This is a genomic window from Microbacterium sp. LMC-P-041 (assembly GCF_030209555.1).
Classification (GTDB): domain Bacteria; phylum Actinomycetota; class Actinomycetes; order Actinomycetales; family Microbacteriaceae; genus Microbacterium.
In genome coordinates, this window is the sequence record NZ_JARVRV010000001.1 from 1 (window position 1) to 111821 (window position 111821).

A 111821-nucleotide genomic window follows, 5' to 3' on the forward strand; every position below is an offset into this window, starting at 1 on the left:
CCACATCACGGCCACCCTCCCGCCGACTCCCCCTGCCTGACCGGCAAGTGACCAGATGGGGCCACTTCGCGGCCACCCCTGCCCTCAGAAATTTCAGCTCGGACTACCGGCTCAGTAGCTCGGACACAAGGTTCCCGCATCCTCATATTGATGGGAGAGACAGAGCCGTCAGCGAGCCCAGCGAACGTCCATGTCTTCGCTGTCTCCCCGGTGCAACGTGCGTTCCCTTGCATCGTGAGCGCTTGAACTCGGCCAGGACGTACGAGGAAGCGATAGCGCTAGCGCCGCGGGCAGGTGGAGACCGTGCGCAATAGGTGAGGGTCCATTCGCAAAGGTGTAGCCCCATACACTTTGCACACGATCAAGCGACACTGTCTGGATTCCTCGACGCGGTCAACAGCTCGACACCGGACTCACGCGATGACGCCCGCAGGGTCGCGGTTGATTCTCGGAGGTCCGTGTCATCTCCTTCTGTCCCATGCCGCGTCTACTCTGTGGCCATGACTGATTCTTCCGCGACACCTCATGGACGACCATGGCAAGCGCGCCCCTCGGATGACGCTGTTGCTCACCTCGTTGACGCGATCACCAGACTCAACGCGGATGGGGATTTCATGGCACGCGCAATCACTGACTCTCTCCTCGCCGAAAGGCCCGTCTCGGATGAGTCACGGCTGTCGACAGAGGAAGTCGACTTCCTGATCAGATCTGGAAGCTTCACGGAGGAGAAGCTTCAAGAGACGGCCGCTCGCTTGGCACGAGGCGAGCTGCAGTCGAATGTCGTGAGGACGCTTTTGTCGAGCCTGTACGACAGCTTGTCGGCGGACGATGTCGAGGGATTCCTGGATCTGAGCGCAACGGAGCTCGACGAACTCATCGCCGCTGGCGGGATTTACGCGGTTGAAGTTGCTGGCAGGCGACGATTCCCGTCGTGGCAGTTCAGCCTGTCTTCGCAGGGGAAGCTCCTCCCCCACCTCGCCGAAATCATCGGTCTGGTCGAAGACGATCACTGGATCTCTGTCTCGGGCATGATGCACACACCGCAAGCCAACATGGTGACTCGTGGAAGGCAGACACCGGTCGAGTGGTTCCGCAGCGGCGGTGGCATCGAGGCGCTGAGACAGATCAAAGAAGGCCAGAAATGGCGGTGAGGAACCCCACCCGGATCTACTATCGACACTCGGATGTGCGCGAGAAGACGCCTTCCGGACGAGGCACGTAGCGCCGATCGACCGCCGAGGTGTCTAGAGGTTGTCAAGACCCAATTTTTACTCCTTTCCTGCGTGAGAACGTTCGTTTCAGCAGTGCCCACGGCGAATGACCCACATATCTTGGTCTTCGTGATGATCAACAACTTGGCGGAGCCCCCTGGCGACGGCTCACATAAGACACGCCCGAGCACCCCTGGGTCGGCGCAGTTCTTTGTGTCCGTTGAAGCGACGGCGCCGAGCAACGAACAGTGAGCGCCTCCATGACCTTCGGCACGGAAGACGCGTTGGAGGACTTCCTCACGCAGCGGTGGAGTGCGGTCTGCACGTTTCTGGGGATCGATCTGCTACTGATCGGCCGACAGGTTCGCTTTGTGCCCGATCGCCAACTTGACCTGCTCGCCATTGATATCGCGGGACGGCTCTACATCATCGAACTGAAACTCGGCGAGACGCCGGATCGGACCGCCGCCCAGATCCTCGAGTACCGCCAACGCATCAAGCGGCAGACGCTGCACGAGCTCATGAAGACCCTGCGGCCGGGGACGCTTCGAGTTAACCTTGCAGCCGCGTTCGAGCAGCACTTCAACCGCGCACTCCCGCAGAGCATGGCGACTCCCCCAGCCGTCGTGGTGATCGCACGTGCGATTACGCCGCGGATCGCCAACAGCGTTCTGGAACTCTTGGATCTCGGATACCCGATATCCGTTTACACGTATGTCGTTATTGATCGGACTCTGCAACTCAAGCAAATCGGGCAGGAGGGCTTGATACAGCTAGGGCAATCGCCAAAGTGCGACCGCCGCGCGGTCGACACATCACCGGCCCAAACTCCGCACCGATCCGGCCTAGCGATCGAGTGGTTCTGGGCTATGCAGTCGCAACAGTTCCGCGCATCGATCGTGACGTTCCGAACGGTATGGGCGCTGTATGAGGAGTGGCACTATAAGCAAGTCTCTACGGGGGTGAACCTAACCCTCTGCAACCAAGGCGAACTCGGTTCCAAACTTAAGTCGATTGTGGAGAACAGCGGGGACTGGAAACACGTATACATCGCTTCAGGCGTTTCACCCGACCCGTTCATGCCGACCGCTGAGATCCCCCCGTACGTACGCAAGTATCACGCCAGACACACCACTGTGGCGTACCTGCGCACAACCGCCCCCGCCGAAGGTCTGTCTTCGACGAAGCAAGGCGGTCGGATTTGGCGATTGCTCAGCCGCAACCGCTTCTACTCGGCTGTGATCGCGTTCGTTCGCCTCAAACAGATTGGAGACGCATGATGTCACCGAGTGACGCCGAACACACTCCCATCACGCAGATCAGAGTAGGCGATACGGTGCGACTGACCGGAACTGCATGGGACGAAATCGAATCGATCTCACCCATAAAGTTCGACCGCGTGCCCCGGGTTGGCGAAGAGCACCGAATCGTCGGCGGGTCAGTTCTGGGTCCGTTCTTCTTTTTAGCGGGCACGCCCTGGGCCGTTAACGACACCTACACCGCCGTGGTGCTACGCGACAGTATGAACATCCACGACATCGTGCGTGAGCTCAATGCGGCCCTCGGCCCGACGCTCGTGGCGGGAATCGCTGGATCCAAGGATCGCAAGCTCCCGAGCCGCTGGGGCAAAGCTGACGGACCCGAGCCACGCTCGGAAGCCTCGAAACGGCTGACCTTTGCACACCAGAAGTGGCTGCTGCTGGCCACGGTCGAAGGTGACGACATCGCGCGGCAGTGGTTCATCGGCGGGAACCCGCGCCTACGGGAGGACACTCCGATCACGGCGATCCGAGAGGGGCGTTACGGCGAGGTCACCGACGCCGTCGAGTCCTTCATCGCCGGAACAGCCAACGCCTGACGCAGCTGCGCATGTGTTCATCGTTCGCAGCACCACCTGTAGCCAACCTTGCTCTCGCCCTCCTGCCGCCCCTCACAGGGCGCTTCATTGCCGCGAGCGGCTCCTGAAGGCCCCGGCAATCGGCTCTCGAGAGCGCCCGCCTCGCGCGCCTTGGGCCCTGACTTACGCTTCTCCTGTGGACGATCTCCAGAAACAGCGAGAGCTACATCAGCTCCGCGACGACGCACTCAGCACGCCCAATTGCGCCAAGTGTCTGCACCCGATGGAGCCCGCTGAGCGAGACGGAACTCCCGTCTGGTCGTGCCCCGACTGCGGAGCTGATCAAGCCTTGGTCTGAGGCGTATCCTCGGTTCCATGTGCGGCCGATTCGCGAACGACGCCAAGACAGACGAGCTGATCCGAGAGTACGTCGCCGGCGGCGGCAAGCCCGACGACTGGTGGAAGTCGTGGGCCGGTGCCTACTCGGTGGCACCGACGGAGGACGCACCGATCGTCCGCAATCGCGGCGAGGGGCGGATCCTCGAGCTGGTGCGCTGGGATTGGCAGAAGCCGGCGAACCGCCCCAAGGGGGGGCCGGTCATAAACGCTCGGATCGAGAAGCTCGCTCAGGGCTTCTGGGCGCCCGCCTTCTCAGCGGCAAGATGCATCGTTCCCATGCGCGGCTACTTCGAGTGGACGGGCGAGAAGCCCCCTAAGACCCCGCACTTCCTTCACGGCGACGGACTGCTCTCGGCGGCCGGTCTCACTTGGTCGATGGAGCTGCCGAACGGCGAGAAGTCGCGCTGCTTCGTCGTCATCACCCGCGAAGCGCGCGACGCCAGCGGTGAGGTGCACGACCGGATGCCCGCGTTCCTGACTCCCGACACCTGGGATGCCTGGCTCACGCCGGAGAAGCTCACCGGTGACCGGAAGACGGAGACCTTGGCGATGCTCGAGCACACCTCGAGCGACATCGCCTCCACCATCCGCGAACACATCGTCGACCCCACTGACCCGACTCTGCTGGAGCCGGTCGCCTGAACGGAGACACCGTGACCGACCCAGAAGACCAGGCGCGTCTCGCGCGTCTCCAGGAGATCCGAGAGGGCATGGAGGCACTTCAGATCGAGGCTCTCGCCGAACGCGGAGGAAAGACCTTCACGACCGAAGAGACGCTCGAGTTGATCCGGCGACATGATGATGCCGCAGACACGGTGGGGAGACTGGGTCCCGGGTGACTGGAGCCGGATCCGGCAGTCCTGGGGAGTGCCCAGTCATACGTCGACGCAGACGTGACGATCGACGAGTTGATCGAGCACGCGAAACATCGCGCCAGCACGGGGATCCCACTTCCGCGGAATCTCAAGGATTTCGTGCGCTCCGGTGCTCTCGGTTGCTGGGGCACTCCGATCAGAGACCCCCAGCAACCGAACGCACCTGAGCGGCTCGCGGCTCTCGTGTTTACTGCGCTGGCTTCCAGTACACGCTCGGTGAGAGCTGCTCGAATCCATCGGGTGTCGTTCCCGTGTCACCCGTGAACCAGAACGAGGGTCCATCCAGAACGTTCACCCGAACGGGGAGCGAGTCCCCGCACAGGCCCTGACTCTCGTCGTCTTCCGGGACGGCCACGACGCAATACGAGGTCACATCATCGACCTCAACGGACCGACCGATGAACACTCGCCAGCCCTCGTCCTCGCCCGCGAAGCGAACGGTGGACTCGTCCAGCTGCAAACCGCCGACCTCGTCCACCTCCGCAGGCAGGGCGTCTTCCGCGTTCGCGGTTTCGCTCAATTCCGGGGTGCGGTCCGGTTGCGCGACGCAGCCGGCGAGCAACCCGATCATCAGCACTGACGCTCCGAACAGCACAGGTCTCTTCATGCGATCCATCAAAGCCGATATCGGCACTGAATACCCCAGGTTGTCCCTGGTGTCGGGGAACTGTACTTCCACTGACAGTACGACTGGGTGGTCATCGTGGCGTGAGTGACCTCCGCATGCCTGTATGCCTGCTGTGATCCGACGCCGACCTGCGTGATGCGAACTTCGGGGAGAACGACCGGAGTCGTGACATCTCCGCCGTTCATGGACCGGTTGGAGGTCGAGATCGTCTGGTTCTGCGACGTCTGTCCGTTGAAGTACGTGTTCCAGGATGCTGCAGATGCAGAGAGCGGGATACCCAGAACGAGCAGCACCGTCAACGCTGCAGCGCCGGCCGCGACGCCGGCGCTGCTACGGCGGTTCACTCCGGCGCCTTCGTGTAGTCGCCAGGCTCACCAAAGCCCGGGAGATTGATCGTCGCGCCGTCGTCGGCCACGAGCTTCTCCGCGGTCTGGCCGACGGCGAAGGGGTCACCGACGAGGAGGTTCGGGTGCAGAGCGCTGAGATCCTGGTTCGTCTTCGCTCCGACGAGCGAGTCAGGCAGGAGGTAGGCGACAGTCGCACCGTCGACCGTGTTCGCCTGGATCGGAACCCCGTGCTCCATGAAGTCCTTCTCAGGTATGCACGACGTCATCGCGATGTCCATCGATCCTTCGAATGTGACAGTCAGGCAGATGTCGCCTTTTGAATCGACGGCCGTCCAGTACGACGCCGTTCCTTCGCTGCCCAAGAGCTGAGACGTCGCCCGGATGCTGGAATCCACGTCGAAGTTCGACGGGATCTCATCAGCGCTGGTGCGCTTGTCATCGATGAGACTGACACTGTTGCCCCAGTCGCCCGTGTCCGCTGCCGCATTCGCAGATGGTGTGTTCATCGCCAGGGAGATCACCCCTGCCGCGACGATCGCAGTGGCTGCGGCCGCTGCCACGGAGATCGTTATTGATCGACCCGTTGCCTTGTCCATGAGTGCTCCTTAGTACGTGTACTTGCAGTTGAGGGTGAGGCGGGTGCCCGCAGGGGTGTTCCAGGGCGGCGGACTATCATTTCGCCACTGGCAATACACCTGAGTCGTGACCCGCTCGTGAACATAGTTCGTGGTCGTCGAGCCGAGACCGTTGAAGTTACCCACGCCCACCACCGTTGCCCGCGTCTGCTCCCACTGGCTCCCAGGCGTGGCAGCCACAGAGCCACCATTCATCGCGTGCGTCGAGCTGGTGATGGTCTGGTTGCGGACTGTTGAGGTGTTCGCATAGGTGGTGGTTGCGGCTTCGGCAGGGATACTTACCCCCAGCACGAACAGGGCCGACAGAATCGACGCAGCAGATGCCTTTCCCAGCCCGCGCTTTCGCCGTTTGGGCCGTTGTCGATTCATCCCACCAGTTGACACCGGATTGTTGGAAATAAGAGATTGCACCATTGCCTCCTTTTCGCCTGAACCGTACCCTTGGAAATTCGAATACACAAGGAAAACCCCAGTTAAGACCCTATTTGTCCCCCAGATGGGGGACAGAGTAGCGGGCCTGTGTCCGCCATCTGGGGGACACATAATCACTGGTCGATGCGTCGCCGCGACCTGGGGTGCGGAACGCGCGTGCACCGACGCTGGCAATACGCGAGCACGCCTCAGATGACGCCATCTCCACAATTCGCGAGTACATTCGCGACCGGAAACTCGGCAGTTTGCGCACCGCCTTTGGGCAGTCGAGCATCCCCTGTCGGTCTCCTCCTCGTCCCCTGATCGTCAGAGGCGACTGACCAGGATGTCCCACCCCGTACCTACACTGATACTTCGGCGGTCTGGACCGCCACGCTCCGAGTCTGACTCCCCACGCGGGTCAGACGCAGAGGACAACCGAGGCGGATCCAGAGCTGCAGTACCTGTCGAATCACCTTCTCTCTCATGAGGGCGTCGCAGGCGTGGGGGTCGACGTCCAGAAATGAGATCGAGTTGCCTGATTCCACCAACCGCGATCCCGCCATCACGCGCGACGCGAAGGCCTGGCGCGATGCCGCCGGCATGAAGTACACCGAGGCGCTGCGCCTCGTCGCGGAGCCGCTCCACCAGGGCATCCTCGGCGATCGCATCGTCATTCGGGACCTGCTCCGCGTGCTCGAGGAGGATCCGCTCCTCGGTCGGAATGGCTACGCCGGCAGGTTCGGCCGCACCGGTCTGCGCGCCGAAGTAGCCATGCGGGACGAGCTCTCAGCCGGGGTACTTCGCGAGGTGCTCCTGTCGGTCGAGGCACTGCGGGTGTTCTCTCACTCGAAGACCCTCGCTCCAGGCGGCACTCCCCCGATCACCGCGTCGGGGATCCCCTTCGACACCAGCCTGATCGACATGTACTCCCGCGAGTGGGTGAGCAGCTACGAGCTGAAGCACACGGTGGAGCGTCTACTCGCTCCGATGGGTCTCTACGTCTCGAACGGTGCTGTGATCCTCGCGGCCACCATGATCGGGCTGCCCATCGTGCGGTTCGATGAGAGCAACCCGAACATGAGCATCGGGGTTCGCAGGGAGGAGCACGACAGCCTGCGTCGGATGCTCGACGGCGACGGCGTGCGAAGCGACCACAACCACCTGCCCGGATACGCACGGCTACGCGCCGTGCTCGAGCGCGCAGCCGGCGAGCCGTTCGAGCAGGAGCTCGCTACCGCTCGAGGCTAGCCGCGCGCCAGCGCGGGGTCATAAGCCCGGGCCGGTCGGCACTGCTTATGACCCCCGACCCTACTTCCGCAGGATCTCGCGGATTTCGTGCGCTCCCGTGCGCTGAGTTGCTGGGGCACTTCGACAGAGACCCCCAGCAACCGAGCGCATCCGAGCGCGCATTGCCTCTGAACGAGGTCTAACCCGGGTCCGGACCTGCGGCTGCACTTCCCTCGAGCTCGCGAAGCCGCTTCAGCTGTGCCCACGGCCAGAACGCGATCCACCCGATCGAAACGATCGAGCCGCCCATGATCATCGAAGCGATATCCATGCGCTTCACGCTACGGACTCGGCGTGCCCGCGGTCATCCCCCGCGCGACGGATCCGGTCAGCCGGCCACTGCGGCTGGCGACCGCAACCTCAGAAACCTCACTATGCGGCGTCCACGTCGATCCGCGTGATTCCGGGAATTTCGTGTTTTCAACCTCAAAAACCTCAGTTGCTCAGCGAGCCTCGACCCCGCTCGTCACGACCGCCTCCTGGCCTGCGCTCGACGCTCACCCCACACACGACCTCGAGGAGAACGCCGATGGCTCTCATCTACAGCACGACCCCGCACGACACCGACGAGCTGGTTGCTCTGCGTCAGGTCATCAACGACAACGAGCGCGCGTTCTCGGATCTCAGGACCATCCACAGCCTCGACCAGCGGCGTCTCTCCGATGAGTACGACGCCCTCATGGCCGCAGCGACCGACGTACCCGACGCCGGAGCACCTGCAGGGCCTGGACATGGTCGCCGAGATGATGCGCGCCGGCACCGAGTACGGCGACCACCACGGTTCGCCCAGGCAGGTCGATCATGAAGCCGGGCGAGCTCTCCCCCGCAGCGTCGACTTCTCATCGTTCGTCTGCAGGATCAACATCCGCGCCCTCGCCCCGTACCGTGCCCGCTCGTCGCAGCACGCGTGGGCCTTCACGAAAGACGACATCGAGGCTTTCCGGGATGAGCTGACGAAGCGCTCGCTCGGCATCGCCTCCCACTGGCAACACGAGGATGGCGTGGCGTTTCAGGTGTTCAACGCCCGAGTCTGAGTCGCCGGCGCCCGACTACCGAGACGCCGGATCAGCGCCAGCTCGCGCGTCTGAGCGCTCAATACGCGGCACCAGTCGGACCAAGATCACCATGGCGATCAACTCCACCAATGTCTGAGTGACCACGGCCAGCGGCGCGATGCTCAAGGACGGAGGCAGTGCCAGAGCGAGCGGCAGAACGACAAGCGAGTTGCGAGTCGCGGCGGAGAACATCACCGCTCTCGTGGACGGCACATCTAGACGCGCTGCTCGACCGGCGGCGAGTCCCACCGCGACCGCGATGACGACGAACGCGACGTAGAGCGGCACCACCCGTAGGAGGGTCAGTGCTTGTGATCCGACGGCACTGATCTGGGATCCGACCACGACGGCGAGGGTCGCCATCATCAGGGGCACCATCGCTCCCGCCATCACCTCTTCGATCACCCGGCCAGCCCTCCACTTTCGGGCGATCGCCTGCACGACCGCCGCCGCCGCCAGAGGGACGACGATGAGGAGGAGGAACGCCTTCACGAAGGGCTCGACGTCGATGACGGCGAGCACATCTCCGCCTGCGAACATCAACAGGAACACCGGAAGCAGCAGGATCTGAACGAGCATCAACAGCGGGGCCGCGGCGAGCAGACGGGCGCGAGCTCCCCCGGCAAGCCCGGCGAACACGATCACGTAGTCGATGCACGGGGTCAGCAGAACAAGCAGCACCCCGAGCAGCAGCCCTCTGTCGTCAGCGACGAACCGGGAGAGCGCCCACGCGATCAGGGGCACGACGACGAAGTTCGCCACGAGCACGGTGCAGAGGAACCTCACATCCCGAAAAGCCCGTCCCACCTCGATCAGAGGCACGCCGAGGAACGTGGCGAACAACAACAGCATGAGGACCGGCTCGATCGAGTGCTCGAGCGTCGGCGCGAGCTGCGGCGCCGACAGGCCCACGGCAACACCGATGAGGATCGCAGCGACGTACAGGGCGATCTGGTGGCGATCCCACCACTCGACGAGAGCATCGGTTCTCATGTCGGAGCCTCGACCGTGGACGCCGTGTCCGCGCACGCCGACGCGCCGGCTCTCGCGAGCACACACTCCGTCCGGCACCGGTCACCACTATCCGGGCACGCAGAGACATGCTCGGCAGCGTCGACCAGGCGTTCGCGCAGCCGGGTGAGCACATGCAGGCGCTCATCCACGTCACGCAGCCTCTCCTCGAGCTTGGGCCGCCAGGTGTCTCTCACCTGGGTGCAGCTCTCGCTCTCCACCACCTCGAGCAGCTCGGCGATCTCGGGCAGAGACATGTCGAGCTGCTTCGCGCCGTGGATGAAGGACAGGCGATCGATCGCGCTGTCGTCGTAGTCGCGATATCCGTTCGCGCCACGGGCTGATCTCAGCAGGCCGACGGTCTCGTAGAACCGCAGCGCGGTCGCCGGGATGCCGGACCTGCGGGAGAGCTCGGAGATGCGCACGACTCGACACTAAACGTTCGAGTGGAGTCGAAGGTCAAACGGTGCCGCCCCACGCCCATCGGCATCGCCACCGAGCGCTTACCCAGGTTCGGCATCAAGTCCGCGTGTCGCCGACTGTGCCGCGCCAGCACTGGAAACGCGCTCTCATCTGCTCAGCCCCTTCTTACTTCCCTGTCTGGCCGTTTACCGACGATAAGACCACTCATCGCAACTATCCAAGGCGTAGTCGCCACGGAAGGGGACGGCCGCGATCTCTACCAGCGACCCACTGTTTCACACCGCCCCCAAGCGGATTCCGCCCGGGGCACCGTGGCGTGGCCCGGGTCCGCCAGCGCCAGGCCGCGGCGACCGAGCGCTCCCCTCGGCGACCGAGACGCGACCGATAGGGCACGCGCAAGAGGGGTCTCCGCCTATGCAGGCGATCCGCGCTCAAGCAGATCCAATGAGGTGTCGGGCGGCCACCGCCGACAGCGACGTTGTCGGTGACGACCGAGATGTCCTCTGGATATGTGCTGAGTAAATGGGAGCAAACGACAGGCGCGGAACGTCTTCCAAGCGTTTCTCTCACTTTGGTGGAGTCGCCGCGAACGATGAAGCCGTCCCCGCGCCGAATCAGAAGAACTTACAGGTGGCCCTCGCCATATATTCGCGGTTTTTGTGCCGACGGCACCCCAACTCACGATCGATAAGATTAGACACCAGTCGCGAGTTTCGAATGGGAGAGGCACGAACCATGGCGGAAAAGACCAAACCGAGGCTGATCGAGCACATCGGGGTCCTCGTCGATGACCTCGAAACGGCGATCGCGCGCTGGGAGTCGGTGATGGGATACACATTCGGCCCCATCTGCCGCTATCGTACCGACTCCTGGATCGACAGCAGCCAGGCGGGACCCCACCATCACGACGCGCGACTCGCTTTCTCCAACGAGGGCCCACCGCGAATCGAACTCATGGAAGTGACCGGCAGCGGCACCCACGGACCCTCGCAGCGAGGAATCCACCACTTCGGAATCGTCCAGATCGATGAGGCTGACGAGCTACGCCGATCTTTCATCGAGCGCGGTATCGCCGTCGATGGCGCGTCGCTCGACGAGGCAGGCCGAGCGATCCTGTGGTTTACGGATCCAGAAGCACTCGACGGGATCCGTCTGGAGTTCGTCGGCGTCGAGCCACAGCCTGCGTTCTCCGACGACGGCGACCCGCTGGTAATAGGGCCGGACGGCGAACCTGTCTTCGACTGATCGCCACTGCTGTGGGATCGAAGAACAGGTCGAACCGACGCTCGTCGGCCTCCCGGTCAGCAAAGCTTCAGTCCCTGTGCGCGATCGCAGCAGCTTCGTCAAGAACCGAGGTGAACGCGTCGGGATCGTGAGCGAACCTCCCGAGGAATACTCCGTCGACCGCATCGCCGAGTCTGGTGAGCAAGCCGGGACCCGCCGAGCCTCCGTAGATGACGACGCTGCCTTCTCGATCGCGATGGGCGTTTAGTTCGGCCCGTAGCGCGCGGGTGACAGTTGAGATGTGCTCGTCTTGGGCCGGGCGGTCCGCCCCAATCGCCCACACCGGCTCGTAGGCGATGATGACGGCGCCCGGGGGGACCCCCTCGAGATTCGCGGCCATCTGCTGGACGTTCAGGAGCGCCGCCGCTCGAGCGCCGAGATCCGCGGCTTCTCCCACGCAGACCAGAGGCGTGATCCGGTGGCGGAGAGCGGCGGTGGCCTTCGCAGCGATCAGCGCGTCCGTCTCGGAGAACAGGCGTCGACGCTCGGCATGGCCGACCTCGGCCACGCCGACGCCGACCTCAGCGAGCTCATCGGCACTCACCTCGCCGGTGAAGGCGCCAGGTGGCTCGGCCGAGACGTCCTGCGCACCGATCAATACAGGTATTCCACGAAAGGCGCGGAGGGCGGACGGGATCTGCAGGTACGTGGGGATGACAACCACCCGCACCGACTCATCGATCACGGCGGGAACCTTGCGGACGCGCTCGGCGATCAGGGTGAACCACGCTGTCGCCTCAGCGTTGCTGAAGTACGTCTTCAGACTCACCGCCACCGTGACTTGCCCCATCAGCAGGATCCGAAGCTCTCGTACTCGACGATCACGGCGACCTTCTCGGCAGAAGCGGAAGTGGTGTCGAAGCGGTAAGTGAGCCATTCCCGGACGAGGCGACGCGCAAGTTCGATACCGACTACGCGTTGTCCCATGGTGAGGATCTGAGCGTCGTTTGAGAGCACACCGCGTTCGACAGAGAAAGAATCGTGCGCGGTGACGGCGCGGACCCCGGCGACCTTATTGGCTGCTATCGCGACTCCTAGGCCGGTACCGCAGATGAGCAGCGCGCGATCGGCTTCGCCCCTCGCGACCATCTCTGCGGCGGCAATCGCGACGCGCGGGTATGCAGTATGTCCCTCCGCATCGACGCCGACATCGACGACCGATGCCACGTCGGCGTTGGATTCGAGGTCTCTTTTGAGAATCTCTTTGTAGTCGAAACCGGCGTCGTCGGCGCCGACCACGAGACGAAGGGGCTGAGTCATGGGGTGTCCTCTCCTGATGCTGCGAGCGTCGAGCCCACTGCGGCGACGATCAGGGCGAGCGAATGCGCGCCAGGGTCCGGGGTTCCCACGCTGTTCTGTCCATGCGTGCGCGCACGGCCCATGCGGGGAAGGAGGTCTGCGGTCGCAGCAGCGGAACTGACGGCGGCGTCCGCTGCAACGGCCCACGCGTTGCCCAGAGAAGCGCCCATGTCGACGGCGCGGGTCAGGGCTCCGGAGAATGGGACGAGCGCATCGACAAGCGTCTTGTCGCCGACCTCTGCCTTGCCGTAGTCCATTACGTTCCTCGCTCCGGCTGCGACGCCGGCGGCGATAGCCGACGCGTCTGGCGCACCAGCGTCTCCCAGCTTGGATGCGAGGGCCGACAGAATGACGCCCCATAGGGCTCCTGACGTTCCGCCTGCCTTATCAGACCATGCGTCGGCGGCACGTTCGAGCACCGTCCCCGCTCCCGCGCCGCCGGCGGCGGCGGCCTTCGCGGCTGCCAGTGCTGCGTGGGATCCGCGCTGCATCCCGATGCCGTGATCGCCGTCGCCGGCGACCGAATCGAGGCGCCCGAGTTCGTCCACATGCGCATCGACCGTTTCGACGATCGCCTGCACCGCAGCAAGTACCGTGACCGCGACGCCCTGCGACACGGCGTCGCCGAGCATGACGACCTCGGCTGTGTCGGCCATCGCGGAGGCATCCGACCTCTGCCGCGCGACGACAGAACCGCGACGGTAGGCGGGGGTATCAACTGGCGTGTCCCACAGGGTTGCCAGTTCGTCGTCGAGCCAGAAAAGAGTCAGCGAGGTTCCGGCCATGTCGAACGACGTGCAGTATTCCCCCACGTGAGGGTCGATCACCTCAAGCCCGTGGGCATCCAGAAGACGGGCGATACGGCGGTAGATGACGAACATCTCTTCGTACTTCAAGGATCCGAGCCCGTTGAGTAGTGGTATGACTCTGCCGTCCGCTCCCTCGGGACGCTCGTCGAGCAGACGCGACACCAGAAGTTCGGCGAGCTCGTCGGCGGTAGGGATGTCTGCTTCCGAGATTCCTGGCTCACCGTGGATCCCGAGCCCGACGGCCATCCGCCCTGGGGGAACCGCGAACAACGGCGCCCGCGCGCCGGGGAGCGTGCAGCCCGAGAACGCCACCCCGAAAGATCGGGTGCGGTCGTTCGCCTTGGCTGCCACCGCAGTCACAGCGGCGAGGTCGTACCCGGCCTCTGCTGCGGCCCCCGCGGCGCGGAACACCGTGAGATCTCCCGCGATGCCCCGGCGTCTGTGTCTCTCGGAGAGCGGCGCAGATGCGACATCATCCGTCACCGTGACCGTCGCCGAGTCCACCCCATCTGCACGCAGCCGCTCCTCCGCGACATCGAAGTTGAGGACGTCTCCGGCATAGTTGCCGTAGGAGAAGAACACGCCGCCGCCCTGATCGGCGGCCTTCGCGACCGCGTATACCTGCTGCGTTGACGGCGATGCGAAGAGATTCCCCATCGCCGCGCCATGCGCGAGACCCTGACCGACCAGGCCTCCGAACGCGGGATAATGACCAGACCCCCCGCCGATCACGACAGCGACCTGGCCCGCCGCCGAGCTCGTCGACCGCACCACGCCGCCGGTCACCCGACGCACATAGCGGCCGTTGGCCGCCACGAAGCCTTCGATCATCTCATCCGCGAAATCAGCCGGATCGTTCCACAGACGTGTCATTGTTCTCCTCGCTGAGCCTGCGCACACTTGCGTGTGCAGGTGAGACACCGATCGTGTCTGTCTCCCAGACTGGTCGAGCGTCTCCCGATGAGCTTGCTCGAAAGGGTCATCTTCTTGAGAACGCGCGCCAGCGATCAGTGCCTGTTCACGTTGGGCTCTTCGCCCTCCCCCTCGCCCTCATCCCGATGACCATAGTGACCAACGACCCGGTGACCAGCAGGGAGAGGAGGTTTGGCACCGCCACGAAGGCATCGCCGCCGAGCACGCCGTAGGCGACCCACAATGCGAACCCGGGCATCAGTATCGCGAAGTATCCGAGCGAGACATCATCGGAGGACCGCGTCCGCGCGAGCCTCACCATCTGCAGGATCGGGGCGACAGACATGATCACTCCCCACGCGGATGCGGTGAAACCCACGATGTTCAGCAGTTCCATCGTCTGCGTCCTCTCCAGGAACACAGGCGGCACACCTCATGCCGGATCATCGAGGGAGATCGTATGCAGAAGCACATCGCGAACGAGCGCGCCCAGACTCTCGGCCCCCGTCTTGGCACGGATATTGGCTCGGTGCACGTCGACAGTCTTCACACTCACGCCGAGCGTGGTCGCGATGACCTGAGAGGGAAGACCAGCTATTACTCCGGCGAGCACTTCCCGCTCTCGCGGCGTCAGCCGAGCTACCTTCTGCGCCACTTCAGCCCGGCTCCGTTCGGCGGCGAAGGCTGCTCCTGCGATGTTCACCTGCCGCTGAACCGCGTCCAACAGGTCCTGCGGGTCGTAGGGCTTCATCAGAAAGTCGACGGCACCGTGCTGCATCGCTCGCACAGACATGCCCACATCCCCGTGCGCGGAGCAGAAGATGACGGGCCCCGGATAGCGGCGGCGCTCCAACTCCTCCTGGAGCTCGAATCCGCTCATCCCCGGCATTCGCACATCCACGATCACCACCGCCGGCTCCTCCGGGTCGAACTCCGCGAGGAACGAGCGCGCGTCCGGATAGTGCAGACCGACGATGCCCACCGTCTGCAACAAGAACACCAACGAGGATCGCAGTGCGTCATCGTCGTCGACGATGTGGACGACAGGCGAGGGCTCCGGTTCGCCTGGCTCGGTCATCCGCTCTCCTCCGTGACGAGGGGGAGAGCGAAGCCGAACTCCGAGCCGTGATCGGGCAGACGCTTGGCCCAGATGCTCCCCTGCTGGCGCGTCACGATCCGTTGGCTGAGGACAAGGCCGATGCCTGATCCTCTCGGCCTCGACACGAAGCTCTGTTGGAAGGGATCGAACGCGATGCCACTGCCGTTGTCGGTCACTGTCACGACGCCGACGCCCGCGCCCGCCCCCACCTGGACCCGCAATCGCCGGGCGCCTTTCTCCAGGCCCGTTAGCTCCTCGATCGCGTTGAAACAGAGGTTCAAGATCACCTGACCGATGAGCACACGCTCACAGCAGACCATGATCGGATCATCTCCGAGGTCGACCTCGACCTCGACCTCGACGGGCTTCGCGCGCAGACGGACGAAGTAGCTGGACTCCTCGACTATCGTTCGCAGGTCGGCGGCTTGGGCGTCCTGCTCCTGGTGTCCGACGTACGACCGCACACTTGTAACGACGGAAGCCGCCCGATCGATCTGACGTCGTGCGAGCCCGACCGCCGAGCGCACCTCCTCCGTCACCGGTGTCTCATTCGACACCCCGTCGAGATGGGCGGTCACTCCGCGCAGATAGTTGCTCGCCGCGGACAGCGGTTGGCCGAGCTCATGGGCGATCGTCATCGCCATGTCGCCCATCGCCGTATACCTCGCCAGATAGTTCTCGCGATACCCCTCCCGCGCACGGTGGGCATCCGCGTGGACACGATCCGAGACGTCCTGGAGGACCACCAGATAGCCGTCGCCGGCGTGCTCCTCGAGCCGCTCCACTGTCCCTTCCAACCACACGTCCTCGCCCTCACTTCGACGGACGAGCAGCCGCACTCTCGAGACCGGCTGGGCGCTCTGACGGAGCTCGTCCCACGTAATCCGCGTATCACCCTGATGAATCTCGGCGCGATCCTCGAGACGGCCGGGCTCTTGTCCGGGGGCGATGCACAAGCTCGCCAACGCCGCATCCGTCGCGTACTCGACGGCACCGTCGGCATCCAGTACCAGGATGTTCACGCTCGCGTGGTGACCGATCGCGCTGACGTAGGAGTTGGTGATGTCTAGCTGACGCTGGACTGAGAGCTCGCGCTGTATGTCACGGAACTGCACCATGACGGCCAATCCGCGCGACAGCCTCACGCGCGTCGCGATCGCCTCTGTGGGGATCACCCGACCTGACCGGGAACGATAGTGCCACTCGATGGAGCTGTGCCCGCTCTCCACTGCGGCCTGCAACCAGGCGAGACCGATCGCGCGATCGTACTGATGTGCCGGGCTCGACATGTCCGGTGCCTTCAGCGGCTTCAGCTCCGTGATGCTGAACTCCAGCATCCGGGATGCTGCCGCATTCGCCCAGAGGATCTCCTTCGTCTCCGCGTCGTGAAGAAGTACGCACATAGGAGTGGCATCCCACAGGAAGAAGAAGTCGCTCGAGACGAGGCCGTCCGATTCGAGAGGAGTCGGATGCTGTGCGGGTTTTTGCTCGGACATCGGACTCCCTGGCGTCGGTGTGGTTACCCCTTCATCATCCGCAACAGCAGCTGTCGACACATGCGCACAGGCGACGTCGCCTTGGAGGTGAGCGACAGCCTGGCGGAACGCGGCCGCTCAGTAGAGTTCGATCAGCAGCTTCCGTCCGAGCGAACGCGAGACGCACAGGGCGATCTTGTCGCCCTCCTTCTTCTCCGCGGCGGAGAGGCAGTTGTCCCGGTGGTCGGGGACCCCCTCGAGCACTCCGGATATGCAGGATCCGCAGATCCCCTCCTCGCACGACTTGAAGACCTCGATGCCGTTCTCCTCGAGGACGGAAAGGATCGACTTGTCCGCGGGGATCTCGAATTCCTCACCGGTGTCGAGTTCCACTTCGAAAGCGCTGTCGTCGCTCTTGTCGACCTCAGCTGCCTCGAAATGCTCGATGTGGAAGTTGTCTTCGCCGATCACATCGAGCACACCGTTGCGGACCGCATTCATGAACCCGACGGGGCCGCACGTGTAGACGTGGCTGTTGCTCGTCAGGATCGGACCCAGTCCAGCGAAGATCGCCGTCTGCTCGTCACGCGGAACGCCGATGTAAACACGAACGCTTCCCCCGAAGGATGCCGTGCCTTCGAGGAGCGTGAGGAACGCGGCCTCCTCCCGCGCTCGAGCGAAATAGTGCACTTCGAATCGCTCGCCCCGATCGTGGAGCTCGTATGCCATCGCAAGCAGCGGCGTGATTCCGATTCCTCCGCCGATGAGCATGTGCAGGTCGGCGTCATCTGCGAGAGCCAGCAGATTGCGCGGCTCCGCGATCGACAAGGCGTCCCCCTCCTGCACCTCGTGCAGCGCCTGAGAGCCACCGCGCGAGTCCGCTTCGCGTTTCACCGCGATCATCAGCGACCCCCGTTCGGAGGGAGGACTGCAGAGGGAGTACTGGCGCATGATGCCCGTCGGCCCCACGACGTCGATGTGCGCTCCACCACGGAAAGGCGGGAAGAGCTCGCCATCCGCCCGGACGAGACGGAGCGACTTGACGTTCTCAGCCTCCTGCGCTGTCTCGACGACGAGGACCTCGATCATCACGGCAGGAACCCGGCTGCAGAGACCACGTCGTCGCCGTCGATGAGGCGGATCACCTTGCGCACGATGCGATCGTCCGCTGCCGATGCGCCGAGCCTCACCGAGAAATCGATCTCCCCCACCCATACCTCGTGCACGCCGCGCTTGTAGCTGAAAAGGCTCTGCACGGCGCGGAACCTCACATCAATCCAGTTGCTGCCCTCGGTGATCGAGGCCGGAACTACACGCCCGAGTGTGCGCGCCGTCGCCGCTGCGTCCACAGCAGCGATGGCGTATCCCTCGGTCATTCGCGTCACACGCATCGCTCGCATCGTCGCGTCGTCGTACACCATGTTGAGTGTGTTCTCGAAGTCGTCCCGTTCCTGCTCGATCGGGATGATGTACAGAGCGTCCTTGGAGTACAGCTCTTGCCACTTCTCGTATTCCCGGTGGTCGAGGAGCTCCGCTTCGCGGTTGACCAGGTCCATGGCTCGCACCATGCGCCAGTCGTCCGAACGCACATCCGCCACCGGAAGCTGCCTGATGTGCTCTCCGCGCCCGGTCACCCAAGCGCCCGCCTTGGTCGTCTTGGTCGATTCAGTCATCGCCCATCATCTCCTTCCACTTCCCGTAGGCACCGCGCATACCGGTCTCATCCGTGACATGGGATGTCTTCCAGCCGTCTGCATCCACTCCTTCACGCCCTAGGCCCCGGTTCACCATGATCGGAAGCTCTGGCCCTCCGATGGCACCGCGCTGGACGCGGTCCCAGCCCTCGGCGTCGTCCGGTGTTCCGAAGCCGAAAGGACCCTGGAAGTGCTCGTGGGCACGTAGTCGCTCGCGGTTGACCGCGTCGACGATGTCGGCAGGGCCATCGGCCCCGAGTGCGACGTGTTCGATCCAAGTCTCATTCACAGCGACCGGGCGCAGCACCCGGAAGAAGGAGATCGACATCGAGACGTTGGGAAACAGGTTGAGGTTGAACCCCGTGCCGTGAATGTTGTGGACGAGTTTACGTATCTCCTCCTCAGCCACGCCGGCTTCGGCGAGCTCTGCCACGAGAGGGGCGAATCGAGCCTGCAGCGGCTCGCTGCCGTCATCCGCCTCCAGATCGGACCGCTCGGGCACCATTCGCATCACGGCGTGCCCGTTACCGAGGTCGTGGGTGACCGCCGCGGGATCGGTCATGAAGCTCATCATGTCGGCGGTCTCCGCATCGACCGACGCCATCCAGGAGCGGTGCACGATCGGGAAGTGATAGCCGTCTGTCGTGTTCTCGAGCTGGATCTTCCAGTTTCCCCGGTACTTGAACCGATGCGTGCCGAGCACCTTCACGGGATAGCCGCCGCCCTGCGCCATGAACCGGTCGATCCACACGCGTGCGTCGCCGAGAAAGTCCTCCAACGGCTCGATCTCATCGTTGAATGTGGCGAAGATCATCCCGCCGTACGTTTCGGTGCGCAGCTTCTTGAGTCCCATCCCTTCCTTGGACATGATGTTCTCGTAGCCGTCCGGGTAGGGGATGCCCCGCAAACTCCCATCCAGTCCATAGGACCACGCGTGGTACGGGCAGGTGAACCCGTTGACGTTTCCGGTGCGCTGCTCGCAGACACTCGCTCCACGGTGCCGGCAGCGATTGAGCATCGTGTGGATGTTGCCGCGCCGGTCCCGCGTTACGATCACCGGCTGTTCGCCGACGTGGGTCGATTTGAAGCTCCCTGCCTTCGGCAGCTCACTCTCATGGGCGACCCAGATCCACGTCTTCTCGAAGATCTTCCGCATCTCGAGGTCGAAGATCTGGGGATCTGTGTACATTCTCCCCGCGACCCGGTCCTCGAGGACGAGGTCCTGAGGGGGAAGGTCGCGGATCACGCGTGCGTCGAACGAACTGGTCATCGGCAGCCCTTCAATCTTTCGGAGTCCTGTGCACCGGTATCTCCGCCTGCGTAGACGACGACGCTCGGTACTAACCTGGCCAAACTTACGGAGCACCGCCCGCACCGCCAATCGGGGATGGCGCGCCCTCGGGTAAGTGATTTCCCTATATGAGGCAAGCGGCGGCATCAAGAGAATCGAAGTAGCCGCTCCCGGCATTCCCCGGGTTGCGGCACGCGCGAGGAGGTCACCGTGTCGAGAGCAGAACAGAGCCAGCCGCCCCGGGTCGGTGTCAAAAGCCGAACCGGTCCCACGGACCGGCGCATGATGCTTACCTGCTACAACGACACGTTCGGCTACGGCTGGAAACACGTCGACCTCTTCACCTTCGACGGCAGCGGTCAGGAGACCAATTGGGTGCATTGGAGCGTTGAACACGACGGCCCACTGCCCGCCGACCTGGTGACCACGAAGGTCGAACCGACTCTGCTCCGAGTCTCAGATTGGCGACACCACGTGAGCGAAGCCGGTATGGACTATTGGGAGGCCGACGCCGAATGGGCGTAGAGGTCGCATCCCCCTGGTCGCTGCGCGATCTGCTCGCAGAGTGTTCGCCAGCGAACGCGGTCGAGAAGGCCGCGAGCCGGATCGATGCCACAGATGCCGATATCTCGGCGTGGGAGTGGAGACCCACCACACTCCCCACGCCGCACACCCCAGGCCCGCTCGCTGGAGTACCGTTCGGGGTCAAAGACATCATCGACCTCGCTGGGGCCCCCACCCGATGCGGGAGCGTCCTCAACCGGGACGCACCACCGGCCGCCGAGGATGCCGCGATCGTGCAGGTATGGAAAGCGCTGGGCGCAGAGCCGATCGGCAAGACGGTGACCACCGAGTACGCATACTTCGGACCGGGCGCCACGCGGAATCCCCGCGCCCCCGACCATACGCCTGGCGGATCCTCCAGCGGCTCAGCCGCCGCAGTCGCCGCGGGCCATGTCCCCTTTGCGATCGGCACCCAGACGGCGGGCTCCGTGACGCGTCCTGCGTCATTCTGCGGGGTGGCCGCCCTGGTGCTCACCCGCGACAGCTTCCCGATGAGCGGCGTGGCGGGACTGAGCGACTCTCTCGACACCCACGGCGTGTTCGCGGCAACGGTCGATGATGTCGCCGCTGCATACGACGCGCTGGTCTCCTCGACGACCGGGATGCTTCGACGAGCGCCCCGCATCGCGGTCTGGGACCCATCTGGAATCGCATCGGTGGAGGCGTCGATGGTCTCAGCCGTTGCGCGCACTCGCCGGGCTCTGGCATCGGCTGGTGCAGACATCCACGAACTCGATCCGCATGCACCAGCATCCGCGACTCGCGCCCACCCGATCGTCATGGGCTTCGAGGCGGCCAGGGAGCGCTCGGAGTTGCTGCCTCGCATAGAACGACTGAGCCCGCCGCTTGCCGCCCTCCTCACGACTGGCGCTGCGATCGCCAAAGCTGACTACGACACGGCTCGCGGGAGGCTCGCCGACGCCGGCGATGTGATCGCCGAAACTCTCGCCGAGTTCGACGCGATTCTCGCTCCTGCCGCGCTCGGCCCGGCACCGAGCGGTCTCGGCGCCACCGGCGACCCTGTGCTCAGTCGAGCGTGGCAGGGTCTCGGATTGCCGGTAGTGGTCGTCCCCGGAATGCTCGACTCCACCGGGTTGCCCCTTGGTCTCCAGCTGGTCGGGGCTCGAAACGATGAATCCGCACTTCTCGCGACAGCGTGCTGGGTCGAACAGGTACTGCGGGAAGCGACTGCAAGATGACGGCGGACCGCGCTCACCCAGGGATGAGTGCGGTCTCGGTGACGAACGAACGGAATGCATCAGGCGCCAGATCGACGATGAAGACGTTCTCCGTCCGAGTCCGGGTGATGACCCACCGGCCGTTCACATACCGGAAGCCGTTGTACAGACGACTGGAACGCACCTGTCCGCGTCCGTCATCGAAGACCCAGGGCTGAACGTGCAGCCACTGCCCCGTCGCGACATCGCCGTCGACGTGGATCTGCTCCGAGGTGAGATAGTGAACGTTCAGAACGAGCCCGACCTGGTCATGCTCCCAGAATCTACGGAAATGTCCCTCGATGCCAGCATGACCCTCGACTCGTCCGAACTGCCCGCTATACGCACCGCCGACTCCCTCCCAGATCGCATCGGGGGCGTAGAGATCGAGGATCGCTGCGAGGCGGGCATCAAGCGAGTCGATTCCCGGAATAGGGCAGGGGGAATCGCATAGTGCGGCATACCGCGCCTGCAGGCCGCGAATCTCCACCTGAGCCTCTAGTGCTGCAACGCGGGCGGCCAGTCTGGCGTCGGTATTCTCATCGCACATAGAGTCCACCGTTCACGTCCCAGGTCGCGCCGGTGACGAAACCCGCGCCCCTATCCACGAGCAACGCGACGATCCGTCCGATAAACGCGGGGTCCCCGACCTGGCCGACAGGAATGCGCGAGACGAACTCATCGAACCGCTCTGCTCCGACGAGGTCCATGACGGAAGCGGTGGCATGAGGCCCTGGTGCAATCGCATTGACTGTCACGTTCCGTACGGCGAGTTCACGTGCGAACACCTTCGTGATCGCGATCATCGCGCCCTTGGATGCGGCATAGTGTCCACCGGTCGCCGTACCCCCGTTCTGGCCCGCCAGAGAAGCGATGTTGACGATCCGCCCGTACCCGTGATCCGCGAAGTACGCACCGAACATCTGAGTCGCTGAGAACGTGCCGCCGGCGTTGATCTGCATAACCCGATCGAACTCGGCGGAGGTGATCTCCATCAGTGGTCGCGCCTGGGTGATGGCTGCGCAGTTGACGAGAGCTTCGAGATGACCGAACTCGTCGACGGCCTTGGCGAGCACCCAGGCGACGGATGCACGATCCGCCACGTCTACGTGCACTCCGATAGCCCGAGCCCCAGTGACCGCGAGATCCGTAGCGACAGTCTGCGCAGCAACTTCATCGAGGTCGGCTATGACGACGTCGTAGCCGGACGCGTGCAGTTCACGCGCGATGGCCTTTCCGACGCCGCCGGCAGCTCCAGTGATGACGACGACGTCGCTCATGCGGGAAGCTTCACATCCTCGCGCACGGTGAGGGGTCGCCCCATGCGCGCCTCGATCTTGGCGTACTTCCACAGTTTGTAGGTGCCATCACCGACGTCGGTCGTCCTCAGCAGATTGCAGACAGCTCTCACCATCGGCTGATCGGCGACATCGGCCAGAACAAAGGCCGTCCACGGCCATCCTTCGGAAGGGCCGACCTGGTGCGCGTCGTCATCCATGTCGCCGAGCACCTCGACGCCCGGCATCTCACGCATCTCTGTGAGGAAACCGGAGAAGGCCACCCACACTTCGCCGGTACGATCGGAGGGCAGATCGAAGAAATTCTGGTTGATCCCGAGCGCGAAGAGCACTCGAAGTGTTGATGCAGTCATTGTTCTCTCTCTGTCGGTCACGGCTCAACGGAATCCGGGAACGGTCGGAGCCGATCCGAGAAGGACCGATCCGGCCGCATCCAGCATCGACGGCCCAAGGAACGCGTGCTGCTGCGGCACGAAGGCGTCGGCGCCGAGCCTGTGCAACGGGTGGCGGGTGTAGATGGACCCCGTTCCTGTGATGTGCGACACGTCGTTCACTACCTTCGCCGACACACTCGCGAGATTGCTCGAAGCGAGGCGGAGACGGGCGTTCTGCGCATCGCTCACGGGGTCGCCCGCGAGCACGGTCTCCCAGGCACCCTTCGTTACGTCGTAGAACCACGATCGAGCAGACTCCAGGGCTGCCGTGGCACCGGCGAACCCCGTGCGGAAGTACGCGCGATCGCCCAGCTTCGGCGCCCCGGTCACTCCTGTCGCGCCTGACCCTTGACTTTCTGCGAAATCGAGCGCGGCGCGTGCGACGCCCGCACCGACGATGGCGAGCACCTGCGCGGCGTAGGCGATCGCCGGGTACCGGTAGAGCGGTTCATCCACGGTCGACGCACCGCCGCGGATGAACGTCCACTCACGCAGGACCTCGACGTCGCGCACGACGATGTCGAAGGAGCCGGTCCCCCGCATCCCGGATACATCCCACTCCTGAATGATCTCCGCCGACTCGGGACGAAGAAGCGCGGTACGGGGCTTGTTGTCACTCGCGGCATCCCCGGGCAGGCCCACGCCGAGGATGTCTGCGCCCATGCAGCCCGATGCGAACTTCCAGCGGCCGTTGACGAGGAACCCATTGTCGGTGGGCGCCGCGGGCTGGACGGGGAAGAGGCCGCCCGCGAACACCACGTCGGGACCCTCCGCGTAGAGCTCGGCCTGTGTCTCCAACGGCAGGGCAGCAAGGTAAACGAGCGCAGAGCCGAAACTCGCAACCCATCCCGTCGAACCATCGACCCGTGAGATGCGCTCGACGATGTCGAGGAAATCGGCCGGATGCAGCGGGTCTCCTCCGAATCGGGCCGGCGTGGACGCGCGATAGACGCCAGCAGGCTTCAGAGCGTCGATGAAGTCGCGCGAGACATAACGCTGGGTCTGGAACTCCTCCCGACGCTCGCGCAGCTGTTCGAGCACGGGCTCGAGCGCGGCCAATCGATCGGCCTGTGTCATCCGCAGGGCGTCTGCGTGGATCGTCATGTTCACTCCGGTTCCGTGGTGGGATGCAGCCGTCGACGACGGTCAGCAGAGATGAGGCGTACGCGCCGATCAGGCAACGCTGAGGGCATGGAAGTTGCGCTGGAAGTAGGCCAGGCCGCCGCGGTCGTCACGGGATTCGGCCGCATCGACCTCGACGAAGAACACCGAGTGCGAGCCCCGGCTCGTCTCGTCGACGATCGTGCCGGAGACCCGCGCTGCGGCCTCCTTAAGAAGTGGAACACCGTTGTGATCGCGGTCCCATATGGGCAGGGCGAACCTCTCCTCGAACGAGAGACCGGTGCGTCCCGCAAAATGCCACGCGATCTCCTCCTGATCGGAAGCGAGCACGTTGATGGCGACGTGACGATTGTGCTGAAAGACGTCGTGCGTGTAGCTGGACCGATTGACACAGACCAGCAGCGTCGGTGGCGAATCTGTGACGGAGCTCACGGCGCTCACTGTCACACCCGCCTCCCCTCGAGGACCATTCGTCGTTACGATGTTGACGGCGGCCGAAAGGCTGGCCATCGCCGCGCGGAAGCTATGTTGTGCGGGAGTGAGTTCGCTGACCATGGCTCGAAGGTATGCGAGACAAGGGCCTCGGAGACATCGTTACTTACCCGCGAGCATGGTGGGAAAATCCTTAGTCCGCGGACAGATCCTGACGACATCGCACCGTTCTTCATCGTCACGCGTACCTCCCTTAGGGTGGGCTCAAGTATCGCGAACAACGAGATCGACCAGTATCCGACCTCTGGAGGAGAGCCGAATGACACCCGCCGTCCCTATCGCCGGATCCGGCGGATCACGACGGGCGACGTCAGCCGACGTGGCCCGCGCGATCGGTGTGTCCCGGGCGACAGTGAGCTACGTCCTCAACAACAGGACCGATAAAGCGATAAGCGAGCAGACGCGCCAGCGCGTGCTCGCGAAAGCCGCGGAGCTCGGCCATGTTCCCGATGCGTCAGCCCGCGCGTTGCGTAAGGGGCGCAGCACCGTCGTTCTCGGGCTCGTGCCCGGCTTCACTGTCGGAACGATCTTCGACGAGATGCTGGAGCACATGAGCCGCCACGTCGCGGATGCCGGCTACGCGCTTCTGCTGTTCCCCATGCCCGCTGCACCGGATGCAGTGCAGGCGCTGCAAGAGCTGTCCCAGCACCTCCATCCGGCAGTGGTCGCCGTCCTCGGAGGCGCGTTCGACGCGGAGACGATCCGTGATCTGGGGGATGTGGTGAACTCGAGCATCGTCAGTGACGCCGACATCATCGACCACGTGGCCATCGGCCGACTTCAGGGAGAGTATCTGATCGAACGTGGTCACACCCGCATCGCTTTCGCATCGACGGCCTCCGTGCTTCTGCATCCGATCGCAGCTCAGCGGGCAGCCGGTGTCGCGTCAGCATGCGCATCGGCAGGTCTGGCGCACGTCGATGGCGCCACCGTGTCAGACGATGTCGCATCCACCACGGCGCTTATCCACCGCTGGCTGGCAGACGACGTGACCGCCATCGCGTGCTACAACGATGACATCGCCATTCGAGTGATGCTCGCCATGCACGAGCTAGGGCTCACGGATGGCAAGGATCTGTCACTCATCGGCGTCGACAACTCCCCGCTGTCACAACTGGGGATCACGACGGTAGCGGCGGATCCCAGCGAAGTGGGGCGGCTGGTCGCAGACCGTGTGTTGCGAAAGCTGGGTGACCGCGTCGAAATCCCCTTCACGGGGGATGTCATGCAAGTCGTTCCGAGGCGCTCCGCGTGATATGCAGGCGCGCCTCGGATGCGAGTCAGAGGTCCCGCTTAGCGCGAGCCTCGAAATAGACCGCTGAGCTTGTGGGGCTGCCGATCTGCATGCCACCGTCCACGAGCAGATACTCCCCCGTGATCCCCGAAGCGAGGTCGGACGAGAGGAAGAGCATCGCGTTGGCTATCTCCTGCTGGGTGGTCATCCTTCCCAGCGGGATGGATGCTTCCGCCTGTCGGGTGGCATCCGGATTCGCTATGCGCATGGCCGGACCATCGACGATGCCAGGGAGAACTGCATTGACTCGGACCTCGTCGCGCGCGAACTCGAAGGCCGAGTGACGAGTGAGGCCGAGGACGCCGCTCTTGGCCGCCGTGTAGGCGACGCCGCCGTGCGTTGACATCCGGATGGCGGCCAGCGACGCGACGTTCACGATCGCTCCGCCGCCGGCGTCGCGGATCAGCGGGTGGAGAGCTTTGCTCATGTAGAAGCTCGACGAGAGATTGAGACCCAGTGATCTGTCCCACTCCGAGGCCTCAAGCAGCTCGATCGGTTGGCTCCCTCCTGACCCGGTAGACCCACCGGCGACGTTCGCCAAGACGTGGATCGGCCCGATCTCTGAGCGGATCCGTGCGGCAGCAGTTTCAACCGCATCCCAGTCAGTGACATCGATCTCGATCGAGGTCGCGCTCCCTCCTGCGGCACGGATCTCGTCCTGCACTGCCTGCAGATTCGCGCCTGAGCGATCAGTGAGTACCACTGACGCACCGTTCGCGGCGAAGGTCTTGGCGACGACGGAACCAATCCCACCCGCCGCGCCCGTCACAACGGCTGTCTTTCCCGTAAGCAATTGCATAGTCATCGATTCTTCCTCGTGGTGAGGGGCGCGGATCGGAGGTGTCGATCCGCGCCCCAGCTATCGAAAGGGGGGCGTCAGTCTGCGGGTCCACCCTGGTCGTACGCCTGCTGCATGGCGTTCAGCACATCCTCGACGGAGCGCTTGCCCTGGATCGCTTCCTGCATGCCGGACTGCAGTGCGAGCTGAACCTCGGGGTTCGGCCACGTCGCGTCCGGGAACTGGAATGTCCTCTCCTCGTCGAGGTACTTCAGCATCATGTCGTTCACTTGCGTCTGCGACGGGTCCTGTGTGAGGTAACTGGCGGGAAGAAGACCACCCGTCGGCGCGAGGGTGTCCGCATACAGCTGGGTCATCTCGGGCTGAGCAAGGAACGACAGAAACTCCTGAGCGAGCTCGACATTCTTAGCCTTCGCATTGATCGCGAAAGGCTGCGCGGGCGCAACGAGGAGTCGGCTGTCTTCCGGGTCGTCTGATGCGGGAAGCGGGTAGATCGAGAATGTCGCACCCGATCCGCTGGCGTAAGGCAGGTAGGACGAGTAACCGACCATGCCGAGACCCTTACCCGTCGCGAGTGAGTCGAGCACGGCTGTCATGTCGTTGCCCTCGAAGCCGTCGGGGAAGCACTCCCCGTCCACCATCTCCAGGGTGCGGTCCAAGACCTTCACCCAGTTGGAGTCGGGGAAGCGGACTTTGCCGTCTGCCATCTGCGCGTCGAAATCGGGATCGGGTTCGAACACCAGCTCTCCGGACAGGGCGTACGGCGTGGTCTGGTTCTCATGCAGCGACACTGGACCCTGGGCGTAGGCATACGTACCCAGAGCACGCGCGTCCGCGCAGAATGTCAGAACGTCGTCCCACGTCTCAGGCACGGACAGACCCGATGCGGTGAGCGCCTCGTCGTTGAAGACCTGGCCGAGCGACTGCAGCACGGGCGCGAAGCCGTAGAGCTCGTTCTCATAGGTCATCGTCGCGGTGATCGACTCGGGCAGTTCCAGCCCTTCGATCTCGATGGGCGCCAGATACCCGCGAGCAGCCAGGATCTGTGTGGCCGTCGTCGTTCCCGACCCAGCTTCGGTGCGGAACAGGTCCGGCGCGGTGCCCGCGGCGAGCCGTGTGGGAACCTGGGTCTTGATCACCTGTCCGTCAAGGTACTCCACGGTGACCTTGACGTCGGGATTGACTGCCTTGAACTCCTTGATGACGAGGTCGAGAGCCTCCTTGCCACCAGATTCCCACATGATGGTGAGTTCCTGCGGGGCGTCAGCGCCTGCGTCGCCTCCGCCCGTGCCGCCAGCACACCCGGCGGTCATCAGAGCCGCTGTGACGATCACGGCGGCTGCCGGCAGAGCTCGCTTCCTTGCATTGCTGTGCATTATGACTCCTTATATTCGATGGGTCGCCCTGACAGGACGGCGTAGGGACGATTGGTGGTGCTGTCAGCCTTTGAGGCCCGACGCATACCCTCGGAAAACGGCCTTCTGCATGACCAGGAAGGCGGCGAGAACAGGGATGGCGGCGATGATCATCCCGGAGAAGATCAGTTCCCAACGGGACCCGAACTCTCCGGTGAACTGGTAGATCGCCAGCGGGAGCGTCTTCACGTCAGAACCGCTTAGGTACAGCAACGGAGCATAGAAGTCATTCCAGATGTTGACGGCGTTGAGGACAACGACCGTTCCGGTGATGGGTTTCACCATCGGCAGCACCACCTTCATGAATATCTGTCCGCGATGTGCACCGTCGAGTTGCGCGGCTTCGTCATATTCCACCGGCACGCTTCGGATGAACTCCGTGTACAGGAAGAGAGAGAACGGCGCTTGGAGTCCGGCGTAGAGCAGCACCAGCGAGATCGGATTGCCGAGCAGGCCCAGGTCGCGGAACGTGACGTACAGCGGAATGAGCGCAAGCTGGAACGGAAGCAGGAATCCCACCATGAAGGCGTAATAGACGAGCTTGGACCAGGTGGCGGTGATACGAGCGAGTGGGTACGCCGCTGCTGAAGTCAGAAAGACGACGAGCGTGATCGATGACGCAGTGATCAAGAAGCTCGCGATCATCGCCCCGGGGAGACCGGCCTCATTCCAGGCGATTACGAAATTCTCAAGAGTGGGGCTCTGCGGTGGGAGCAGCCGATTGTCGAAATCGCCAGCCGGCCTGATGGCACCCATCACCATGATGTAGACGGGGAAGAGAATCACGAGGGCGATGAGACCCAGCGCGCCCTCGACGACTCCCTCGCGCCATGTGTGCCTACGACGCATCGCTTGCTCCTCTTCTTGCTACTGCCTGCTGAAGCAGAGCGGCGACGACTGCGAGCACCGAGAGCGCGACTGCAAAGGCCGCACCGTATGCGAAGTTCCCGATAAGGAAGGTCACCTGGTACTGAGCGGTCGACAGCGTCGCCGTCGATGAGCCCGGGCCGCCCTGGGTGGTCACCCAGACCTGGTCGAAGATCTTCAGACCGGCGATGATGGTGAGCATCGAAACGATCACTAGGGCAGGACGAAGCTGCGGAAGGATGACGAACCAGAAGCGTTGAACGGGTCCCGCGCCATCGAGCTGTGCCGCTTCCAGTAGCTCCGTAGGCACGTTCTGGAGTCCGGCGAGGTAGATCACCATCGCGATGCCGGTGAACTGCCAGATGACGATCACTGCGATCGCGCCGAGTGCGGTGTCGCTGTTCCCCAGCCACGACGTGGCCAACCCGTCGAGACCGACTGCACGCAGAAACTCGTTGAGCGGGCCGTCCGGGAGGTAGATGTACTTCCAGAGGTTCGCGACGATCACGGGTGTGACCACCACCGGTGCGAAGAAGATCACACGCAGCAAGGTCTTCGCCTTGATCTTGGAGTTCAGTCCGAGTGCGAACAGGATTCCGAGGACATTCATGACGATCGTCGTGATGACGGTGAGCACCAGCGTATGCCACAGGGCATCACGAGCGAGTTGGTCTGTGAGCATCCGTTCGAAGTTCGCCCAGCCGACCCACTCCCAGTCCGGGCCACCGTTCCAATCGGTGAAGGCGTACGCGATACCCATGACGCTCGGGATCAGGATGATCGCAAAGACGAAAGCACCGGCAGGGATGAGGAACGGGAGCGCCCACGCGTTGCCATAATGCCGGCGGCTCCTAGACTTTCGCTGGGTCATATGCTTCCTCCTCTCGTTGTCACGAGGCTCATTGTCGCGAGGCTCGATCAGGTGCTTAATCGTGTCACCACGGAGTTCGCGTGGCTTGTGCTCCAGCGACATTCACTTGCCTGGATTCGACACCGTCGCAGCATCCCGCTGTTCACGGTCACGGAGGACGGCTTCAAGGTGGGTTCGTGCGTTCTCGGCGAACCACAGAACGTCGCCTCCGTAGTGCTCGACGACAATGACGCCGTCGAAACCTGCTTCGGCGAGAAGGCCGAGGCCGAGTCGGTAGTCGATGGTTCCCTCGGCCAGACCGGAAGGAGTGCTGACGGCACGTCCGTTCTCCAGCTCGATGCGATGACAATTCTTGACATGCCAGTACTCGACGTGAGGCGCCACGTTCTGGAGGGTCGTCTTCCAGCTCTCCTGCAACGGCCAGGGAGCCCGAACCATGTTCGCCAGATCCGGGTTGATGCCGACGTTACTGCGCCCGGCCAGGTCGCGTACCCGCACGCAACTCGCGCCAGTGTCGAGCACAGAGCTCTCCGCCATCTCCAGATGCACGGACTGACCATGCCTCGCTGCAACGTCAGCCACCTCGGCGACAACGCCGGCAGCGGCCTCCAGAGCTGCATCCGAATGCTCGGGTGCGGACCCCTGAGTGAGCCAGGGCGGTCGCGCACCACCGGCGATGCCCCCAGGAGGTGCCCCATGCAAGCCGACGCTGACCAACGAGACGCCCAGGGACGCAGCATTGTCGAACGCGCGCGAGACCCGCTCCCTGAACGCCTGCGCATCTGCGGCTCGCGATGCCGGCGTCAACCCGATAACCGATGCTCCGGCGATCTGCAGGCCGGCGTCACGCACAAGTGCCCCCATTCGTGCGACGTCCGCTTCACTCAACTCCGACATCGCCAGGAAGATGTCCGAAAGATCGATCCAGTCGAACCCCATGCGCTTCATGCGGTCGAACGTGGCGGGGGCGAGGATCGCCGGCAGTCCGGCCGCCGTCAACACGCCGGTGGAAACTGCGATGCGGATGCTCACTGCTCTGGTCTTCTAACTGTCGGGTAGCGCAGCGGCATGCCTGCCACGCCCGGGTCCACGGCCAGGAGCTTGTGGCCGGCGAAGTTCGTGATCGCCAGAGACGTGAGCCCAGGGCCGAAGTGGGAGATGTTCGTCGGCATCCGCAAGGTCGTCCCCACTGTGTCGTCGAGGAGCGTCGTCACGTCTCCACTCGCGGAATCGGCGCGGAGGATCTTGAACGGGTAGTAGCAGGAGACGAGAAGACCGCCGTCTGCTTCGGCCGCGATGCCGTCGGGCGTCACACCTTCCAGACGGGCGACCGGACGCACCTTCCCATCGATGAGCTCGCTCACACCGTGGCCGAAGCTGTCGACGTAGTAGATCTGGCCCTTCGGGCCGATGCACAGCCCGTTGGGGAAGGGCAGGTTCTCCGGCGACATGACCTCCGCGTCGCCGCCCCCGGGCGGAATGCGAACGATTCGACCACCGGGATTGTCGGGGTCTTCCTCACCCGAGTCCGTCAGCCACAGCCATCCGTCATCGTCGAAAGCGACATAGTTGGGAATCGTGTACTCACTTCCACCAGCCGATCGCGAGTAGACCACGTTCGGTTCACCGCGGCGAACCCGCACGACCAGACGGTTGATCACGTCGCAGAGGTACACCGTTCCCTCAGCATCGACCGCGAGGCCGAGCACCACTCCATCGACCTGACCGATCTGCTCGACGACCCCTGTTTCGGGGGCGATGGCGTACACCTGGCCATGCCAACCCCCAGCGAACAGAGTGCCGTCAGGGCCTGTCGTGACACTTTCAGAATGGTCGAGACCTTGCGCGATCTCGCGCACCTGACTAATCGCAAGCACGGATGTGCTCCTTTCATGCTGACCGAACAGCGTCATCGTGTCACGTGGCCAGCTGTATCGCTTGCGCCACGAAGACACGCCCTTGCGTGTTCGCTTCACCCTGCCGCATGCGGGTAGATCACGCCCTTCGTCAGGATGAGGCAGCTGGCCGGCAACGGTTCAAGCACATGGATGATCGCTGCTGCCTGCATCGCCTCCTCATAGAAGACTTCGCGCGGAGGCGTGCGGAAGCGAGTCCCTTCTCCGGCATGGCAACGCAGCACGCCCAGGCAGTCCTGAAGTGCCGGACTCAGCGCCTCCGGATCCGCCGGATCGACCATGCGGGTGACGGCACCGTCTACAGGCTCATCGAGCGGAAAAACCGAGAGAACAGCGTCCAGGGTCCGACTCATCCGGACCTCACCGAGGCGCACGACCGGACACGTGGCGCGGATGAGGGGGAAGTTCGCATCCGCCAGCAGCAGCCGATCGGTGTGCCCCATGTCGTCGAGCAGATGCAGCAGTTCGCCGCGGAGCAGGGGATCTATCCCACGAAGCATGACGTCTCCTTCAAGATGTGACCTTCGCATCATCGCGTGCACGTGCGCCTCATCGAGAGCTCGCGTCGCGGACTCGCAAGTACACGTCCGCCGGTCACAAGAGGTTCCGTCGGGCTATGGCGAGGCTAGGCCGAAGGAAAGATATTGATCGTGAAGGGGAAGTCCGTGAAAGAATTCAAGGTTGCGCTCATCGGCGGAGGTGGCTTCATGGGCCACACGCACAGCATGGCCCTCTCGCTCGCTCCGCTGATCGCGGACGCCGGCTTCACCGTGACGAAGCAGACGCTCGTCGACGCGACGGATGAGGTCGCCTCCGCGGCAGCGGCCAAGCTGGGATGGAACTCGAGTTCCACCGACTGGCGATCCGTCATCGCGGATCCAGACATCGACGCGATTGACATCGTGACGCCGCCCCCGCTACACGAAGAGATCGCTGTCGCCGCGCTCGCCGCGGGAAAGCACGTGTTCTGCGAGAAGCCGCTGGCCAACGACCTGGCGTCAGCGCAGCGCATGGCCGCCGCCGCTGCCTCGTCCGCCGGCGTCTCGACTCAGGTGGGCTTCAACTACCGCCATATCTCGGCGGTCCAGCACATCAAGGCCCTCGTGGAGCGTGGCGACCTCGGTGACGTGCTGCAGTTCCGCGGCACCTACCTCCAGGATCCGTTGTTCTTCTTCGACTCGTTCGGATGGCGCGGCTCGAAGAAGACGGGCGGCTCGGGCGCAGTCGGCGACATCGGCTCCCACGTCCTTGACCTCGCCGAGTACATCTGCGGGCCGATCGTCCGAGTGAGCGCGTCGACCCGCTCTCTGACCCGTCGCGTCGACGCTCGACGAACGTGGGCCGACGCCGATGAGGTGCGCGAAGACGAGCGCCTCGACGACAGCGGCGTGTGGGTGGCCGAGTTCGCTTCTGGTGCGATGGGCACGTTCGCGGTGAGCTTCGTTTCGTATGGGCGCAAGAACCGTCTCACCTTCGAGATCGACGGTGAACGAGGATCAGTCGACTTCGACTGGAACCGCCCCGGTGAATTCCAGTTGGGCCTGGAAAGCGATGCTCCTGACGCGTCGGGGATGAAGTCCGTCATCGTGAGTGGCGCTCACCCCGATGTCTGGTATCCCGTCGCCGGTCTCGCTCAAGGCTATCTGGACGCCTCCGCAGCGCAGTTCGCCCACTTCTTCGGTGCGATCGCTGCAGGGACTCCGACCGCGCCGGACTTCGCCGTCGCCGCGCACACCCAGGCCATCGTCGCAGCGGTGACGCTGTCGGCAGAGCGCGGCGGATGGGTGGACGTCGGAGAGGTCAGCGCATCATGACCGAGGCGAACATCCGACTCGGCACCGACCTGATCACGTTCTACGACGCGGAGTTGTGGGGCCTGCCTGCCAACACCTCGTATGAGGAGCTCATGGCGGCGGTTGCCGCCGAACCGAAGCGCTATATCGAGGGCATGCTCGATCTGAGCGTCGAGGCGGGTCTCGACGGCATCGAGCTCGCTCCCCCACCTGTCGGCTGGGAAACTGCGATCGAGGTGTACGGCGGCCCAGACGGTCTACGTGCAGCGCTCGCAGACCGGGGGCTGCAGCTCGCGTCGAGTTACCACGTCGGTGGCGCGCTGATCGCGAATGCGCTGGAGGATCCGTCCACGATCGGTGCCGCCAAGGCGGAGCTGATCCGTCATGCGGAGCTGCTTTCGGCGCTCGGATGCCGCACCATGGTCTCCGGGACCGTGCCCCGCGCACCTTTCTCAGACGGTTCATTCACCGCGGACGTACCGACGGATGTCTTCGGACGCATCGCGGAACTCGTCGACACGTTCGGTGAGACGGTGGGTCGGTACGGTGTGACCCTCGCGCTGCACACCGATGCGTACTCCGTGTGCTCTCGAGTGGATGACGTCTCGCGGATGATGGATCTCACCTCACCCGATCACGTCGGCCTGTGCATCGACGCCGGGCATTGCACACTGGACTCGAGCGATCCGGTGGAGATTCTCCGCCGTCACGTCACCCGCACCCCGGTCATGCACTGGAAGGACTGCGCCGCCCCGCTCGACGGCGCCACGCTGACCGGGCCGTTCTTCGATCGCCACGCCGAGATGCTCACCTACTTCAGGGTCCTCGGGAGCGGAATCGTCGACTGGCCCGCATGGCAGGAGATTCTGCGCGAGGCAGACTGGCAGGGCTGGGCCCATGCGGAGGTGGACCTGTCCCCCGATCCGCTCGGCGACATCCGATCGGGTATCGACTACTTCCGATGCACTCTGGCCCCGATTCATGAGTGAGTCATTGACGGTGCGTGGGAGCGCGGAAGGCTCATTCGCCCCGATCGCTGATGTCCTGGGGCGGAGCGCCGCCGGCGTCGGCCTGATTCATGGCGGCGCCGCGCTGTCGGTTCGCCACCATGGCAAGCCGGTGGTGGATCTCGTGCTCGGGGACTACGACTCCTCACGGCGCCAGGTGCTTTTCTCCGTCACGAAGATCGTCACCGCCATGTCGGTTTTCGCAGCCAGGGATGCCGGGATAGTCGATCTCGACCAGCCGATGTCCGAACGGTGGTCGTCCATGGATCACCCTGGCGCCCGTGAAGTCACTCTCCGTCACGTTCTGTCTCACCGTTCGGGGATCAACGGCGTCGACGGGACCTTCTCCGCTTCATCGTTCGCGCAGGGCGACGACGTGCTCGCCGCCGCCGCACAGACGCCCCGGTGGCGTCCGGGAACCCGCCACGGCTATCACACAGTGACTTTCGGCTCACTGATCCGCGGATACCTTGAACACGTCGGTGACGCTGCGTTCAGCGATCTGTTCAACTCTCTCGTCAGCCCGGTCGCGGGCGATCGGCTGAGCATCGCGGGGACCGCCACCGGGTTCGACGACGTCCAGTCGATACTCTTCTCACCGCCGCGTGATATCCGGACCCCCGCGGATCAGTCGCCGGCCTTCGCTCGGGATGCGCTCATCGAGAGCCTTCTCGCGGACGTCTCGGTGTTCAACTCGATCCCGTTCCTGTCGGCGACCATCCCCGGGCTGAACGCCGTGGGAACCGCGCCAGCTCTGGCAGATCTCTTGGCGTCCGCAGGCCGCGGGCAGATCATCTCGGACAAGTCGCTTGAGGAGATGGTGAGCCTGGAGTCTCACGGCACTGATGCGACGCTCGGCGTGCCTAGCGCCTTCGGCGCAGGCGTTCAGCGCCCATTCCCACGCTTCCCGATGACCTCTGCGAACGCATGGGGACATGAGGGCGCTGGCGGATGCGCGGCCTTCTACGACCCGGATCGGGACCTCGCGGTGGGTTTCACCACGAACGCGTTTCCGCCCTACACCGGACACAGCCCGATGCTCTCAGCCGTTCTGCCAAGCATCATTCTCGCGGCCGACAGCGACATCTGACGCCCGTCTCCGTGGCGAGGAGCCCCGATCCGATCCCAGGGCTCCTCATCCGGCTTTCATGTCCTGGTCTCACCGGCTACGGACTCCGTTCACGCGGTGACTCTACTGCGCTCCATCGTGGAGAACTGGTCGCGCAGTGCTCGGGGCGACAGACCGAAGCGAGCCTTGAACATGTGGCTGAAGTGTGAGGGATCAGGCAGGCCCCATCGGGCACCAATGCGGCTCACCGCGAGGCTGAGCATCCGCTCGTCGATCAGCTCTGCATAACACCGATCCAGTCGGTCCTCGCGAATGCAGGCGGAGACTGTTGTGCCGTGCTCTCTGAAGGCGCGGGCAAGAGTCCTGGTGGATACGTTGAGTGCGCCAGCGACTCGATCTTGGCCGAGGCTGGTGTCGCCCAGATTGAGTTCCATATAGGCGCGAGCCTCGTCGAAGAGCGATACGCCCGCCCGGCTGCCGGAGAGAACGAAATGCTCGGCGATCGTCAACGCGAGCAAGCCCGAGATGTGGGATGCGGCGCGCTCGGAGATGCCAGACCCGGCACCGTCCGACACGAGACCTCGCAGCACGTGACCGACCAGGCCGGGCATAGCACCGCCCACCGCGGGGACCAACACATCGCTGCCCGCCATACGGCTGAGCTCGCTTCCGGCGCAGTCACGGGTCATCCGCAACACGATCATTCGGGACCCCTTGGGCACGAGCGCTGAAGCCCAACGTCCCGACCTGCTCACGTGAAGCTCGCGTTCGCTCAGCCGGACCGGCCCCGAATCCGAGACGAGCTCGATCTGGCCCCGGTCCGCGAAGACGAACATCACCTGAGGCGTCGAGTCAGGACCGGTCAGCGGCCAGAGACCCTCGGTGTGCACACGCGCAATGACATGCGCGTTCTCGCCGGCCCGAACTCGCAGGCTGTCTTTCTGGTGCATGGCCTCGCCCTTCATCGACGTCCTCGTCTGGAGTAGACGTTACTCGTGTAACTCATTTTGTCAAGACACGTGTAACCATCGTGTTTCAGAGTCATTGCCGATCGTTAAGTTTCGGTTCCTTGCTCGACGCCGGGCACGCCGACCGTCGACCGTTGTTGCGCCGACGCGCCACGCGCTTGTGCGCAGCTGACGTTGCCCCCTGCACGCCTGTGGGCGGCGACGCCCACGTCGTACGCTCGATCCAACGCACCGCATCGGCGCGACGTCGGAAGGGTGAGCAGTGGCTAACCGACACTCGGAACGCGCAGTCACTTCCGGCGATGTCGCCAGGGCCTCGGGCGTATCTCGCGCCACCGTCAGCTATGTGCTCAACGATCGCGCCGACAAGCGAGTGAGCGCGACCACTCGGCAGCTCGTGCTGGAGACAGCGAAAACCCTCGGGCATGTGCCGAATCCCAGCGCACGAGCGCTACGCACGGGAAACAGCACGGTCATCCTCGCTCTCGTTCCGAGCTTCAGCGTCGGTGCCGTTTTCGAGGAGATGCTCGAGCACCTGGGAGCGCTCGTCTCCAGACGGGGATACGCATTGCTGCTTCATCGGCTGAGGTCTGAGAGCGACACCGCGGCCGCCCTCCGCGAGTTATGGTCCCACGTGAACCCGACCGCCATCGCGGTGCTCGGCGGAGGACACCCCCCGGCTCTCCTGACAGCATTGGAGAAGATCTCCATCGCACGGGTGACGACGGATATACGCGTCGTCGACCACCGGCAGATCGGCCAGCTGCAGGCGCGCTATCTCCTGGAGGCCGGCCATCGACGGCTCGCTTTCGTGGCACCCAACTCTGAGGATCTGGCCCCGATCGCCCGTCAGCGCTTCGAGGGAGTGCTTGCCGCATGCGCCGAACACGGTGCGCCTACTCCGAAGTACCGCTCAGTGGGCCCCGATATCGCCCACTCAACCCGAGCGGTCAACAGCCTGGTCGCAACGCAGACCCCCGTGACGGCCTTCTGCTGTTACAACGACGAGGTCGCTGTCCGAGTGCTGCTCGGCACACGGGAACTCGGGCTACGCGAAGGCGAGGACCTGTCGATCATCGGTGTCGACAACACCTCATCGGCATTGTTCGACGTGTCAACCGTCACCATCGACACTTTGACGATCGCGCAGATGCTCGCCTCAGACCTGCTGGACCAGCGATCCGTCGGCGCCGATCAGGTCGGTGACCGATCCTTCGCCACCGTCATCTCGAGAGGTTCCGGCTGACCCGCCGATCATCGTGAGCCATCGCACTGTCACCGTTCGAGGACGATCGCGAGGCCCTGCCCGACCCCGATGCACAGCGCAGCAACGGCGACGCGGCCACCACTGCGACGGAGTTCGTGTGCCGCGTGACCGATGATCCGCCCACCGGACGCTCCCAGCGGGTGACCGACAGCGATCGCACCACCGTGGACATTCACCTTTGCTGGGTCCAGATCGGGCCAACCCTGCAGGCATGCGAGCGACTGCGACGCGAACGCCTCGTTCAATTCCACCAGATCGACGTCGGACCACGTGCGGCCAGCACGGGCCAGCGCCCGGTTCGCGGCCTCGACTGGCGCAACTCCGAACACGTCCGGGTCGTTCCCAGCCACGCCCCGGCCTGTGATGCGAGCGAGGGGCTCGAGGCCAGCCACCCCCTCAGCCCCGAGCAGAACAGCAGAGGCTCCGTCGTTGATCGGCGAGGAGTTGCCGGCTGTCACCGATCCTCCATCCGCGAACAACGCGCGCAGATCCCCGAGTCGCCTGAGGCTCGTGTCATCGCGAACACCCTCGTCTCGAGCGATCTCGCTACCGGGGACCTGTGCGATCTCGGCGTCATACGCACCCACTGCCCACGCCTCCCCCGCCAGTCGATGGCTACGCAGTGCGAACTGATCCTGCGCCTCACGTGAGATCCCATGCAGAGCTGCCAGTCTCTCGGCGGACTCGCCGTTCGAGATCACCCACTCGCGGGGGAGCCTCGGGTTGGTCATGCGCCAACCGATCGCGGTGTTCCACATCATCTGATTTCCGACGGCGGGGAAAGCCTTCGGGGATTTCTCCACTACATAAGGAGCGCGACTCATCGACTCGACGCCCCCGGCCAGGATGAGTTCGGCATCACCTGCTTCAATCGCCCGCGACCCCTGGATGACCGCTTCCATCGACGACCCGCACAGCCTGTTGACCGTCACCCCCGGCACCGACGTGGGAAAGCCGGCCAACAGCGCTCCGAATCGAGCGACATTGCGATTGTCCTCCCCCGCTTGATTGGCGTCCCCGAAGATGACGTCGTCAATCCTCGACGGATCCACATCGGTCCGCTGCACGATCGCGCGCATGACGACGGCGGCCAGATCATCGGGGCGCACGGACGCGAAAGCGCCCCCGACGCGGCCGAACGGCGTACGAGCGGCGTCATAGATGTAGCTGCCTGACATATCAGAGGTCTCCCCTGGTTGATGTTGCGTCCGTGCCGTCCGTCAGCTCAAGGCCCGTGAGCGCACGCAGCGACGTGATGGTGCTCTCTCCGAATGTCTCACGCACGATGAATCGGCCTCGTCCAACCTCGAAGATCGCCCGGTCGGTATAGACCCGCGTGACACAGCGCGCTCCCGTGAGCGGGTAGGAACACTGCTCGACGAGTTTGGAAGAGCCGTCCTTCGCGAGCAGGTCGGTCATCACGTAGACGTTCTTCGCGCCGATCGCGAGGTCCATCGCCCCACCGACCGCGGGGATCGCGCCGGGAGCTCCGGTCGACCAGTTCGCCAGATCGCCGTGTTGCGATACTTGGAACGCTCCGAGCACGCACACGTCGAGGTGCCCACCACGCATCATGGCGAAGGAATCAGCGTGGTGGAAGTAGGCGCCCCCCGGTACGGCGGTCACAGGCTGCTTTCCCGCATTGATGAGATCGGGGTCTATCCGGGTCGCCGCCGGGGCAGGCCCCATCCCCAGCATGCCGTTCTCGGTGTGGAGGATGATCTCGAGGTCCGGAGGCAGGAAGTTCGCGATGAGTGTAGGTGCGCCGATGCCGAGGTTGACGAAGGCGCCTTCTGGAATGTCGGCGGCGATACGGGCGGCCAGCGCGTCGCGCGAGAGTCGCGCGCCGGCCTTGTCGCTCATCGGCCGACCTCCGCAAACCCGTCAGAGAATGCGAGCGGGCGGCCCTCTATGTCTACGCCGCCGATGAACTCTCCGCCCCGGAGCCAGCCCCGCTCTCCGACGGCTACGACGCGCTGGACGAAGATCCCGGGCGTCACGACCGTCTCCGCGTCCAACCGCCCCAGCGGAACGATCTCATCGACCTGCACGATCGTCGTCTCGGCAGCGGTAGCCATCACCGGACCGAAATTGCGCGCGGTCGAACGGTAGACCACATTGCCCCACCGATCTGCTCGGAAGCCCGCCACCAACGCATAGTCAGCGCGGATCGGATGCTCCAACACGTAGGTTCGGCCGTCGATCACACGTTCTTCTTTACCGTCGGCGAGTCGCGTTCCCACACCGGTCGGCGTGAAGAACGCACCGATTCCCGCGCCGCCGGCCCGGATACGCTCCGCGAGATTCCCTTGCGGCACGAGCTCGAGCTCGACCTTGCCCGCGCGATACAACTTGTCGAAAACCCAGGAGTCGGACTGCCGGGGGAAGGAGCACACGATCTTGCGGACCCGCCCCTTGTCCAGCAACGCGGCGAGCCCCTTCTCGCCGTTGCCGGCATTGTTGTTCACGACGGTGAGCTCAGTCGCTCCCTGCTCAATCAATGCGTCGATCAGCTCCACCGGCTGTCCCGCGCGACCGAATCCGCCGATCATGATCGTCGCCCCGTTCGGGATATCTGCCACGGCCGCCGCGGTGTCGGTCAGCGTCTTGTCAATCATTCGTGGGCCTTTCGTCGCCCCGGGCGATCGTAGGCACCATCGACAGCCATCAAGAAGCTTCCGATCTCCTGGGCAGTCGCTGTCGGATCCTCTACCGGAGGGAGGTGTCCGGCACCCAGGAGACACACCACTCGCCCGTCCGCGAGACCCTCGTTCAGCTCATCAGCAGTGTTCTGGGGAGCGATCTGGTCGTGTTCTCCCCAAAGGATCAGTACCGGGCAGGCGATCTCGTGAAGCCTGTCTCGCACGTCGTAGGCAGCTAGCGCTTCGCAGCACAGACTGTAGCTCTCCCGATCAACGACGCCCAGCTCGCTGAGTAGCCGCCGCGGAAGTGAGAGTTCGCGAGCCAGCGTGTGTGGCGCGAACCATCTCTCCGCCGAAGGCTCACGCATCGCAGCCGTCGAGTTCGCCCGCACGAACGCCGCTCGACTATGCCACGCGTCCGGCCGCCCCAGCTTCGCGCCAGACGCGACGACGGCGAGGGCGTTGACGAAACCCGACTGCTCGAGCGCCAGTTGCACACCGACTGCGCCTCCGAGCGACACTCCGGCGTAGTAAACGGACGCTGCCCCGCGCTCGCGCAACCCCGCCGCGACGCTCCGGGCCAGATCAGCGATCGAGAACGCTACCTCAGCGGCAGCGGATCCACCGTGGCCGGGGAGATCCCAGGCGATCACGTGATAGCGATCGCTCAGCAAGGGGGTCACGCCCTCCCACACGGAACTACTCGTTCCCAACGACGGCCCGAGGACGAGCCACGGTGCGTTCTCGGGACCGACCGGCTCGGAGAAACAGAGTTCGGGGTCAGTCATCGACGTACCTCCTTCTTGAGGAACGATGGCCGAGCGAATGTCCGCCCGGCCACTTCGAACTCATACGGGGTCGAGCTCGAAGTCGTAGGTGGCCACGTAGCCGTCCTCGCTCGCGCGGGGCCGGGGGTCGAGGAGCAACTCCGGCTTGACCGCGCCGGCGATGTCATCGTCGTTGTGAGGGTCGCCGGGGAAGTAGAGCTGCGTGGTCAGAAGCTCGTAGCCTTCGTGAGAGACCTTCAGGTGCAGGTGCGCCGGCCGCCACGCGTGCCAGCCGGCCGCGGCAATCAGTTGCCCGCAGGCACCATCGGTGGGAATCTGGTACGGCGCCGGCTGGATCGTGTGGACTTCGAAGCGGCCGTCATCTCCGGCAAGAAACGTACCGCGCAGATTCCACTCGGCGATCCCAGGAGCGAACTGCGAGTAGAAGCCATCGCTGTCGGCGTGCCACATCTCGATCTTCGCCCCGGGAAGGGGTGTTCCGTCGATGCCGCGCACCTGCCCCTGGAAGACAAGGGGACGACCTGACTCGTCTGCGCGCATCGGAATCTCTCCGTTCCATGGGCCCTCGGGCGCGCCCGGCACATAGTACGGGCCCTCGATCGTCCCTTTACTCCCCGAACGGTGTTCGTTCGCGACCTGCTCGATGGAATGCTCGAGGAACACGTCGAGGAAGAGCGGCCACTCCCCGTCTTCTCCGACGCGGATCAACCACGTCTTCAGGGCGTTGTACTCGTCGTATGTCACGCGCTCGTCGATCACGACGGCGTTGATTGCCTGGATGGCTCGCGAAGCGAGGCGGCTGACTCGCACGGAGTCCGTTTCGCTGCCTGCGCTCTCGCGCTGGCGGAACCTATCGGTCGCATTCTTCCCCGACTCTGCGGCGCGAGCGACGAACTCGTCGATGTCGTTGGTAGTGCTCATGGTCAACTCCTTTGTTGGTGGTGATCTTCAGGGAAAGTCATCAAGGCGCGCGGAGCCTGGACGGATGCTCTACAAGAGGCGTGACACGAATCTTCATGTAGGGGTAGAGCGGCAGCGAGCTCAAGACGTCGTGTAGTTCGTCGTTTCCCTGAACATCGAAGATCGAGATATTCGCGTACTCGCCGACGATGCGCCAGAGCTCGCGCCAACGACCATCCCGTTGAAGTCCCAGCGCGTAGGTGCGCTCGGCCTCTTTCAATGCGTCCGCCGCCTGCGGGTCTATATCGTGGGGGAAATCGACATCCATCCGCACGTGAAACAGCATCATTTCGCCTTGCCGTCGAGACGGAAGTGCGCGAGCTTTGCCTCGTCGATTCGCACACCGGTTCCGGCGCCAGAGGGCACCGCGATTCGGCCATCGCAGATCTGCAGACTTTCTGCTATCAGGTCATCTCCCATATTCAGGAAGTTGGACACCTCGGCTGCGCGGCGAGAAGAGTGCATGAAGGCAGCGCCGAAGACCACCGTGGCCGCACTGCCGATTTGAGAATCGATCTGATTGCCCATAAGCACTTCGACGCCGAGCCCCTCGGCAAGCGACAGCACCTTCTGAGAAAGAGTGAACCCGGTGCGCGCGGTCTTGATACTCAGGGCAGTGGCACCACCCGTGGTCAATTCACGAGCCGCATCTCCGAGGGTCGACGCGCTCTCATCCGCGACGATAGGCAGAGCGGATTGTGCCACCAGCCTTCGTCGACCGAGGATCTCTGCCGCGTCGCACGGCTCTTCGAAGAAGGTGAGGCCGAGATCACGTGTCTCACGAAGAACCTGGGCGGCTTCGACAGCAGTCCAACCGCGGTTCGCGTCCAGGTAGAGCTCGGTATCCGGTCCGAGTGCATCACGAAGATCGCGGCACGCGCCGATGTCCAGATGCAGAGGCCGACGCCCTACCTTCACCTTGAACACATCGATCCCGAATCGATCCCTGTACTCGACAGCCTCCGCCACCATCTCAGCCCCCGAGGCGAAGCCGACCATGTGCGAAACGCGAAGCGAGTCGGTGAACCCGCCTAGCAGCCGATGCACGGAGAGACCGAGCGCCTTACCGATGATGTCCCACAGCGCAATATCGATTCCGCCCTTGGCCGCGACATTCCCGACCGTGCGATGAAGCGCTATATGTATCCTGCTGCGGTCCAATGCGGACGCGCCTCTGAGAGCTGGAGCGAAGACGTCGTTGATGATCGTGACCACGGAGGCCTGCGTCTCGCCGTAGGTGTAGGGACGTGGCGGGATGTCAGCCACGCCGACCACCCCGTCGGCCGTGGTCAGACGAAGCAGAACGTGCTCCAACTCGTCTACCTGTCCGCTGGCGAAATGCAGAGGCTTGCGCATGGGGATCCGGTAGGGAATCGCTTCGATGCGATCGATGATCATGACACTCTCCTCAGAAGCGATGAAGGTAGCTGGCCTGGTGTTTTCGGGCACGACGGACGGCCCCCTTGACCGGTTGCGCGTGGGTGAAGAGTGGCGCTCAGCGCAGTAGCCGGCCAGCCTCGACGACGGCGTCCGCATCCCCAGTGATGACGACGGTCAGGTGATGACCTTGAACCTCTGTCGTCCACAGAACCCGCGAATCGGGTGACCGTTCGCCCGAGACTAGAGACTGCAGTCTTGTGACGGCGTCATCAACGCAGGCGAATATCACCTCGAGTCGACCGGTGCTCGCGATCCGCTCGATCAGATAGTCGTCGTTGAACGCCATCCACTCGGCCGCTGCCGCAGCCTGAGCCTCAGGTGAGCGCGCGAGCGTGATCATCACAGGCCCAATTCGCCGGGGGCCTCTTTGGCCGTCGCGCGCAGATACTTCGGATGCTCGTCCAGCTGGGTGATGAAGACGAGGCTGTCTGCCACAGCGGTCTCTGTGTGCGAATCACCAGGCTCGAGCACGTAGACGCCTCCGTCTCGCACATGAACCGCGTCGCGACCGACAGGCTCCACCTTCATCTCGCCCTCGATGACCATGACCTGCACCCATTCGTCGTGCTGATGCTGCTGGGTAACCATCCCGGCAGGCATGCGATATAGGGCGGAGCGGATGTCGAAGCCACCCTCCCAGAGAACTCGCTTGTCCATGACAGTTCCACGGACATCGAAGGGAATCCATTCGGCCGTTTCAGCCAGGAAGTACCGCGCCATCTCAATCTCCTCTCCGGGGTCCCCGTGCGCCGGCGAATCCGTGGGAACTGTTAGTCATAGAACCAGATGCGCATTAGATGCACAGTTGGGAGAACTACCTAGATTCGTACGAACTCACGGCGGCGAAGGGCAGTCTCAGAGCATCCTCTGGCCTACCTGAGACGGCAACCCGGGCGACTTTGCGTGCGCAATGCTGGGAGCTGAGGCTGATCGAGCGAGCGAGCGAGCCACACCGGTTCAGGCGTCGTCACCCCAGAGCGGACACAGCAACACCGACTGGATCCATGTCTCCAACGGCTCCGCGATCGACGCATGCTCGGGATGCATCAGCCATTGCAATTGCAGGCCCTCCTGCAGGGCGATGAGATCCCGCGCGAAGCTCTCAGGCTCGACATCAGCCCGCAACAGTCCGACGCCTCGCACCTGAGTGAGCGCCCGCGCCGTGCCGGCGACGATCCGGGAGAAATGCTCACGGAAGTACTGGTGCGAAGGGTGGGACGTCTCGGTGGCCTCAGCACTGAGCACGACGAAGAGCCTCACCATTGCCGGCCGGCCCTCATTCAGTCGAGCCAACCGGACCATCCCACGAAGAACGCCCAAACCTCCAGGCTCTTGCGATCCACTCTCCACGAACACGACCCTGTCGATGCGCTCCCGTTCAGCCAGAACTGCGAGAAGCAGCTCCTCCTTCGAGCGGAAGTGGTGCAGCAGGCCGGCGCGGGAGATTCCGACGTCTCCGGCGATCTCAAGGATGGAAGTGCCGTCGAAGCCCGCGCGGGAGAAGCTCCGGGTCGCGGCAGCCACGATCTCGGCGCGCCGCGCCACGCCCTTCGGATAGGTGCCTGTACTCAGTGTCATCACTCCCATTCTGCACGGTAAATAGCGATCTCGATTCTAAAACCAACACTAGTGTAGGTTTTGTGCTAGCGTGGCGCTCACCGCCGATGACCCGAAGTCCGGCGTCTGCAGTTCACTTTGACGAAGGAGTCTCCGTGTCCACCGAATCCGCTGTCCCTCCGGCTACTTTGGCCCCCGAATCCCGCTCCAACTCAGGACCCCTGGGACCTCGGGAACCGCGCGGCTACGCCGCGACTTTCACCCTCGCGTACATCGGACTGTTCTTCGCGATACTCACGCCTATCCTGGGCGGCCTCTCGGTGAAGCTGCAGTCACTTGTCGGCCTGGAGGATGCGCCTCTGCAGCTCGGCCTCGTCACGGGAATCGGCGCACTGTTCGCGCTTGTGGCGCAGCCGATCGCCGGGCGACTCTCCGATGCGACGATCTCGCGCTGGGGCATGCGCCGGCCATGGATCGTGATCGGCGTTGTCGGCACCTTCGTGAGCCTCGTCGGCGTCGGACTCGCTCCGAATGTGGTCGTGCTGACGATCGCCTGGTGTGCGGCCCAGACCTTCACCAACTTCGCTCAGGCTGCGGAGGCAGCATCGCTCGCCGACCAGGTCCCGGTGCGTCGACGCGGCTACATCTCGGGGCTCGCCGGAGCGGCGGTTCCCATCGCGATCCTGGCGGGAGCGGCCAGCCTGAACTTCCTTCCGAACGACTTCTGGCGCGCCGCAGCTCCCGCAGCGGTGGGGCTCATCTTCGGACTGTTGTTCGCCCTGACGCTCAAAGACAAGGTGCTCAACAAGCGCCCCGACGCGCCGATGACCTTCTTCAACTTCATCAGCACGTTCCTTTTCAACCCTCGACGCATGCCGGATCTGGGATGGGCATGGTTGACCAAGGCGATGATCATGCTCGGGTACGGCGCCGTGGGGACCTATCTGACACTGTTCCTCGCGACAAGCTACGACATGGACATCCCTGAGCAACTGCAGTTCAACCTGACAGCCACCTTCGTCTCGGTTGCCTTCATGATCGCGGTGAGCATCATCGGCGGGAAGCTGTCGGATGTGGCCGGGCGGCGGCGCGTGTTCGTCTCGATCGGCGGCGTCCTCGCAGGAGCAGGAATTCTCCTCCTTGCTGTCTCACCGAGTTTCGGCGCCGGCGGTCTCACTGTGATCCTTGTTGCTGAAGCTCTGATCGGCGCCGGCATGGGGCTGTTCTTCGCGGTGGATGCGGCACTGTGCGTCGATGTGCTTCCGGCCGACGGGAACACCGCGAAGTACCTCGGAATCCTGAACATCGCGAACACGCTGCCCGCGATGATCGCACCGCTCATCGCCGGCGTCATCTTCATCCCCCTGGGACAGATGCTGTTCGGCGCCGGTTACACACTGTGGTTCGTCGTCGCGGGGGTCGTCGCCATCGCCGGTGGCGTGCTGGTCTTCCGAGTCAGAGGAGTTCGTTGATGCCCATCCCCCGCTATCCGTACCAGGATTCGGCTCTCAGCCCCGAGCAACGCGCAAGAGACCTGGTCTCACGGATGACCCTCGAGGACAAGGCCGGAGCCATGTTCCGAGCCATCGTCGCTGTCGGTCCCGTGGGCCGCCCGTCGTCGGCGTTCAGCTTCCCCTCGCTGACCTCCCTCGTCATCAACCACCGAATCACCGACCTGTACGTCGTCGGCGATGCCGACGACGCTGCGGGATTCGTGAAATGGGTCAACGAGGCGCAGGAGCTCGCACTGGGATCTACCCTGCCGATTCCGATCACGTTCTCCAGCGATCCCCGACACGGGTTCATCGAGAACCCCGGCACTGCAGCCCTGTCGAGCATGTTCTCCCAGTGGCCCGAGAGCTTGGGGCTCGCGGCTTTGCGTTCCTCGGAGCTGGTCGAGCGTTACGCCGACATCGTTCGCCAGGAGTACGTGGCCGTGGGGCTCCGTGGCGCACTGCACCCGCAGATCGACGTCGCGACCGAACCCCGGTGGGCTCGCGCAGGAGCCACGTTCGGCGAGGATGCCGACCTCACGGCGGCACTCGGCGCCGCGTACATCCGCGGTCTTCGAGGGGGCGAACTCGGATCGCACTCCGTGGCGGCGATGGCCAAGCACTTCCCCGGTGGCGGCCCGCAGAAAGATGGGGAAGATCCGCACTTCGTCTACGGCAAGGAACAGGTGTATCCAGGAGATCGGTTCGACTACCACTTGAAGCCATTCCGAGCAGCGATCGATGCAGGCGTCGCGGAGATCATGCCGTACTACGGAATGCCGATCGGCACAGAGTACGACGAAGTGGGGTTTGCGTTCGAGAAGGCGATCGTCACTGGCCTCCTCCGACAGGAACTCAGTTTCAACGGCACGGTCTGCACCGACTTCGGCCTTCTGACCGATGTCGAGATCCTCGGCAGCGACATGCCCGCGCGGGCCTGGGGGCTCGAAAGCGCCACCCGCCAGGAACGGATCGCCCGCCTCATCGATGCCGGCGTCGATCAGTTCGGTGGGGAGATGTGCACGGAAGAGCTGGTCGCGGCCGTTCGCAAGGGGCTGGTCTCCGAGACTCGAGTGGACGAATCCGTCGTGCGCCTCATGACCCTCAAGCTGCATCTAGGGCTTTTCGAATCCCCCTACGCCGACCCGAAGCAAGCGATTCGGATTGCGGGGTCCGCAGAGTTCCGGCAAGAGGGAGAGACGGCTCAGCGCGAAGCCATGACAGTTCTCACGAATCGAAGCGATCCCGACGGCACGCCCATCCTGCCCGTCACGGGCGGACGGCGTCGGGTCTATGTGGAGAACCTTGCTGTTCCGCCGGAACAAGATTGGGACATCGTCGAAGATCCTGCTGCCGCTGACCTGTGCATCCTTCGCCTGACCTCCCCCTTCGAATCGCGAGGAGTGGGCTTCGAGGCCTTCTTCCACGCGGGCTCTCTCGAGTTCCCTGAGAGTGAGATGGAGCGGATCGTGGCCGTGTGCGAAGCAGCACCGACCATCGTCGCGATCACCCTCGATCGCGCGACCATCCTCGGCCCGCTGGCGGATCACGCCGCTGCCATCGTCGTAAACTACGGTGCATCGGATGCCGCCGTGATCGACGTTCTGACGGGGGTCGTTGCCCCGAAGGGGCGCCTGCCATTCGATCTTCCTTCCTCCATGGAAGCGGTCGAGCAGAGCCGCGAGGACGTGCCCTTCGACACCGAGGAACCGCTCTTCCGGTACGGGCATGGCCTTGTCTACGCCGAGTTGTAGATGTCGCGCTCCTGATGCAGCGGTGCGGGCTGTGTCCGCCCGCCGCGCCCCTGCAGGTCAGGGACGAAAAGGCCGCTGCAGCCACCTCCGACGAGGGACTGCAGCGGCTTTTCCCGTCAGCGGGGACCGCGCCTCAACGGTGCGACTGCACCTCGACTTCGCGGATCGGAGCGGGGGAGTTCCGGCTGCGGAGCGCGCGAATCTGTCCGTTAATGATCACGCCGGCGATCCCGGTGATGTCACCCCGGTTGAGGGCCTTGATCGGGTGATCGGCCGGGCCACCGACCGGCTGCTGCACCAGCACCAGGTCGGCAGGACGCCCTTCCTCGAGCACGCCCTCCTCCCGACGCAGAACGCGGGCAGCGTTGCTGGTGGCGTAAGCGATGACGTCCGTCGCCGGCACACCACCGATCGACGACAGCTCGGCGATCGTCTTGATGATCGCCAGCGGCATAACGCCGGTGCCCGACGGGGTGTCGGAACCGAGGATGACCCGGTCCAGCGCGCCATGCTCTGCCGCCATGCGCTGAATGTTCAGACTCGCGGAGAGATTGCCGGCCTGCACGAGCTGCAGCGCAGCATCCGACTCCTTCACGAGTCGCTCTACGTCGGCCTCCGGGAGGCTGGTGGTTCCCCCATTGATGTGGCCGGCGATATCGGGCCGCATCGCGATGAGGTCGTCGACCGTGATCGGCGCGACGCCGGGAACCGAGGATGCTCCCCCCGAGTGCGACATCACCACGAACCCGGCCTCCTGGGCCCACCGCACATGCGGAACCGCATCCTTCGGCACGTTGAAACCACCGAATCCGACCTTCATCAACCAGATTCCCTGACTTGCGAGCTCGGCATAGTCCTCCTGTTCCATGTAGGGCCCCGTCATCAGGGAACCGCCGTGGATGCGCACACCGCCGGGGCGGTTGTTCGTAAACGAACGGTTCGCTGCGACGGCCACCGCCTTCACTCCATGGCGATCCATCGGCCGCCCGGGGAAGTGCACTTCGCCGGCGGACATCATGGACGTCACCCCTCCGTGCATGTAGCTCTCGATGAAGCCGATCGTGTTCTGCTTCGGGTTGAAGTCGCCGATCGAGAAGTGAGTGTGCGTGTCGAACAGTCCCGGAAGTGCGACCGCACCCTTCGCATCGATCACGACGTCGGCCTCCGCGTCAGCGGAACCACCGATCTCGACGATGCGGTCACCCTTGATGAGCACCGTCTCGACTTCGCGCAGCGTGTCTCCCAGTCGCCCGGTGACGACGCCACGCAGATTCTTGATGAGGAGCGATCCCTCTGTCGGTCCGAAGAACTTCTCCGGGTAAGTCTCATCCCACGTCATCTGCATTCCACCTATCTGTGTCGACGCCCGCGATCTGTCGCGAGCAGTGTGTCTCTGTCGTGTCTGTCACCGTGTCGCTTGTCAGGCCGGATCTGCGCGCAGGAGGGCGATAACCTCGACCTCCACGGGGCTGTTTCTGGGCAACGAGGCCACCCCGACCGCCGAGCGTGTGTGCACTCCCGCGTCTCCGAACACGGCTTTCAAGAGCGAGCTGGCTCCGTCGATCACCTTGGAGTGGTCAGAGAAGTCAGGGTCGCTGGCCACGAAACCAGTGACCTTGACGATCCGGGCGATACGGCCCAGATCGCCGATCTCAGCATGGAGCGCAGCGATCGCGTTCACCGCACACTGGGCGGCGAGGCCGCCGGCGGCGTCGAGGCTGACGAGCCCGCTGCCCTCCCCGACCTTCCCGGTCGGGGAGATGACTCCATCGCGCAGCGGAAGCTGACCCGAGGTGAAGATCAGGTGTCCCGCGACGAGTGCTCCGGTGTATGCACCAATGGGTGCGGGCGGCGCCTCGGGAAGAGCGTATCCCCCGTCGCGGAGACGTTCGATGATCTCCGCATGCCGGGAGGAGATCATTCGCGAGCCTCCGTCGCAGAGAGCGCCGGAGTGTCGCGGGAGGACTCCCGCGCGATCATTACAGAGACGATGGTGATGATCAGCATGCCGGCGACATAGGCGGCGATCGGGACCCAGCTCTCGAAGCGGCCGTAAAGCGCGACCGCGATGATCGGTGCGAGGGCGCCACCGAGGATGCCCGAAAGCTGGAACCCGAGGGAGGCGCCGCTGTAGCGCACGTTCGCCGGGAACAGCTCCGTGGTGAACGCCGCCAGCGGCCCGTACATCGCTGCCCAGCACAGCATTCCGACAAAGTCCGCCAACAGGATCAGCACAATGTTCTGGGTCTCGAGGAGCGGGAAGAACGCGAATACCCAGAGCATCGCACCTACTGCGCCGCCGATGTACACGGGCCGCCGGCCGACCCGGTCCGACAACGCGCCGAACAACGGGATGAAGAGGATCATGGTGGCCGCGCTGACCAGTACGACGAGAGTCGCCGTGGTCTGCTCGACGCCGACCATCTGAGTCAGGTAGGTGACGACGAAGAGAACGAAGATGTAGAACGCGACGTCAGTGCCGATGCGCGACCCGGTCGCGATCAGCAGTTCACGACGCTGGGTGCGCAGCACCTCGAGGATCGGGTGCTTGACCCGGTGTCCTTCGGCGGCCAGTTTCTCGAACTCCGGTGATTCTGTGACGTTGAGTCGGATCCAGAGACCGATCGCGATGAGGACGGCGCTGAGAAGGAACGGCACGCGCCATCCCCAGGCCAGGAACGCCTCATCATCGGTCAGCCACAGCATGAGGGTGAGCGCGCCGTTTGCGAGCAGCAGGCCCAGCGGTACACCGATCTGCGGCCAGCTGGCTGCAAGACCACGGCGCCTCGGGTCACCGTGCTCGAGAGACATCAGGACGGCACCGCCCCACTCTCCACCGAGACCGAAGCCCTGCACGAACCGCAGGACGGTCAAAGCGATCGGGGCGAGGATGCCGACCGTGTCGTATCCCGGAAGCAGACCAATGAGCATGGTCGAGATGCCCATGATCATCAGCGTGATCACGAGGATGCGCTTGCGGCCGATTCGGTCACCGTAGTTTCCGAACACGATCGCCCCGATCGGGCGAGCTACGAACCCGACCGCGAAACTGCCGAAGGCGAGAAGCGTGCCGGTGAGCGGGTCCAGCGTAGGGAAGAACACCGTGTTGAACACGAGGGCTGCGGCGGTGCCGTAGAGGAAGAAGTCGTACCACTCGAGAGCCGTGCCGATGACGCTGCCGCCGATGGCGCGTCTCCGGATGCCACGGTCGTGCGAGCGGGTCGTTGTCTGTGAAGCCATCTTTCCGTTCTCCTTGGAAAAGCTCGGGCCTGCGTTCGCACAACTGATCGCTGGGCTCCTGATACCGCTCGGGTGATGCGGTTCTCTCATCATCACGAGATGCGTATCAAATGCAAACCATGGTTCGTTTGCGCTAGTCAAACATCTGCTTATACTTCAGCCATGCTCGACACACAGAAGCTTCTCACGTTCGCTGCGGTCGTTCGGCTCGGCAGCTTCGCTGCGGCGGCACGTGAACTCGGGTACACCCAGCCTGGAGTGAGCCAGCAGATGAAGGCTCTCGAACGCGAGCTCAAGACGACCCTCTTTTCGCGCGAGGGCCGTGGTCTGAAACTAAGCGAACAGGGCGAGGTACTCGCATCGCGTGCCGAGTCCCTCATCGCAGACCTCCACGCCACAGAGGAGCGAGTCGCTGCGGTCACTCGCCTCAAGGAGGCCCGGGTCCGCGTGTGCGCGTTCCCGAGCGCGAATGCGACACTGATCCCTTCGGCGATCTCACGACTGCGGGCACGCCATCTCGGGATCGAGATCGAACTGTTCGAGGCGGAGCCCCCTGAATCGCTCGACGGGCTGGAAAGCGGCGAGTACGACGTGGTGGTGGCATTTCGATACGACGATCAGCCCGCCCCGGACATCGGAGACAGCGTCGTGTCGATCGAGCTGATCGACGAGCCGATGGTCTTGATGCTGTGGGATGACCATCCGCTCGCGCGTCGGAAACAGATCGAACTTGCCGAACTTCGGGACGAGCGTTGGGTGGCCGGTTGCGTACGCTGCCGCCACGAGTTCGTCAGCGCCTGCGCAGTCGCCGGGTTCGAGCCTCGCATCGACATCACCACCGACGACAACCTCGCTGTTCAGAGCTACGTCGTCGCTGGCCTTGGCCTCGCGATGATGCCGAGGATGACCCAGTCCTTCGTAAAACATCCCAAGCTGCGCACCCGCCCCCTGTTGCCTGAGCGCCACCGTCACGTCACCGCGACCGTCCTGCGCTCGCAGCGGCAGAAGCCAGCGGTGCTGCGGGTGCTCGAGTCTCTGAGAGAGGCAGCTGAATCGATGGCGCTTGCCGCCCATATATAAGCTGAACTTTGGCTCACCACAATTTCTCTAGCTTCTCGTTTGGTTTTGCCGCCTCCACACTGTGAAGGTGCGCAGCATCGACAGCGAGAAGTGAGAAGCGAGACCATGATGTACAGCGAGTACCCGATCACGGACGCGACCGATGTCATCCGACAGCGCCGAACAGATCGACGGTGGGTGACTCAAGCGCTGGAACTCCTCACCGCCGAAGCGGGGCGAAGTGGATGGACCCCTCTCATCCCGTTCCACGCTCCGGACCTTCGAGAGATCGACATCTACTTGAAGGATGAGTCCCTGCATCCGACCGGCAGTCTCAAGCACCGCCTCGCCCGGTCTCTCTTCACCCACGGGCTCTGCAACGGCGACATCGGCCCGCAGACCACCATCGTCGAAGCATCGAGCGGTTCCACCGCAGTCAGCGAGGCCTATTTTGCTCAGATACTCGGACTGGACTTCATCGCTGTCATCCCGGCCGCCACGAGTCGCGAGAAGATCGCGCTGATCGAGCGGCATGGGGGCCAGGTGCTCATGGTCGATGATCCCGCAGACGTGGTCCGCACCGCCCAGAAAGTCACTGTCCAGCGCGGCGGACACTTCATGGATCAGTTCACATTCGCCAGCCAGGCGACGAACTGGCGCGAGGGCAATATCGCCAGTGAGCTCTTCCATCAGATGCGCCGAGAGAAGCACCCTGTGCCGGAGTGGATCGTAGTCGGCGCTGGCACCGGTGGAACGAGCACGTCGATCGCGCGATACGCCCGATTCACCGGTCTCGCTACCCGCATCGCAGTCGTGGATCCGGAGGGCTCAGCCTTCTATGAGGGCTGGCGCCGGAACGACATCTCCTACGTGACCTCGACACCGTCGCGGATCGAAGGCATCGGGCGCACCCGCGTCGAACGATCGTTCGTCCCGAACCTGATCGATGAGGTCCTTCCCGTGCCCGATGCGGCGTCGATCGCCACCATGAGATGGGCATCGCGCATCATCGGGAGACGCGTCGGAGCCTCCACCGGCACGAACATCTGGGGCACTCTCCAACTCGTCCAGCGTCTCGGGACCAGCCGACGCACCGGAAGCATCGTGAGCCTCATCTGCGACACGGGCGACCGGTACTCCTCCACCTACTACAACGATGAGTGGCTTGCGGCGCAGAACATCGACATCGCTCCGTTCGAACGCACCCTCGAGGACTTCACCTCCACCGGCGTGCTCCGGGCCGCGTGAGTGCTCGACGGCCACATCGGCTCCGGCGATACAGTTCTCACGGACCCTGTCGAAGGGGAGTCGAATCTGAGGGAGACACCAGATGAGCAGCGCCGGTCATGACGAACCTAGATCCGAATCACCCGACGTCGTGCAGATCCGCGGGGCACGGGTCCACAACCTCAAGAACATCGATGTCGACGTACCGCTGCGCGGTCTGGTCGCGATCGCCGGGGTGTCCGGCTCAGGCAAATCGTCGCTGGCGATGGGGGTGCTCTACGCGGAGGGCTCGCGCCGCTATATTGAAGCGCTCTCTACCTACACCCGGCGACGGATGTCCCAGGCAGCACGCGCGGATGTCGACTCGGTGCGCCACGTTCCCGCCGCGCTTGCCCTCCGCCAACGACCCGGCATACCGGGAGTTCGATCGACCTTCGGTACGTCTACAGAACTGCTGAATGTGATCCGCGTGATGTTCTCCCGGCTCGGCTCGCATGTGTGCCCGAACGGACATCGGCTGGAGCCGACCATCGATGTCGCCGCGAATCTCGACCTGGTCTGCCCCGAGTGCGGAGCGGTGTTCTCCCCACCCGGCGCGGAATCCCTGGCGTTCAACTCGGAAGGCGCCTGCCCGACCTGCGCAGGAACGGGCATCGTACGTGCGGTCGACGACAGTTCTCTCGTGCCCGACACGTCGCTGACGATCAACGCGGGCGCAGTGGCACCATGGGGGATGTTCGGCCTCACCGTGATGCCGCAGGTCGTCGCCGAGTTCGGCGTGCGCACCGATGTTCCCTACGCAGAGCTCTCCGACGCTGAGCGGGAGATTGTTCTGCACGGTCCGGAAGAAAAGAAGCACATCGCCGTGCGCTCCAAGAACGGCAAGCTCTTCGAGCTGGACTTCACCTACCGCAACGCGCGACTCGCGGTTCAGGAGGCGCTCAACAATGCGGAGAGCGAGAAGGGGCTGGCCCGAGTCAACAGGTTCATCACGTCGCAGACGTGCACGGCCTGCCAGGGCACGCGCCTGAGCGACGCGGCGAGACTCCCCCGCGTCGCCGGCAGGAATCTGGCCGAGGTGACCGCGATGTCTCTCGACGACGTCACGCCGTGGCTGCAGAGCATCCCCGCGACTCTCCCGCAGGAGATGCAGACGATGACCATGTCGATCATCGGCCAGTTCGCGCAGATGGCGACGCGACTGATCGAACTCGGTCTGGGTTACCTGAGCCTCAATCGCTCCAGCTCGAGCCTCTCGACAGGGGAACGGCAGCGAGTGCAACTGGCCAGAGCCGTGCGCAATGAGACCACGGGGGTCCTCTACGTCCTCGACGAGCCGTCCGTGGGACTCCATCCGGCGAACGTCGACGGCCTGATCGGAGTGATGCGCGATCTGCTGTCGAACGGCAACTCGGTGGTACTCGTCGACCACGACGTGCAGGTGCTCCGCGAGGCGGATTGGATGATCGAGATCGGCCCGGGGTCAGGGGCTGCCGGCGGCACTATCCTCGCCGCCGGCACTGTGGCAGACCTCGGCACACTGCCCGAATCGCTGATCGGCGGATTCCTCGCCGATCGTGAGCCGCTGCTGGTGCGCGACCGCGCCGAAGAGGGAGATGTCTTCGCTCATGGCCGCATGGAACTGCGCACGCGGGCTTTGCACACCGTGCACCCCCTCGACAGCGCGATACCTCGCGGTCGCCTGACCGCAGTGACGGGGATGTCAGGCTCGGGGAAGACCACCCTGGTTTTGGAGAGCCTGGTCCCGGCGCTGCAATCGCTCATCGGCGATACGAGCCGCCCTGCACATGTCCTCGATCTCACCGCGCCTGGCATCGCGCACGTACACGTCGTGGATGCCGCGCCGATCGGCACGAACGTGCGCTCCACCATCGCCACGTACAGCGGAGCCCTGGACGATCTCCGCAAGGCCTATGCGGCGTCACCCGATGCTCAGGCGCACGGACTCAAGGCCGCCGACTTCTCCTACAACACCGGGTCTCTGCGCTGTCCACGTTGCGAGGGCACCGGCCAAGTCGTCCTGGATGTGCAGTTCCTTCCTGATGTCGACATCTCGTGCCCCGACTGCGCCGGTAGCAGGTACGGCGCTGAGGGCCACGCGATCCGGCGAGCCGGATCCGATGCTCCGCCGATCTCGCTTCCCGCACTTCTCGGGCTCACCGTCGCACAGGCATTGCCGCACGTGACGGACCTTGCGAAGGTGCGGAAGAAGCTGCAGACGTTGATGGATCTCGGGCTCGGATATCTCACGCTCGGCGAAGACACCCCCGCGCTGTCCGGTGGAGAGGCGCAGCGGCTGAAACTCTCCACAGAACTCGGGCGCGATCAGTCCGATTCGCTCTTCGTTCTGGATGAACCCAGTATCGGTCTTCATCCGTCGGACACGCGCGTGCTCCTGCGGGTGTTCGATCGACTGCTCGAACGCGGAGCAACGGTGATCGTGATCGAGCACGACCTCGACGTGATTGCGAACGCCGATTACGTCATCGACATGGGGCCCGGCGGCGGAGTCGCCGGGGGACGAATCGTTGCGACTGGCACTCCCGAGCAGATCGCCGCTGCGACGGAAAGCGCGACCGGTCGCTATCTCGCGGCCGCGTTCACGCGTCATCCCACCGGCAGCTCAGAAGCGTAGAGGCCATTGCTGCACCGAACTCAACGAGTACATCTCATGCACTGAAGGCCGTATCCTGAGCCCATGAGATTCGATCATTGCGCACTGCAGGAGTGCGGCGTCGCGCGGTTCCTCAGCCTGCTCGACGGCCCCTGGGCGACGCTCATCGTGCGCGAGCTTCTGAAGAAGCCGCACCGGTTCAACGAGCTCCTCTCGGCACTGCCGGGAATCAGTGCCCACACGCTCTCGAGCCGGCTGCGCAAGTTCGAAGCGCACGAGCTGGTGACCCGCACCGCCTACGCCGAGATCCCTCCTCGCGTCGTCTACGAGCTGACGCCGGTGGGGATGCAGCTGCGCCCGGTGCTCGACGCGATGAATGCCTGGGCAATGACCGTCCCGCCCCACCTCTTCGGCCTCGATGAGGAACCGACGCCTACGCTCACCGCTGACTGACCGGGGCCCGGTGGCGGCGAACGGCATCGTAGTTGCCGCACTTCGCCGAACAGTAACAGCGCCGTCCATTACGACTGGTGTCCACGTACACAACAGGGCAGCGATCACGTAGGCAGACGCCCAGACGAGACCCCTCCGACTCGACGACGAAGAGCGCGAGCCCACCGGCGGTGACAGCACGCACACGTGCGACGACATCCTGAGCATCAGGGGCGAAGTGCAGGTGCGGACGGAGCCCGTCGTGCGTCGTGAGATATGGACTCGTTGCGCCGGCCAGGAGGAGGCGATTGATGGTGTCGCAACGCTCGTCTGCTGTCGCAGCGAGGAACACCGGGACGATCTGATCCGCCCATTCTCGTAGCTGCTCGCCGTCATGCTTGTCCAGCTCTGCACGCCGGATCTCATGGTCCGCAAGAACGGTGGCCGCAGCGCCGACGTCCCAGCCCCGCCGTGCGAGGGTCACGAGATCCGCGGCGAGCAGCGGGCCGGTCATATTGTCATGGTTGAACTGCATTGACCCATTGCATCACAGTGAGGAGATGAACGTCATCACCACGGGGATCGCCCCGATCATCCTGCTCCTCGGGGGCGGTCTGATCCTTCGGTGGCGCGTGCTGACAGACGCCGGGTTCTGGACGGGACTGTCGTGGATGAGCTACTGGGTCTTCACTCCCGCGCTCTTTCTCACCTCCATCAGCGGCGCAGATCTCGCGGCCGTGCCCGCGGGGCCGCTTGCGCTCAGCGTCGGCATTCCCACGCTGCTGGTAGCCGCACTGTCGGTCGGTGTGGCGCTCCTCACCCGAGCGAATGGCCCCCAGCTCACCTCCCTGATGCAGGGCTCCATCCGCATCAACACCTACGTCGGGCTGGTCTTCGCATCAGCGCTGCATGGGCAAGAAGGAGTGGCGACGTTCGCACTCGCCAGCGCCATCGTCGTACCGCTGGTGAACGTGATCTGCGTCACGACGCTCTCGCTCTTCGGCAAAAGGGACACAGGACGGCGGCGCCTCGCGCTGTGGAGAGATCTCGCATCGAATCCCCTCATCCTCTCCTGCCTGGCCGGAGTCGCGCTCAATCTGGGCGACATCGAGATGCCTGCGGTCCTGCAGACGACGATCGAGATGATCGCGGCCCCCGCCCTCGTCGTCGGCACCATGGTCGCCGGCGCCGCACTGCGATTCACGTTCCGCCCGCGAGACCTGGTCGATGTCGGTACCGCTGTTCTCCTCAAACTACTCGCGCTGCCGCTCGCGGCGATGTCCATCGCGCTGGCGTTCGGAATCACCGGCGCGACCCTCACGAGCATCATTCTCATCACGGCGGTCCCGACTGCGCCCAGCGCCACCGTCCTTGCATCGCGGATGGGGGGCGACACTCGGCTCGTGGCGGCCATCACCGGCATCCAGACCGTGCTCGCCGTCGCCACGATCCCCATGCTGCTCATTCTTGCTGGCACCCTGTCCGCGTGAGGAGATCACGCGGACAGGGTCGTTCGTGCGGGGGGGCGGGCGGGTCAGCGCACCCCGTACCCCAATCCGTGTCCGAAGCGCAGCAGCGGGTCAGCAGTGTCGAACGGAACATCTGAGCGCGATGCTTCGACCGCCGCCATGCTGGACGGCAGATCGAAGGGGAGGCGACCCCTCGGCGCATCGTGACCGAACAGCACGTCGAGCACCGCGCGCGGGTGGGCACCGTAGTTGGCGACGACCGCATGCGCCGATTCCAGGATCGGGGTGAGGATCGCCGGACGATCGAGGAAGACATCGACGACCGTGGTTGTCGACGCGCTCAGCTGAGCGATGTGCGACACGGTCTCGTCATCCATCGCGAGCGAGCCCGCATGGAAGTAGTTCTCGAAGGCCGTGGAGCGCTTCTCATACGGTGCATGGATGCGCACGATGGCGAGGTCCGCCTCGAGCGGATCGGTGACGACAGTGCCGTACTCCGCAGCGACATCCTCGGGGATGCCCTCGACGTACAGGCGCCGTCCCTCCGCGGCGGGCAAAGCGGAGCGCCCACCCTCGGAACGGTTCGTGAGCAGCGTCAACGACGCACGCTGAGCCGCGAGGCCCGCGGCGATGAACGCGGGCGCACCGACCACACGAGACGCCTCCACCGGATCGACGTACGGGTCGTCGAAGAGACCGAGCACGAATTTCTCGGCGAGGAGCCTGCGCGCCGAGAGATCGAGCCGAGATTCCGAGATTTCACCCGCCTCAACCAACTCGACGAGCATCTCGGGACATGCTTCTCCGCCGAACTGATCCACGCCCGCATCGACGGCCTTGCGCATCCGCTGCCGCGGGGTGAGGTCTTCCACACCCCAGGCCCGCGCGGGGAATGGTTCTCCCTCGACCGTCGCGTCGTTGATCAGACCCCAATCTGTGCAGACGATTCCGTCGAAGCCCAGCTGTTCGCGAAGAAGTTCCGTGATGATCGAGCGGTTGAACCCGAAGCCCACTTCTTCGTACTCCGTGCCGACCGGCATGCCGTAGTACGGCATCATCTGCGACGCACCTGCGGCGATCGCCGCACGGAACGGCTCCAAGTGCAGATCGAACCGACCGCCGGGATACACCTGCTCGCGTCCGTAGGCGAAGTGCGGGTCCTCGCCATCCTTCTGCGGCCCGCCGCCCGGGAAGTGCTTGGCCATCGTCGCGACCGAGTCCCGTCCGAGCGCCTCGCCCTGGAAGCCCTGGATGTACGCGACACCGAGCCGACTCGTCAGTTCGACGTCTTCACCGAAAGTATCGAGCTGGCGCGCCCAGCGCGGCTCGGTGGCGAGATCGATCTGCGGGTGCAGAGCAACACGGATGCCGACGGCGAGATACTCCTGGCGAGCGATGTCAGCGAACTGCCGAACGACGCCCTCGTCTCGGATCGCGGCGAGCCCCAGGGCTTCCGGCCACACGGAGAACGCCCCGGCGAGAAGTCCGGCGAGCGGATTGTCGCTGTAGGAATTCCGAGGGTCGGTCGACACCGTCACCGGAATCCCGAGCCGCGTGGTGAGCGCTAGGTCTTGTATGTGATTGTTCCAGCGCGCCATCGCCTCCGGCGACCCTCCGGTGAGGAGGTTGAAGTGACTCATGTGCCGATGTGACACATACTCCGCGTTCGATGGGAGGTCGAACTCTTCATCACCATCGGAGAGTGCACCGTCCTCCCCCATCGAGATCATGGCGTGGAAGAACAGGCCGGCCTTCTCCTCCAGCGTCATCTGGGCGAGGAGGATCTCCACCCGCTCCTCGACCGGAAGACTGCTGTCGCGGAAGCGTACGTCGATGCTCTGATTGTCGGAATCCATGAGTGCGCCTTACTTCGTGCCCTTGACTCGGAAGATGAGAACTGCGCCCGCCAATGCGGCAGCCGCGCCGACCAGGTAGAACAACGAGTAGCCGCCGATCGCGGTCGCCGCGCCCAGCGCGATGACTCCCGGTGCGATGGCCGGAGCGATGGACTGCGGCAGCGCATTGGCGATGTTGATGACGCCGAGGTCCTTGGCCGTGTCTTCGACATCGGGGAGCACCTGCGTCGCCAGGGCGAGCGAGACCGAGAGGAAGGACCCGATGCCGAGTCCGATCAGTCCCTGACCGACGATCACCATCTCGACGGTCGGCGCGAAGGCGAGAACGACGAGCCCGGCCACCATGATGATGCCGGCGGCGAGGACGAACGGCTTCCGGCGCCCGAGCTTGTCGGAGAGGTAACCCGCGAGCGGCCCGGAGATCGCCTGCGCGCCGACTGCCGCGAGGTTGCAGATCAGGACGGCCGTGATGGCCTCTGCTTCCGTCAGGAGGAACTTGTCGGTCAGATAGAGCGGCAGATACGTGGCGATACCGGCGTAACCGAACATCACCAGGAATGTCGTGATCCAGGTCCAACCGAAGTCGGGGTTCTTGCGAGGGTTGAAGACGAAGGATCCGGCGAAGTCCTTCCAGCCGTAGCTCGTCGACGGCGGGGTGAGACGCACCCCATCCTTCAGCAGCATCGCGAACAGCACCGTCAACACCAGACCGATGAGCGCGGGTACCGCGAATCGCGAGAGATCCGAGTCGAGGAAGTTGACCGCGAACGTTCCGCCCAGGATGCCGAGCGACGTGGTGATCCCGATGATTCCTGACGCGAGGCCGCGCTTCCATACCGGCATGCGATCCGCGATGGTGGCGTTCAACGCTGCCAGCGTGCCATTGAGGGCAGCCTGCGCGACGCACCATCCCACGAGGACCATCCAGACCTCGCTCGCCAGACCGATCGTCACGAGAGCCGCGAATCCGACCACGGCACCGAGGATCAGCCAGGGCCGCCGCATGCCGAAGCGCGACATGGTGCGGTCCGACAGACGCCCGACGAGCGGATTGAAGATGATCGCGAAGAGTGTGCCGACGCCCATGACGAGGCTGAGCGCGGCGACCGACTCGCCGCGGTTCGCGGTGATGTGCTCGAGCTTGAAGGCCAGTGAGACGAACACGGGTGTGAGCAGCGCCAGGTACACGCCGAAGTTGGCGAGACCCAGCGTCGGCAAGTAGGCCGGAGACACGGGGCCGGCCGGTACGGTCCGGGTGAGAGGTGTGGTGGTGGAGGGTTCAGTCATCGTCGACTCCTTGGTCGCGCCCGAAGGGGGTGGGTTCGGGCCAGAGTAACGCAAACTCGAACAAAATGTAAGTCAATATCGATCTATTTGTAGCTGAAGCGTGCGTGCGATCATGAGACGGTGAGATCTTCCGAGCACGCTTCGTCCCGCACCGCATCGACCGCGCTGACGCGACGGCGGATTCTCGCCTCGGCCAGAGCACTGATCGGCTCGCGAGGCGCCGCACAGGTCTCACTCGAGGACGTCGCAGCCGAATCGGAGATCACGCGCCCCGGGCTCCTCGGCCACTTCCGCTCGATGAATGCACTGATGACAGCAGTGGAAGCCGAGTTCTGCGTCGAGACCGGGCTGCGGATGTCGGCTGGCATCCGTTCGTGGGCGAGTCTGCTGGAGATCCCCGACTATCGCTCGATCTCGGTGCAGTTCTTGAACCTCGCACTGATGAACGGTTCACCATCATCATCACCGTCCGCGGCCTGCCACCACCGGCAGCTCCTCGAGTCGACCGAGAGCCTCCTCATCCAGCATTCCCGCTCGACCTCGCTGACCCCTCAAGGGCTCGTCGCCGCGTGGGAGGGGCTGCTCGTACTGCAGGCGTACTTCCCGTCACTCGATCCCGCCCGAATCCTCCGGGCGCGCCTCGATCCGGCGCGCGCCCAGCCGTCAGCGCCCTCCTCCCGCACGGCCCCCGCACCTCCGGAATCGCTGATACCCGCCGAGTTCGGCTATGCGCGTGGTCGCTCCCGCCGGCGGCAGATCGTCGAAGACGCCACCATGCTCTTCGCCCGCAACGGATACCACGGAACCACCATCCGGCAGCTCGCATCCGAGGTGGGCATCTCCGCGTCCACACTGCTCCACCACTTCGGACACAAGGCGGGCCTTCTTGCAGAGGTGCTTCGCCACAGAGACGAGCAGCTCGTTCATAGGCGCGGTCAGCGGGACATGGATGCGCGCACGGAGCTCGCGGAGCTCGGCAATGAGGCGCGCCGGGATCTGAACGTGGAGCGAGGGCTCGTAGACATGTACGCCGTCCTCTCCACCGAGGCTATTCACCCCGACCATCCGGCGCACGCCTACTTCACCGATCGCTTCTCCCGCACGATCGACTACTTCGAGGGCCTCATCGCGAACAGCGACTCCGGGTCTTCGGATCCACGGCTCGATGCCGTGTGGCTCGTCGCACTGTGGGACGGACTGCAGTATCAACTGATCCTGAGTCCTGACGACATGGATCTCCCCGCACAGCTGGATCATCACATCCAGACATCCCTGGGAATCACCCCGGCCGCGAGGAGCGCAATCCCTGACGAAGCGCACGCGCCGGATGAGCGCACATCCTCCAAGGTGTAATACAGTAGCTACCAGGTTTGTAGAGTAAGCCGATTCGGACCTCATACCCCAGTCGTACGGAGGAACTATGGCCGGAGAGAGAACTCGAGAGCGAGGCGAGCTCGAGGGCGAGATCATGCGGCTGCTCTGGCAGCACGTGGATCCCATGAGCGCGCGCGACCTGCAGGAGCTTTTCACCGGACAAGTGCCCGCGTACACGACCCTTCTCACGGCGCTCACCCGCTTGGAGAAAAAGGGGCAGGTCGTCCGATCGGGAGACTCTCCCCGCAAGGTGCGCTTTCAGGCCGCACGCTCGGGAGAAGAGTTCACGAGCGATTCGATGCTCTCCGCCTTGGACCGCGCGGGAGACCGCCACGCGGCACTGCTCGCTTTCGCCGGAACGCTTGACGACGACGACGTCGCCCTGCTGAAATCCGCCTTCGGTCGGAAGTCCTCGAAGCGCTAGCAGATGCTCTTCTGGGTTGTGCTGGCCTGCGGCATCGCATCGATCATGGTCGCACTCCTCGCACCCCTTCTGCTCACCGTGGGACGCTGGCAACTTCTGCACCCGCGTACCGCCCTCTCAGTGTGGTTCGGGGCGTTCTTCATAGGCATCGCACTGGCCCTCGCCGGGCTGATCATCGGCGTTGCGGGCGCCGTCGCCGCCTCGCATACCCCGACCGGTTCAGAGACGCTGCTGATGACGATCCTCGGCTGGGCAGGCTTGGGAGCCTTCGGCGCGATCGCCGCTTTCGTCGCCGTGTCCGCCGAGCCGGTGCTCTCCTCCGAGACAGGCGCGCTGCATTCGCTGGCGCCGATCGCCATCAGCCGCGAACAGCGACGCGGGTTCACGCTGGTCCGGTTCGAATCGGATCAGCCGATCGCCTTCGCCGCACCGGGCAGACCGCCCGAGATCCTGCTTTCGACGGGCATGGAGTCGCTTCTCCCTTCCGCTCAGTTGCAAGCCGTCCTCGCTCATGAATACGCGCACCTGAGGCAACATCATGCGTGGGCCACCCGAATCGCTCGCATCAACGCTCTTTGTCTCCCCAGAACGCACTCCGCGCGCGCGCTGCGAAGAGCAACCACGCTTCTTGTCGAATTGGCGGCGGATGACCAGGCGGCACGTCTCGCCGGCCCCGCGCATCTGGCGAACGCGCTTTCGACGCTCGCGGCAGCATCGAACGACGCCGGCCTGGAGCTTCGCGCCGAGAGACTCGTGGACAAAAGGTGGCCCGGCGCCGTCAAGCGTCGCCGGCCCCCTGCGGCCTTCGCTCGCGATTCCTCGAGTTGACGTGGTGGCTCTCGGGACCGATCCGGCTCGCGCCACCTCCGCTACGGAGTTACTCAGGCCCGAGGCTTCCAGCCGCATACACGGAGCACCCATGACCACGCCGAGCGCACCCTGCGGCGGATCCGATAGATGAGAAATCTCGCCTCGCCCCACTCCTCAGCGAGAGTGGACGGGTGGTCATCCTGATCCCGCGGGGGCGCGGTGAGTCCGATGACAAGGATCAGCACCAGGAGCGCCACCAGATGAATGATGGCCGAGGTCATGCTCACTGCTCCGACTCCGCTCTCTGACTCACCTCTCCACTTCCGCCTCTCTGGGAACTGCGATACGGACCTCGTCGAGATCCGAAGCGGGTAATGTTAACGCTACATCCGGTAGTTATCTTCGCCTTCGCGGCGCGGTGCTAAAACTACACGATGTAGACTTGTTCCCGGCAAAGCGAGTGGAGTAAAAATGTCCCAGTTCACATTTGAGGTCACCGGAATGACGTGCGAGCACTGCGAGCATGCGGTGGGGTCAGAGCTGTCCCGACTTCCCGGCGTCCAGAATGTCGTCGCTGATGCGGCAACGGGACGCGTGAGCGTCACCCACGATCTCCCGGTGGACGGGAGCTCCTGGGAAGCCGCGGTGGGTGAGGCCGGGTACAAAGTGGGTTCGTGGCCTGTAAGCCACGATGCGTGAAGAGCCTGCGCCGAACGCACCCCGCGATCCCGCCCTGCTACGCCCATCCCGTCATCTCCTGATCGCGGGCGGCATGGCCACTGCCTTCTTCGGCGTCGGACTGCCTGTTGGGATCACGGTCGCACTCGGAGACGCGCCGTACAAGAAACTCTTCCAATCCTTTCCCGGCCTTGACGTCGGTGTGACGACCACCGCTCTCCTGGTGGCGGCCGAGACCGGGATTCTGCTCAGCATGGGCATCCTCACTCACCTGCTCTTCCTCCGCGCCACGCCTGCGAAGCGCGCGATGAGTCTTGAGCACGGCTTCGAGCTCCGCGTTCTCCGAGTCACCGCGTCGGTCTGGGCAGCGAGCGCCGCCGGGCTGGCCGTGTTCGAAGCATTCGACACCAGCGGCGTGCCCCTCTCCCGCATCCTCGAACCGGGAACGATCGCGTTCCTGTTCGAGGCGAGCTACCCGCCCGCTGCCTGGACGATCAGCTGTGCGGGAGCTCTTGTGGTGCTGTTCGCATCGTTCTTCGTCGACCGCTGGACAGGGATGCTGATCCCCTTGTGGGCATCGTTCCTCGCCACGCTGGCTCCCGTCGTGTCGGGCCAGATCCTCGTCGGCCCCGATCACGACTTCGGCGGCGATGCCGCCGTCTTCCAGTCGCTCGCGATAAATCTGCACTTCGGCGTCGTCGCGTTCTACTGGCTGCGGGTCTACTCCGGTCGATTCATCGACCCAGAGTCCCTTCGGCGACTCTTCGTCATGGCGGGGATCCTGCTACCGGTCATCGCCGCCTCGGACGTCGTCATCACGTTCTTCAAGCTCGCCGGAACGCCCCTTCTCGGGTCTTTGACCGGCTGGCTGATCGTGGGGCGATGGGCGGCCCTCCTCATCGTCGCGCTCCCCCTGATCGCGCTTCGCTCGCTCTGGCGTCGCGCACGCGTTCGCGCGGCACACATCGTCTCCTGCCTCTCGGTCGCATCCTTCGGGGTCATCGCATGGATAGGCGCCACAGCTGCGATGACCCGGCAGCCTCCGCCGCAGTACTTCGTGCCCACGACCATCTCGCAGACGTTCATGGGTTTCGAGGTCGCGGATCCACCGAGCATCGAGGTGCTGTTCGGCCATTGGCGACCGAACGTTCTGTTCCTGACGATCGCGACGGCAGCCGTCGTCGTCTACCTCCTGGCAGTGCGCGCGCTCCACCGGCGCGGCGACCAGTGGCCCCCCGGCAGAACCGTCGCCTGGGTGCTGGGCTGGGCGATCATCATCTTCGCCACCAGCTCAGGGTTCGGCAAGTACTCCGCACCGGACTTCGGTATCCACATGATCGTCCATATGAGCCTCAACATGCTGGCACCCGGCATGCTCGTGCTGGGCGGGATCGTCACGCTGCTGCTGCGCGCCACGCGCTCGGTGCCCGGATCAGCCGTGGGGCCGCACGACTGGATCACCTGGGTGCTGCACTGGCGGGTCCTCCAATTCCTCTACAACCCCCTGATCGTGTTCGTGGTGTTCATCGGCTCCTACTACGGGCTGTACCTCACGGGGATCTTCGGCGAGTACATGCGCTTCCACTGGGCGCATCAGCTGATGAATCTCCACTTTCTGATCGTCGGCTACCTGTACTACAGCCTCATCATCGGCGTCGATCGCCCGCCCCGCCCAATCCCCCATGTGGGAAAGCTGGGGTACGCGCTGGCCGCCATGCCCTTCCACGCGTTCTTCGGCATCATCCTGATGACGAGCACGACCCTGATCGCCGAGAATTTCTACCTCTACCTCAAGCTCCCGTGGGCCGACCTTCCCGCACAGCAGTACCTCGCAGGGGGTGTCGCCTGGGCGGGAGGAGAGATCCCGCTCCTTATCGTCATCATCGTGTTGCTGATCCAATGGGGTCGCCAGGATTCGAAGGAAGCACGGCGCAAGGACCGGCATCTCGATACGGGGAGGGATGTGGAGTTCGACGCATACAACGAGATGCTGCGCCAACTCTCGGCCCGTTCCGCAGCAAGCGATGAACTACGCCCGGGTCCGCAGCCCGAGAAGGAGCCACAGCGATGAACACTCAGACCGTGCAGTTGCTCGAAGCCCCCCTCGAGCTCGACGTCTCCGGCATGACTTGCGCGGCGTGCGCTGGCCGTGTCGAGCGTGCTCTGAACAAGCTCGAGGGCGTCACCGCAACCGTCAACTACGCGACGGAGCGGGCAGTGTTGACCGGCATCTCGACCGAGGAGTCGGCACGCGCGATCGCGCAGATCGAGAGCGCGGGCTATGGCGCCCATCTGCGAGACGGGTCGGATGATGCCTGGTCGCAGCGTGCCACCGAGTTCCGGATCTCCTCGCTCCGGCGACGGCTGGCGGTAGCCGCCCTCGTGACCGTCCCGCTGATGGACATCACCTTGGTCCTGGCCCTCGTGCCCGGATGGCGATTCCCCGGCTGGGAGTGGGTCTGCGTGCTGCTCGCATTGCCGATCGTGACGTGGGCCGCGTGGCCGTTCCACCGAGCCACCTTCCGCAACCTGCGCCACGGCATGGTCAGCATGGACACCCTGGTGTCTCTGGGTATCGCCGCCTCGTTCGGTTGGGCGGTCGCGACACTTCTTTTCGGTGTGGGTGCCGGATCGGGGGGCTACTGGCTCGGCTTCGGCTCCACGCCCGAGGGTGCCGACTCCATCTACCTTGACGTGGCGGCAGGCATGACCACCTTCCAGCTCGCCGGCAGATACTTCGAGACACGATCGCGTCGGAAGGCGGGAGACGTTCTCGGCGCACTCAGCGCACTCGCGGCCACGCACGTGCGCGTGCTGCGGGACGGTGTCGAGACGGTGGAGCCCGCCGGCCAGCTGCACTCCGGCGACGTGTTCGTCCTCCTGCCTGGTGAGACCATCCCCGCGGACGGCATCGTGGTGAACGGCATCGCCGCCGTTGACGCGAGCATGATGACGGGCGAGCCCATGCCCGTCGCGGTGGCGATCGGCGACACGGTCACCGGCGGAACCATCAGCACCGATGGGCGACTTGAGGTGCGGGCGACCTCGGTGGGCGCCCACACCCAGCTCGCCCAGATGGCGGCACTGACCGAGCAGGCCCAGGCCCGCAAAGCCGATGTCCAGAAACTGGTCGATCGCGTGGTGACCTGGTTCGTCCCCGTCGTCATCGCGCTCTCCGTGGTCGTCGGCATCGCCTGGGCTCTCAGCGGAGCTCCCGACGACAAGGCCATCGGAGTCGGCATCAGCGTGCTCATCATCGCCTGCCCCTGTGCGCTCGGGCTCGCCACCCCCACCGCGCTCATGGTCGGCATCGGGCGTGCGGCGACGCTCGGCATCCTGATCAAGGGCCATGACGCGCTGGAAGCGTCCGGGGCCGTCACGACCGTGGTCCTCGACAAGACCGGTACGCTCACCACCGGCACCATGACGGTGCAGGATTCCGAGGCCTTCGGAGTATCCACACGCGAGATGTGGATTCTGGTGGCGTCGGCTGAGCGAGGGTCGGAACATGCCATCGCTCGCGCGATCGAGAAGGCCGCCTCGCCTCACATGGATGATCTGCGCCCGTTGTCAGAGTTCACCGCGATGCCCGGACTGGGTGCGATCGCCGTGATAGACGACACCCATGTCGTCGTCGGCAATGCCCGGCTGATGGAGGGCGAAGGCGTGAACATCCCCGCTGAGGCGCGGGCAACGGTGGAACGCTTCGAGAGCGAGGGCCACACGACCATCCTGGTCGCCGCCGACCGACATGTGATCGGCGTGCTCGCGCTTTCTGACGCCCTCAAGCAGCGCGCCGCTGAAGCCGTCACCGCTCTCCGAGCGCAGGGACTCGAGATCGTGCTACTGACGGGCGATTCGCCGGCAGCAGCCGCTCGTATCGCGTCGGAACTGGGCGTTGACAGCGTGCATGCCGGTGTTCTTCCGGCGGGGAAGGCCGACGTTGTCCGCTCCTTGCAGGCGGATGGCAAGCGCGTCGCCATGGTGGGCGACGGAGTCAACGACGCGGTCGCCCTGGCGACGGCTGACCTCGGCCTCGCGATCGTGACCGGCACGGACATCGCACTCAAAGCGGCGGACGTCATCCTCGTCCGCGACGATCTGCTCGTCATCCCGGATGCGATCGCGATCTCACGCAAGACACTTCGGACCATCAAGATGAACCTCGTGTGGGCCTTCGGCTACAACGTCGCAGCGATCCCGATCGCGGCCGCGGGGCTGCTGAACCCCCTGATCGCCGCGGGAGCGATGTCGTTGTCCTCCGTGTTCGTGGTCTACAACAGCCTGCGCATCCAGAAGGTCCGCGGCTCGCGCTGATCAGTTAGGCAGCGTTCCTAGCAGGCGAGTGTCTACCGATTGTCATACGCCTCGCGCGCGACCAACACCTCCGCGACATGGCTCTCGGCCCAGCGCCCGAGTGCCGTGAGCGGTTCCCGGAGCGTCAACCCCAGTGGCGTCAGGTCGTACTCGACGCGAGGCGGCATCTCGTCATACGCGGTCCGCGTCAACAGGCCGTCGCGCTCGAGGTCGCGAAGCGTGTCCGCGAGAACCTTTGCACTGATCCCCTCGACGCGATCACGGATGACCCCGAACCGTGCCGGACCATCGCTCAGAGCGATCACGATCATGGCCGTCCACTTATTGGCGACGCGCGCCAACGATGTGCGCGATGGGCAGGTGGCCAACATCACGTTCCAGACCGGATCGGCCATATCGAAAACTCGCCTTCATGGTTACGTTGAGGTAACAGGTTACCATATGTAACTATAAGGACATACCGTTCAACTGAAGGAGAAATCATGACTGACACCACCCCCGCAGGCGTCGCCTCAACCTACTTCGCCGCTCTCGCACAGGGCGACATCCCCACCGTGATGGCGCAGTTCAGCCCCGACGTTGTCTGGCACCAGCCGGGTGCACACCAGTTCTCGGGCGTACACACGGGCATCGACGGAGTCGGCGCCCTCCTCGGCGGAATGATGGAAGCGACCATGGGAACCTTCGCGCTCGCCGTCACCGGGCCCGCGATGGTCAACGGCGAGATGGTCGCGCTCCCCGTGCGCTTTTCGGGCGCTCGCGGCGATGCCTCGATGGACATGGCCGGCGTAGACCTGCTCACCGTGCGTGACGGCAAAATCGTGGCTGTCCATCTCTTCTCCGAAGACGGCGCGGCCGAAGACGCCTTCTGGGGTCAGCGCTGAGCAACCCTCACCGTTCGAGGGTGCCCGGCGAACATCCGGTCCCCCTCGAACACCACCCCTCCGTTGGCGTTCTCCTCACGTACTGCGCGGGATCATCCCTCAATGTCCCGGACGATCTCCTTGGTCGTCTCGATGAACGAGGTGATGTCGTCATCGGTCATCGGCAGAGAGAGCGAGAAGTCACCGCGCGCGACGGGGAAGAACCCTCGATTCGCCAGTTCCAGTGAAAGCGTCTGTGTGCGATCATCATCCAGGTTTCGCCAGTAGTCGCGATGAGTGCGGATCTGCAGGCCCGGTTCGTTCATGAAGCCATACGCCATGTGCGAGATGCCGCGACCGTAGATGCTGAAAGTACTGCCTCGTGCCATGCTCCATTCATTCAGCTCGTGCATCACCCTCCCAGCCATCGCGTTGAGCCGGTCGAATGCTGCGGCATCCAGTTGCTGCAAGGTGGCGATTCCGGCAGCGACAGAGATCTTGTGACCGTGGTGCGTACCCGAGATCGACACCAGACCGCTGTCCAGAACCGACATTATCTCGGCCGACCCGCCGACGGCGCCGAGGGGGAATCCGCCCCCCACGATCTTCCCCATCACGGTCAGATCGGGCATCACACCGTATTCGGCCTGCAATCCACCCGCACCGGCCCGCAAGGTCACGGTCTCATCGAAGATCAACACGATCCCCAGCTCCGTGGTCAACTCACGAAGCCGGGAGACGAAGTCGACGTCGAGCGTGACGAGTCCCCCCGAAGCGCTCTCGAGCTCGAGGATGACGCAGGCGATGTCCGCTGCCTGCGCGCGCAAGATGCGCTCTGTCCCCGGCCAGTCGTTCTGCGTCAGCGGGACGATGTTCGCCACGTCGACCTCGGGAATACCAGCACCATCCGCCAGTGGCGTCGGATTCGCGTCCTCTCCCGCCGCACCATCGCTGTGCGGATGCCAGGACACCTGGAGTGTGTCGGTGAAGCCGTGGTATCCCCCCTCGAACTTCGCGATCTTGCTCCGTCTCGTATACGCGCGGGCGATGCGGACTGAACTCAGCGCCGCCTCAGACGCCGAGCACGAGAACTTGACCTTGTCGACCGAGGCGATGCGTTCGATGAGCATTCGCGCCAGTTCCGTCTCGGCTTCGACCGGGTTGCCGAATGAGACGCCGGTGTCGATGGCGGCGTGCAATGCCGTCTGCACCGCCGGCGGGTTGTGTCCGAGCACGTTGGTGGTGAAGTTGTTGTTGAGATCGAGGAGACGATGCCCTTCCACCGTGGTGATATACGCGCCGTCGCCGGATTCCACGTAGACCGCGTGAGGTCCGAAGTTGAAGGAGTTCCGCGAGTAACCTCCGGGGACGACGGCCTTCCCCGCCTCCGACAGTTCCGCTGAGCGGGCGAATCGGTGAGAGAAGGCGATCTGGCTGGCGTCGAGGGTGAGGCCGGTGGTGCGCATACTGTGTCTTCTTTCGTGCGTCTGAATCAGTACGGGTAGCGGGTCTGGCCGTGGTTCACCGAAATCCACTGCTGGGTGGTGAGCTCGTCAATGGTCGACTGTCCGCTCAGCCGACCGAGCCCGGAATTCTTCTCGCCTCCGAACGGGACGATCGGCTCATCGGAGATGGTGCTGTCGTTCACATGCACCATGCCGGTCTCGAGCCGCTTCGCGACATTCATCCCTCGCATGAGGTCGCGCGTATGCACCGCACCGCTGAGCCCGTACACCGTGTCATTCGCCATAGCGATCGCCTCGTCGTCGGAGCCGAATTCCAGGAAGAGAATCACCGGGCCGAAAAGCTCACCCTGCGCGACCGCATCCGATGTGCGCACATTGCCGAGCACGATCGGGCCGAGCACGTTGTCGACGGTCTCCCCTCGGTAGAGTGCCGTCGCACCGTCAGCGATCGCTCCGTCGACAACCTTCTGCAGGTTCTGCACCTCTCGGTTGTTGATGAGCGGACCCACGATGGTCGAGGGGTCGGCGGGGTCCCCCACCCGCAGCGAAGAGACCTTCGCCACGAATTTCGCTCGGAACTCCTCCGCGACATCACGATGCACGAGCAGTCGGTTCGCCGACATGCAGATCTGTCCCTGGTGGGTGAATCGGCTGAAGACCGCCGACTCCACCGCATAGTCGATGTCGGCGTCTTCCAACACGATGAACGCGCTGTTGCCGCCGAGCTCCAGGATCGCCTTCTTGAAGTGCCGAGCACAGACCTCGCCGACGTGACGTCCCACGGGTGCGGAGCCGGTGAACACGTGTGCGCGAGGCACCGGATGCTCGAGAAAAGCGTCACCGATCTCAGAGATCTCGGTGACCACCACGTTGAAGACACCTGCGGGCAGCCCCGCCTCCTCGAAGATCTGAGCCATCAGGGTCCCCCCGGTGATGGGCGTCTCCTCGTGGGGCTTGAGAACGACCCCGTTGCCTGTCGACAATGCGGCCACGACCGGCTTCAGGCCGAGGAAGAACGGAAAGTTGAAGGGGCTGATCACACCGACGACGCCCAACGCCTTGCGGAAGACGAAGTTCTCCGTCTCGGGAACCGGCGAAGGAATGATCGAGCCGTGGATCTGGAATCCGGTGTGACTCGCCTCCTTCAGAGCGTCGATGACCAGGCCGATCTCGAATGCCGCCTTGAGAGCGGTACCTCCCACCTCGCGCCGGATCAGGTCCGCGATCTCGTCGAACCGTCGCCCGACGATCGCCGCCGCCTTCTCGAACACATCCCGCCTCTGGTAGGCGGACATCGCTTCCCAGCCCGGCTGCGCCGCCTGGGCCGCACGGAAGGCGACATCGAGATCGTCGACGGTCGCGATGCGGAAGGCTCCGATCTCCTCTCCGTTGAACGGGTCCCGCACGGTGAGCGTCTTGTCGCTGCTCCCCCGGCGCCATGCGCCATCGATGTACTGCTTGGTCAGGTTTTCGAGGTCCACGATGGTTCTCCTGGGTTGGGTAGAGAGTTGAAGGAAGGGCCGGTGCTAGCGCGTGAGTCCACGCCTCACCGGGAGCACCAGACCGATCAGCAGGATGATCGGTATCGCCCAGGGCAGCAGCTGCGAGAAGCCCGATTCTGCGTCGACCATGGCCGGCCAGTTGATGACGATGAGCATGACCGCGGCGCCGAGGCCGATCGCCCCGACCGAGGGAGCCACCAGCGTGCGCCATCGACTGACCTTGCTCCCCCAGCGCGCGAAGTACACCACCACCGAGATGGACGTCAGCAACTGCAACACGATGATCGCGAGCGTGCCGAGTCCTACGCACCACATGAAGAGCATGAAGTACGGGTCGAGCCCGAATGCGGCGAAGAGAATCACGACGATGATGCTGACCGTGCTCGTGAAGAGACTTGCGACATGAGGCGAACGGAACCGCGGGTGTGTACGGCCGAGCGCCGAGGGAGCCCATCCCCGCAGTGCCAGCACCCGAAGATACCGAGCGATGGTGTTCTGGAAGGCGAGCATGGAAGCAACGAAGCTGGTGACCAGCAAGAACATCATGATCATCGACCACACGGGGCCGACGTAACGATCCGCCAGAGCGAAGACGAACGTATCGGGTCCGGCAAGTGCTGCCTCTTGAACGTCGTCCGCACCGTAGCCGATGACGAAGCTCCAGACGGTCACGACCAGGAACAGAGTGATGATCGTCACAGCGGTGTAGGTCGCGCGGGGAATCGTTCGCGCCCGATCCCTGGCCTCCTCGCTGTAGATCGCTGTAGCTTCGAAGCCGATGAAGGAAGCAAAGGCGAACATCATAGCGATGCCGAAGGCGCCGGTCGTCGCGGTGACCGGATCGAAACTGATCGCGGTGATCCCCTCCTCCCCCCCGGATGCGAAGATCGCGACGGAGACCACCAGCAGCACGAGGACCTCGACGATCATCACAACACCGAGGACCTTCGCGGACAGCTCGATGTCGAGATAGGCGAGAACGCTGATGAGCACCCAGATGGCCACTGCCCACGCCCACCAAGGAAGGTCGAGTCCTATCCCGACGAAGATCGAGTTCGCGAAGAAGCCCGTGATGCCGTAAAGACCGACCTGCACCACGATGTAGGCGACAGCCGCGAGATAACCGGCGGCGCGTCCTGCCCTCTCCCCGAACGCCGCCTGCACGTAACTGGCGAATCCACCGCCTGCGTTCACTTCGCCGCTCATGGCCGCATATCCCACTGCGAACACGAGCAGCAGCAACCCCGCCAACAGATAAGCGGAGGGCGCACCCGCTCCCGTCCCGAGCCCGACCACGGAAGGGCTGCTTCCCAGGACGGCCGAAAGTGGGGCTGCCGCTGCGACGACGAAGAAGACGATCCCGGCGACGCCGAGCGAGTTCGGTCGAAGGCCGTTCTGGGTCAGCTCTTCCTGAGTATGCGAAACCATGACTTCTCCTGGACTACTTCGTGTCTCGGTGGAGGGCCGTCCGGCGACGGAGCATCATTGATCCGCCGGCTCGAACGCGCAGTGGGTGCGGTCGATCGCATCCGCGTGTCGGGTGACGCGCTGCGTTACAGCGACAGTAGGCGGCCGGATGCGTAGGAAGTCAGCTTCGTTCGCATGGAAACCGCACCCCCCTCGTTCGAGGGGGTCAGTCGTGGTGCCGTTCCTTCGAGGCGGCGATACGTGCCAGCTCGGAGCGAGAACGAGCCCCGGATTTCCGGAGCACCTCGCGAAGATATCCCTTGACGGTGTGGACGCTGAGGTTCAATTGCTGCGCGACCTCCATGTCACGCAGGCCTGTGGCCACCAAGGAGAAGACCGCCGCCTCGCGGGGCGTCAGAACACGCAGAAGCCACTCCGGGATCTGCTGATCCGAGGGATCCTCCAGCAGGAAGGCGACGAACGCCTCCCCACTCGGCGCCGCGGCGATCCAGCGCACGAATTGTGTACCGGCCCCCTGGTTCGAATGCGATTCGAACGCGACGACGGCCTCATCGAAAGAGGTACCGGCGCCGGCACGCTCCGCGAGCAGACGCTGCGCGACGGCATTCGGGTATCTCTGCGCTCCCGCCACATCTGTGATGACGATCGGCTCGCTGACGAGATCGAGCGCATCGCCGTACAGCGCAGCGCGACGTTCGACCAGCTCCACGCGACCGAGCGATGCCATGACGTTGCCGACCAGCTCGGCAAGGCCACGAGCGTCATCGAGCTCCCCTTCGCTGAAGAGTGCGCGCCGAGCGCTGCGACCGAAGTTCAGCGTCGCCACTACCCGCCCGTCGATCTTCACCGGGGCGTACACGAGCCCGACGATGTGGTGCATGGCGAAGACTTCGCGATAGATATGGTGCGACGTCCATTCGTCGAGGGTCATCGACTGCAGGTTGTAGGCGACAGTTCCCTGCGTGATCGCCTCATGGAGGATCGGATCGTCCTCGCGCGCGAACCGATCGTAGCGAGAGAGGAAGAACTTGCTCACACCCGACGCAGTCGTCCTCAACGGCCGATACGTGTCGGGATCGAGCACGTCGAACCCCACGAAGGTATCAGGGAAAACCGCCCCGACACCGGCGTAGAGACGGTCGGCGAGATCCTGCACGGACGTGGCTGACGTCAGCCGCGCCGCGAACGCGAGCCGTCCATCAGAAGTGGTCACGCCTCACTATAAGGTTCCTGTTGTTACGGCCAGAAGTCATAGACATCGCTCGTCCCGCGCAGGAACTCCACGAAGACGCAGTCCTGGTCGCCCACCGTCCACACGTCATGGTGCGGGGGCAGCATCATCACATCGCCCGCGGAGTAGGTCTGTTGTGAGCCGTCTTGCTGGCGCACTCCGACACCGCCCTCGAGCACGAAGGCGACATGCGGCTGGGCGCACATCCCGGTGCCGGGTTCCCCAGGCGGGGCTGCGTCCTCCGCCACCGAGGCACCAACTGGGAACCTCACAAGAAGAGCGGTCGTGCCGTCGAGCACGACCTTTCGTTTCGTGATGCGGCCGATCATGATCAGTTGATGGGAGGGGTCATCGAAGTTCGCCTTCTGGAGCAGTGCGGAAATGTCCATACTCTGCGCTCTCACGAAGCCGCCGCCGCGGCAACGGACTCGTATCCGTCGAAGATCGTCTGGCCATCGACGACGGTCTCCAGCACACCCGTCGCACGAAGATCATCAGACGTACAACTCAGGATGTCGCGATCGATGACCACGAGGTTGGCGCGCTTGCCCACCTCGAGGCTGCCCTCCTCAGCGGACCGACCGGCCGCGTGCGCCGCATTGATGGTGGCGCATCGAAGCGCCTGCGCCGCCGTCACCGCTTCATCCGGATCGATCGGCTCACCCGTCTGAGACATGCGAGTGACCGCGTTCCACATCAGCTCGATCGGCGAGACCGGGCCGGTCGGCGCGTCCGAGGCGAAGCTCACCCGCACCCCGGCGTCGATCATGCTGCGGATCGGGATGATCGTGAGCTCGTGACGCAGTTCGGCACGCCACCCCTGATCGAACGAGGGCCCGGTGTCGTGGATCAGTCCGGGCATCGCCACGAGGTCGACACCCAACGCCGCCATCCGCGGGGCCTGTGTCCCAGGTGCCGCCACGAAAGCATGCTCGATACGCAGAAGCCGCTCCCGGTCCTTCGGGCTGCGCCGCACGGCCTCGTACGCATCCAATGCGGCGTCCACAGACCAGTTTCCCATCGCGTGCACCGCCGCGTCGATGCCGAGCTCGTCGGCCGTCGTGACGATGTCACTGATCTCCTTCGCGCCATACCACGCGGACCCCCGGTGTACATGAGTGTCTCCGTGGGAGCAGGAGATCAATGGACCGTCAGGGAATCCGGGGTCGGCGAACAACTTCATCGTGCCGCTGCGGAGACGGTCGCTCTCGCGATCGTGCACACGCTTGATGAAGTCATGGCGGCGCGGATCCTGACGAGCGAAGAAGTCATCACCCGTGTGCAGCTGCTGGACGGTGAACGGTAGGTGCCCTGAGACATCGGCGCGGTGATAGAACGCCGAGATGTCCGGAGTGACCGCCGCATCGCAGACACCGGTGATCCCCAGGGAGGAGAGGTAGTGCATCTGCGTCGTCAGGAGTTCGAGGGCCGCGTCCGGATCCCGCGACACGACGCTCCGCCAGGACCGCGTCTGCATCGGGTTGACCGCAGCCTCGAGAAGCGCTCCGGTGGGCTCACCCGCATGATCCTTCGAGATCACTCCTCCCCACGGCTGCGGGGTGTACTCGTCAATGCCGGCATCCCGCAACCCGGCGGAGTTGACCCAGCCGCGGTGGCAGGAGACATCCTGCAGGAAGAAGGGATTGTCCGGGACGGCTTCATCGAGCTCCTGCCTGGTGGGCTCGCGACCGTCCGCCAGCGCCCACGGCGTGAACCCGAACCCACGCAGCCATTGGCCGGGCACAAGCCTCATCGCAGCATTGGCGATGGTCTCGAGCACCTCATCGAGCGAGGCGTGCGGCGGGATGCTGCAGTCGACGGAGACGGCGTCCAGCATCGCGTGGCTGAGGTGGTTGTGTGGGTCGATGAATCCGGGAACGATGGTCCGGCCTCGGGCATCGCTGATCTCGCAGGAGAGCGCTGCGGCCGCCAGTATCTCGGCGTTCGTGCCGATGGCCGCGATGCGCCCGTTCCGCAGCAGAATCGCGTTCGCGACGCTGCCGCGAACGTCGACGGTGTGGATCGTCGCGTTGATGTAGGCGCGTTCGGGTCTCATGCCGGCTTCTCCATCCCGGTCGACACACGATCGGCGGCGCCGAGCCTGTCGATGTCGAGATGATCGAGCACCGAGAAGATCGGTACGCCGTCGACGATCGTCTCGAGCACTTCCATCCCGCGGATCTCATCGACCGCGCACGTGACGACATCGCGGTCGATGATCACGAGGTTCGCCCGCTTGCCGACCTCGATACTCCCCACTTCGTTCTCCCGGCCTGAGGCATAAGCCGCGTTGATCGTGGCGCATCGCAAGGCCTGTTCGGGGGTGACCGCCTCGTCGGCGTCGATCACCTCTCCCGTCATCGACATTCGCGAAACCGCGTTCCAGAGGATGTCTGCGGGCCGGTACGGTCCGGCGGGAGCGTCGGAGCCGAAGCTGACCCTGACACCGGCGTCGATCATGCTGCGCAGTGGGACCACCCGCAGATGCGCTTGTCCTCCACCTCGCCACGCCTGGTCGAAGAACGGCCCGGTACCGAAGAGGATGCCGGGCTTCGCGACCAAGTCAACCCCGAGATCGGCCATCCGCGGCGCCTGAGCAGGCTCGGCAACGTAGGCGTGTTCGAGTCGCAGCAGTTCGTCGCCGCCTGCCCGCCGCACGGACTCGTACGCGTCGAGAACCACATCGACCGCCCAGTTGCCCATCGCGTGGATCGCCGTGCGGATCCCGAGCTGATTGGCTGCCACCGCAAGCTCGACCACTTCCAGCTTCCCGTAGTACGCGCTCCCCGTGTGCGAATGGCATCCTTGGTGCACCCGATTCATGATGGGCCCGTCGGGGAAGCCGTGATCCAAGAAAATCTTCATCGTTCCTCCGCGCAGACGGTTGCTTTCGCGATCGTGGACCCGATCAACGAAGCCGGTACGACGGATGTCCTGTTTGCCGAAGAAGTCGTCTGCAGTGTGCATCTGATGCACCGTGAACGGGAGCGTCCCCTGCCTGTCGGCCCTGGCATACATCTCTGCTGCGTCAGGGGTCACGGCGGCATCGCTGAGGCCTGTCAGTCCTACAGCGGCGTACTCGGCCATCCTGCGTGAAAGCAGTTCGATCGTGACGTCCCAATCCGCGCTCCCGATCGCATGCCAGGACGCCGTCTGTAGGGGGTTCATCGCCGCCTGCAGCAGGCTTCCGGTCGGCATTCCCGCGTGATCGCGCTCGATCTGCCCGCCCCACGGTTGTGGACTGAACTCATTGATTCCGACGACCTCGAGCGCTCGAGTATTCGCCCACGCCCGATTGCATGACACATCCAGAAGGAAGAAGGGATTGTCGCGTGCGGCTTCGTCGAGTTCGCCGATCGTCGGCGCCCGGCCCTCACTGACCGCGAACGGAGTGAAGTTCGTTCCTCGTATCCACTGCCCGGGGACCGCGACCGCCGCGGCACCGGCGATCGCGTGCAGGAGTTCATCGACGGTCGGTAGGAGCTTCCCGGAGCAGTCGAGAGAAACCGCGTCGAGCGCGGTCAGGCTCAGATGGTTGTGCGGATCGATGAATCCAGGCACGACGGTCCGCTGCTCCAGATCCCTGATCCGGCATCCCGGACCGGCCGCAGCCCTCACGTCCTCCTCGCGCCCAACTGCGACGATACGTCCGTCCCGCACCAGCACGGCGTCGACGACGGTGTTCCGATCATCGACTGTACGGATGACCGCGTTGACGAAGGCCCATTCTCGGGTCATGACTCTCCCCTGCGTGCGATTCGAACTGCTCGGGTGCTATCTCGGACGGTCGCGGGTGCAAAGACGATAGGTGACGTCTGCCGTGTTGCCATTCAAGGGGGAGCCAAAAGCGGGTGCCACGTTCGTCTGAGTGGACTTTCGACCCCCCTCGTTTGCGGGGTCGGTATGCGGCGAGCGGGAGGGAGGAGTGGTAAGCCCGCCGAAGGCACTTCATTGGAGTGGCAGACAATCCCTCGTCGCATTGATGAACTGAACTCATGGAAAAGCCGCGCAGGATACTCCGCTCATTACCGATCCGCCTGATGATTCGGGCCGGATTCGTGGAGCGACCAGACGAGCTGCACCAATTCGGCGCGGCTCGTGACGCTGACCTTCGCGAAGATGCGCTTGAGGTGCTGCTTGATCGTGTTCTCGCTGATGAACGCTTCCGCCGCCATGTCCTTCGTCGAGAGTCCGCGCGCCACCATCGCCGCGATCTCCTGTTCGCGGCGGGAGAGCACCTCGACGGCAGGCAGCGCAGTCCGCGCCGTGTGCGAGTCCGAGTACAAGAAACAGACCAGAGCGTCGCGACGGCGTAATCGGTGCAACTTCAAGATGAGTCGCCGATCTTCGAGGGGATCTGCGACCTGGGTGGTTCGTGCGAAATCGCCTCCATCGGCAAAATCCTGGATAGCTCTCCTCACCCGCCCGGCCACTCCCTGCTCATCGGCGGGAAACGACGGTCCGAGGAGTTCCCCCGCATACTTCGTCACGAACACCGGTTCCCCGCTCGGCCTGCAGATCACCACCGCACCAGAACTGCGATCGAATGCCCCCTCGAGCACGAGTGCGCGCGTCTCCATCTCTTCAAACCGGTGAGCGCGTTCCAGGGCGAGCCCCACGTGCTGCGCGAGGGTGCGAGCGGTGGAGAGTTCCTTCTCGCTGAACGGGCGTGGCCCACCGCGCGCGAAGTTGATCGTGCCGACGATCTCGCCGGCCTTCACGACCGGCGCCTGCATGGAGTGTGAGAGGTCGGCCAAGGCCAGCACCTCTCGTGCACCCGATCTTTCCCACTCATCACGCGGCAACCGTCCCGAGTCCACCGGCAAACGGTGGCGAAGCACGTGCTTCAGCACCGGATCATCCGGGCGCCCGAACGCCTCGTACCGCGACAGGAAGTCGGATCCGAGATTCGCCGCGATCTCGAGCGGAGGCGCATCGGATGTATCGCTGAGGCGATAGAAACCGATGCCCTCCGCCGAGATCACATGTCCGACGGCGACCAGGTACGCAGACCGGACGTCCTCCAAAGTCATGGCGAGATTCAACTCGCGCAACAGCGCCTTGTAGCGGGAGACGCCCTTCCCAGAAGACCGTTCGATACTCGCCATGTCGATGACCCCGTCGCGTCTGTGCGATCGTCGATATATTGCTTCGACTTATTCGGATGATACCCGGAGAGGTGTCGCCTCAGAGCCGATTCAGGAACCAGTCGGCCAGGCGTGCAGATGCGACAGAGAGGTAGTCGTAGCTGCAGTGCAGAGAACCGGCACCGTCATAGATGTCGACCGTCACATCATCCGTCTTCAGCGCAGCGACGAAGCGACGCGCACCCTCGATGTCCATGATGATGTCCGCTTCACCGTGCATGACGTAGACGGGGACGTCGATCTTCTCAGCGACGCCGTCGAGCGTGAACGCCGCCAACTTCTCGCGAGCGTCGGCATCGTCCTTTGATCCCGTCAGCCACTGCAACTGCTTCTGCAGTGGAGGGTAGAACTCATAGAAGTCGGTGAGGATGCTCCACGTGCCGCACCAGGCGGCGACAGCCTTGACCCGCGGCTCGAAAGCTGCCGCCCGAGGCGCGTAGTATCCGCCGAAACTCACACCAGCGAGGCCGATGCGGTTGGCGTCGACGTCGTCGCGCTGCTCCAGGAAGTCGAGGATCGCACGAACGGGCACTTCGTAGTCCGGGCGGCTGTAGAGCTCCTTGAATCGGAGCGAACTGCCACGACCGGGAGTGTCGATCATGACGACGTTCATGCCACGATCCGGGAACTCGGTCCCTCCGAGGAAGTAAAGTTCCTCCGCCCAGGAGTCAGCGCCACCGAGGAAGAGAACGGTCGGCCTTGCCTGCCCCGAGTTGTCGGGGCGCACGATGTAGCCCTCCATCTCGATACCTTCGAACGGGACCGCGATCTTCTCGATCAAGCCGTCCGTCAGCTCTGCAGCCTTCTGGAAGTTCTTCGTACCTTCCCGATACGCGACGGTACGAAGCGGATCGAACGAGTCGAGGAAGAACTCGGAGTGACGCCAGTAGCTGAGCGAGCGGAACAGCGCACGGCGTGCGGTCGTGGTCTCCCCACGCTCGAGTGCTGCATACCCCTGCGCAGCGACCTCGGCGGCCGTGCGAGACCATTCCCGCTGCCAAACCTCCTCATCCACGGTCGTGGTGCCGATCCTCGCCGCAGTCCGCGCGCACTCGAACATGTCTGCGCCGCCGACGGCTACCTGCCCGAGCAGACGCATGGTCTGCAGCGACCAGTCCTCGTCCTGCGGGAAGAGTTCGATCAGCGACAGTGCATCGCCGTTGTTGGATACCATCTTGTTCTCCTTGCCGTTGTGGTGATGGATTCAGAGGGATGCCGCGCGGACGGAAGGACCGTCCACGAACTGGTCCCAGCTCACGTTGTCCCGGATAGCCATCCGATAGCCGGCCAGCTGACGTGGGGCGTTCACGCAGACCGCGCCTCTGAGCAGACCGTCGCGGCCGAAGAGCACGATCAGACGGTCGTCGCTCATGTGCTCGATGTACACATGTTCCGCGGCGCCCGCACGACCGACGAAGCGCATGCGAGCGTCGTACTGGTCGCTCCAGAAGTACGGAACCGTGAGAAATGCGTCGTTCCCGCCCAGCAGGGTTCCCGCGGCGTGTCTGCCCTGATCCACTGCATTGGACCAGTGTTCGATGCGCATCTCCTCATCGAAGATCGCGTTGTACCAGCGAGCGACGTCACCGGCCGCCACGACCCCTGGGGCCGTCGTGGACAGGTCCGCCTCGCAGATGATCCCGTTTCCGACGCTGACACCGCTGCCCTCGAGCCATTCGACTGCAGGCTCAGCGCCGATGCCGGCCACGAGGACGTCACCGATCACGACGCTGCCGTCACTGAGGTGCACCCGCACACCTCCTTCTGGCGTGCGATCAATGGATTCGAGTGACAGCCCGCATCGGAAGCTGACTCCGTTTCGCTCATGCAGATCGCGATACCAGGCGCCGATCACATCGCCGAACGCCCGCGCCAGCGGCACGGGCGCCCCTTCGATGATCGTCACCATCATGCCGAGCTGTCGTGCGGCCGCTGCCACTTCAAGACCGATGAACCCGCCGCCCGCGATCACGAGATGACGACCGGCCTGTAGTCTTGGCCGCAGCGCACGGGCATCATCAGACGTGCGGATCACATGCACCGTCGGTCCGTCTTCTTGTGTGCGAACCCGCCGCGCACGCGACCCTGTCGCGATCACTAGGCCGTCGTAGTCGAGCGCAGTACCGCTGAGCAGTTCGAGCTGGCGGCCGTCCGTGTCCAGGCGCACGGCAGGATCGTTCAGCAAGACGGTGATGTTCTTCTGCTGGTACCAGGCCGCATCGTGCAACAGGAGACGCTCATGATCGAGGCCCTCCATCAGGGCCTCCTTCGACAGCGGCGGCCGGTCGTATGGAAGCTGGTCCTCGGAGGAGACGATCGTCAGCTCGCCGTCGTAGCCACGGTCGCGCAACGACTCCGCGGCGTGCACTCCGGCGAGTGAACCTCCGACCACCACGATCTTTCGCATCACGACTCCGTGACGTGTATGGCGCGCGCCGGACACCCATGCTGTGCAGCGATGGCTTGACTCCGGAGATTCTCGCCCGGTTCAGCGACGAGCACGATGGCTTTATCCGTGTCTTCATCGAAATCGAACAGCGCGGGCCCTTCGATGAGACAGTTGGCGTATCCCTGGCAGGCATGCAGATCCAGAGTCAGAGTGAGTGCCATGTCGTGTTGTCCTTCGCTTCGTCGGACCGGTCAGTGACCGGACATCTCCAGGTGCGGTTGGCGGGGCGTGACAGATGCCGCACGGGCTGCTTGCGGCGTGTTTCTGCTGCGAAGGGTCCGCAGCACCCCACCGGTGATGACTGCCGAGATCCCCGGGATGTCACCGAGACTCAGAGCGCTGAGGGCGTCATCGCGAGTGGAGCCCCACGGGGCATCCATGATGATGATGTCTCCCGCCTTCCCTGGTGCAAGGAAGCCTGCCGGCAGCTCCCACGTGACCGCGTTATTGCCGGTGGCCGCCGCCCAGACCTTCTCAGGCGCGATGCCACCGAGCGAAGAGAGCTCCGCCACGGTTTTGATGACCCCTAGTGGCATGACTCCGGTGCCGGTGGGAGTGTCCGATCCGATCACCACACGGTCGTACATGTCATGCTCCTCAGCGCGACGGATGATGCGCACGGCCGACTGCAGATTGCCTGCCTGCACGAGCTGCAGCGCCATCTCGGTCTCGTCCATCACCCGGTCGACACCTTCGATGTCGAGCGAGGTCGGCCCACCATTTATGTGTCCACACACGTCAGGGGCGAGGTCCAGCAGATGATCCGGTGTGATCGGCTTGCTCCCCGGGATGCTGGCGCCACCGGAGTGGCACATCACCTTGATGCCGTGCTCACGCGCCCAATGCACCTGGTCGGCACCATCGGAGGGGTCCGAATACAGTCCGAAACCGAACTTTGCCAGACGCACTCCCGCCTTCTCCAACTGACGGAAATCCTTCTCACGCAGGGTCGGCTCGAGCACCACGGCCCCCGCATGGACGGTCATGCCGCCGGGATGGAAGTTGTCGAAGCACGACTTCGCTGCGATCGCCAAGGCTTTAACACCCGTGGCATCATGCGGACGGCCTGGCGCGTGGATCTCACCCGGCGAGACGACGCTGGTGATGCCGCCGTGCACGTAGCTTTCGAGGAAGTCGACCGTCTTCTGGCGCGGCGTGTAGTCACCGAGCACGACGTGGCAGTGCGAGTCGATGAGCCCCGGAGCCACAGTGGTTCCCTCGGCATCGACGATGACGGGAGAACGGTCGATCTCAGCCTGCAGATCGGCGTACATCCCGACCTCGGTGATGAGTCCCTCCCGCACGATCACCGTGTCGGCGTCGAGGATGATCGGCGAGCGCCAGTCTCCGGAGAGGATGACGCCGGCGTTCACGATTGCGAGATCGCCGTTCATTTGTTCGCCTCACGAGCTTCATCAGCCGTCATTCCGCCGACACGAGCGTTGATGCGGCCGCGGTTCGTGACGGCGGCGATAACCACGAGCTCATCCGCATGGGGAGCGTCGGGGATTCTCACTTCCATCGCGTCGTAGTGACTGCGCACCCACACGTCGTCTTTGTAGGCGGTGGGAACGTCGATGAGGGTGCCCGGCGTTCCTGGCTTGGTGACGGAGGTGATCCATGCCTGGCCCCCGCCGATCGCCTCCCGGAATGCATTGCCGAAGACCGAGGTCAACGCCGAGTTGATGTGCTCCTGCTCACCATCGGTGCCGACAAGTCCGGCTTTCCCATAGCTCTCGACGGGCTCTCCGAGAAGACGGAGCGCCTGAGCGCCGAGCATGCGACCGATCTCATCCGATGCATCGATCACGGACGACAGGTCCTCGACGTAGCCGAGACCTGCGAACGGATTCTTCACCACGGCGCAGACTGCGACCTTGCGCACAGGGCCCGCGCCATCGGAGCGACCGCTGACCTCTCGGACTTCTTCGATCTGGGAAAACATCTTGCGAATGGCAAGAACACCTGTACTCATAATGACCCGCTCCTCACCGAAAGGCACCGATGCCTTTCACCAACCGACATGTTCATAACGTTAGAAATTGCGCGGAGGGCGCACATCACCCGCACGGGTAACTTCGGCCCTCCGAGGGATCACATTCGACGTCCGGCGTCTGAGCGGATGATCATCCCTGTCACGGCGCGCGCATCGACAGGATCCGCCAGGAAGCGATAAGCGCCGGCATGATCGATGGGGCCAGCAGTGATACCCAGCAGTGTCGCGCGCGCGATGCGCAGGTCACGTCCCACCACGGCGTCGGCAGACGAGGTCTGCTGCAAGGAGGAGAGCCCCCCGAACCGCGTACCGCTCGTGCCCCCCGGAGCCACTCCGTTGACGCGCAGCGGTGCCAGCTCGGCCGCGAGATGCTCGACCATTCCTCGCACGGCCCATTTCGCGCTACCGTACAGCACCCCGCCACCGACCGCGTTGAACGCCGACTCGGAGACCGTCAGGGTTACCGAACCTCTCCCACGAACGAGAGCGGGGTGCGCGATGTTGACCGCCACCAGAGCACTGAGCACGTTCAACCGCCAGCTCTCGCCGGCGGCCTCGAGGAGATCAGCCGGAGAGAGCTCGTGCACCTGTGCGTAGAAGTCGAAGACCCCGACTCCGCATGTCAGATGGTGCAGCGCTCCCCCAGGGTCGGAGGCGAGTTCGACAGCGGATGCGAGGACTTCGGGGTCCAACGCATCGCCGACGATCGATTGGATCGCGCCACCGGACCCCGAGACCACATCATTCGCATTCGACGCAGAACGCTCGAGGATCGTGACGCGTGCGCCCTCTCCGTGGTATCGCTCGGCCGCGGCTCGAGCGATGCCCGATCCCCCGCCCGTCACCAGGATGTGCTGCCGGGCGAGGGTGCCGCTCATGCGCCAGGCGTCCGGCTCAACAGATCCGTGATGAACTCCGGCTCCTGATAGCTCAGCACGTCGAGTGCCACCGCGTCGAAGCGAATGCAGGTACCCCGTCGGGGCGACCACAGCTCCAGGCGCACGCCGTTGCGCGTCATGACTTTGCGGACCACAACATCGGCGAACTCGTTCGCGACGACGATCGGCCCCTCGTTGCCGCCATCCCGCGGCATCTCGAACGTCTCGCCGGGCTCAGGATTTTCGGCGGCCGGCTCTGTTTCACTGGATTCCATTGCGTGCCTCCTCAGATGAAGATCGACAGATTGTGAGCGTTGATGACCGCCTGATCGATCGCCGCCCAGCGACGAGCCAGGCGGTAGCCGTCTTCCGTGAGACGAATCAGGTCCTTGCGCGCCACCGACAGGAGGTTGGGATCGATACTGTCGCCTCTGCTGCGATAGATGAAGCAGGAGGAGTTCACCTCGAACTCGTTCTCGACATCCGTCGCGTCGATGAGCACGTTCGTGATGTAGTGCCGAGTGCGGGACGGCGGCTGCTCGGCCCACGAGAAGTCGGTCTCGAGGCGACGCACACGAACTTCCAGCGTCTGCCTGTTGTCCTGGAAGATCCTGCCGTTGGGCGAAAGCTCCCACTCGGCAAGATCCTCTCGCACCACCCGCAACGGAACGTCGTAGGTGATGTCATCCGTCAGGAACTCCAGCCAATCACGGAAGCGCCGCTCGTCGAGTGCGAGAGCCTCCCGATACATGACGTCACGGATGTCTTCCTGGACTCGGCGATCGACCGTGCTCAACATGACCATGGCCGTCACACCTCCCCGGTGAGGTAGTCAGCCCAGCGCAGCCACAGATTGCGGAAGTTTGAATCGTTCACGTAGGGCTTGACGACGTGGCCCGGACCCGGGAACTCCGGATCCTGGATCGCATCCATCCCCATCATGTACGGGAACTCGATGTCTCGAGCCATGCTCGACTTGGCCATTCTCGTGACCCGCGCCCAGTTCTCGAGATCGTCCTGTTCGAACGTGCCCGCCTGCGCAAAGGCCAGAGTGTATGCCTGGTAGGCGGCATCCTTGTACTCCTGCGACGCATCCTTCGGCACGAGACACCAGGAGTACATCTCCGATCGACCAGGGCCGATCGGATGGTACAGGCGCATGGTGACGAACCTCACCCCGGGCTCCCCCGGCACAAGACTGAACGGCTGCATGAGGAAGGAGAGGTTGGGGAACACGGTTCCCACGGCCGTCCGCGTGTTGCTGAACACCTCGATCTGCTCGGGCGTGAAGCTCCGGCGCATCTCGTCGGCGAGCTCGTCAGGGAAGCCGGAGAACGGCACCATTCCGGGGGTGTGCCCCAGGCCGATGCCGTGCCCCTTCCCCGGGATGCTCGCCGCCCAACCCTGACTGTGCGTCGCGCCCGAAGACGGGAAATAGCCGAGGTTGAAGCCGAATTGATGTGCGACGGGTGTGTGGTATCCGTCACCGGAGAAGTTCTCCGCGGCGATCTTCCAGTCCGTCTCGGTGATCCAGTGGTCCGGGGGCCCGTGGACCTCGCTGCCGGCGAGACCCTGCTTCAGATACAGATCCAGATAGAACTGGAACCCGCCGAGGTACTCCTCCAAGGACGGTGCGTCCTCGTCGAAGGTGCCGAAGACGAGTCCGGCGTAAGACTCGACCCTCGCCTTCTTGAGGCCCCAGTCCTTGCGTTTGAGCGCTCCCCCGTACCCCTCGGCCATGTACGGGACCCCGATGAGCTCACCCGAGTTCTTGTACACCCACCCGTGGTAGGAGCAACGGAAATGTGAGGCATTCCCCATCTCGGACTTGCACATCATGTTGCCGCGGTGGCGGCACATGTTCAGGCTCGCGTGGACCCCGCCGTGCTCGTCACGCGCCACGATCAGGTTGTTGTTCCCGATGTAGCGCGTGACGTAGTCACCGGGCTCGGGGATCTCGGTCTCATGCGCGAGGAAGCACCATGCTTTGTTGAAGAGCCGCTCCTGCTCGAGATCGAAGATCTCCTGATCGTTGAACACGTGCGCCGGAAAACGCCCTGCTGCGATCCCTTCACGGATCTGATGAATTCGCTCATCCATGGCTTCGCCTGACTCCCTCGTCATGATTCGTCACCCTCTCATGCGTTGCGGGAACCCAGCTTGGCTGTGATCTCCGCGGTGATCTGCTTGTAGCGCTCGACGTGCTGCAGAGTCGTGTCCCAGTGCACCTGGGGCACCGACTCCTCGGTGTAGGGCACGCGGCTCTTGCCGACGTGGATGTAGCCGGCCGCGTTCACGCGAATCTTCTCGAGAGGAATGTTGTACTTCGCGAACTCGAAGAAGTCCTGTCCGACGATGAAGGGTTCGTGCGCCCAGCGAAGACGCTCGGTCAGCCAGCGAGCGTCCTCGGTACGGCCCTCACGCAGCGCATCACGCAGGTGCAGAACCGGGTCTGGACCCATGGCCGTGGTCGAGGACCAGGCCATACCGACGAGCTCTTCGCCGTACATCTCCCAGGCAGGGAACCAGTCGGTCTCGATCGGCATCAGCGGGAAGCGCGTGCCGGTGTGAGCCATGTCGTTGTGGTATCGGAATCCGACCGATGCGCCACCGGCATACTTCACGGCGACGACCTGTGGCAGCTCGTTCAGCGTGCGGTACACCGAGCGCGGGATGATGCCACCGAAAGCGGCCGTGTTGTCGTAGACGACGATTGCCATGTCAGGGACGGCGGTCGCCACGTCACGGTAGAAGTCCGCCATGATCGGAGCGACCATCTCGCCCCACATCGGGCGACCCAGCAGTGTGCCCGTGGCTCCGAGACCGGAGAGGAAACGCATGCGGGAGATCGTGTCACGCGTGTTCAGCGTGGTCGCCCCGACGAAGATCGGAAAGTCCGGGTTCACGGAATGCGCGGTCTCGACGGCGCAAGCCGCGAATGCCTTCCACTCATCCAGCGTGAGTGTCGCCATCTCACCGAGGGTTCCGTTCAGCGCGATCGCGTCGACCCCATCGGCCATCAAGGCCTTGATCATGCGCTCGGTCTCGACGAGATCCACCGTGTCGACGGCGTCCACGCGCTCCGCGCCGGGAAGGGCAGGGGTAGGAGGGTAGGCCATCACACCGCGCATGTCCTTGCCGGTGACTTTGGGGAGGTTGCTCATGTGGGTTTCTCTTTCTGGTGACGACTCCGCACGATGACGGGATCGAAGGTGTAGTTGGGATTCTGGACAGGGATTCAGGAGTCGAGCGGCGCGCCGGCGGCGACTGCCGTCCCGGTGAGCCATTCGGGGACAGGTTCGTAAGCGAGCACCGTGAGAGGAGCGCCGAGTGCGCCGGCCGCCGCGATCCAGGTGCGGACCTCGTGCGCGCCGTTGCCTGCCGCATCGATCTCCTGTGGCGAGTAACTCTTCAGCTGCTCCGGGTCGCCGCTCTCGATCCGGGCGATGAAGTCGCGATCGAACTCCACGTTCACCTGCCCCGACTCCGGGAGTCCTACCCAGTGGGAGAGGCCTCCCGTCGCCAGCACGACGACTCGCTCGACCTCCGTCTGCGCTTCGACCGCAGCACGGATCATCTCGCCGAACTCATAGCAGCGCTTCGCGGTCGGCCACGGCGGGTTGACACCGTTGACGATGATCGGGACCAGCGGATACTTCGAGTCCGGGTCGAGATGCTTGAGAGGAACAGTGAAGTTCTCGTCGAAGACCATCCCCCCTTCGACCAGGGCCGGATCGAACTCAGACGAGATTGCGAACTCGTAGATGTGCCGGCCGAGTGCGCCGTTTCCGGGATATTCATGGGGCTCGATCTTGAGGAACTCGCCCATTTCCACGGTGGCCGGCCCCAGGTACGAATCCGCCGTCGTGATCGCGAAGGCCGGAAGGTTGCCGAAGTTGAAGTTGGTAAAATGCTCCACCGACACCGCAACGATGGCATCAGGGCGCAGGTGCTCGAGCATCTCCCGCGCTTCGCGGAACGCCTTCTCGATGGCCTGGCGCGGCTTCTCCTGCGCGCGCTCCGGCCATCCCGTGATTCCCGGCGAATGTGAGGCGGCGAACGCCCCGACGATCTTGCCCATCAGTTCTCCTCACGGATCTGCGCGTAGTACTTCGCGCGGTCGACCTGCAGCTGAATCGCGCAGAAATAGATGAGGTAAGGGTTGGCCCCGATCTCATGAAGCTTCTTGAAGTTCATCGTGCGCATCGCCTCGCGTGCGTCTCCCTCAAGCCCGTAAAGGTCCAAGACGGGATAGGGATTATCGAGAAAGCGCTTCGCGATCTCGGGATTCTTGCGAATGTCCCACAGCAATTTGTGAAGGTTGTACACGCCGCGCCTCCTTGCTCGCATGTTCGGCCGTGTCGGCCTGACCTCGAGATCGTGCCCTCGGGAACGACCTACTGCGACACTAGGTACGAGGGACTTGCTCGCGCGTCACCCTCCCGGGGCAATTCGACTGTCTAGCGATTTCGCGGAGCCTCTCGGCTGACGTGAGAAAAGTACCCTTCCGAGTAACGCGCGTCATCGTCGGGATCGCCTATGTTCAGCCCATGTACACAGAAGAGGGCATCCCCCGCCACCATGTTGTCGACGGCGTCGCATTGACCGAGTTCCGCCCGTCCACTGAACCGTTACGCACGCCGCTCGTCTTCGTACACGGCGGTCTGCACGGTAGATGGCAGTGGGATTCCACCCAGCGGTGGTTCGCCGAGGCGGGGCGATCGTCGGTCGCGCTCGACTGGTTCTCTCACGGTGACTCACGGCAACTCGACGCCTCCGAGTGGCTGACTCGCAGCATCCTGGACGTCCGCGAAGAGATCGATACTGCGGTCGCGCAGTCCGCTTCGCGGCCCGTGCTCATTGGACACAGCATGGGAGGGCTGGCATCGCTGGCCTATGCGGCAACGCATCCTTCCCAGATTGCGGGTCTGGTACTGCTCGCGCCGGTCGCCCCCGAGGCTTTCGCCGGCGCACCCGTCGAGCTGCCGATCGACAGCAACAAGCCCTGGCCGCCACCGCCACTCGATGTGGCCGCGCACCTCTTCTTCCAAGGGGCGCCTTCTGCCGAGCACGAAACGATCTATGCGCGGTTGCAGCCCGAGTCACCGACGGCAGTATGGGAAGCGACCCGATGGACCGCGCTCGTCAATGTCGACGCGATCACGGTTCCGGTGCTCGTGATCACAGGCGACAGTGATGAGTTGACTCCTGTGGACATCGTGTCTTCACTCGCCAGAGGGATCGACGCGGAACTCGTGGTGCTTCCCGGTGTCAGCCATGGCCTGTCGTTCGACCCGTCGTGGAATGAGCAGTGCGCGCGTATTCATTCCTGGATATCGCGCGCTGTCTCCGAATGAGCGGGATGCCGTTCGCACTTGGCGCGAAGGCCCCAGGGCTTCTGATGTGCCTGGGAATTGCGATCGCGGCGACCGTCGTCGGCGGTTTTGTGCCTATCGTCGGATCAGCGCTCCCCGCGATCATCATCGGCGGAGTCTGGGCGATCATCCGTCGGCCCGGCGCCCGCTTCACTCCCGGCATCGCGACCGCGACAAAGCCCCTGCTCCAGTTCGCCATCGTCTTGTTGGGCGCACGAATGTCGCTGGGGCAGGTCGCCGATGTGGGCCTCACATCGCTGCCCGTATTGCTGAGTTCACTGTTCGTCTGCCTCATTGCCGCATGGTTGGTCGGGCGAGCGCTCGGGGTCGAGCGCGACACTCGAATTCTGCTCGGGGTCGGGACCGGCATCTGCGGGGCTTCGGCCATCGCCGCGGTTGCCCCCGTGATTCGTGCGAACCCCTCCCAGATCGCCTACGCCGTGTCCACGATCTTCCTCTTCAATGTCGCCGCCGTTCTGACTTTCCCCTGGGTAGGACATGCGCTCGGTTACGACGCGACAACGTTCGGCCTCTTCGCCGGAACAGCGGTAAACGACACCAGTTCCGTCGTGGCGGCGGCCAGTATCTTCAGCACAGCCGCGCTGGGGTATGCGATCGTCGTCAAGCTGGTGCGAACGCTCGCACTCATCCCGATCACGGTGGGTCTCGCAGTCATGGAGGCACGACGCTCACTGAAACCACGAAGCCGAATCGGACCGAGGAAGATCGTGAAGCTCGTGCCCTGGTTCTTGGTCGGCTTCGTGCTGATGGTGATACTGAACACGCACTTCGTCTTCCCTGCTGACGCTGTCGGTGCGACCAGCGCGGTGTCGACCTTCCTCATCGCTGCAGCTCTGGCCGGAATCGGGCTCACCACCGACCTCGGAGCAATCCAGCGTGCAGGATGGCGTCCGCTTCTCCTCGGCGCCATCCTGTGGATTCTCGTCTCCGGGGTCACGATCGGGGCGATCGGGCTCCTCGACATGGTCGCCCGTTGATGCGGGCGATATCGCGCGATCTCCAGAGAATCTCGTGCACCCTCAGCCGTTCATCAGTACCAGCATCCATCCCATGCCGGCCGCCATGGCGATGTGGCAGAGAGAGTGGATACGGTGATGCGACGAACGGAATAGGCGCCAGATCCACCAGACCGTGGCCGCAACGCAGAGCGCGATGAAGACCGCGTTCACGATATCGACCCATACCGGTGTCGACTCGATCGTGGGCCCGCCTCCGCCGCCGTGCCCGGCGTGGCCGCCACCGGCGTCGCCCGACATATCCATACCTGCCATGAGGAGTGGCATCGCGGCGAGCATCCAGACCATTGCGGCATCGAGCACGATGTGGCCGACGAGGTCGACGGTCTGGGCTCCCTTGACCCCTCGGAAGGACGGCACGAGCGCGAGCGCGAGGATGGCGAAGATCGCCACCTGCGCCCAGGTCACGGCATCCCATACGGTCCACCAGGTCATGACGATCATGGCGACACTCATGACGCCGTGGGTGATGTCTATGACGTCGGAGTCGGTCAGGCGGGCACCTCGGCGCCCCTCGCGGGAGCGCTCGATGAGACCACTCAGACAGATGACGGCAGTCATGATGAAGACGAGAGTGAGGATGACGTTCCACGGCGCGGCGATCACGAGTTCAGTTTAGTACTACATTATGTAGATATCCGAATTCGGATCTTCGACTCCCCGGCAGAAAGGCCGCGACGATGACCACGATCGACACCGCGTCGACGGACACCCCGACGAAGGCACCGAGTCCTCGCTCCCTGAAAGTCAACTGGTTCGGCGCCTTCTGGCGCTGGCACTTCTACGGAGCACTCCTGGTCATCCCCGTGCTCTTCGTGCTCGCGGTCACCGGCATGACATATCTGTTCCGCGCGCAGATCGACTCTGCGATGCATCCGGGGGTCATCACGGTCGCTGTCCCGGATGGAGCGGAGCGTCTACCGCTTTCTGCACAGCAGCAGGCGGTGACCGCCGAGTTCCCCGACAGATCCGTCGTCTCGCTCTTTGACGGTCTCGGCGATCGATCTACTGTCTTCGTCACCGAGCTCACCGATGGCACCACCCAGAACGTCTATGTCGACCCCTATCGAGCAGAGGTCACAGGCTCGCTCACCGATGATCAACTCATCTCCGACGTGTTCATACGCATTCACGGGAACCTGCTGGCAGGAGAATTCGGTGACCGGCTGATTGAGCTCGGCGCCAGCTGGGCGATCGTTCTGACCATCACCGGGTTCCTGATCTTCTTCCTGGGACGAAGACCACGACAGCTGGCCGCGCAGAAGAAGCTCAAGGGTGCACGCCTGCGCAGTGCGCATGCGCTCGTCGGCCTTCCTGTCGGCCTCGGCATTCTGATGCTCGTCACCTCCGGCCTCCCCTGGACCGGACTGTGGGGCAGCGTGTCAGAAGAGGTCGCATCCACCGGCGGCTCCTCCCTCTGGGGATCCGACCCCGGGGCAGAGTCCACGATGAAAGACGTCATCGAGGAAACAGACGGCTCCAACGCACCCCCGGGCTGGGCGGTGGGCATGGGGCCGACCGGGCAGAGTGAGGGGTCCGGTGCGCGGGTCTCCATCGACGCAGCCGTCTCCGCCGCTGAGGCAGAAGGCGCACCGAGCCCGTACTACGTGATCTACCCCGTCGATGCCGCTGGCGTCTTCAGCGTGATGAGCAGTCAGTGGTATCAGCAGGGGAACGCCGCGGAGTCCGACGTCACCCTCGAACAGACGGTCCACGTCGATCAGTACTCGGGCGAGGCCGTCGCGCAGTATGGCTATGAGGACTACAGCCCGCTCGCTCAGGTGGTCTCGAATGGGATCGCGATCCACGAGGGCCGGCGCTACGGACCGATCAACACGATCCTGACGTCGCTGTTCTGCCTTGCCGTGATCTTCATGTGCATCTCCGCCCCCATCATGTGGTGGCGTCGCCGCGGCACCGCGAGCGGTATCGCCGCACCGCGCGCGCGCCTGCCCCTGTTCGGGAGCATATCGTTGTTGATCGGAGTCGTCGCGCTGGGGATCTTCCTGCCCATGTTCGGACTTTCGGTGCTGGTGATCCTGGCTGTCGACCAGCTGCTGATCCGTCGGATCCCGGCATGGCGGAAGTTTTTCAACACCGTATGAACGCGAGACGGTCTCGGTCACCCGAGCGACCGAGACCATCCGGCCGCATTCGCACGAGCGGCATCATCACAAGCTGCAGGACCGTCATTCCGACGTTGAGTGCAGAGAAGATGATCAGCTGCGACCATGTGGGCCGGGCGATGGCGCCAGAGCGCGCTCGAACACCGCCTTCGGTTGCGCTCCCGAGAGTGCGAGCCGACCGTCAAACAGGAAATAGGGCACACCCTGCGCCCCGAGCGATCGGGCACGCGCGATGTCATCGGCCACCTCGTCGTCGTGCTCCGTTCCTTGCGCGACCGCACGGACGTCGATCTCGCTCAGACCCACCTTTCCGGCAATCTCCGCGAGTACCGCTGCATCCGCGACATCGCGGCCCTCGGTGAAGTGCGCCCGGAACAGCGCCTCGACCATCGCATCACCGGTTCCATGAGCAGCCGCGTAGTGGATGATCCGATGCGCGATGCGCGAGTTGTGATCGTCACTACGTTCTCGAAGTCGTAAGCGATGCCGGCGTCCGCCCCACGGTTCACCAACTCTCGACGACCGGCCTGCATCTGTTGGATCGGGATGCCCGCTCACGCATCAACGATTCGAGATTGGTCGGGTGGTCAACAGGAAGATCGGGCATGAGCAGGAAGCTACGATGGCGGACGCTGATGCGATCCGCACGTGGCGAATCGGTGATCGCCTGCGGGAACAGAGAGTGTCCGAGGTAGCAGAACGGGCACATGATGTCGCTCCACACCTCAACGGTGAGGACCGGGCGCGAGTTCTACGGAGCCTCGTTCATGCGCAGTATTCGGTGAAGTGGCAGCCTCCATAGGCTCCGTCGTCGATCAGAACGATCTCGGGGCCTCCTCTGCGGCCGATGACTCCTGATGGACCTGTTGAGTACTTGACTTCATAGGCAAGCACTTGTTCAGTTCTTGACGCGATCGTCAAGTTGAGATGTCGGTCCCCTATCGTCGGGGTCAAACCACCACGCGCTCAGGTCGTGTATAGACGTCCATAGATGCGCCACGAACGAATCCCAGCAGCGTCAGCCCCGACGATGCTGCGAGCTCGACCGCGAGAGATGATGGCGCCGACACCGCGGACAGGATCGGAATACCGGCCATAACAGCCTTTTGCACGAGTTCGAAGCTTGCTCGCCCCGACACCTGCAGCACGATCCCCCTCAGCGGAAGCCGGTCCTGAAGCAGTGCCCACCCGACCACCTCGTCGACAGCGTTGTGCCTGCCGACGTCTTCACGCAGGACCAACATCGCACCGGTCGCCACGTCGAATAAGGCGGCCGCATGCAGTCCTCCGGTCCTATCGAACGCGGCCTGCCCCGCACGGAGCGCGTCAGGCAGTCCTCGAACGACCGTCGCGGCGATCGAAGTCTCATCGCTCGAGACGTCTTAGCGCGAGATCTTCTCGATGGCATCCATCGAGGCTGCGCCGCACACACCGCACGAACTGGTCGTGTAGAAGTTGCGCGCGATATCGGTCGAGGGAAGTTACACTTCCGCGGCGAGCCCGACATCGAGCACGTTGTAGGTGTTCGCCTCTGCTGCCAGCACCCCCACCGGTGCAGGTCCGATCGTGAGCAGGGGGCCTGACGAAGAGGGCCCGAGTCCCGGTCCGCCAGAGTGGATTGCCGATCGGAATTCTCCCCGGTGCCGATGACTCCTTCGCTAACCAGGAAACCCGCCGCGAGTTCGACATCGTGGCCGGGTGTGCGCATCGTGACCGAAAGTGCGGTGCCGGCGACACGGATCTCGAGCGGCTCCTCCACCGCCAGCAGATCAGCGCGCTGGTGCACTTCGGTCTCATCCGCGAGGACGATCCGGGTGACGCGGGTGCGTGTCGTGATCCGGCCCATGCCAGCCTCCGTCGATGTGCAGTGTCCGTGCAGACACGTCCATCATTCGAGGGTATCGGCGGCCGTTCCCGTTGGGGTCCTTCGGCATTCCACATTCCATATCACCTGATAACCGATCGGAGTTGCCGCAGGCGAGGATTCTCCCGCAAAAATGCGTTCTCGTCACGGGAGGAGCCGTGCCGTCCTAACCTGAACTCATGGTCCCCACTCTTGGCGTCGACGAGTACTTGGAGGCCGTGCTGCGGTCAGTGCCCCTCCTCCCGGCTGAGAGAGTCGAAGTCGATACCACTCTCGGACGCACGCTGCGAGAATCCGTGAACGCAGCCGTCTCCCTTCCGGCCTTCGACAACTCGGCGATGGACGGATTCGCGGTGCGGTTCGCGGATCTGGCGGTCGCCTCACTCTCGGGGACTCCCTCACTGCGCGTGGTCGCAGACCTTCCCGCAGGAGAGGATGCAGACCCGACGCTTCCATCGGGCACCGCGGCGCGCATCATGACGGGGGCACCCATGCCCACGGATGCCGACACGGTCATCCCTTTCGAAGACACGGCGGATGGTCTCTCAGACTCCCTCACGACGGCATGGATCACCCGGCTGCCTCACGCTTCGGGTGCGCATGTGCGCCGCCTGGGCGATGATGCCCAGCGCGGCGATGAGATCGTCGCCGCGGGAACCGTGCTCGGCCCCCTGCAGATCGCAGCCGCTGCCGCCGTCGGAATCGGAGAGGTTGTCGTGACGCGCGCGCTCCGAGTCGCCGTGATCTCGACTGGCAGCGAGCTCGTCGAGCCGGGCGTGCCACTGCGCCGCGGTCAGATCCCCGAGTCGAACAGTCGAATGCTGGCCGCGCTGGCGGTCGACGCAGGCTGCACGGTCATCCGCCGCGCCAGCGTCCCTGACGATCCCGTGCGTTTGATGAAGCTCCTCGCTGAGGTTACAGGCCCCTCGTCGCCGCAGTGCGCTGACGTCGTGCTGTTCTCCGGCGGGATCAGCGCTGGCGCGTTCGAGGTCGTCAAACATGCACTGGCCGAGGAGATGACTTTCACTCACCTGGCCATGCGCCCTGGAAAGCCCCAGGGGTTTGGAGTATCCCGTGAGGGAATCGTGATGTTCGGTTTGCCGGGCAATCCCGTCAGCGCCGCGGTGTCTTTCGAGGCCTTCGTCCGTCCCGCGCTCATGCAGATGCAGGGCCGGCTCGACGTGCACCGGCCGAGCCTCCTCCTCCCTGCGGTCTCGGGTTGGGGCTCACCGTCCGGTCTGCGACACTACGTTCCGGTGTCAATCGATCGATCCGATCCCGCAGGCTGGGTTGCCGTGCCGCTCGGGCCTGGTGGATCGCATCGCGCGGGCACGCTCGGGCGCTCCGACGGCTACGCCATCATCTCAGAGAACGTGCACGAGGTCCGCGCCGGGGACCGCGTTCGGGTCATGGTGACATCATGACCACATGGGCCGGCGCGCACCTCGGCGCGATTCTGTTGGCGGGAGGGCGTGGTTCGCGGGCCGACGGGGCCGCCAAACCGCTCTTCATCGTCGGTGGACGCACTCTCCTCGCCGAGGCTGCCGATGCAGCCGCGACTGCCGGAGCACATCCGATTACGGTGGTGTCCCACCTGCAGGATGCTGCTCTTCCGGTCACGTGGTTGCGCGAGCTTTCACCGTTCGGCGGCCCCGTGGCAGCGATCGTCGCAGCCTTGGATTCCTGGCCGGTGGAGGCCGATCCGGAGTGGCCGCTGCTCCTGGCGTGTGATCTTCCCCGCGCCGTTGCCGCTGTCGAGACTCTCTGTGACGCTCTCCTCCGCCTCGCGGAATCCGACGGAGCGTGCCTCACCGACGAATCGGGCGGCGCCAGTGGCTCGCCGCTATGTACCGAACGTCAGCGCTGAGACGCGCAGCCGGAGACCTTCCCGATCACGGTCGCGACCTGGCGATGCGAGCTCTCCTAGCCCCACTCGACCTCCGATCAATCACGGCACCCGACGACCTCGTCCACGACGTCGACACATGGGATGATCTCCTCGAAGCGCGCCGCCGGGCGAGCCTCGCGATCACCACGCGTCAGAAAAGGAGCCCTCATGAGCGATCCGCCACGTACTCTCCCGCCGGAGGCATTGGATGAGTGGGCCGCGTTGCTGCGCACTCACTTCGGTCTCGCGGACGCCGACATCCCTGTGGCCGACGTGCTCAACATGACCCGCGATGTCGCCAACGGCGTCGCGCGCCCCGCGGCGCCGCTCGGCGCCTTCGTGGCCGGGCTCGCAGCGGGTAGGGCGGGTGCTGACCCTGCCGAGATCCATGCAGCGCTCGAAGCAGTGGCTACGCTCGCTGCGAATTGGCATCGCTGAGTTCCGTCGGCGCCCGGAGACCTTCAGCCGGCTCGGCGCTCGAGCCGCACGATCACCGCCTTCGAAGTGGGAGTGCCGCTCACATCGGCGACTGAGTCGAGCGGAACGAGAACATTCGTCTCGGGGTAATAGGCCGCGGCGTTGCCTCGCGGCGTGGAGTAGGAGACGAGGCGGAATCTCTCTGCCCGACGTTCTTCCGTTGACCCGTCGCTTCCGCGCCATTCAGAGACGAGGTCGACTATCTCTCCCTCGTCGAAGCCGAGATCGACGAGATCGTCGGCGTTCACCAAGACGACACGTCGTCCGTCGCTGATGCCGCGGTACCGATCGTCCTTGCCATAGATTGTGGTGTTGTACTGGTCGTGCGAGCGCAGCGTCTGAAGAAGCAGCCGCCCCGCAGGGATGACGGGGTACTCGAGCGGGTTCGCGGTGAAGCGAGCCATACCGTCTGCCGTAGCAAACCGCCGCTCGTCGCGCGGCCCGTTGGGCAGAAGAAGCGTGCGCCCCTTCTCGATGCGCGACTCGAAGTCCTCGAATCCTGGGATGACCCGTTCGATGTGCGAGCGGATGCGGGAGTAGTCCGTCTCGAGCGCCGTCCACTCCGCGCGCGGAGCATTCGACTCGGCGCGGGATAACGGCGCGGCATCGAAGAGATGCCCGCACAGACGTGCGACGATGGCGACCTCGCTGAGGAGCTCGTTCGACGGCGGCGCCAGGCGTCCTCGTGAGGCGTGCACCGCGCCCATCGAATCTTCGACGGTCACCCGCTGCTCGGTGTCGCCCCTGCGGTCGCGGTCGGTACGACCGAGCGTGGGGAGGATGATCGCACGTCGCCCGGTGACGACGTGGGAGCGGTTGAGCTTGGTCGACACGTGCACGGTGAGGTCGACGCGGGCCATCGCCGCCTCCACCACCGCGGTGTCGGGGGTCGCCGAGACGAAGTTCCCGCCCATCCCCATGAAGAACTTCACACGACCGTCACGCATCGCTCTGATCGCCTCGACTGTGTCGAAACCATGCTTCCTCGGCGCGCGGAACGCGAACTCGCGATCGAGCGCGTCGAGGAAGTCCGCAGAGGGCTTCTCGTAGATTCCGACCGTGCGATCACCCTGCACGTTCGAGTGCCCCCGCACCGGGCACACTCCCGCACCGGCTCGCCCGATGTTGCCCTGGAGCAGCAGTACGTTGACCACATCGCGAAGCGTGGGGACGGAATGCTTGTGTTGGGTGAGACCCATCGCCCAGCACACGATCGTGCCCTTCGACGAGAGAACATCGTCGCCGATCTCGCGCAGGGTCGCCTCCTGGATTCCGGTCGCCTCGACGAGCTCGGCCCAGGTCACCTCTGCCATCGCCTGCCGGTATGCGTCGAACCCGCTTGCGAAGGTCTCTACGAAGGCGCGGTCGATGACCCCACCCTCGCGCTGCTCAGCCTCGAGAAGATGCTTGCCGATGGCCTGAAACAGCCCCTGATCCCCGCCTGAGCGGATCTGCACGAATCGATCGGCGATCGTCGTACCGCCGAAGGCCACTCCCCGAACGGTCTGCGGATTCTCGAACTTGAGAAGCCCCGCCTCAGGCAGCGGATTGACGGCGATCACGCGCGCGCCCCGCTGCTTCGCCTTCTCCAGTGCCGAGAGCATGCGGGGGTGATTGGTGCCGGGGTTCTGCCCCGCGACGATCAACAGATCTGCCTTGTGTATGTCTTCCAATGACACCGTGCCCTTGCCGATACCGATCGTCTCGGTGAGTGCAGAGCCGCTCGACTCATGGCACATGTTCGAGCAATCGGGAAGGTTGTTCGTGCCGATCCCACGCACGAGGAGCTGGTAGAGGAATGCGGCCTCATTGGACGTTCGTCCGGAGGTGTAGAACACGGTCTCATCAGGGTCGTCAATCGCCGCGATATGGCCCGCAACCAGGCGCAGGGCAGCATCCCATTCGACAGGAACGTAGTGCGTGGCGCCCTCCTCGAGAATCATGGGTTGCGTCAGCCGACCCTGCTGACCGAGCCACCAGTCGTCATGACCACGAAGCTCGTCGATCGTGTGCTCGGCGAAGAAGGCGGCGCCGACGCGACGCAGCGTGGCCTCTTCAGCGACGGCTTTCGCCCCGTTCTCGCAGAACTCGGCGACGTGCCGCTTGTCTTCCTCCGGCCATGCGCACCCCGGGCAGTCGAAACCGTTCTTCTGGTTGACGCGCATCAGTGTTTGCACGGAGCGCGCCGCGCCCATCTGCTCCTGAGCGATCTGCAACGCGTGCAGCACCGCAGGGATGCCGACCGCGACCTCCTTGGGCTGCGACACGCGAACGCGCGTTTCATCGATGTCGTTCTTCGGTGCCTTCGTCGCCATGTCGACAGGATAGGTCACGGGCCCGCAGACGATGAGGTGGGGGCTCGTCGACGGCTGCTGCGGCGAGAATGCTCCCCCCCGCTGGCCCCCACCTCCGCTAAGATCCGCTGACCTGCGGACGGTCGGCTCGTCCTACTTCTTTCGGCCCGCCAACCGCTGGGCTGCCGCATCAACAGCGAGAGAAAGTGGCGGACGGGGTTCCTCACTCAGCGTCGCCAGCACGATCGGCATGCGTACCTCCGGGTTCGCGATCTCCGCCATCTTCACCCCGATGCTCGCCGCATCAGTGGGAACCGCAGACCGAGGCACAACGCTCACCCAGTCACCCGTGCGTGCCAGCGCGAGGAGGGCTTCGACTGAGTCGGCCTCGACGACGGGACGAAGCCGCACTCCGACGCCGGCCATCGCCTCGTCGAGGATCTGACGTGCCCTCATCCCGGGCTCGAGCACGCAGACATCCCTCGACGCGAGGTCGGCAAGCTCGATCCTGTCGCCGATCGCCGCGCCCTTGGACGCTCCGACGACCACCAGGCGATCGGTCTCGACGAGGATGTGCCGAATATCGTCCGCAACAGCGGCCGGATGCAACAGCCCGGCATCCAGTTCGAAGGATCGCAGGCCGGCCACCACTTGCTCCGAGGTCATTCCGGAGATGAGGCGGACGCGGAGTTCAGGGTGGACGGCGCACACCTCGGCGAGCAGCCGTGCGGCGAGCGATACCCCGGAGGGGATGACGCCCACTCGTACGACCCCGGTCATCCTGCCGAGCGCACTCTGCACTTCGTCCTTGAGCGCCCGATGATCGGCGATCATCCGGCGAGCCCAGACCAGCACCGCCTCACCCTCCGGCGTCAGCCCTTCGTAGGCGCGCCCTCGTCGCACGAGAGGCACCCCCAGTTCCGTCTCCAGTTTGCGGATCGCTTCCGAGAGCGCCGATGCGGAGATAAAACATGCAGCCGCTGCACGTCCGAAATGCTCCTCGCGAGACACTGCGACAAAGTATTCGAGCTGGGTCAGTAGCAACGGAACCTCCGGGCGCGTTCGCGGTCATCGGCGCCGGAGGCAACCGACGAAGTGATCCGCGTACTGGGCAGGCTACTCCGCTGCAGTGCTCTGCGGACGCTCCTGTACTGATGATGTCCACGCGTATGGTAGGAACTTGCCGTCGATCGTGACGACGACACGGTCTCCGTCGGGATGCACAGCCCGCTCAAGAGTGATGCTGCAGTTGATCGCACTCATGATCCCATCACCGAACTCGTCATGGATGAGCGACTTGAGAGCGGGCCCGTAGACCTGGATCAACTCATGGAATCGATAGATGGTCGGATCGTCGGAGGTATCGCGGCTCGGAGACCTCGTGGGCTGTCGAACGAGGGCGTCGACGATCTCGTCTTCCAGCTCCAGCGCGTCTTTCAGCTGCCGCGCCTCCCGTGCCGGGACCGGATGCATCCCCAGAGCGGCGGCGGCCGTCCACACCGGTGGTTGACCGAGCCGGCGTGCCAGATCTCTCCACGACATCCGTTTCCGGCGACGGTGTTCATCGATGATGTCGCCGGCATCCTCCTTGCTGATCACTCGGCGGATCCGCCCGCGTAGTAGTCGTTGCCACGCGAGAACTCGACGAAGGTGCACGCGACGTCCCCCACGCTCCAGGCGTCGTGCCCCGGAGGAAGGAGCATCACGTCTCCGGCGGAGAACTCCGCACTCTCACCGCCAGTCATGACCACACCGAGCGTTCCGGCGATCACCAGCGCCACGTGCGGCAGGACGCAGTCCTCCGTACCCGCGTACGCCTTGAGATCGTTCGACCACTTCGCACCGACGTCGAAGGTCACCTGTGTCACCTCGACACCGTCCAGCGTCGCAGTGCGCTTGGAGATGAGTCCGTGGCTGTCGGCCGGAATGTCGGCGAAGGTCGCCTTCTGCATCGATGTGTTGTATCCCATGTCCGGGTCCATTCGTCGGTTGGCACTCTGTCTGGCGTGTGGGTTGATCACATCATCGCGTTTCACGACAGCAAAGGCAGAAAGCGCATGGCCTACATTTCTTCGCATTTCGCCTGTTCTGTAACACGACGGTCACACGCGCGACGCGACCGGGCAAAGCACCGGCGCTAGCGTTCACCGCATGGATGACCGATGACCGCCGCGCACGACCCGTGGGCCGGCGCTGTGCTCGATGCTGTCCCGCACCCACTCCTGATCATCGATGCGCGAGGAGGCATCGACCAGATCAACAGCGCTGCGACGGCCCTGCTCGGCTATGCCGACCGAAGAGAGATCCTGGGCCGCGCCAGCCATGAGGCGCTGCATGCGTGGCACGAAGACGGAACACGCTACCCCGCGCATGAGTGCCCGATCGTGCGCACGACATCGAACGACCCCGTGCCCCGCGGGCGAGAGGTCTTCATGGGTCGATCCGGACGCCCGATCCCGGTGGCGTGGTCGGTCTCGAGCCTTCCCGGCTCCCGGCACAAGCTCCTCGCCTTCGACGCATCCTTCCGGCAGGTCGCCATCTCCGGATCGCCGGCACGGGCACTCCCGTCGCTCGACGTTGTGCGGGGACAGATCTCAGACGGCTTCCGTGACCCCGCGCTGACCCCGTCGCGCATCGCCGATATGAACCATGTCTCCTTGCGAACGCTCCAGATCATCCTCGCCCGTGAGGGCACATCGCCGGCGAGGCTGATCCGTTCAGAGCGTCTGCGCTATGCGGCCCAGCTGCTCGGTCGAGGCATGCCACCGAGGACGGCAGCCTTCGATTCAGGCTTCAGCGACGCCGACACCTTCTCCCGCGCTTTCCGGAAGCACTTCGGCATCGCACCGAGCGCGTACTCGATCCGCAACGATCGTTGGAATCGTCGAGGCCTCGTCGACGGCTGACGCGCTCCCGCCGGATATCGGCATGTTCGCTTTACAGACCGAGCACTCGGTCGGTATGACCGTAGTGGACTCCGGGCCTTCTGACAACATTTATCTCGACCAAGATCCTGCGCGGCGCACCAGGGTTACATCCTCGCCAGCGCGTGAGATGACCGGCCGAATATCGATCAATGTGTAACACCCACGTGATCTGAAGGACGTGAAGCGGAAACGCTCCACTCATATCGTGAGGAACACTAGGGAGGAACACCGCGCAGCCGCGTCTGCGATCGAGACGAGGAGAGAGACATGGAGTTCCGCCAGCTCCGCTATTTTCTGCGTGTATCCGAAACTCTGCATTTCGGACGCGCGGCCGACCTCGAACACATCGCCGCGTCCGTGGTCAGCACACAGGTCTCCCGTCTCGAGCGTGAACTGGGGGTGGCCCTCTTCCGTCGAACCAGCCGACATGTCGCGCTGACGCAGGCCGGAGAGGCCTTCCGCGAACACGCTCAGCGTGTCCTTCTGGCACTTGAGGCAGGGGCCGCGGCCGCACGCGACTGCATTCCGGAGATGCAGCGGCTGCGAGTGGGATCCTTTGCAGATGACCCCCTGACGCATCGATTCCTCTCCACCTTCCGGCAGCGACGTCCCGGCGTACCGTTGAGCTACGTCGAACTCTCCATCTCGAACCAGGTCTCCAGTGTGATCGACGGCCTAGTCGATCTCGCGTTCGTCTGGCTACCCGTCCAGGACCCGCGCGTCAACGTCGACTTACTCTACTCAGAGATGCCTGTCGCTGCGCTTTCCACTCTGCATCGACTCGCGGGCGAGTCCCGCGTGCACGTCGACGATCTGCTGGAGGATGCCTTCGCGCTCGCATCCGCCGACACTCCCCCGGAGTGGCGATCGCACTGGTCACTCGATGCGTACCGGGGAGGTCCGCCGCAGAGCTCGATCGCAGTGAGCTCCGCCCGAGAATCACTCGCCGCGGTCGCCTACAGCGGAACAGTGGACACTCTCTCCACGAACTCCGCGTCACTGTGGCAACACCCCGGTGTGCGCTTCCTGCCCCTTGTCGACGCACGACCGACAAGCCTCGCTCTGGTGTCGTCGGCGCAATCGCGGAGCCCGCTCGTCGACGCGTTCCGTGAAGTGGTCGCCGACGTCGTCGCCGCCGAACTCGCCGCTGTGCCCGGCGCCGTCTCGCTCGTCAGCTAGGGCGTGGCCGAGAGCTCACAGTTACAGTGAAGGCCCACCCCTGTCTGTGCTTTCCGTCAGGCGGTCGCCGATGTGGCGGGCCATGAACTCACCGCTCATCGCTCGACGGCGAGGCACCTCCAGGTGGGGACTGCGGCGGACCCGACTTCTTCGTTGCGTGAACGATCTTTCCGCCTTCATGGGCGACGATCGGCATGCGATTGTCCTGAAGCTCAGGATTACGGGCCTCATGACGAGCCAACCGCTCCTCGAGCCGCTGAAAGTGCGCAACGCCCTCCCTGCTGGCACCGACCCCTTGCCACGAGCTGGGCAGGCGTCGCCGCAGTGGAATATCAGGGACGTGGGCCGCCGGAACGGCCCGGCCCGTGAGCGCGACAGCGGTGATGCGCCTCACCGCAGCGGCACCGCACGCGCACCTCTGGTCATCCCGCGCCTCCATCGGTACGCGGAGATCGAAGCCATCGTCGCAGGCGTGACACGTATACGAGTACGTGGGCATCGGGACGACCTCAACTGTAGAAGGCGTCGGGCCCATGTCGAAGGGTGGCCATCTGCGCCGCATCATGGCCGAACACCATGGTCGCGTTCTCTTTCTCGGCGATCGCAACCAGACGGTCGACCGAGCGCAACCACGCCCTGTTGTCCCACACCGCGGATCCCCAGTGACGCTGCTCCAGCGACTCCTCGAGGTATACGGCGTCAGAGGTGAAGATCATCGGGCCATCGTTGGGCAGGTCGACTTTGAGCGACATGGTTCCCCACGTGTGGCCGGGCGTCTCCAGCAGAGTCACCCCAGGGACGATCTCGACATCGCCGCTGACCGTGTCGAAGGTGAGCCCCTCGTAGACCCTCTTGATGTGCCCACCAGAGAAGAATCCGTCGAAAGCGAGCGCCTCCGTCAACTCCGTCTCGTTGACAACCAGCCGGGTGTGGCCGTTGTCGAACAGCTTGGCCCCGCCGGCGTGGTCCATGTGGAGATGGCTGAGGATGACCTGGTCGATGTCGCCGGTCTCGTACCCGAGCTGACGAAGACGGGAATCCAGGTATTGATGCTCTTCCACCTGGTCGTAGGGCGCCATCTCATCGAGGCCGCTGCCGGCCCATTCGGTCTCCCAATCACGCGACGGTGTCGCATCCCACAGAATTGTCCCCTCGGGATGTTCGATCAGCACGGCATGCGTCGCCACGCTGAGCCAGGTGGCCGGCTTGTGGCGATCGGTGCGAGACGCACGGTTCTTGGGCGAGCAGAGCAACCACTCGATATCGGTGCCCATGGCTCCGCACTCGAGGATGTGGACCTTGATTCCGTTGGTCATGCTGAGTCCTTCCACTTCACAGCAGCAACCGGGGTTCCGATCACCGTCAATGCAGTTCTGCCCAGAGCCCGACCGCGATCACACGCGGCCGAAAGCGCCGGTCAGCAGTCCGCGCACCCATGCCCCGCTACAGACTCGGTGCCGGCACCATCTCCGGCCGGCACGCAGCACGTGCAGCCCGCGGACGAGCCGACCGTCTCCGCCGGTCCCCCGTCCGACTCCGGAGCAGACAGCCGGCAGAAGCAGGACGCAGTGATGGTCACATCAGCGGCTGCGACGGCGATATCGCGCTGCATGGCGACCATGGCCGCCTCGTTATGACGGCCAAGACGAGTGAGGCACTCATGGAGTCCGTGCAAGCTCCACACGTTGTTGGGGTGCACTCGGGTTCGCGGCAGCTTGCCGTCCAAGCCGAGATCGGACCGGTAGACAGCCTCTGCCTCCGCCACCCGCCCCTGATCAAGCAACAGGGCACCATAGGCATGGCGAACCGGCTGAAGCCACGAGCGCGGCTCCGAGTAGAGCAAGTCGTCTTCACGTTCGATGGCCACCCGAAGGTGGGCGAACGCCTCCTCGATGTTGCCCTTGCGGTACTCCACCTCCCCGTCGAGCATGGCCGAGGCCACCCGCAGCACATCGACCTCACGGTTGGGCAGAGCGAGCCTGCTCTCCGGCACCCGTGCGGCTGCCTCGCGGAACGCGATGCGCGCCTCCTCCGCTTCTTCGATTCGACTCAGCGCCGCATAAGCGACACCCTTCGCGTACCAGAGCATCGCCGTGGTGACGCAGAACAGATCCTGATCCTCCGGCAGCTCCATCTCGATGATCTCGTCCCACCGGCCGAAACGCACGAGCACGTGTGACAGAGCCGACACGTGGCTTTCGGTCCAGTCAGCCATTGGCGGACTCGGTGTGCGCAGCACATCTTCGGTGAGAACTTCGATCAGGCGACGTGCAGCGAACTCGGCTTCACGGGACCGGCCGAGAAGCATCGCTCCGAAGACCTTCACGTAGAGGTTGTGGGCGCGATACATGAAGTAGAACCGCACGTCCTTCTCACGCGCGAAGTACAGATCGTCAGCCCTGCTGGCGTCGGTGTTGGTGTCCACACCCCGGCGATAGTCACCGCAGGCGATGTCGATGTGAGAGGCCATGTGCAGCATGTGACCGGCATCCGGAACCAACGTCCGCAACCGGTCCCCTGCGTTCAATGCCCGCTCCGGAAAGAACGACATCTCCAACAGATGAAGGTAGAGGTGATTCAGGCCCGGATGCCTCCGCCCCTGCTCGCTGTCCATCGCATCCTCGAGCAGACGCTGCACCTCCAGCGAGGCGTAACCATCGGGCTCTCCGGTTACCGGGTGCCAGAGCTCATACGGGCTCACGCAGAGCATCGCCTCAGTGCACAATGCCACGACGTCGAGATCGTCGGGATACTGCTGTCGGACCTCCTGCATCGCCTCGGCATACGCGAGGTTGAGTGCGGAGAAATCGGCCGGGCCGTCGGTCTCGGGATAACGCGCCGCAAGGGCTTCGATGAGCGCACGCTCGTCCGGCGTCGCGCGGGCCGAGAGCTCACGCGCAATGGCGAGCTCCGCACGAGCCCGACGGCACGTCTTCGTATAGTCGACATCGTCGAACAGCTCCCAGGACTTGTTGTAGTCCGGTCCGATCGCATACGCGATCCCCCAATGAGCGATCGCGAGCGAAGGATCAGCCTGCGCTGACCGGGCGAAACACCGCTCGGCCTCATCGAAGTTGAATGAGTATGCCCATACCATTCCACGGTCGAACCACGTCTGCGCGTCCGCCGAGGTGGTCGACACCGCACGCTTGTGGTCGCCCAGATCGTAGTACGGTTCGGATGCTGCCCGCCCGTCGGATGGCGTGACCACCGGGTAGGTCATCGCAACATCCGATCCAACGCGGACTTCGCATCGCCGAACCGCGCGTGCACCACCTTCTGCTCCAGGTAGGACAGCACCTCGTCCTTGGAATCCTCGCGACCGAGACCGCTGTTCTTCCAACCGCCGAACGGAGTCCCGAAGAAGTGCTGAGTGGAGTCATTGATCCACACGTATCCGGCCTGGATGGCATTCGCAGTGCGGTGCGCGACCGAAAGGTCATTGGTCCACACGCTCGAGGTCAGACCGAACTCGACCCCGTTGACGAGACTGAGCATGTCGTCATAGTCGCTCCAACGGAAGACCGACATGACGGGCCCGAAGATCTCCTCGCGGGCGATGCGCATCTCCGGCCGCACATCCGCGAACAGAGTCGGCTCCAGGTAGTTGCCGCCCTCAGGAAGACCCTGTGGACGATCACCACCGCGCACGAGCGTGGCGCCGTCCTCCACCCCTGCTTGCACGTATCCGGTGACCTTCGACCAATGGCGACGGCTGACCAGCGGCCCGATGTCGGTGTCGTTCTGGTAGGCAACGCCCATCCGGTAGTCGCCGAGGGCGTCGGCGAGTTTGGACACGAACTCGTCGTAGATCTTGGCGTGCACCACCACTCGGGAATTGGATCCGCAGGCCTGACCGGCATTGGTGGTCATGTTCATTCCGCTGATGGCGCCTCTCACGACCTCGTCGATGTCGACGTCGGGAAACACCACCATGGCGTTCTTGCCACCGAGCTCGAGTGAGAACTGCTTGATATACCCGGACTCAGCTCCACGCCTCTGGATCAGCAGTCCAGTGGGTACCGATCCCACGAAGCCGAGGCGCTTGATAGAGCGGTGGGTGACGATGCCATCGCCCACCTCAGCACCACCGGTGACGATGTTGACCACACCGGGAGGGAATGCCTCGGCGAACAGCTCGCCGGCTGCCAGCGTCGAGAGGGATGTCTCCTCAGAGGGCTTCATCACCACGGTGTTTCCGGTGATCAGCGCCGGGAGCGAACGGGTGATGGCGAAGAGTGCGGGGTGATTGAACGCGTTGATGCGTCCGACCACACCGAATGCGCGGTGCGCGGAATAGTGCAACCTGTCGCCGTCACCGGGGAACACCTCACCGGTCATCGCCTTCGCCATCGCGGGGTATCCGTCCAGTGACGGATCGCAGTTGTCGATGTCACGGCGCATGCCGGATACAGGGTTGCCGCAGTCGATGGCGTCGAGCATCGCCAGGCGTTCACGGTTCTCACGAACAAGCGTTCGGAAGCGATCGAAGCACTCGGCGCGGCCGTCGACACCGAGAGCTTCCCATTCGGGCTGCGCCTGGGACGCGGCAGCGACCGCGTTCTCGACGTCTCGAGCCGTCGCGACCGGCACCTCGCCGATGTCCGAGCCTGTGGACGGGTCGACGACCGTCGAGGTCTTGCCGTCACTTCCACCCACGAACTTGCCGCCGATGAGCATCTTGAATTCGTGTCCGGTGACGTAGTCATTGACCGGGTCTGTCGTTGTCATGTGAGACATGCGTGGTCCTTCCTGGGGCCGAGCGGGGTGGACATCGGTGCGGGCCGAGTCTCAGGAGTCGTGCGTGGAGGGATGGAACAGATCCTCGATGCTGATCAGTTCCGGGATGAGGCCTTGGTCGACCATGTCGTCGACGAAACGCTCGAGGTTGAGGCGGTTGGCAGCGATCCCGCGAGGCCACACGTCGGCGGCCAGGTCGACCCGCTCCTGTTCCAGCTCCAGCCGTCCGAAGGCGGCGATACCGTAGTTGGAATCGTTGAACAGATCGCGTGCGTGATCGAAGGCCTGGCGGTCCAGATCGAGAAGCACGCCGGGCAGTTCGGGTAGCTGATCAGCGACGTGCGCCTGCATGGTCAGCACGTGCATGATCGGCATATAGCCATTGCGTTCGAACTGAGCCCGCACCTCACCGCCCGCGTCGGGGAACAGTCGGCGGAACTCGCCGGTGGGATCCATGACCGACTCCGGGAACCCTGGCAGCACCACCGCGTCGGCGTCGCCGTCGCGGAGCATCTGGAACGGATCCGTGCCGGAGGCGAGCCTCGTCACCGGCAGTTCACCGACCTCGATCTCCTCGGGGCCCAACGAGAGCCACTCGATCGAACGCCACGGCACACCGTACTCACGCTGAAGATCGGAACGAGCGACGACCGACATGGTGGTCTGAAACGTCAGAAGAATGACCCGACGACCCACCAGATCCTGAGCTGTCTGCAGAGGACTGTCCCGGGTGACGAACAGTTGCGTCTGGGTGAAGAGCCGCCGAGGGAAGACCGGCGTCGCGATGAACGGGAGACCCTTCGACCGACTGATGATGTACGACGACAGAGAGGTCTCCGCCGCGTCGAACTCCCGATCGCGCAGCATGCGCCCGTGCCGGTCGGCGCCGTCACGGAGCATGGTCAGCATTCCGACCTGGAGAGGTCTGAGTCGCAACCAGGAGGGCGTCTGCAGCACGCCGTCGAAGTAGGCCTGCGACCGGCTGTACCTGTCGAGGGCGAGGGATACCTCCCCCTCTTCGATCGACTCAGCCACGGAACGTCCCATCCGGTCGCAGACGCCCGACTGCGGAGTTCACAGCGTCGGTCATGCGGATGATCTCGTCGTCGGTGATGACCAGAGGCGGAGTGAAGA

Annotated in this window: 117 protein-coding genes and 1 pseudogene (1 of these 118 running past the window's edge); 38 read left to right on the forward strand and 80 right to left on the reverse strand. The window is 64.2% G+C overall.

Annotated elements, in window-relative coordinates; genetic code table 11:
• Positions 1-500 precede the first annotated feature (500 nt).
• From QRN21_RS00005 to QRN21_RS00025, 6 genes are all read left to right on the forward strand, one after another.
• Positions 501-1151 carry a hypothetical protein gene (locus QRN21_RS00005; RefSeq protein WP_285362787.1) on the forward strand — a complete coding sequence of 217 codons (651 nt, stop codon included), beginning with the start codon at positions 501-503 and terminating at the stop codon, positions 1149-1151.
• A 320-nt stretch (positions 1152-1471) separates the two neighbouring features.
• Positions 1472-2491, forward strand: coding sequence for a PDDEXK family nuclease (locus QRN21_RS00010; RefSeq protein WP_285362788.1), 1020 nt, complete (start codon positions 1472-1474; stop codon positions 2489-2491).
• Positions 2488-3069, forward strand: coding sequence for a hypothetical protein (locus QRN21_RS00015; RefSeq protein ID WP_285362789.1), 582 nt, complete (start codon positions 2488-2490; stop codon positions 3067-3069). Before QRN21_RS00010 ends, QRN21_RS00015 begins: the two co-directional genes overlap by 4 nt.
• Positions 3070-3244: 175 nt before the next feature.
• Complete coding sequence (locus QRN21_RS17975; RefSeq protein WP_350223938.1) at positions 3245-3406, forward strand: TFIIB-type zinc ribbon-containing protein; 162 nt, start codon at positions 3245-3247, stop codon at positions 3404-3406.
• A gap of 17 nt (positions 3407-3423) precedes the next feature.
• A complete protein-coding gene (locus QRN21_RS00020) occupies positions 3424-4089 on the forward strand; it encodes an SOS response-associated peptidase (RefSeq protein WP_285362790.1) in 666 nt (221 codons plus the stop codon).
• A gap of 11 nt (positions 4090-4100) precedes the next feature.
• Positions 4101-4286, forward strand: a complete 186-nt coding sequence (locus tag QRN21_RS00025; protein ID WP_285362791.1) for a hypothetical protein — start codon at positions 4101-4103, stop codon at positions 4284-4286.
• 223 nt (positions 4287-4509) lie between these two features.
• Here the strand turns inward: QRN21_RS00025 and QRN21_RS00030 are convergent, their stop codons facing one another.
• The 3 genes from QRN21_RS00030 to QRN21_RS00040 all read right to left on the reverse strand — a co-directional run bounded on the left by QRN21_RS00030 (position 4510) and on the right by QRN21_RS00040 (position 6346).
• Positions 4510-4917: a hypothetical protein gene (locus tag QRN21_RS00030; protein WP_285362792.1), complete on the reverse strand. Its 408-nt coding sequence runs from the start codon at positions 4915-4917 to the stop codon at positions 4510-4512.
• Between the two features lie 373 nt (positions 4918-5290).
• Positions 5291-5893 (reverse strand): hypothetical protein, encoded by a 603-nt coding sequence (locus tag QRN21_RS00035; RefSeq protein ID WP_285362793.1) that lies wholly within the window; start codon positions 5891-5893, stop codon positions 5291-5293.
• 9 nt (positions 5894-5902) lie between these two features.
• Positions 5903-6346 (reverse strand): hypothetical protein, encoded by a 444-nt coding sequence (locus QRN21_RS00040; protein WP_285362794.1) that lies wholly within the window; start codon positions 6344-6346, stop codon positions 5903-5905.
• A gap of 531 nt (positions 6347-6877) precedes the next feature.
• On the opposite strand from QRN21_RS00040, the gene QRN21_RS00045 reads away from it, so the two are divergent.
• Positions 6878-7594, forward strand: a complete 717-nt coding sequence (locus QRN21_RS00045; RefSeq protein ID WP_285362795.1) for a hypothetical protein — start codon at positions 6878-6880, stop codon at positions 7592-7594.
• Positions 7595-7772: 178 nt separating this feature from the next.
• On the opposite strand, the gene QRN21_RS00050 is transcribed toward QRN21_RS00045, so the two are convergent.
• The gene (locus QRN21_RS00050) at positions 7773-7904 is read right to left on the reverse strand and encodes a hypothetical protein (protein WP_285362796.1); all 132 of its coding nucleotides are present in this window, start codon (positions 7902-7904) and stop codon (positions 7773-7775) included.
• A 391-nt stretch (positions 7905-8295) separates the two neighbouring features.
• Between QRN21_RS00050 and QRN21_RS00055 the strand changes: the two genes are divergently transcribed.
• Complete coding sequence (locus QRN21_RS00055) at positions 8296-8667, forward strand: hypothetical protein (protein WP_285362797.1); 372 nt, start codon at positions 8296-8298, stop codon at positions 8665-8667.
• Positions 8668-8682: 15 nt separating this feature from the next.
• On the opposite strand, the gene QRN21_RS00060 is transcribed toward QRN21_RS00055, so the two are convergent.
• Together QRN21_RS00060 and QRN21_RS00065 are read right to left on the reverse strand one after the other, a co-directional pair.
• A complete protein-coding gene (locus QRN21_RS00060; RefSeq protein WP_285362798.1) occupies positions 8683-9681 on the reverse strand; it encodes an arsenic resistance protein in 999 nt (332 codons plus the stop codon).
• Complete coding sequence (locus tag QRN21_RS00065) at positions 9678-10124, reverse strand: MerR family transcriptional regulator (RefSeq protein ID WP_285362799.1); 447 nt, start codon at positions 10122-10124, stop codon at positions 9678-9680. The genes QRN21_RS00060 and QRN21_RS00065 overlap by 4 nt, the downstream gene beginning before the upstream one ends.
• Before the next feature lie 733 nt (positions 10125-10857).
• Here QRN21_RS00065 and QRN21_RS00070 point away from each other — a divergent pair.
• Positions 10858-11367, forward strand: a complete 510-nt coding sequence (locus tag QRN21_RS00070; RefSeq protein ID WP_285362800.1) for a VOC family protein — start codon at positions 10858-10860, stop codon at positions 11365-11367.
• A 67-nt stretch (positions 11368-11434) separates the two neighbouring features.
• Here QRN21_RS00070 and QRN21_RS00075 read toward each other — a convergent pair whose 3' ends face one another.
• From QRN21_RS00075 to QRN21_RS00115, 9 genes are all read right to left on the reverse strand, one after another.
• Positions 11435-12196: a triose-phosphate isomerase family protein gene (locus QRN21_RS00075; RefSeq protein ID WP_285362801.1), complete on the reverse strand. Its 762-nt coding sequence runs from the start codon at positions 12194-12196 to the stop codon at positions 11435-11437.
• The gene (locus tag QRN21_RS00080) at positions 12196-12666 is read right to left on the reverse strand and encodes a ribose-5-phosphate isomerase (RefSeq protein ID WP_285362802.1); all 471 of its coding nucleotides are present in this window, start codon (positions 12664-12666) and stop codon (positions 12196-12198) included. The genes QRN21_RS00075 and QRN21_RS00080 overlap by 1 nt, the downstream gene beginning before the upstream one ends.
• On the reverse strand, positions 12663-14387 hold the full coding sequence (locus QRN21_RS00085; RefSeq protein WP_285362803.1) for a dihydroxyacetone kinase family protein: 1725 nt from the start codon (positions 14385-14387) through the stop codon (positions 12663-12665). Before QRN21_RS00085 ends, QRN21_RS00080 begins: the two co-directional genes overlap by 4 nt.
• A gap of 145 nt (positions 14388-14532) precedes the next feature.
• A complete protein-coding gene (locus QRN21_RS00090; RefSeq protein WP_285362804.1) occupies positions 14533-14823 on the reverse strand; it encodes a SemiSWEET family sugar transporter in 291 nt (96 codons plus the stop codon).
• 36 nt (positions 14824-14859) lie between these two features.
• Complete coding sequence (locus QRN21_RS00095; protein WP_285362805.1) at positions 14860-15504, reverse strand: response regulator transcription factor; 645 nt, start codon at positions 15502-15504, stop codon at positions 14860-14862.
• Positions 15501-17021 (reverse strand): ATP-binding protein, encoded by a 1521-nt coding sequence (locus QRN21_RS00100; protein ID WP_285362806.1) that lies wholly within the window; start codon positions 17019-17021, stop codon positions 15501-15503. The genes QRN21_RS00095 and QRN21_RS00100 overlap by 4 nt, the downstream gene beginning before the upstream one ends.
• Positions 17022-17138: 117 nt before the next feature.
• Positions 17139-18089 carry a PDR/VanB family oxidoreductase gene (locus QRN21_RS00105; RefSeq protein WP_285363166.1) on the reverse strand — a complete coding sequence of 317 codons (951 nt, stop codon included), beginning with the start codon at positions 18087-18089 and terminating at the stop codon, positions 17139-17141.
• Positions 18089-18673 (reverse strand): aromatic-ring-hydroxylating dioxygenase subunit beta, encoded by a 585-nt coding sequence (locus tag QRN21_RS00110; RefSeq protein WP_285362807.1) that lies wholly within the window; start codon positions 18671-18673, stop codon positions 18089-18091. Before QRN21_RS00110 ends, QRN21_RS00105 begins: the two co-directional genes overlap by 1 nt.
• On the reverse strand, positions 18666-20132 hold the full coding sequence (locus QRN21_RS00115) for an aromatic ring-hydroxylating oxygenase subunit alpha (RefSeq protein ID WP_285362808.1): 1467 nt from the start codon (positions 20130-20132) through the stop codon (positions 18666-18668). Before QRN21_RS00115 ends, QRN21_RS00110 begins: the two co-directional genes overlap by 8 nt.
• A 135-nt stretch (positions 20133-20267) precedes the next feature.
• Between QRN21_RS00115 and QRN21_RS00120 the strand changes: the two genes are divergently transcribed.
• Positions 20268-20510 carry a hypothetical protein gene (locus QRN21_RS00120; protein ID WP_285362809.1) on the forward strand — a complete coding sequence of 81 codons (243 nt, stop codon included), beginning with the start codon at positions 20268-20270 and terminating at the stop codon, positions 20508-20510.
• Complete coding sequence (locus tag QRN21_RS00125; RefSeq protein ID WP_285362810.1) at positions 20501-21748, forward strand: amidase family protein; 1248 nt, start codon at positions 20501-20503, stop codon at positions 21746-21748. The genes QRN21_RS00120 and QRN21_RS00125 overlap by 10 nt, the downstream gene beginning before the upstream one ends.
• 13 nt (positions 21749-21761) lie before the next feature.
• On the opposite strand, the gene QRN21_RS00130 is transcribed toward QRN21_RS00125, so the two are convergent.
• The 5 genes from QRN21_RS00130 to QRN21_RS00150 form a co-directional block, all read right to left on the reverse strand.
• Entirely contained in the window at positions 21762-22316 is a 555-nt protein-coding gene (locus QRN21_RS00130; RefSeq protein WP_285362811.1) for a nuclear transport factor 2 family protein, read from the reverse strand.
• Complete coding sequence (locus QRN21_RS00135) at positions 22306-23046, reverse strand: SDR family NAD(P)-dependent oxidoreductase (RefSeq protein ID WP_285362812.1); 741 nt, start codon at positions 23044-23046, stop codon at positions 22306-22308. The genes QRN21_RS00130 and QRN21_RS00135 overlap by 11 nt, the downstream gene beginning before the upstream one ends.
• Complete coding sequence (locus tag QRN21_RS00140) at positions 23043-23396, reverse strand: hypothetical protein (protein ID WP_285362814.1); 354 nt, start codon at positions 23394-23396, stop codon at positions 23043-23045. Before QRN21_RS00140 ends, QRN21_RS00135 begins: the two co-directional genes overlap by 4 nt.
• A gap of 45 nt (positions 23397-23441) precedes the next feature.
• Positions 23442-24602 (reverse strand): acyl-CoA dehydrogenase family protein, encoded by a 1161-nt coding sequence (locus tag QRN21_RS00145; protein WP_285362816.1) that lies wholly within the window; start codon positions 24600-24602, stop codon positions 23442-23444.
• A 69-nt stretch (positions 24603-24671) separates the two neighbouring features.
• Complete coding sequence (locus QRN21_RS00150; protein ID WP_285362817.1) at positions 24672-25175, reverse strand: flavin reductase; 504 nt, start codon at positions 25173-25175, stop codon at positions 24672-24674.
• A 196-nt stretch (positions 25176-25371) separates the two neighbouring features.
• Here QRN21_RS00150 and QRN21_RS00155 point away from each other — a divergent pair, with 196 nt between their 5' ends.
• Positions 25372-26367: a LacI family DNA-binding transcriptional regulator gene (locus QRN21_RS00155; protein WP_285363167.1), complete on the forward strand. Its 996-nt coding sequence runs from the start codon at positions 25372-25374 to the stop codon at positions 26365-26367.
• A 25-nt stretch (positions 26368-26392) separates the two neighbouring features.
• Here the strand turns inward: QRN21_RS00155 and QRN21_RS00160 are convergent, their stop codons facing one another.
• The 7 genes from QRN21_RS00160 to QRN21_RS00190 form a co-directional block, all read right to left on the reverse strand.
• On the reverse strand, positions 26393-27211 hold the full coding sequence (locus tag QRN21_RS00160) for an SDR family NAD(P)-dependent oxidoreductase (protein WP_350223939.1): 819 nt from the start codon (positions 27209-27211) through the stop codon (positions 26393-26395).
• A 71-nt stretch (positions 27212-27282) separates the two neighbouring features.
• Entirely contained in the window at positions 27283-28581 is a 1299-nt protein-coding gene (locus QRN21_RS00165; protein ID WP_285362818.1) for an ABC transporter substrate-binding protein, read from the reverse strand.
• A 63-nt stretch (positions 28582-28644) separates the two neighbouring features.
• Positions 28645-29469: a carbohydrate ABC transporter permease gene (locus QRN21_RS00170; RefSeq protein WP_285362819.1), complete on the reverse strand. Its 825-nt coding sequence runs from the start codon at positions 29467-29469 to the stop codon at positions 28645-28647.
• Complete coding sequence (locus QRN21_RS00175) at positions 29459-30358, reverse strand: carbohydrate ABC transporter permease (protein WP_285362820.1); 900 nt, start codon at positions 30356-30358, stop codon at positions 29459-29461. Before QRN21_RS00175 ends, QRN21_RS00170 begins: the two co-directional genes overlap by 11 nt.
• Before the next feature lie 102 nt (positions 30359-30460).
• On the reverse strand, positions 30461-31390 hold the full coding sequence (locus QRN21_RS00180) for a sugar phosphate isomerase/epimerase family protein (RefSeq protein WP_285362821.1): 930 nt from the start codon (positions 31388-31390) through the stop codon (positions 30461-30463).
• Positions 31387-32127: an SMP-30/gluconolactonase/LRE family protein gene (locus tag QRN21_RS00185; RefSeq protein ID WP_285362822.1), complete on the reverse strand. Its 741-nt coding sequence runs from the start codon at positions 32125-32127 to the stop codon at positions 31387-31389. The genes QRN21_RS00180 and QRN21_RS00185 overlap by 4 nt, the downstream gene beginning before the upstream one ends.
• Positions 32128-32330: 203 nt before the next feature.
• The gene (locus QRN21_RS00190) at positions 32331-32807 is read right to left on the reverse strand and encodes an RbsD/FucU domain-containing protein (RefSeq protein WP_285363169.1); all 477 of its coding nucleotides are present in this window, start codon (positions 32805-32807) and stop codon (positions 32331-32333) included.
• A gap of 132 nt (positions 32808-32939) precedes the next feature.
• On the opposite strand from QRN21_RS00190, the gene QRN21_RS00195 reads away from it, so the two are divergent.
• From QRN21_RS00195 to QRN21_RS00205, 3 genes are read left to right on the forward strand one after another with little or no spacing between them, the layout of a single operon-like run.
• Entirely contained in the window at positions 32940-34088 is a 1149-nt protein-coding gene (locus QRN21_RS00195; protein WP_285362823.1) for a Gfo/Idh/MocA family protein, read from the forward strand.
• Complete coding sequence (locus QRN21_RS00200; RefSeq protein ID WP_285362824.1) at positions 34085-35056, forward strand: sugar phosphate isomerase/epimerase family protein; 972 nt, start codon at positions 34085-34087, stop codon at positions 35054-35056. Before QRN21_RS00195 ends, QRN21_RS00200 begins: the two co-directional genes overlap by 4 nt.
• The gene (locus tag QRN21_RS00205; protein ID WP_285362825.1) at positions 35049-36164 is read left to right on the forward strand and encodes a serine hydrolase domain-containing protein; all 1116 of its coding nucleotides are present in this window, start codon (positions 35049-35051) and stop codon (positions 36162-36164) included. The genes QRN21_RS00200 and QRN21_RS00205 overlap by 8 nt, the downstream gene beginning before the upstream one ends.
• Positions 36165-36253: 89 nt before the next feature.
• Here the strand turns inward: QRN21_RS00205 and QRN21_RS00210 are convergent, their stop codons facing one another.
• Positions 36254-37108, reverse strand: coding sequence for a helix-turn-helix transcriptional regulator (locus QRN21_RS00210; protein ID WP_285362826.1), 855 nt, complete (start codon positions 37106-37108; stop codon positions 36254-36256).
• Positions 37109-37373: 265 nt separating this feature from the next.
• On the opposite strand from QRN21_RS00210, the gene QRN21_RS00215 reads away from it, so the two are divergent.
• Positions 37374-38357 (forward strand): LacI family DNA-binding transcriptional regulator, encoded by a 984-nt coding sequence (locus QRN21_RS00215; protein ID WP_285362827.1) that lies wholly within the window; start codon positions 37374-37376, stop codon positions 38355-38357.
• A 29-nt stretch (positions 38358-38386) separates the two neighbouring features.
• On the opposite strand, the gene QRN21_RS00220 is transcribed toward QRN21_RS00215, so the two are convergent.
• From QRN21_RS00220 to QRN21_RS00265, 10 genes are all read right to left on the reverse strand, one after another.
• Positions 38387-39556 (reverse strand): thiolase family protein, encoded by a 1170-nt coding sequence (locus QRN21_RS00220; RefSeq protein WP_285362828.1) that lies wholly within the window; start codon positions 39554-39556, stop codon positions 38387-38389.
• Between the two features lies 1 nt (position 39557).
• Positions 39558-40241 (reverse strand): 3-oxoacid CoA-transferase subunit B, encoded by a 684-nt coding sequence (locus QRN21_RS00225; RefSeq protein WP_285362829.1) that lies wholly within the window; start codon positions 40239-40241, stop codon positions 39558-39560.
• On the reverse strand, positions 40238-40996 hold the full coding sequence (locus tag QRN21_RS00230) for a 3-oxoacid CoA-transferase subunit A (RefSeq protein ID WP_285362830.1): 759 nt from the start codon (positions 40994-40996) through the stop codon (positions 40238-40240). Before QRN21_RS00230 ends, QRN21_RS00225 begins: the two co-directional genes overlap by 4 nt.
• A complete protein-coding gene (locus QRN21_RS00235; RefSeq protein ID WP_285362831.1) occupies positions 40993-41808 on the reverse strand; it encodes an alpha/beta fold hydrolase in 816 nt (271 codons plus the stop codon). The genes QRN21_RS00230 and QRN21_RS00235 overlap by 4 nt, the downstream gene beginning before the upstream one ends.
• A 60-nt stretch (positions 41809-41868) precedes the next feature.
• Positions 41869-42729, reverse strand: coding sequence for a catechol 1,2-dioxygenase (gene catA / locus QRN21_RS00240; protein WP_285362832.1), 861 nt, complete (start codon positions 42727-42729; stop codon positions 41869-41871).
• A 40-nt stretch (positions 42730-42769) separates the two neighbouring features.
• Positions 42770-43057, reverse strand: coding sequence for a muconolactone Delta-isomerase (catC, locus tag QRN21_RS00245; RefSeq protein ID WP_502883077.1), 288 nt, complete (start codon positions 43055-43057; stop codon positions 42770-42772).
• Positions 43054-44166, reverse strand: coding sequence for a mandelate racemase/muconate lactonizing enzyme family protein (locus QRN21_RS00250; RefSeq protein WP_285362833.1), 1113 nt, complete (start codon positions 44164-44166; stop codon positions 43054-43056). The genes catC and QRN21_RS00250 overlap by 4 nt, the downstream gene beginning before the upstream one ends.
• Before the next feature lie 97 nt (positions 44167-44263).
• Entirely contained in the window at positions 44264-44551 is a 288-nt protein-coding gene (locus QRN21_RS00255; RefSeq protein ID WP_285362834.1) for a hypothetical protein, read from the reverse strand.
• Positions 44548-44928: a cupin domain-containing protein gene (locus QRN21_RS00260; protein WP_502883078.1), complete on the reverse strand. Its 381-nt coding sequence runs from the start codon at positions 44926-44928 to the stop codon at positions 44548-44550. Before QRN21_RS00260 ends, QRN21_RS00255 begins: the two co-directional genes overlap by 4 nt.
• 237 nt (positions 44929-45165) lie before the next feature.
• The gene (locus QRN21_RS00265; RefSeq protein ID WP_285362836.1) at positions 45166-45795 is read right to left on the reverse strand and encodes a TetR/AcrR family transcriptional regulator; all 630 of its coding nucleotides are present in this window, start codon (positions 45793-45795) and stop codon (positions 45166-45168) included.
• 125 nt (positions 45796-45920) lie between these two features.
• On the opposite strand from QRN21_RS00265, the gene QRN21_RS00270 reads away from it, so the two are divergent.
• A complete protein-coding gene (locus QRN21_RS00270; RefSeq protein WP_285362837.1) occupies positions 45921-47237 on the forward strand; it encodes an MFS transporter in 1317 nt (438 codons plus the stop codon).
• Positions 47237-49012 carry a glycoside hydrolase family 3 protein gene (locus QRN21_RS00275; RefSeq protein WP_285362838.1) on the forward strand — a complete coding sequence of 592 codons (1776 nt, stop codon included), beginning with the start codon at positions 47237-47239 and terminating at the stop codon, positions 49010-49012. The genes QRN21_RS00270 and QRN21_RS00275 overlap by 1 nt, the downstream gene beginning before the upstream one ends.
• 133 nt (positions 49013-49145) lie before the next feature.
• On the opposite strand, the gene QRN21_RS00280 is transcribed toward QRN21_RS00275, so the two are convergent.
• The 3 genes from QRN21_RS00280 to QRN21_RS00290 form a co-directional block, all read right to left on the reverse strand.
• Entirely contained in the window at positions 49146-50351 is a 1206-nt protein-coding gene (locus QRN21_RS00280) for an amidohydrolase family protein (protein WP_285362839.1), read from the reverse strand.
• 81 nt (positions 50352-50432) lie between these two features.
• On the reverse strand, positions 50433-50933 hold the full coding sequence (locus QRN21_RS00285) for a RidA family protein (protein WP_285362840.1): 501 nt from the start codon (positions 50931-50933) through the stop codon (positions 50433-50435).
• On the reverse strand, positions 50930-52252 hold the full coding sequence (locus QRN21_RS00290) for an MFS transporter (RefSeq protein ID WP_285362841.1): 1323 nt from the start codon (positions 52250-52252) through the stop codon (positions 50930-50932). Before QRN21_RS00290 ends, QRN21_RS00285 begins: the two co-directional genes overlap by 4 nt.
• 162 nt (positions 52253-52414) lie before the next feature.
• Between QRN21_RS00290 and QRN21_RS00295 the strand changes: the two genes are divergently transcribed.
• The 4 genes from QRN21_RS00295 to QRN21_RS00310 all read left to right on the forward strand — a co-directional run bounded on the left by QRN21_RS00295 (position 52415) and on the right by QRN21_RS00310 (position 57626).
• Positions 52415-53332, forward strand: a complete 918-nt coding sequence (locus QRN21_RS00295) for a LysR family transcriptional regulator (RefSeq protein WP_285362842.1) — start codon at positions 52415-52417, stop codon at positions 53330-53332.
• Positions 53333-53437: 105 nt separating this feature from the next.
• Complete coding sequence (locus QRN21_RS00300; protein WP_285362843.1) at positions 53438-54559, forward strand: PLP-dependent cysteine synthase family protein; 1122 nt, start codon at positions 53438-53440, stop codon at positions 54557-54559.
• An 82-nt stretch (positions 54560-54641) separates the two neighbouring features.
• Positions 54642-57194 carry an excinuclease ABC subunit UvrA gene (locus QRN21_RS00305; protein WP_285362844.1) on the forward strand — a complete coding sequence of 851 codons (2553 nt, stop codon included), beginning with the start codon at positions 54642-54644 and terminating at the stop codon, positions 57192-57194.
• Between the two features lie 63 nt (positions 57195-57257).
• Entirely contained in the window at positions 57258-57626 is a 369-nt protein-coding gene (locus tag QRN21_RS00310; RefSeq protein WP_285362845.1) for a winged helix-turn-helix transcriptional regulator, read from the forward strand.
• On the opposite strand, the gene QRN21_RS00315 is transcribed toward QRN21_RS00310, so the two are convergent.
• Positions 57613-58119, reverse strand: a complete 507-nt coding sequence (locus QRN21_RS00315) for a CGNR zinc finger domain-containing protein (protein ID WP_285362846.1) — start codon at positions 58117-58119, stop codon at positions 57613-57615. The genes QRN21_RS00310 and QRN21_RS00315 overlap by 14 nt on opposite strands.
• Positions 58120-58165: 46 nt before the next feature.
• On the opposite strand from QRN21_RS00315, the gene QRN21_RS00320 reads away from it, so the two are divergent.
• Positions 58166-59095, forward strand: coding sequence for an AEC family transporter (locus QRN21_RS00320; RefSeq protein ID WP_285362847.1), 930 nt, complete (start codon positions 58166-58168; stop codon positions 59093-59095).
• Between the two features lie 44 nt (positions 59096-59139).
• Here QRN21_RS00320 and QRN21_RS00325 read toward each other — a convergent pair whose 3' ends face one another.
• Both QRN21_RS00325 and QRN21_RS00330 read right to left on the reverse strand, forming a co-directional pair.
• Entirely contained in the window at positions 59140-60930 is a 1791-nt protein-coding gene (locus QRN21_RS00325) for a glycoside hydrolase family 3 protein (RefSeq protein ID WP_285362848.1), read from the reverse strand.
• 9 nt (positions 60931-60939) lie between these two features.
• Positions 60940-62217 carry an MFS transporter gene (locus QRN21_RS00330; RefSeq protein WP_285362849.1) on the reverse strand — a complete coding sequence of 426 codons (1278 nt, stop codon included), beginning with the start codon at positions 62215-62217 and terminating at the stop codon, positions 60940-60942.
• A gap of 120 nt (positions 62218-62337) precedes the next feature.
• Between QRN21_RS00330 and QRN21_RS00335 the strand changes: the two genes are divergently transcribed.
• The 3 genes from QRN21_RS00335 to QRN21_RS00345 all read left to right on the forward strand — a co-directional run bounded on the left by QRN21_RS00335 (position 62338) and on the right by QRN21_RS00345 (position 64843).
• Positions 62338-63570 (forward strand): TetR/AcrR family transcriptional regulator, encoded by a 1233-nt coding sequence (locus tag QRN21_RS00335; RefSeq protein ID WP_285362850.1) that lies wholly within the window; start codon positions 62338-62340, stop codon positions 63568-63570.
• Positions 63571-63637: 67 nt separating this feature from the next.
• The gene (locus tag QRN21_RS00340; protein WP_285362851.1) at positions 63638-64015 is read left to right on the forward strand and encodes a BlaI/MecI/CopY family transcriptional regulator; all 378 of its coding nucleotides are present in this window, start codon (positions 63638-63640) and stop codon (positions 64013-64015) included.
• Positions 64016-64060: 45 nt separating this feature from the next.
• Entirely contained in the window at positions 64061-64843 is a 783-nt protein-coding gene (locus tag QRN21_RS00345; protein ID WP_285362852.1) for a M56 family metallopeptidase, read from the forward strand.
• A gap of 53 nt (positions 64844-64896) precedes the next feature.
• Here the strand turns inward: QRN21_RS00345 and QRN21_RS00350 are convergent, their stop codons facing one another.
• Complete coding sequence (locus QRN21_RS00350) at positions 64897-65106, reverse strand: hypothetical protein (RefSeq protein ID WP_285362853.1); 210 nt, start codon at positions 65104-65106, stop codon at positions 64897-64899.
• Between the two features lie 190 nt (positions 65107-65296).
• Here QRN21_RS00350 and QRN21_RS00355 point away from each other — a divergent pair, with 190 nt between their 5' ends.
• From QRN21_RS00355 to QRN21_RS00365, 3 genes are all read left to right on the forward strand, one after another.
• Positions 65297-65524: a heavy-metal-associated domain-containing protein gene (locus QRN21_RS00355; protein ID WP_285362854.1), complete on the forward strand. Its 228-nt coding sequence runs from the start codon at positions 65297-65299 to the stop codon at positions 65522-65524.
• 73 nt (positions 65525-65597) lie between these two features.
• The gene (locus QRN21_RS00360) at positions 65598-67574 is read left to right on the forward strand and encodes a cytochrome c oxidase assembly protein (protein WP_285362855.1); all 1977 of its coding nucleotides are present in this window, start codon (positions 65598-65600) and stop codon (positions 67572-67574) included.
• Positions 67571-69820 carry a heavy metal translocating P-type ATPase gene (locus QRN21_RS00365; RefSeq protein WP_285362856.1) on the forward strand — a complete coding sequence of 750 codons (2250 nt, stop codon included), beginning with the start codon at positions 67571-67573 and terminating at the stop codon, positions 69818-69820. The genes QRN21_RS00360 and QRN21_RS00365 overlap by 4 nt, the downstream gene beginning before the upstream one ends.
• Positions 69821-69852: 32 nt before the next feature.
• Here QRN21_RS00365 and QRN21_RS00370 read toward each other — a convergent pair whose 3' ends face one another.
• Positions 69853-70215: a winged helix-turn-helix transcriptional regulator gene (locus QRN21_RS00370; RefSeq protein WP_285362857.1), complete on the reverse strand. Its 363-nt coding sequence runs from the start codon at positions 70213-70215 to the stop codon at positions 69853-69855.
• Between the two features lie 87 nt (positions 70216-70302).
• On the opposite strand from QRN21_RS00370, the gene QRN21_RS00375 reads away from it, so the two are divergent.
• Positions 70303-70704 carry a nuclear transport factor 2 family protein gene (locus QRN21_RS00375; protein ID WP_285362858.1) on the forward strand — a complete coding sequence of 134 codons (402 nt, stop codon included), beginning with the start codon at positions 70303-70305 and terminating at the stop codon, positions 70702-70704.
• A 92-nt stretch (positions 70705-70796) separates the two neighbouring features.
• Here QRN21_RS00375 and QRN21_RS00380 read toward each other — a convergent pair whose 3' ends face one another.
• The 20 genes from QRN21_RS00380 to QRN21_RS00475 form a co-directional block, all read right to left on the reverse strand.
• Positions 70797-71999, reverse strand: a complete 1203-nt coding sequence (locus tag QRN21_RS00380) for an aspartate aminotransferase family protein (protein ID WP_285362859.1) — start codon at positions 71997-71999, stop codon at positions 70797-70799.
• Between the two features lie 176 nt (positions 72000-72175).
• Positions 72176-73630: an aldehyde dehydrogenase family protein gene (locus tag QRN21_RS00385; RefSeq protein WP_285362860.1), complete on the reverse strand. Its 1455-nt coding sequence runs from the start codon at positions 73628-73630 to the stop codon at positions 72176-72178.
• A 45-nt stretch (positions 73631-73675) separates the two neighbouring features.
• Positions 73676-75079 (reverse strand): APC family permease, encoded by a 1404-nt coding sequence (locus QRN21_RS00390; protein WP_285362861.1) that lies wholly within the window; start codon positions 75077-75079, stop codon positions 73676-73678.
• Between the two features lie 205 nt (positions 75080-75284).
• Positions 75285-76292 carry a helix-turn-helix transcriptional regulator gene (locus QRN21_RS00395; RefSeq protein WP_285362862.1) on the reverse strand — a complete coding sequence of 336 codons (1008 nt, stop codon included), beginning with the start codon at positions 76290-76292 and terminating at the stop codon, positions 75285-75287.
• A gap of 23 nt (positions 76293-76315) precedes the next feature.
• Positions 76316-76699, reverse strand: coding sequence for a cupin domain-containing protein (locus QRN21_RS00400; protein WP_285362863.1), 384 nt, complete (start codon positions 76697-76699; stop codon positions 76316-76318).
• An 11-nt stretch (positions 76700-76710) separates the two neighbouring features.
• Complete coding sequence (locus QRN21_RS00405) at positions 76711-78366, reverse strand: amidohydrolase (RefSeq protein WP_285362864.1); 1656 nt, start codon at positions 78364-78366, stop codon at positions 76711-76713.
• Positions 78363-80048 carry an amidohydrolase gene (locus QRN21_RS00410; RefSeq protein ID WP_285362865.1) on the reverse strand — a complete coding sequence of 562 codons (1686 nt, stop codon included), beginning with the start codon at positions 80046-80048 and terminating at the stop codon, positions 78363-78365. The genes QRN21_RS00405 and QRN21_RS00410 overlap by 4 nt, the downstream gene beginning before the upstream one ends.
• 287 nt (positions 80049-80335) lie before the next feature.
• Positions 80336-81418: a LuxR C-terminal-related transcriptional regulator gene (locus QRN21_RS00415; RefSeq protein ID WP_285362866.1), complete on the reverse strand. Its 1083-nt coding sequence runs from the start codon at positions 81416-81418 to the stop codon at positions 80336-80338.
• A gap of 79 nt (positions 81419-81497) precedes the next feature.
• Positions 81498-82631 carry an alpha/beta hydrolase family protein gene (locus QRN21_RS00420; protein WP_285362867.1) on the reverse strand — a complete coding sequence of 378 codons (1134 nt, stop codon included), beginning with the start codon at positions 82629-82631 and terminating at the stop codon, positions 81498-81500.
• Positions 82632-82661: 30 nt separating this feature from the next.
• Complete coding sequence (locus QRN21_RS00425) at positions 82662-83864, reverse strand: NAD(P)/FAD-dependent oxidoreductase (protein WP_285362868.1); 1203 nt, start codon at positions 83862-83864, stop codon at positions 82662-82664.
• Complete coding sequence (locus QRN21_RS00430; protein WP_285362869.1) at positions 83864-84067, reverse strand: ferredoxin; 204 nt, start codon at positions 84065-84067, stop codon at positions 83864-83866. The genes QRN21_RS00425 and QRN21_RS00430 overlap by 1 nt, the downstream gene beginning before the upstream one ends.
• 30 nt (positions 84068-84097) lie before the next feature.
• Positions 84098-85300 (reverse strand): amidohydrolase family protein, encoded by a 1203-nt coding sequence (locus tag QRN21_RS00435; protein ID WP_285362870.1) that lies wholly within the window; start codon positions 85298-85300, stop codon positions 84098-84100.
• A complete protein-coding gene (locus QRN21_RS00440; RefSeq protein WP_285362871.1) occupies positions 85297-85908 on the reverse strand; it encodes an amino acid synthesis family protein in 612 nt (203 codons plus the stop codon). The genes QRN21_RS00435 and QRN21_RS00440 overlap by 4 nt, the downstream gene beginning before the upstream one ends.
• Positions 85909-86000: 92 nt before the next feature.
• Positions 86001-86780, reverse strand: a complete 780-nt coding sequence (locus tag QRN21_RS00445) for an SDR family NAD(P)-dependent oxidoreductase (protein WP_285362872.1) — start codon at positions 86778-86780, stop codon at positions 86001-86003.
• Positions 86777-87055 carry a hypothetical protein gene (locus tag QRN21_RS00450; protein ID WP_285362873.1) on the reverse strand — a complete coding sequence of 93 codons (279 nt, stop codon included), beginning with the start codon at positions 87053-87055 and terminating at the stop codon, positions 86777-86779. The genes QRN21_RS00445 and QRN21_RS00450 overlap by 4 nt, the downstream gene beginning before the upstream one ends.
• Before the next feature lie 11 nt (positions 87056-87066).
• Positions 87067-87585, reverse strand: coding sequence for an aromatic-ring-hydroxylating dioxygenase subunit beta (locus QRN21_RS00455; RefSeq protein WP_285362874.1), 519 nt, complete (start codon positions 87583-87585; stop codon positions 87067-87069).
• A gap of 5 nt (positions 87586-87590) precedes the next feature.
• A complete protein-coding gene (locus tag QRN21_RS00460; RefSeq protein WP_285362875.1) occupies positions 87591-88880 on the reverse strand; it encodes an aromatic ring-hydroxylating oxygenase subunit alpha in 1290 nt (429 codons plus the stop codon).
• Positions 88881-88918: 38 nt separating this feature from the next.
• On the reverse strand, positions 88919-89944 hold the full coding sequence (locus QRN21_RS00465; protein WP_285362876.1) for a dihydrodipicolinate synthase family protein: 1026 nt from the start codon (positions 89942-89944) through the stop codon (positions 88919-88921).
• 74 nt (positions 89945-90018) lie between these two features.
• Positions 90019-90861: a DODA-type extradiol aromatic ring-opening family dioxygenase gene (locus tag QRN21_RS00470; protein ID WP_285362877.1), complete on the reverse strand. Its 843-nt coding sequence runs from the start codon at positions 90859-90861 to the stop codon at positions 90019-90021.
• Entirely contained in the window at positions 90861-91109 is a 249-nt protein-coding gene (locus QRN21_RS00475) for a hypothetical protein (RefSeq protein WP_285362878.1), read from the reverse strand. Before QRN21_RS00475 ends, QRN21_RS00470 begins: the two co-directional genes overlap by 1 nt.
• Before the next feature lie 221 nt (positions 91110-91330).
• On the opposite strand from QRN21_RS00475, the gene QRN21_RS00480 reads away from it, so the two are divergent.
• On the forward strand, positions 91331-92137 hold the full coding sequence (locus tag QRN21_RS00480) for an alpha/beta hydrolase (protein ID WP_285362879.1): 807 nt from the start codon (positions 91331-91333) through the stop codon (positions 92135-92137).
• Between the two features lie 5 nt (positions 92138-92142).
• Positions 92143-93153, forward strand: a complete 1011-nt coding sequence (locus tag QRN21_RS00485; RefSeq protein WP_285362880.1) for a YeiH family protein — start codon at positions 92143-92145, stop codon at positions 93151-93153.
• A gap of 42 nt (positions 93154-93195) precedes the next feature.
• Here the strand turns inward: QRN21_RS00485 and QRN21_RS00490 are convergent, their stop codons facing one another.
• Positions 93196-93798: a DUF5134 domain-containing protein gene (locus QRN21_RS00490; protein WP_285362881.1), complete on the reverse strand. Its 603-nt coding sequence runs from the start codon at positions 93796-93798 to the stop codon at positions 93196-93198.
• A 74-nt stretch (positions 93799-93872) separates the two neighbouring features.
• On the opposite strand from QRN21_RS00490, the gene QRN21_RS00495 reads away from it, so the two are divergent.
• A complete protein-coding gene (locus QRN21_RS00495; protein WP_285362882.1) occupies positions 93873-95297 on the forward strand; it encodes a PepSY-associated TM helix domain-containing protein in 1425 nt (474 codons plus the stop codon).
• Between the two features lie 114 nt (positions 95298-95411).
• Here the strand turns inward: QRN21_RS00495 and QRN21_RS00500 are convergent, their stop codons facing one another.
• The 3 genes and pseudogenes from QRN21_RS00500 to fdhD all read right to left on the reverse strand — a co-directional run bounded on the left by QRN21_RS00500 (position 95412) and on the right by fdhD (position 97164).
• On the reverse strand, positions 95412-95876 hold the full coding sequence (locus tag QRN21_RS00500; RefSeq protein ID WP_285362883.1) for a DsbA family protein: 465 nt from the start codon (positions 95874-95876) through the stop codon (positions 95412-95414).
• Positions 95824-96042, reverse strand: a complete 219-nt coding sequence (locus QRN21_RS17980) for a DsbA family protein (protein WP_350223940.1) — start codon at positions 96040-96042, stop codon at positions 95824-95826. The genes QRN21_RS00500 and QRN21_RS17980 overlap by 53 nt, the downstream gene beginning before the upstream one ends.
• A gap of 226 nt (positions 96043-96268) precedes the next feature.
• Positions 96269-97164 (reverse strand): annotated as a pseudogene (gene fdhD / locus QRN21_RS00505) (formate dehydrogenase accessory sulfurtransferase FdhD).
• Positions 97165-97361: 197 nt separating this feature from the next.
• On the opposite strand from fdhD, the gene QRN21_RS00510 reads away from it, so the two are divergent.
• From QRN21_RS00510 to QRN21_RS00520, 3 genes are all read left to right on the forward strand, one after another.
• Entirely contained in the window at positions 97362-98606 is a 1245-nt protein-coding gene (locus QRN21_RS00510) for a molybdopterin molybdotransferase MoeA (RefSeq protein WP_285362884.1), read from the forward strand.
• The gene (gene mobA / locus QRN21_RS00515; protein WP_285362885.1) at positions 98603-99049 is read left to right on the forward strand and encodes a molybdenum cofactor guanylyltransferase; all 447 of its coding nucleotides are present in this window, start codon (positions 98603-98605) and stop codon (positions 99047-99049) included. The genes QRN21_RS00510 and mobA overlap by 4 nt, the downstream gene beginning before the upstream one ends.
• A gap of 189 nt (positions 99050-99238) precedes the next feature.
• Positions 99239-99508: a DUF6457 domain-containing protein gene (locus QRN21_RS00520; protein WP_285362886.1), complete on the forward strand. Its 270-nt coding sequence runs from the start codon at positions 99239-99241 to the stop codon at positions 99506-99508.
• Between the two features lie 23 nt (positions 99509-99531).
• Here QRN21_RS00520 and QRN21_RS00525 read toward each other — a convergent pair whose 3' ends face one another.
• From QRN21_RS00525 to QRN21_RS00540, 4 genes are all read right to left on the reverse strand, one after another.
• Positions 99532-101862 carry an FdhF/YdeP family oxidoreductase gene (locus QRN21_RS00525; protein WP_285362887.1) on the reverse strand — a complete coding sequence of 777 codons (2331 nt, stop codon included), beginning with the start codon at positions 101860-101862 and terminating at the stop codon, positions 99532-99534.
• A gap of 132 nt (positions 101863-101994) precedes the next feature.
• A complete protein-coding gene (locus tag QRN21_RS00530; RefSeq protein WP_285362888.1) occupies positions 101995-102885 on the reverse strand; it encodes a LysR family transcriptional regulator in 891 nt (296 codons plus the stop codon).
• A gap of 72 nt (positions 102886-102957) precedes the next feature.
• On the reverse strand, positions 102958-103449 hold the full coding sequence (gene cynS / locus QRN21_RS00535; protein WP_502883081.1) for a cyanase: 492 nt from the start codon (positions 103447-103449) through the stop codon (positions 102958-102960).
• The gene (locus tag QRN21_RS00540) at positions 103437-103811 is read right to left on the reverse strand and encodes a cupin domain-containing protein (RefSeq protein ID WP_285362890.1); all 375 of its coding nucleotides are present in this window, start codon (positions 103809-103811) and stop codon (positions 103437-103439) included. Before QRN21_RS00540 ends, cynS begins: the two co-directional genes overlap by 13 nt.
• 192 nt (positions 103812-104003) lie before the next feature.
• On the opposite strand from QRN21_RS00540, the gene QRN21_RS00545 reads away from it, so the two are divergent.
• Positions 104004-104747 (forward strand): helix-turn-helix domain-containing protein, encoded by a 744-nt coding sequence (locus tag QRN21_RS00545; protein ID WP_285362891.1) that lies wholly within the window; start codon positions 104004-104006, stop codon positions 104745-104747.
• 288 nt (positions 104748-105035) lie between these two features.
• Complete coding sequence (locus tag QRN21_RS00555) at positions 105036-105947, forward strand: LysR family transcriptional regulator (RefSeq protein WP_350223941.1); 912 nt, start codon at positions 105036-105038, stop codon at positions 105945-105947.
• Positions 105948-106035: 88 nt separating this feature from the next.
• Here QRN21_RS00555 and QRN21_RS17985 read toward each other — a convergent pair whose 3' ends face one another.
• From QRN21_RS17985 to QRN21_RS00580, 6 genes are all read right to left on the reverse strand, one after another.
• The gene (locus QRN21_RS17985) at positions 106036-106512 is read right to left on the reverse strand and encodes an FmdB family zinc ribbon protein (RefSeq protein WP_350223942.1); all 477 of its coding nucleotides are present in this window, start codon (positions 106510-106512) and stop codon (positions 106036-106038) included.
• Positions 106457-107263, reverse strand: a complete 807-nt coding sequence (locus QRN21_RS00560) for an N-acyl homoserine lactonase family protein (RefSeq protein ID WP_285362892.1) — start codon at positions 107261-107263, stop codon at positions 106457-106459. The genes QRN21_RS17985 and QRN21_RS00560 overlap by 56 nt, the downstream gene beginning before the upstream one ends.
• A gap of 101 nt (positions 107264-107364) precedes the next feature.
• The gene (locus tag QRN21_RS00565; protein ID WP_285362893.1) at positions 107365-109170 is read right to left on the reverse strand and encodes a tetratricopeptide repeat protein; all 1806 of its coding nucleotides are present in this window, start codon (positions 109168-109170) and stop codon (positions 107365-107367) included.
• Positions 109167-110687 carry an aldehyde dehydrogenase family protein gene (locus QRN21_RS00570; RefSeq protein ID WP_285362894.1) on the reverse strand — a complete coding sequence of 507 codons (1521 nt, stop codon included), beginning with the start codon at positions 110685-110687 and terminating at the stop codon, positions 109167-109169. The genes QRN21_RS00565 and QRN21_RS00570 overlap by 4 nt, the downstream gene beginning before the upstream one ends.
• A 51-nt stretch (positions 110688-110738) precedes the next feature.
• Complete coding sequence (locus QRN21_RS00575) at positions 110739-111722, reverse strand: substrate-binding domain-containing protein (RefSeq protein ID WP_285362895.1); 984 nt, start codon at positions 111720-111722, stop codon at positions 110739-110741.
• Positions 111715-111821, reverse strand: the end of a protein-coding gene (locus QRN21_RS00580) for an aminotransferase family protein (RefSeq protein ID WP_285362896.1). The gene runs 1258 nt beyond the window's last position; only the last 107 of its 1365 coding nucleotides appear in the window; its start codon lies beyond the right edge, outside the window; its stop codon occupies positions 111715-111717. The genes QRN21_RS00575 and QRN21_RS00580 overlap by 8 nt, the downstream gene beginning before the upstream one ends.

Excerpts from the sequence above, each read along its gene's own strand:
- QRN21_RS00035 (WP_285362793.1), bottom strand. The coding sequence starts at position 5,893 with ATGGACAAGGCAACGGGTCGATCAATAACGATCTCCGTGGCAGCGGCC.
- QRN21_RS00080 (WP_285362802.1), bottom strand. The coding sequence starts at position 12,666 with ATGACTCAGCCCCTTCGTCTCGTGGTCGGCGCCGACGACGCCGGTTTC.
- QRN21_RS00210 (WP_285362826.1), bottom strand. The coding sequence starts at position 37,108 with ATGAAGGGCGAGGCCATGCACCAGAAAGACAGCCTGCGAGTTCGGGCC.
- QRN21_RS00020 (WP_285362790.1), top strand. The coding sequence starts at position 3,424 with ATGTGCGGCCGATTCGCGAACGACGCCAAGACAGACGAGCTGATCCGA.
- QRN21_RS00120 (WP_285362809.1), top strand. The coding sequence starts at position 20,268 with ATGATGCTTACCTGCTACAACGACACGTTCGGCTACGGCTGGAAACAC.
- QRN21_RS00110 (WP_285362807.1), bottom strand. The coding sequence starts at position 18,673 with ATGACTGAATCGACCAAGACGACCAAGGCGGGCGCTTGGGTGACCGGG.
- QRN21_RS00470 (WP_285362877.1), bottom strand. The coding sequence starts at position 90,861 with ATGGGCAAGATCGTCGGGGCGTTCGCCGCCTCACATTCGCCGGGAATC.
- QRN21_RS00060 (WP_285362798.1), bottom strand. The coding sequence starts at position 9,681 with ATGAGAACCGATGCTCTCGTCGAGTGGTGGGATCGCCACCAGATCGCC.
- QRN21_RS00345 (WP_285362852.1), top strand. The coding sequence starts at position 64,061 with ATGGTCGCACTCCTCGCACCCCTTCTGCTCACCGTGGGACGCTGGCAA.
- QRN21_RS00415 (WP_285362866.1), bottom strand. The coding sequence starts at position 81,418 with ATGGCGAGTATCGAACGGTCTTCTGGGAAGGGCGTCTCCCGCTACAAG.
- QRN21_RS00510 (WP_285362884.1), top strand. The coding sequence starts at position 97,362 with ATGGTCCCCACTCTTGGCGTCGACGAGTACTTGGAGGCCGTGCTGCGG.
- QRN21_RS00435 (WP_285362870.1), bottom strand. The coding sequence starts at position 85,300 with ATGAACGGCGATCTCGCAATCGTGAACGCCGGCGTCATCCTCTCCGGA.
- QRN21_RS00445 (WP_285362872.1), bottom strand. The coding sequence starts at position 86,780 with ATGAGCGGCACCCTCGCCCGGCAGCACATCCTGGTGACGGGCGGGGGA.
- mobA (WP_285362885.1), top strand. The coding sequence starts at position 98,603 with ATGACCACATGGGCCGGCGCGCACCTCGGCGCGATTCTGTTGGCGGGA.
- QRN21_RS00405 (WP_285362864.1), bottom strand. The coding sequence starts at position 78,366 with ATGAGACCCGAACGCGCCTACATCAACGCGACGATCCACACCGTCGAC.
- QRN21_RS00410 (WP_285362865.1), bottom strand. The coding sequence starts at position 80,048 with ATGACCCGAGAATGGGCCTTCGTCAACGCGGTCATCCGTACAGTCGAT.
- QRN21_RS00200 (WP_285362824.1), top strand. The coding sequence starts at position 34,085 with ATGACCGAGGCGAACATCCGACTCGGCACCGACCTGATCACGTTCTAC.
- QRN21_RS00485 (WP_285362880.1), top strand. The coding sequence starts at position 92,143 with ATGCCGTTCGCACTTGGCGCGAAGGCCCCAGGGCTTCTGATGTGCCTG.
- QRN21_RS00095 (WP_285362805.1), bottom strand. The coding sequence starts at position 15,504 with ATGACCGAGCCAGGCGAACCGGAGCCCTCGCCTGTCGTCCACATCGTC.
- QRN21_RS00560 (WP_285362892.1), bottom strand. The coding sequence starts at position 107,263 with ATGACCAACGGAATCAAGGTCCACATCCTCGAGTGCGGAGCCATGGGC.
- QRN21_RS00315 (WP_285362846.1), bottom strand. The coding sequence starts at position 58,119 with ATGACCGGCCCGCTGCTCGCCGCGGATCTCGTGACCCTCGCACGGCGG.
- QRN21_RS00050 (WP_285362796.1), bottom strand. The coding sequence starts at position 7,904 with ATGGATATCGCTTCGATGATCATGGGCGGCTCGATCGTTTCGATCGGG.
- QRN21_RS00070 (WP_285362800.1), top strand. The coding sequence starts at position 10,858 with ATGGCGGAAAAGACCAAACCGAGGCTGATCGAGCACATCGGGGTCCTC.
- QRN21_RS00495 (WP_285362882.1), top strand. The coding sequence starts at position 93,873 with ATGACCACGATCGACACCGCGTCGACGGACACCCCGACGAAGGCACCG.
- QRN21_RS17985 (WP_350223942.1), bottom strand. The coding sequence starts at position 106,512 with ATGATGCGGCGCAGATGGCCACCCTTCGACATGGGCCCGACGCCTTCT.
- QRN21_RS00175 (WP_285362820.1), bottom strand. The coding sequence starts at position 30,358 with ATGACCCAGCGAAAGTCTAGGAGCCGCCGGCATTATGGCAACGCGTGG.
- QRN21_RS00290 (WP_285362841.1), bottom strand. The coding sequence starts at position 52,252 with ATGGCTTCACAGACAACGACCCGCTCGCACGACCGTGGCATCCGGAGA.
- QRN21_RS00015 (WP_285362789.1), top strand. The coding sequence starts at position 2,488 with ATGATGTCACCGAGTGACGCCGAACACACTCCCATCACGCAGATCAGA.
- QRN21_RS00300 (WP_285362843.1), top strand. The coding sequence starts at position 53,438 with ATGATGTACAGCGAGTACCCGATCACGGACGCGACCGATGTCATCCGA.
- QRN21_RS00425 (WP_285362868.1), bottom strand. The coding sequence starts at position 83,864 with ATGCGAAAGATCGTGGTGGTCGGAGGTTCACTCGCCGGAGTGCACGCC.
- catA (WP_285362832.1), bottom strand. The coding sequence starts at position 42,729 with ATGAGCACTACCAACGACATCGACGAGTTCGTCGCTCGCGCCGCAGAG.
- QRN21_RS00115 (WP_285362808.1), bottom strand. The coding sequence starts at position 20,132 with ATGCCGCCGCTTGCCTCATATAGGGAAATCACTTACCCGAGGGCGCGC.
- QRN21_RS00565 (WP_285362893.1), bottom strand. The coding sequence starts at position 109,170 with ATGACCTACCCGGTGGTCACGCCATCCGACGGGCGGGCAGCATCCGAA.
- QRN21_RS00040 (WP_285362794.1), bottom strand. The coding sequence starts at position 6,346 with ATGGTGCAATCTCTTATTTCCAACAATCCGGTGTCAACTGGTGGGATG.
- QRN21_RS00265 (WP_285362836.1), bottom strand. The coding sequence starts at position 45,795 with ATGGGAGTGATGACACTGAGTACAGGCACCTATCCGAAGGGCGTGGCG.
- QRN21_RS00260 (WP_502883078.1), bottom strand. The coding sequence starts at position 44,928 with ATGGCGCGGTACTTCCTGGCTGAAACGGCCGAATGGATTCCCTTCGAT.
- QRN21_RS00235 (WP_285362831.1), bottom strand. The coding sequence starts at position 41,808 with ATGACTGACCCCGAACTCTGTTTCTCCGAGCCGGTCGGTCCCGAGAAC.
- QRN21_RS00545 (WP_285362891.1), top strand. The coding sequence starts at position 104,004 with ATGACCGCCGCGCACGACCCGTGGGCCGGCGCTGTGCTCGATGCTGTC.
- QRN21_RS00090 (WP_285362804.1), bottom strand. The coding sequence starts at position 14,823 with ATGGAACTGCTGAACATCGTGGGTTTCACCGCATCCGCGTGGGGAGTG.
- QRN21_RS00160 (WP_350223939.1), bottom strand. The coding sequence starts at position 27,211 with ATGACTATGCAATTGCTTACGGGAAAGACAGCCGTTGTGACGGGCGCG.
- QRN21_RS00555 (WP_350223941.1), top strand. The coding sequence starts at position 105,036 with ATGGAGTTCCGCCAGCTCCGCTATTTTCTGCGTGTATCCGAAACTCTG.
- QRN21_RS00280 (WP_285362839.1), bottom strand. The coding sequence starts at position 50,351 with ATGACGTGGGATGAGACTTACCCGGAGAAGTTCTTCGGACCGACAGAG.
- QRN21_RS00075 (WP_285362801.1), bottom strand. The coding sequence starts at position 12,196 with ATGGGGCAAGTCACGGTGGCGGTGAGTCTGAAGACGTACTTCAGCAAC.
- QRN21_RS00455 (WP_285362874.1), bottom strand. The coding sequence starts at position 87,585 with ATGGTCATGTTGAGCACGGTCGATCGCCGAGTCCAGGAAGACATCCGT.
- QRN21_RS00465 (WP_285362876.1), bottom strand. The coding sequence starts at position 89,944 with ATGAGCAACCTCCCCAAAGTCACCGGCAAGGACATGCGCGGTGTGATG.
- QRN21_RS00430 (WP_285362869.1), bottom strand. The coding sequence starts at position 84,067 with ATGGCACTCACTCTGACTCTGGATCTGCATGCCTGCCAGGGATACGCC.
- QRN21_RS00390 (WP_285362861.1), bottom strand. The coding sequence starts at position 75,079 with ATGGTTTCGCATACTCAGGAAGAGCTGACCCAGAACGGCCTTCGACCG.
- QRN21_RS00480 (WP_285362879.1), top strand. The coding sequence starts at position 91,331 with ATGTACACAGAAGAGGGCATCCCCCGCCACCATGTTGTCGACGGCGTC.
- QRN21_RS00155 (WP_285363167.1), top strand. The coding sequence starts at position 25,372 with ATGACACCCGCCGTCCCTATCGCCGGATCCGGCGGATCACGACGGGCG.
- QRN21_RS00350 (WP_285362853.1), bottom strand. The coding sequence starts at position 65,106 with ATGACCTCGGCCATCATTCATCTGGTGGCGCTCCTGGTGCTGATCCTT.
- QRN21_RS00355 (WP_285362854.1), top strand. The coding sequence starts at position 65,297 with ATGTCCCAGTTCACATTTGAGGTCACCGGAATGACGTGCGAGCACTGC.
- QRN21_RS00525 (WP_285362887.1), bottom strand. The coding sequence starts at position 101,862 with ATGGCGACGAAGGCACCGAAGAACGACATCGATGAAACGCGCGTTCGC.
- QRN21_RS00165 (WP_285362818.1), bottom strand. The coding sequence starts at position 28,581 with ATGCACAGCAATGCAAGGAAGCGAGCTCTGCCGGCAGCCGCCGTGATC.
- QRN21_RS00285 (WP_285362840.1), bottom strand. The coding sequence starts at position 50,933 with ATGATCTCCTCCCGGCATGCGGAGATCATCGAACGTCTCCGCGACGGG.
- QRN21_RS00145 (WP_285362816.1), bottom strand. The coding sequence starts at position 24,602 with ATGACGATCCACGCAGACGCCCTGCGGATGACACAGGCCGATCGATTG.
- catC (WP_502883077.1), bottom strand. The coding sequence starts at position 43,057 with ATGATGCTGTTTCACGTGCGGATGGATGTCGATTTCCCCCACGATATA.
- QRN21_RS00170 (WP_285362819.1), bottom strand. The coding sequence starts at position 29,469 with ATGCGTCGTAGGCACACATGGCGCGAGGGAGTCGTCGAGGGCGCGCTG.
- QRN21_RS00420 (WP_285362867.1), bottom strand. The coding sequence starts at position 82,631 with ATGGTATCCAACAACGGCGATGCACTGTCGCTGATCGAACTCTTCCCG.
- QRN21_RS00570 (WP_285362894.1), bottom strand. The coding sequence starts at position 110,687 with ATGTCTCACATGACAACGACAGACCCGGTCAATGACTACGTCACCGGA.
- QRN21_RS00305 (WP_285362844.1), top strand. The coding sequence starts at position 54,642 with ATGAGCAGCGCCGGTCATGACGAACCTAGATCCGAATCACCCGACGTC.
- QRN21_RS00275 (WP_285362838.1), top strand. The coding sequence starts at position 47,237 with ATGCCCATCCCCCGCTATCCGTACCAGGATTCGGCTCTCAGCCCCGAG.
- QRN21_RS00250 (WP_285362833.1), bottom strand. The coding sequence starts at position 44,166 with ATGATCATCGATCGCATCGAAGCGATTCCCTACCGGATCCCCATGCGC.
- QRN21_RS00330 (WP_285362849.1), bottom strand. The coding sequence starts at position 62,217 with ATGACTGAACCCTCCACCACCACACCTCTCACCCGGACCGTACCGGCC.
- QRN21_RS00450 (WP_285362873.1), bottom strand. The coding sequence starts at position 87,055 with ATGGAATCCAGTGAAACAGAGCCGGCCGCCGAAAATCCTGAGCCCGGC.
- QRN21_RS00190 (WP_285363169.1), bottom strand. The coding sequence starts at position 32,807 with ATGATGCGAAGGTCACATCTTGAAGGAGACGTCATGCTTCGTGGGATA.
- QRN21_RS00205 (WP_285362825.1), top strand. The coding sequence starts at position 35,049 with ATGAGTGAGTCATTGACGGTGCGTGGGAGCGCGGAAGGCTCATTCGCC.
- QRN21_RS00085 (WP_285362803.1), bottom strand. The coding sequence starts at position 14,387 with ATGACACGTCTGTGGAACGATCCGGCTGATTTCGCGGATGAGATGATC.
- QRN21_RS00365 (WP_285362856.1), top strand. The coding sequence starts at position 67,571 with ATGAACACTCAGACCGTGCAGTTGCTCGAAGCCCCCCTCGAGCTCGAC.
- QRN21_RS00340 (WP_285362851.1), top strand. The coding sequence starts at position 63,638 with ATGGCCGGAGAGAGAACTCGAGAGCGAGGCGAGCTCGAGGGCGAGATC.
- QRN21_RS00005 (WP_285362787.1), top strand. The coding sequence starts at position 501 with ATGACTGATTCTTCCGCGACACCTCATGGACGACCATGGCAAGCGCGC.
- QRN21_RS00150 (WP_285362817.1), bottom strand. The coding sequence starts at position 25,175 with ATGGTCAGCGAACTCACTCCCGCACAACATAGCTTCCGCGCGGCGATG.
- QRN21_RS00220 (WP_285362828.1), bottom strand. The coding sequence starts at position 39,556 with ATGTCAGGCAGCTACATCTATGACGCCGCTCGTACGCCGTTCGGCCGC.
- QRN21_RS00125 (WP_285362810.1), top strand. The coding sequence starts at position 20,501 with ATGGGCGTAGAGGTCGCATCCCCCTGGTCGCTGCGCGATCTGCTCGCA.
- QRN21_RS00230 (WP_285362830.1), bottom strand. The coding sequence starts at position 40,996 with ATGATTGACAAGACGCTGACCGACACCGCGGCGGCCGTGGCAGATATC.
- QRN21_RS00540 (WP_285362890.1), bottom strand. The coding sequence starts at position 103,811 with ATGGGATACAACACATCGATGCAGAAGGCGACCTTCGCCGACATTCCG.
- QRN21_RS00105 (WP_285363166.1), bottom strand. The coding sequence starts at position 18,089 with ATGATCGAGGTCCTCGTCGTCGAGACAGCGCAGGAGGCTGAGAACGTC.
- QRN21_RS00130 (WP_285362811.1), bottom strand. The coding sequence starts at position 22,316 with ATGTGCGATGAGAATACCGACGCCAGACTGGCCGCCCGCGTTGCAGCA.
- QRN21_RS00010 (WP_285362788.1), top strand. The coding sequence starts at position 1,472 with ATGACCTTCGGCACGGAAGACGCGTTGGAGGACTTCCTCACGCAGCGG.
- QRN21_RS00320 (WP_285362847.1), top strand. The coding sequence starts at position 58,166 with ATGAACGTCATCACCACGGGGATCGCCCCGATCATCCTGCTCCTCGGG.
- QRN21_RS00370 (WP_285362857.1), bottom strand. The coding sequence starts at position 70,215 with ATGGCCGATCCGGTCTGGAACGTGATGTTGGCCACCTGCCCATCGCGC.
- QRN21_RS00400 (WP_285362863.1), bottom strand. The coding sequence starts at position 76,699 with ATGGACATTTCCGCACTGCTCCAGAAGGCGAACTTCGATGACCCCTCC.
- QRN21_RS00135 (WP_285362812.1), bottom strand. The coding sequence starts at position 23,046 with ATGAGCGACGTCGTCGTCATCACTGGAGCTGCCGGCGGCGTCGGAAAG.
- QRN21_RS00100 (WP_285362806.1), bottom strand. The coding sequence starts at position 17,021 with ATGTCCGAGCAAAAACCCGCACAGCATCCGACTCCTCTCGAATCGGAC.
- QRN21_RS00055 (WP_285362797.1), top strand. The coding sequence starts at position 8,296 with ATGAGTACGACGCCCTCATGGCCGCAGCGACCGACGTACCCGACGCCG.
- QRN21_RS00375 (WP_285362858.1), top strand. The coding sequence starts at position 70,303 with ATGACTGACACCACCCCCGCAGGCGTCGCCTCAACCTACTTCGCCGCT.
- QRN21_RS00460 (WP_285362875.1), bottom strand. The coding sequence starts at position 88,880 with ATGGATGAGCGAATTCATCAGATCCGTGAAGGGATCGCAGCAGGGCGT.
- QRN21_RS00295 (WP_285362842.1), top strand. The coding sequence starts at position 52,415 with ATGCTCGACACACAGAAGCTTCTCACGTTCGCTGCGGTCGTTCGGCTC.
- QRN21_RS00225 (WP_285362829.1), bottom strand. The coding sequence starts at position 40,241 with ATGAGCGACAAGGCCGGCGCGCGACTCTCGCGCGACGCGCTGGCCGCC.
- QRN21_RS00520 (WP_285362886.1), top strand. The coding sequence starts at position 99,239 with ATGAGCGATCCGCCACGTACTCTCCCGCCGGAGGCATTGGATGAGTGG.
- QRN21_RS00360 (WP_285362855.1), top strand. The coding sequence starts at position 65,598 with ATGGCCACTGCCTTCTTCGGCGTCGGACTGCCTGTTGGGATCACGGTC.
- QRN21_RS00325 (WP_285362848.1), bottom strand. The coding sequence starts at position 60,930 with ATGGATTCCGACAATCAGAGCATCGACGTACGCTTCCGCGACAGCAGT.
- QRN21_RS00310 (WP_285362845.1), top strand. The coding sequence starts at position 57,258 with ATGAGATTCGATCATTGCGCACTGCAGGAGTGCGGCGTCGCGCGGTTC.